A 113,624-nucleotide genomic window follows, 5' to 3' on the forward strand; every position below is an offset into this window, starting at 1 on the left:
GGATAAGGTGCCCGCTCTGCAGCAGCTGCTCAGGGAGCGCGCTCTTTGCTGGGACGAGGCGGCCTACATGGGGGATGATCTCAATGATCTGCCTCTCTTCTCCCGCGTCGGTCTGTCGGGCTGCCCGGCCGATGCCTGCGAGGAGAATCAGTCCGCAGCGGACTTTATTTCCCGGTATGACGGCGGACGCGGAGCAGCGCGTGAATTTATCGAGTGTATTTTGAGATCCCAGGGGCGCTGGGAGGAGGCGGTGTCCTCCTTTCAGGACGTCGATCAGGAAGATCTCGTGCAGTGAGAAGCGCTGCTCGATCGTGGAATTAGGAATCTTGAGTGACTAGTGACTAGTAGCTAGGGATTAGGGATTGGGGATTAGGAGTGACTGGTGACTAGGAAACTCTCTCGTATCGTCATTTCGAGCGTAAGCGAGAAATCTTTGTCATTCGCGACCAAGCAAGCGATGTTTGGTACTCTCAAACGGGAAACCTTCTATCCACTTCCTTTCGGGCATCGCCCCATATGTATTCGCGGCGAAGCCGCCACATTCATTTCTAATTTCTAATTTCTCATTCGAGCAAAGCTTTCATTCAGAGTCAAGGGACGGCACGCCCCGTGGGCTAATCCTGAACCCTATTTTATTCCCTTGTATTAGGGAAACGCTGATTAAATAGCAGAGCCGGATTTCATATGGATTTTTATACATAGCTTCGTCATCATCCTCCTTAAATAGCTCGCTATTCGCGTCAGATGATTCCTTGCTCTGTATAAAAATCCAAGAATGAAATCTGACAACGATTTAATCAGTGTTTCCTTAGGAAAGAAGAATCAGCCATGTTATTCAATGTACGATATGGACTCTTGAAGGGCATCAGCCACCTGCTGTGCGGGATGTCCTATGATCGGATCCTGTCCATCGGCCGCGTTTTGGGGCCATGCATCATGAACCGCATAGCCAAGCAGAGAAACCGCGGGGTCGAGCAGATGATGCGGGGCATGGGCATCCGCCGCGAGGAGGCAGAGAAGCTGCTTCACAAGGTGTACGAGCACATCGGCATGTCCGCGATGGAAATGATGTACATGCCGCGCCTCTGTAAGGAAAAGGATCATATCGATGACTACGTGAAGATCGATCATCCGGAGTACCTGGAGGCGGCGTATGCCGAAGGGAAGGGCATTGTCGGTCTGACGGCGCATATGGGGAACTGGGAATGGCTCGGTGCCGGTCTTGCGCTTCATGACTATGACACATCAGCGATCGGCAAGAAGCAGGCCGATGACGCGCTGATGCGGATCATCAATGACTACCGCGCCCGCGCGGGGCAGCACATCTTCCTCACCGGGACGGGCGGCTATGAAATGATCGCAGCGGCGCGCTCGATGAAGAAGAATCACATTCTGGGCTTCCTCTCCGATAAGGACGGGGATGAGACAGGGATCCCGGTGCTCTTTATGAACCGCGTATTCTCCTTCCCGCAGGGGCCCTGCGTCTTTGCCAGAAAATTCAAGGCACCGATCCTGCCGCTCTTCATTGTGAGAAATGAAGGCGGGAAGGGGCATACGATCTGTATCGGCAAGCCGTTCTATTATGAAGAGACCGGGGATACGAAGAGGGATCTCATGACGAATGCACAAAAAATGGCGACGATCATGGAAGATTTCATCAAGGAACATCCCACCGACTGGCTCTGGTTCCAGCATCTCTTCTGGACGCGGCCGGGACGCATCAAGATGTATATGGAGCTGACGGAGGAAGAGAAGAAGCGTTTTGCCCCCGGCATCAGCGAAGACTGGAATGAAATCAGAGGAGGCAAGTCGTGAGCAAAAATAAAAAGAGCATCCTCATCGTACTCGTCATCCTTCTCGCAGCGCTTGGCATCTATTTTCTCTTCAAGGATGACCATCATGAAAAGGGAAGCGCCAAGTCCGACGGACCGGCCATGGAGTTTTCCAATATCGAAATGAAGGAAGACAAGGATGGACAGTCTGTCTGGCGCATCAAGGCGAAGCATGTCAGCATGAGCCGGGATAAGAACTCGGCCGACATGGAAGGCATCGAAGCGTATTTCCTAAAAGATGGCAATGAGCTGAAGCTCAATGCCGATCAGGGACATTACGACAGGAAGCAGAAGAAGGTCCATGTCGAGGGGCATGTGGAAGGCACGTCAAGTGACGGCATGGTGCTTCATGCGAAGAACCTGACCTACGATGGTCATACAGACATTCTTTCGACCGATGAATTCTTTACGGCAGAAAAGGATGGCCGCGTACTGACGGCCGACAGCTTCACAGCGGATCGCGTACTGGAAAAGATTACAGCGAAAGGCCATGCGAGACTGGCAGATAAGGAGGATGCACAGTGAAAACTTTCTATACAGCACTCATGCTGGCAGCCGTAAGCCTGGGCGCGATGGGGACGGCGATGGCCGATGACATCACAGCTGATGTACTGACCTACGACGGCAAGACCAAGGTGGTCAGCGCGAAAGGAAATGTGGTGATTCACGCCAATGAAGGCGCTACCATCACAGGCACGAATGGGGAATATCATTTCGAAGATAGGAGTGCTTTTCTGGAAGGCGGCGTGAAATATGTCAAAGAACAGAGCACGCTTACGGCAGAGAAGATGTACCTCTATAAAGACAGGACCGCTCGCGGCATCGGCAGCGTGGATTTCGTAGACCTTTCGGAGCATCGCATCCTGCGGGGAGACGATGTGATGTACAATGCGGCTACGGGATTCGGCAAGATCGAAGGCAATGGCTATCTCGAGACCGCTGACGGCACCCTTTCTGCGCCGCATATCGAAGGCAACCTGAAGCAGATCAAAGTCGTTGCGACAGGCGGCGTGGATCTCACCAGCACGACAAACAACGCGGTGGGCTATGGGGATCAGGCCGTCTATACCCGTTCCGGGAGGGATGGCACCGACGGAAAGATGGTGCTTTCCGGCAACGCCTGGGTGAACCAGAATGGCAATACCTTTGAAGGACCGGAGCTTGTGCTCCGTGATGCGGACAAGGTCGTCGAGACGACAGGCCGCAGCACCATCACCATCACGAATACCAAGAGTCCGTCAGAAGAAGGCGGAGAGGGAGACTCACAGCCATCGGTTCCCGCAGGGCCGGTCAATCAGGCGACACCGATCGCCGGCCGTCCCGAATATGCAGGCAGCCCGTTAGAAATCAAGGATAACAAATGAAGATAGAAACTCATGATCTGATCAAGCGCTACGGCAGCCGCACCGTCGTCGATCATGTGAATGTAGAAGTCGAGCAGGGCTCCATCGTCGGTCTCCTTGGACCGAACGGGGCCGGCAAGACAACCACCTTCTATATGATCGTCGGCATCATCCAGCCTGATGAGGGCGATGTGACCGTAGACGGACGTTCCATTTCCGGGATGCCCATCCACCAGCGCCACCAGTTCGGGATCGGCTACCTGCCGCAGGAAGCCTCCATATTCCGAAAGATGACCGTCTGGGATAACCTGATGTCTCTCCTGGAGACCCGCAAGGATCTCAGCGAGAAGGCGAAAAAAGAAAAAGCGGAAGCGCTGCTGGAGGAATTCCATATCACCCATGTCAAGGACACGAGGGGCGATGCGCTCTCCGGCGGTGAGCGGCGGCGCGTGGAGATCGCGCGTTCCCTCACGCTCGATCCTTCCTTCATCCTGCTGGATGAACCATTCGCCGGTGTCGACCCTCTGGCGGTCGAGGATATCCAGAGCGTTGTCATGCACCTCAAGACCCGCGGCATCGGCATCCTCATCACGGATCACAATGTCCGTGAGACGCTGCGCATCGTAGACAAAGCGTACATCCTCTCCGACGGCAAGATCCTGCTTTCCGGCAGGGCAGATGATATCGCTGTGAACCCCACAGCAAGGAAACATTATTTGGGGGAAAATTTCAGCTTATGATTCAAGAAGAAAGACAGGGAGGGAAATTCTGATGAGACTTCTGGACAAGTACGTATTAAAAGAATTTTTGGCTCCCTTTTTATTTGGCGTTGCCGCCTTTACGGCGATCTTTCTCGGGGCAGATACGCTCTTGAAGATCGCTGGCTTTGTCTCCCAATATGGGGCATCTGCGATATCGGCAGTGAAGGTGTTCATCCTCGCACTGCCGCGCATTATCGTCTATACCTTCCCGATGGCCGTACTCTTAGGCTCACTCATGTGCTTTTCCCGTCTGTCCGGGGCGAGCGAGCTCATCGTCATGCGTACCTCGGGGCAGAGCTTCTTCCGTCTCGCGCTGCCGGTCTTTCTGGTAGCGTTTCTGATCTCCCTCTGTGCCGTGGCCTTCAATGAATACGTCGTGCCGTGGACAAACCGCGAGTATGACTATGTGGTGAATACGGAGATCAAAAAGAACCTGAATCCGGGCGTCACGGATCATGTCGTCATCCGTGATGTGCAGAACGGCAAGATCGCGCACCTTCTCTATGCGCGCCGCTACAATCCGAATACCAAAGAGCTTGAGAATATCACCGTGCAGGAATTTGAAGATGAAAAGGTCATCCATGTCGAGAATGCACCGAAGGCAGTTTGGCAGGATGGCGTATGGCGCATGACCGATGGGATCATTTACGACCTTACCGGAGAAGGCGTGGAACGCATGATGCATTTCGAAAGTCAGGAGATCCCGTATGCCATGTCGCCCTCAGAGATCCCGCGCGAGTCGAAAAAGCTCGATGAAATGACCATTCGGGAACTTCTTGTCACGCAGAAGGCGTACACCGCGGCGCATGCAGATGCGACGGGCGTCATTATGGAGGTCTATCGCCGCTTCTCACTGCCGATGGCCAGCTTCGTCTTTGCTCTTGTCGGCGCCCCCTTGGGCGTGCAGAAGCAGCGCTCCTCTTCCTCCATCGGCTTTGGCCTCTCCGTGGTCATTATTTTCGTATACTACGCCATCATGACATTCCTCGAAGCTCTGGGCAAGGGCCACATGCTCCCGCCCTTCTGGGCCGTCTGGCTGCCGAACTTCATCGCCCTCGCCATGGGCTGTCTCTTGATCCGCAGAGCGGATCGGTAGTGTTTGAAGTAACTAGTGACTGGTGACTGGTGACTAGGGACTAGAGATTAGAAATCTGATTTTAGACTTCTGCCGTTCCCCGTATCGTCATTCCGACCGAAGTGGAGGAATCTTTTTCGTTCGCGGTCAATCATCAAACCATGCGCGAAAGTCCTAAACGGGAATCCTGCCATTCCGCAGATTTTAGGGCATCGTCCCTTCTAAAATCTCGCAATGCTTCTATTATTTGATGCACTGCCCCTGAACCCATCAACCCTGAACCCATTTTCCATCGCAAAGGAGGTTTACTATGTTTATCGGCATATTCATGTTTCTGATCCTGATCGCCATGGGCGGGCTGATCGCCTTTTTGGGAGATCGGATCGGATCGAAGGTCGGTAAGAAGCGGATGACGCTCTTCGGGCTTCGTCCGAAGTACACCTCCGTGATCGTGACGATCATTTCCGGCATCCTGATTTCCTTCTTCACCATCGCCGTGCTGGCCGTCGTGAATGAAAATGTTCGTGTCGCCCTCTTCGGTCTCTCCAAGCTGCAGAACGAGATGCAGGATCTGAATCAGGAGATCAAAGTCAAGAACCGCGAGCTCGAGAAGGGCAAGCTGCAGCTCGAAGCACGCAACAAAGAGTATGAAGACGTGAACCGGAAGGCCGAAGAGACATCCAAGCGATTGGATGAAGTCGAAGGCCAGCGTGTCTTCATGGAGAGTGAGCTCTCCTCCGTACAGCAGGCGTATGATGAGGCGAAAGCCGGCGTCGAGCAGTCTGCAGAAGACATCGCGGAGCTGGAAAAGATCCGCGAAGAGCTGACAGGAAATATTGCGACACTGAATGGAGAAAAAGAGCAGCTCATCAAAAATATCTACGCACTGCGTGAAGGACAGGTGGTCTTCCAGGCGGGCCAGGTGATGACAAGCGTCGTGGTCGATGAAGATATGGATGAGAACCGATCAAGAGAGGTGCTGAAGAGCGTCCTTGCCGACATCAACGGAATGCTGAAGGAAAGGCTGAACATCACCGATGAGAGTGTGAACCTCGTCCGCATGAGCCAGAGAGACTTTGACGAGTCGGTGGCGCAGGTGACAGGCGCAAAACATAAAAAGCTCGTCCGTGTCGTTGCCGCACAGAATCTCATCTTAGGCGAACGCCTCGTGGTAGATTTCGATATCCATGATAATCTCCTCGTCTTCAGACAGGGACAGGTCATCTATAAAGGCGGTCTGGATAAGTACAAGGATAGCAAAAACTATGAAATGCAGGTACTGCGTTTCCTGCAGGATCTAAATCACTACGCGCAGGCACAGGGGATTCTCCCGGATCCGATCACCGGCAAGGTCGGTGTCCTGGACGGACAGGAGCTTGTCGAAGTCATCCAGAAGGTCAAGGAATGCAGCGGGCAGTGTGAGCTCAAGGTGACAGCGCACAGTGATGTCTACACGAAAGGCCCGCTGACCATCGATGTGGAGGTGCTGCGTCCATGAAGGGACTTCTCTGCTCCATTGATCCCGGGCGGGATAAAACAGGCGTCGCACTCGTCCATGCGGATGGGACGCTCGAAAAGAAATGCATCGTCCGCACCGTGGACTATGATGAGGAGCTGGCGCGACTGCTCACCGGGAAAGAGATCTTCGCGCTGGTCATGGGAAACGGCACACGTCATGAGGTCATGCAGAAGCGGACAGAAGCCCTTCTTAGCAAACTCGGACGCGAGATCCCCGTCACGCTCGTCGATGAGAAATACACGACGGAAATGGGGGAGCAGTGGTACTGGAAAGACCACCCGGCCAAAGGCCTTGCTCGTCTCATCCCCAAGGGGATGAGAAGCGTCCCTGTGCCGGTGGATGACTACGTGGCATGGATCATCGGATGCATCTACCTTGGCATCGTCAAAGCAGAAGATGTAGGACATAAAAAAGTATGAAAGAGGGGCCCTTAAAGCGGGCCCTTTTTAGGCGGCTGGTGACTAGTGACTAGGGACTAGGGATAGCCCGTGAGGCGTGTCGCTCCCTCGATTGCGAATGAAAATTCTGCTCAAATGAGGAACGAGAAATGAAGGTGGCGGCTTCTCCGCGGATACATATGGGGCGATGCCGGAAAGGAGCATTCAAGTGACTAGCCGCTTGAAGCGCCTAATCCCTAATCCCTAATCCCTAATCCCTAGTCACCAGCTACCAGTCACTGATTTCGCTGCTTCCATTCTTTTGAACTAGGGAACCCGCTACTCCTGCATTGGACCTCTAAAATTTTCTTCTTGACTTACGTTCTCTCATACTATATAATATTTAATCGTAACGGGGCATAGCGCAGTTGGTAGCGCACCTGCTTTGGGAGCAGGGGGTCGCCAGTTCGAGTCCGGCTGCCCCGACCATATGGCTCAGTAGCTCAGTTGGATAGAGCAACCGCCTTCTAAGCGGTGGGTCGTGAGTTCGAATCTCTCCTGGGTCACCAAGACAAAGCACTCTTGCAATAGCAAGGGTGCTTTTTGGATGCCATTTTCATTTTCAGAAAGATGAAAAAAGTTAAAGTTCCCTCTTTTCATATCATAATAAATCATGTATAATGAAAAACATGCACTCTAATGCATACAAAAGTTATGAAATGAATCTATATCTATGAAGTAGGAGATGAAACGATGGTTGACTATACGAAGTACCGAATGAACCAGCTGAATAGTGCCTGTGCTGAATTTATCAGGCAGGAGTCTGCAGGCAGTCTGCTCCTGATGCTCGCGACGATCATCGCGATGGTGCTGGCCAATTCGCCGATGGCGGAGACCTATGAGCATGCGCTGCACCTCTTCGTAGATCTGCCGCTGCTGCCGGACATGTCACTCCTGCACTGGGTGAATGACGGTCTGATGGCGATCTTTTTCCTTGTCGTCGGGATGGAGATCAAAAGGGAATTTCTTTTCGGCGAGCTGAAATCACTCTCTGCGACCCTGCTCCCTATTGCGGCAGCGGTCGGCGGCATGCTGATACCGGCGGCGCTCTACAGCCTTTTCAATATGGGCGGTCCCACCGCGCAGGGCTGGGCGATCCCCATGTCGACCGACATCGCCTTTTCGCTGGGCGTGCTTGCCTTTGCAGCCAAGCGTGTGCCAAGAAGCGTGATCGTCTTCCTGACGGCACTTGCAATCGTGGATGATCTGGGCGGGATCGTCGTCATTGCTCTTTTCTACAGCACGCAGCTCCACTGGACCGCGCTCGGCGCCGGCCTTGCGGTGCTCATGCTGATGGCACTCTTCTCCTGGAGAAATGTTCATCATCCGCTGCCCTATGTCTTGGGCGGCGTACTGACCTGGTATGCTTTCTATCAGGCGGGCATTCACCCGACTGTCGCAGGCGTATTGACAGGCTTTTTGATCCCGGCCGGCACGGAAAATACCCAGCACTCCCATCCGCTGCACCTGTGGGAACATAAGCTGTCCCCCTGGTCGGCCTTCCTTATCATGCCGATCTTTGCACTCGGGAATGCCGGTATTTCGATGACGAGCGAAAGCTTTGCCTCCCTCGCTTCCCCGATCGGTCTTGGCATCATCGCCGGACTCTTTCTGGGAAAGCCTCTCGGTATTTTTACGACCGTTTTCCTGATGGTGAAGCTGGGCATTGCCAAAAAACCGGAAGGGGCCAAGTGGATGCACTACCTGGGCGCAAGCATTCTGGCGGGCATCGGCTTCACGATGTCTATCTTCCTCGCCTCGCTCTCCTTCTCGGATCCCGCAGAGCTCACCTCTGCGAAGGCAGCGATCGTGACTGCGTCCATCCTCTCGGGCCTTGTCGGTTCGTTCGTATTTAAGATCAGCGAAGACAGGAAGCAGGGAAATAGGACTTAAGCCGGATCCTTTGTCGTTATCTGCGCTTTTATAAATAAAGGGGCTGTGAAGAAATGAATCCTCATTTCTTCACAGCCCCTTTTTACTTTGCTTTCATTTGGTTCAGGGTTCAAGGTTCAGGGCTCTCGTGGCGGCTTCGCCGCCTTTTTTTAGAAGATGGTATTCTCGTATCGCAGCCTTCCCCTCTAGGGGAAGGTGCCCGAAAGGGGCGGATAGGGTGACTATGGCATGAAAGACAGCTGAGATAAGGTTTCCCGGTCACTCCCATGAGAGCTGCAAGTCCCCCGCGGCAGATGGAACGCGAAAATGAGATGATCGTTATTTCACATCGCCTTTTTATTGGAGAGAAAAGCGCTGCGGCATTCATCCAAAGCGGACCCGCGAAACCTTTTGAACCTTCAGAAGCCATTATGCTACAATACAGAAAAGGAGGCATACACATGACATATAAGAATGTAGTCGTTTACTGCGGCTCCCATTTCGGAAATGATCCTGCCTACGCGGCCTTTGCGGGCGAGCTGGGAGAGGCATTGGGAAAGAATCATTTCCGTATGATCTACGGCGGCGGCACGGTCGGTCTCATGGGCATCTGTGCGGACGCGGCGATGGCAGCAGGCGGAGAAGTGACAGGCATCATTCCCGAGGTGTTCATCGCGAAGGAACAGGCGCACCGCGGCCTGACCGCGCTCATTGAGGTGCCTGACATGACTGTTCGCAAGCAGAGGATGATCGAAATGGGGGATGCGTTCATCATTCTCCCCGGTGGTATCGGCACGCTTGAAGAATTGGCGGATACAGCGAACCAGCGTCATATTTATGGGGATCCCTTCGCGCAGCCGCCCATCATCATTTGCAATATCGAACACATCTACGATGGCCTTCTCGCGCAGATAAAAACATGGGAAGAGGCAGGATTCATTGAGCCATCAGAGTGGGGAAATCTCCATGTCGCAGAGACGATGGAGGAAGTGATGGGGATTTTAAAAATGAAAACGAAGCAGTGAGGCGTGTTGGAGGCGGCGCACCATTCATAAAGCGCCTCCATACCCTTGGTTTGTATAGGTAAGTTTGCTGGTGACTTATATAAAATTCTGCGGCGTTTCCATGATTTGATGCGCCGCACCAACCCCTTTGCACCTCTTTCACACGCGGCCATGGGCTGACCTTGCCCCATCCATTTCTGCATGAACAATCACAAAAAAGTATAAAAATAATGCATTATGATACGCACGGGAACGTGGTAAAAAAGTTGCCCATAAACACTAAGAAAAATAGGATAAAAAATCATTGACATCGGAGGCCTTCAATGATATAATTCCAATGTTGCGTGGATTTAGTGTGCTGAAAAGCAGGTGAGAACGTATGACACTGGAAGAATTGAAAGATTCGGACTTTGTAGTAGGAATGAAGGAAACAGAACGAGCAATCGAGAAGAGGGAAGCCTCTGCTGTATTTATTGCTTCAGACTGTGATGAACGGATCTCTGCTCCGCTCCTTTCTGCGTGTCAGGCGTCAGACATTCCCGCCATTCAGGAATTCACCAAGAAGGAGATCGGCCGCGCGTGTGGCATCAAAGTGAAAGCCGCTGCTGCCGCTGTCCTGAGGAAACGCTGATCTCATCCGCGTTTCTCAAAGATCCCCGGTAATATCCAGCAAGGCTATGCCTTATTGGATCAATTATAAATTTACCCTTATAGAAAGGAGGTGCCCATTTTGCCGACAATCAATCAGCTGGTTCGTAAAGGCCGCCAGACCCTGGCAGTCAAAGCGAAGACCCCGGCTCTGAAACAGTCCCCACAGAAACGTGGTGTCTGCACAAGAGTTTACACCGCTACCCCGAAAAAGCCAAACTCCGCTCTTCGTAAAGTAGCTCGTGTACGCCTGACCAACGGAATCGAAGTTTCTGCTTACATTCCTGGTGAAGGCCACAACCTGCAGGAACATAGCGTAGTCCTCATCAGAGGCGGCCGTGTTAAGGATCTTCCAGGTGTTCGTTACCACATCATCCGTGGCGCTCTCGATACCGTAGGTGTATCTGGACGTCAGCAGTCCCGTTCCAAATACGGTGCTAAGAAAGACAAGAAATAAGATTTCCTGTCAACCAAGTTTTATGTGATCAACTAACATCTATATAAGGAGGAACTAACAATGCCGAGAAAAGGTGCTGTTCCGAAACGTGACGTGCTGCCGGATCCCGTGTATGGAAACAAGACAGTCACTCGTTTCATCAATAAAGTAATGCTTGACGGCAAGAAGGGTGTCGCAGAATCCATTGTATATGGCGCATTTGACATCTGCCACAGCAAGCTCAACAAAGAACCGATCGAAATTTTCGAACAGGCTCTGAACAACGTAATGCCAGTTCTGGAAGTTCGTGCTCGTCGTGTCGGCGGCGCAAACTACCAGGTACCGGTAGAAGTAAGAGCAGACCGTCGTCTGACTCTGGGGATCCGCTGGATGGTCAACTATGCCCGTCTGCGCAGCGAACGTACCATGGAAGAACGTCTTGCAGGTGAACTGATGGACGCTTTCAACAACACTGGTGCTGCTGTAAAGAAGAAGGAAGATACCCATAAAATGGCTGAAGCAAACAAGGCTTTCGCTCATTACCGCTGGTAATTTTAATAAGGAGAAAAAATCGTGGGCAGAGAATTTCCGCTTGAAAAAACAAGAAACATCGGCATCATGGCGCACATCGATGCAGGTAAGACCACAACCACGGAACGTATCCTGTATTATACCGGTGTAAACCATAAGATCGGTGAAGTTCACGATGGCGCTGCTACCATGGACTGGATGGAACAGGAACAGGAACGTGGTATTACCATTACCTCCGCTGCTACCACCTGCCACTGGAAAGGCTACCGCGTAAACATCATCGATACCCCAGGGCACGTAGACTTCACTGTAGAAGTTGAACGTTCTCTGCGCGTACTCGATGGCTCCGTAGCAGTATTCAGTGCGAAAGACGGCGTTCAGACCCAGTCTGAAACCGTTTGGAGACAGGCAGACCACTATCATGTACCGCGTATCGCATTCATCAACAAGATGGATACCGTCGGTGCTGATTTCCTCCATGCGGTAAAAACCATGGATACCCGCCTCCATGCAAGAGCTATTCCAATGCAGCTCCCGATCGGCGCTCAGGATACCTTCTCCGGTATCGTTGACCTGCTGACCAGACAGGCTGAAATTTATGACAGCGATGACGGCAAACAGTACCATATCGAAGACGTACCGGCCGATCTCGCTGACCAGGTTGAAGAACTCCGCGAACAGATCATCGAAACTGCTGCTGAAGGCAGTGACGAACTGATGGAAAAATACCTCGAAGGCGAAGAACTCACCATGGAAGAGATCAAAGCGTCTCTCCGTCAGCAGGTTCTTGACTGCAAACTCTTCCCGGTATTCTGCGGTTCTGCATACAAGAACAAAGGCATCCAGATGCTGCTCGATGCTGTCCTTGACTACCTGCCATCTCCGCTGGATGTTCCTCCGGTCAAAGGTACCACCCTTGACGGCGAGGAAGTCACCCGTGAAGCATCTGATACCGCTCCGATGGCATCGCTCGCATTCAAGATCATGGCTGACCCATTCGTTGGTAAACTGGCATTCTTCCGTGTATACTCCGGTATCATGAACCAGGGCACCTACGTTCTGAACTCCACAAAAGGAAAGAAAGAACGCGTTGGCCGTATCCTTCAGATGCATGCAAACCATCGTAAGGAAATCGACTGTGCTTACTCCGGCGATATCGCTGCAGCAGTCGGCTTCAAGGATGTCACCACCGGCGATACCCTCTGCGATGTAGATCATCCGATCATCCTCGAAAAAATGGAATTCCCGGATCCGGTTATTTCCGTTGCTGTTGAACCAAAGACCAAAGCTGACCAGGAAAAGATGGGCAATGCTCTTCAGAGACTGGCAGAAGAAGATCCGACCTTCAAAGTACACACCGATCCGGAATCCAACCAGACCATCATCTCCGGCATGGGCGAACTCCACCTCGACATCATCGTCGATCGTATGAGACGTGAATTTAACGTAGACTGCACCGTAGGCAAACCGCAGGTCGCTTACCGTGAAACCATCCGTAAATCCGTTGAATCCGAAGGTAAGTTCATCCGTCAGACCGGCGGTCACGGCCAGTACGGTCACTGCTGGCTGCGTCTTGAACCGATGGAACCGGGCAAAGGCTTCGAATTCGAAAATGCTGTCGTTGGCGGCGTTATTCCGAAAGAATTCATCAACCCAATCCAGACCGGCGTAGAAGCAGCTATGGAAGACGGCGTTGTTGCTGGCTATCCGATGGTAGACATCAAAGTTACCGTTTATGATGGTTCCTATCATGATGTCGACTCCTCCGAAATGGCCTTCAAAGTCGCAGGCTCCATGGCATTCAAAGATGGTGCGAAGAAAGCTGACCCAGTTCTCCTCGAACCATACATGTCTGTCGAAGTAGACGTACCGGAAGAATACATGGGCGACGTTATCGGTGGCCTGAACTCCCGTCGTGGACGTATCGAAGGCATGGAAACCGAAAACGGCGAATCCAGAATCAAAGGCTTCGTTCCGCTGTCTGAAATGTTTGGTTATGCAACAGGACTGCGTTCTTCCACCCAGGGCCGTGGTACCTTCACCATGACCTTCGACCATTACGAAGAAGTTCCGAAAGCTATTTCTCAGCAGATCACTGAAGAAAGACTCGGAAAGAAATAAAATTTTATTAAGGAGACCTCAAAATGGCAAAAGCTCATTACGAAAGAACCAAGCCGCATGTTAACATCGGCACCATCGGCCACGTCGATCATGGTAAAACGACCCTGACCGCTGCTATCACCAAAGTTCTGGCTGAAGAAGGCAAAGCAAACTTCCTCGACTACGCTTCCATCGATAAAGCACCGGAAGAAAGAGCTCGTGGTATCACCATCAATACCTCCACTGTAGAATATGAAACCGCTACCCGTCACTACGCACACGTAGACTGCCCAGGGCATGCTGACTATGTCAAGAACATGATCACCGGCGCAGCACAGATGGACGGCGCTATCCTCGTCGTATCCGCAGCTGACGGCCCGATGCCGCAGACCCGCGAACACATCCTTCTGGCTAAACAGGTCGGCGTACCGGCTATCGTTGTATTCCTGAACAAAGCTGACCAGGTCGACGATCCGGAACTGATCGATCTCGTAGAAATGGAAATCAGAGATCTGCTCTCCTCCTACGACTATCCAGGCGATGACACCCCGATCGTTGTAGGCTCCGCTCTCGGCGCTCTCAACGGCAATCCGGAAGATGAACAGAAGATCCGTGATCTGATGGCTGAAGTCGATGCTTACATCCCGACCCCGGAACGTGATACCGACAAACCATTCCTGATGCCAGTCGAAGACGTATTCACCATCACCGGTCGTGGCACCGTTGCTACCGGCCGTGTAGAACGTGGTACTGTCAAAGTCGGCGACACCGCTGAAATCGTCGGCCTGCAGGACAAACCGACCGCTACCGTCGTTACCGGCGTAGAAATGTTCAGAAAGACCCTTGACCAGGCAATGGCTGGCGATAACATCGGCGCTCTGCTCCGTGGTATCGACCGTAAAGACATCGTTCGTGGCCAGGTCCTCGCAAAACCGGGCACCGTTCAGCCGCACACTGAATTCACCGCTCAGGTATACGTACTGACCAAAGATGAAGGCGGCCGTCATACCCCGTTCTTCAACGGCTATCGTCCGCAGTTCTTCTTCAGAACCACCGACGTAACCGGCGACATCCAGCTGCCGGAAGGCACTGAAATGTGCATGCCTGGCGATAACGTAGAAATGAGCGTTAAGCTCATCACCCCGATCGCTATGGAAGAAGGCCAGCGTTTCGCTATCCGTGAAGGCGGCCGTACCGTAGGCGCAGGCGTTGTAGCTAAGATCGCAAAATAATTTCAGCATCTGCTGAATGAAAAAAACTCTCCCGCAAGGGGGAGTTTTTTTGCGTGCTTGAGAGTGGTGATTGGGGACGGGCAGCCAAGTATCAGGCGGAGGTAACGTACTCTGCGGTGTAGGGAAGGAAGAGGATGACGTAGGTGATGACGAGGATCGCCATGGTGCTGTACAGTGGGAGAAGGGAGCAGATGTCATTGCCAAAGAGCATGATGTCGATGACAAGGACGATGCCGGGGCGCATTTCTGAGAGAAGACTTGCGGCTTCGAGGATCTTGCCGCTCTTTTCGTGTCTTCGCATAGGAAGCACGATGAGCGTCCCCGTATGGCGGAGAGGGCATCATTCTCCGTCTCACTGAAAAGTTCGGTGTAGTGAGAGAGGCTGAAATGCCCCGCTGAGAATCCGAACCCACACAGCTTGATGAGAGAGGAGTGAGCGTCATCCGCTTGCTGTTGCCGCCTGCGAGTGAGTCGCTTTTATTGGTCGTGATGGCATTCTGCACCATCCAGAGAAGAAGGCAGATGGTAACGAGCACAGAGGCGAGCGGCATCGCCAGCGGAGCGGGGGATCTTTGTGGCAGCCGTTTTCCCATTTCTGTCGTGGAGCTTCCCTCTCGATCGTGAGTGAGAAGTCCCTGATGACGGGCTTTCCCTGAAAGGCTTTTGAAATGCGAGATAAACATATGTCCGTATAAGACCTCCTTTCATAGAATTTTTGCGGAATGCGTCAAGACGGTATGCGGCCGGTGTAACACCGTTGCAAAAAGAAGATAGTGACCAAATATCAGATGGAAATTTGCGCCCGCGTTGCATTTTTTAGGCTGAAAGGTGGCATACTACATGGCGGTTATACGAATTTATGAAAGTTTTAGAAATTAGAGTACACGCACGGCGGCGTGGCCATGTGAAAATAAAGAAAATAAACTGCAGAAAAGTCAGTAAATACCGGACAATTTCACTAAAAATCAGCAAAAATAAATTTTGTATAAAATGCTTGATTTCAGTGCCGAAAAATAGTATTATAGAAAAGCTGAACGTCTGGTACCTTTGTGCGAGGGCGCAAGGCAAAAGAGTGTTCAGAACAAACTATGAAGTGGAAGGTGGCCTGCTGAGCAGGGGAATTTCCACGGAGCAGTTCATTCATGAAATGAACGTAGGAGGTTTATCTAATGTCGAAACAGGAAAAAATCAGAATTCGTCTGAAAGGCTATGATCACAAAGCAGTTGATCAGAGCGCAGCGAAGATCGCGGAGACTGCAAAAAGAACAGGCTCCAGAGTCTCCGGTCCGATTCCGCTCCCGACCGAACGGAACGTGTACACCATTCTTCGTTCTCCACATGTCAACAAAGACAGCCGTGAACAGTTCGAAATGCGTATCCACAAGAGACTCATTGACATCCTCGATCCGTCCAAGAAGACCGCGGATGCGCTGATGAGACTGGAACTCCCAGCTGGCGTCAGCATTGAAATTAAACTGTAAGGAGGTGCAAAGATGTCTAAGGCTATTTTGGGAACAAAATTAGGAATGTCTCAGGTGTTCGCTGAAAACGGCGACCTGATTCCGGTAAGCGTTATTGAAGTTCTGCCAAACGTGGTAGCAGCTGTTAAAACTGTTGAATCCGACGGATACAACGCAGTACAGCTCGGCTACGGCGCTGTCAAAGAAAAACATTTGACAAAACCTGTAAAGGGTCAGTTTGAAAAAGCTGGTATCGACCCAGTTAAATATTTGCGTGAATATAGACTCGCTGAAAAGCCGTCTTACACAGTAGGCCAAACTCTGGCTGCTGATATCTTCGCAGAAGGCGAGATTATCGACGTTATTGGCACCAGCCGCGGCAAAGGCTTCGCCGGCACGATCAAACGTCATAACCACCAGCGTGGACCTGAATCCCACGGCTCCAAGAACCATCGTCAGACAGCATCCCTCGGTGCTCGTATGTCCGGCGGCGGCGGAAAAGTATTCAAAGGCAAGAAGATGCCTGGCCAGCTCGGCGGCGTACGTGTGACCGTACAGCATCTTCAGGTAGTAAGAGTTGATACTGCCCGTAATCTTATGCTTGTCAAAGGCGGGATCCCAGGTGCTAAGGGAAGCCTCGTCATGGTACAGGAAACCGTAAAGCCTGTAAAATAATATTGTCTGGAACAACAGAAAATTGTTCTGATTAGGGAGGAACATCTCAATGCCGAAAGTAAAGCTGTATAATGTAGCCGGCGAAGCTGCCGGTGAAATAGAGCTGAATGACAGCGTCTTTGGTGTAGACTACAACGAAGCTGTTATTCATCAGGCAGTGGTGCGCCAGATGGCCAATGAACGCCTCGGCACACATGCCACCAAAACCAGAGGCCTTGTACGCGGCGGCGGCAAGAAGCCTTGGAAACAGAAGGGCACCGGCCGTGCCAGAGTCGGATCCATCCGCTCCCCACTGTGGGTCGGCGGTGGTACCGTATTCGGACCGACCCCGAGAAGCCATGCCAAAGATATGCCGAGAAAGGCACGTCAGCTGGCTGTAAGATCTGCACTGTCTGAAAAACTCCGTGCTAACGAACTCGTCGTTCTCGACGCAGTAAACTTCGAAGCACCGAAGACCAAAGAAGTAGTCAAAATGCTGGCTGCTTTCCAGGCAGAAGGCAAAGCTGTCATCGTTGACGGCGGCGCTCTTTGCCAGAACACTGTTCTGTCCGCTAGAAACATTCCGGGCGTCAAAGCTTACGCACCGAACGGACTCAACATCTACGATATCGTAAACACCGGCAAACTTTTCCTGACTCAGGAAGCTGTTAAGAAAATTGAGGAGGTACTCGCATAATGGACGCACGTGACATCCTCATTAAACCGCTCGTTACCGAAAAAACTACAGCTCTCATGGAAGAACGCAAGTACACATTCCGTGTACCGCTCGCTGCTACCAAGGTGGAGATCCGCCAGGCTGTAGAACAGATCTTCAAAGTTAAAGTTCAGGCTGTGAACACCATGCGTTATGAAGGCAAGATGAAACGTCTGGGCCGCACCCAGGGTCGTCGCAGTGATTGGAAGAAAGCAATTGTTACCCTCAAACCGGGCGAAACAATTGAGCTCTTCGAAGCGTAAGGAGGAGTAATATAAATGGCATACAAATCATTTAAACCGTACACTCCCGGACGCCGTCAGATGACCGTTTCCACCTTTGAGGAAATTACAACAGATACCCCAGAAAAATCCCTTCTGGCTCCTGTTCACAATCATGGCGGTCGTAATGGCTCCGGTAAGACCACTGTTCGTCACCAGGGCGGCGGACATAAACGTCAGTACAGAATCATCGATTTCAAGAGAAATAAAGATGGCGTTCCGGCTAAAGTCGCAACCATTGAATACGATCCAAACCGTACCTGCCGCATCGCACTGCTGCAGTATGCAGATGGTGAAAAACGCTACATCCTCGCTCCGAAAGGTCTGAAGGTCGGCGACGTAGTCACCAGCGGTCCGGAATCCGATATTAAAGTCGGCAACTGCCTCCCATTCACCAACATTCCTCTTGGTACCATCGTTCACAACGTAGAACTGAAGATCGGCAAAGGCGGCCAGATGGTCCGTTCTGCCGGCGCAAGCGCTCAGCTGATGGCTAAGGAAGGCGACTATGCACTTCTCCGTCTGCCGTCTGGCGAACTTAGAAAAGTTCACATTCGCTGCCGTGCTACCATCGGTGCTATCGGCAACGAAGATCACGAAAACATTACCCTCGGCAAAGCAGGCAGAAACCGCTGGCTCGGCGTTCGTCCGGCTAACCGCGGCGTTGTCATGAACCCGAATGACCATCCGCATGGCGGCGGCGAAGGTAAAGCTCCTGTCGGACGTAAGCGTCCAGTTACCCCGTGGGGCAAACCGGCTTACGGCGTGAAGACCAGACACAGCAGAAAAGCGTCTAACAAACTGATCGTTAAGAGACGCAAGTAAGATAAGGAGGAGTAAAAGTGTCCAGATCCGTAAAAAAAGGCCCGTTCGTCGCTTTCTCTCTCGTAAAGAAGATCGATGCGCTGAACGCAGCTAACGATAAGAAAATTGTAAAAACCTGGTCCCGTGCTTCTACCATCCTGCCGAGCTTCGTTGGTCACACCATCGCTGTTCACGACGGAAGAAAGCATGTACCGGTTTATGTCACTGAAGATATGGTCGGTCATAAACTTGGCGAATTCGCTCCGACCCGTACCTTCAAGGGTCATAACAAGACCGAGAAGAAATAACCAGGGAGGAATAAAATGGAAGTTCAGGCAATTTCAAGAAATATCCGCATTTCTCCCCGTAAGGTTCGCATCGTAGCGAACCTTGTCCGCGGCAAGAAAGCGGGAGAAGCTATCTCTATCCTGCGCAACACCCATAAAGCAGCTTCCATCGTTGTCGAAAAGACACTGAGAAGCGCTATGGCCAACGCAGAAAACAACAACGACATGAACATTGACAAACTCTACATCTCCACAATTTTTGTAGATGCAGGCCCGATTATGAAGCGCGTACATCCACGCTCCCGTGGACAGGCTTTCGGGATTATGAAACGTACCAGCACACTGACGGTAAAAGTTTCTGAAAAAGAGTAATCGAAGGAGGGAAACGTTTTGGGTCAGAAAGTTAATCCGCATGGAATGCGTGTAGGCGTGATCGATGACTGGGATTCCAAATGGTTTGCAGAAAAAGATTATGCTGCACTGCTTGTGGAAGATGCCAAAATCCGCCAGTTCTTAAAGAAGCACCTGTTCGCAGCAGGCATTTCCAAAATTGGCATTAAACGCGTAAGCGGCCGTGTAAAGCTTGCGATTTATACCGCTAAACCGGGCATGGTCATCGGCCGTGGCGGCACAGGCATCGAGGACATCAAAAAAGCTCTCGCTGCTGTCACCGACAAAGAAGTCGACATCGACATCCTGGAAATCAAATCCACTGACATGAGCGCTATCCTGGTCGGCGAAAACATCGCTTCCCAGCTCGAAAGACGTATCGGCTTCCGCCGTGCTGTAAAACAGTGCGTCGGCAGAACCATGCGCGCTGGTGCCAAGGGTATCAAAGTTACCGTTTCCGGCCGTCTGGGCGGTGCCGAAATCGCTAGAAGCGAAAGCTACCGCGAAGGCTCCATCCCGCTGCAGACTCTCCGTGCAAACATTGATTACGGTGTCACCACTGCCCATACCACCTACGGTGCTATCGGCATTAAAGTATGGATTTACAAAGGCGAACTCGCTCCTGGCCAGGTAGTAGACGAAAACGAAAACGTCCGCACCAGCAAAGATAGAAACAACCGTCATGAAGGCGGCAGAAGAGGCGGCCGTCGTGGCGATCGCAGAGAACGTAGACCGAAAAACTCTGAAAGGAGTGATTCCTGATGTTAATTCCAAAGCGTACAAAATATCGTAAACAGTTCCGCGGCCGTATGAAAGGCAAAGCACATCGTGGAAACACCGTTACTTACGGTGAATTTGGTCTGGTAGCCACCGAACCGTCCTGGATTACCAGCCGTCAGATCGAAGCAGCCCGTATTGCCATGACCCGTTACACCAAACGTGGCGGCAAGGTCTGGATCAAGATTTTCCCAGACAAACCGGTTTCTGCTAAACCAATTGGTACCCGTCAGGGTTCCGGTAAAGGCGCAGTTGAATACTGGGTAGCCGTAGTTAAACCGGGCCGCGTGATGTTCGAAATGGGTGGCATCTCCATGGAAGCTGCAAAGGAAGCAATGCGCCTTGCAGGCCACAAGCTGCCAATCAAGACAAAATTTGTAGTTAAAGGTCAAGAAGTGGCAGGTGAATAAAATGAAGGTCAATGAAATTCGTAACCTGAGCACTGCCGAATTAACTGAAAAGGTTGCCGGCTTAAAGGAAGAACTGTTTAACCTCCGTTTTCAGCTCGCTACAGGACAGCTTGAAAACCCGATGCGTATTCGTGAAGTAAAGAAGACCATCGCCCGCATCAAGACTGTACAGCGCGAAGAAGAATTGAAGGCTGCCAAGAAGGCATAACGGTTTATCCAAAGGAGGATCTCAACGTGGCAGAAGAAAGAAAGTTGCGCAAGGTGCGCCAGGGAATTGTTGTCAGCGACAAGATGGATAAAACCGTAGTTGTTGCTGTAGAACGCAAAGTTCCCCACAAGCTCTACAAAAAATCGATTAATACCACAACAAAGTTCAAAGCGCATGACGAAAACAACGAATGCCGTGTCGGTGATACCGTACGCATCGTCGAAACCCGCCCGCTGTCTCATGACAAGCGTTGGAGAGTTGAAAAAATCGTTGCCCGTCAGAACTGATATACAAAGATTAATATAGGAGGATAGGCACGATGATTCAGCAGGAAAGCAGACTCAACGTTGCAGATAATACCGGTGCTAAGAACGTCCTGGTCATCAAAGTTCTGGGTGGTTCCTTCCGTAAAAGCGGCAATATCGGTGATATTGTAGTTTGTACGGTCAAAGATGCAACCCCCGGCGGCGTTGTTAAGAAGGGCCAGGTAGTAAAAGCTGTTGTAGTTCGTTCTGTTAGCGGTGTAAGCCGCAGCGACGGATCCCATATCCGTTTTGACGAAAACGCAGTCGTTATCGTAAAAGATGACAAGAGCCCGGTAGGAACACGTATTTTTGGACCGGTAGCAAGAGAACTCCGTGAAAAAGATTTCATGAAGATCGTTTCCCTGGCTCCGGAAGTGCTCTAATAGGGAGGCAAACGAATGAGTCAGAAACTGCATGTAAAGACCGGTGACACCGTTGTAGTCATTTCCGGCAAAGATAAAGGCAAGCAGGGCAAAGTCAAAGCTGCTATGCCGAAGGAAGGCCGTGTTGTCGTTGAAGGCGTCAACATGATCAAAAGACACACCAAACCGAGCCAGGCAAACCCGAAGGGCGGCATCATTGAGAAGGAAGCTCCGCTCTATGCTTCCAAAGTCATGATCCTGGATCCGGAAACAAAGAAACCGACCCGCGTCAAGAAAGTTCAGCAGAAAGACGGAACTTACGTCAGAGCAACTGTCAAGAGCGGCGCTATTATTGACAAAGCCTAAGCGGGAAGGAGGATAACAAGTGTCCAGATTAAACGACTTATACAAAGCGCAGATTAAAAACACCATGCGCGAAAAATTCGGCTACAAGAATGACATGGAAATCCCGAAGCTGGATAAAATCGTCATCAACATCGGTGTAGGCGAAGCAACCGAAAACAGCAAAGCAGTAGACGCTGCAGCATCCGATCTCGCAGCGATCACCGGCCAGCAGCCGATGATCTGCAAAGCCCATAAATCCCTGGCTGCATGGAAGATCCGTGAAGGAATGCCGCTCGGCTGCAAAGTTACCCTTCGTGGTGACAGAATGTACGAATTCCTCGATCGTCTGATCAACATCGCTCTTCCACGCGTACGTGACTTCCGTGGCATCAGCGACCAGAGCTTCGACGGCCGCGGAAACTATGCATTCGGCGTAAAAGAACAGCTGATCTTCCCGGAAGTCGACTATGAAAAGATCGACCGCATCCGTGGCATGGATATCATTGTAGTAACAACGGCTAAGACCGATGAAGAAGCACGTGAACTTCTCCGTCAGTTCGGCATGCCGTTCAAGAAATAACCAGGAGGACAACATGGCAAAGAAGTCTATGCTGGAACGCGAGAAGAAAAGAGAACTCGCAGTTCTTAAATACGCTGAAAAGCGTCAGGCTCTGAAAGAAGCCGGCGACTGGGAAGCTCTTTCCAAGCTCCCGCGCAACGCTTCCCCAACACGCCTGCACAACCGTTGCAAACTGACTGGCCGTCCCCACGGCTTCATGCGTAAATTCGGAATCTGCCGTAACCAGTTCCGTGATTTGGCTTACCGCGGAGAAATTCCGGGTATTAAAAAAGCCAGCTGGTAAGATTTCGGGAGGAGGATAAATAATGGTAACAACCGATCCGATTGCGGATATGCTTACCCGTATTCGTAATGCGAACGATGCATATCATGATAAAGTAGATATGCCTGCTTCTAAAATGAAGGCTGCTGTGCTGGCTATTTTAAAAGACGAAGGCTTTGTAAAAAGCGTTGAACAGATCGAAGTCGAAGGACATCCGGAACTGCGCGTAGCTCTGAAATACGGCGCAAACCGTGAAAAGGTCATCAAAGGTCTGAAGAGAATTTCCAAACCGGGTCTGCGCGTATATGCAGGCAAAGATGAACTGCCGAAGGTACTCGGCGGACTTGGTATCGCTATTATTTCCACATCCAAGGGCGTTATGACCGACAAAGCAGCTCGTAAAGCTGGTCTTGGCGGCGAAGTTCTTGCGTTTGTCTGGTAATCGTTGGAGGTAAAATATGTCCAGAATTGGCAAAAAACCGATTACGGTACCGGCAGGTGTGGAAGTCAAGATTGACGGCCATACAGTCACCGTAAAAGGTCCGAAAGGCACACTCACCCGTACACTGAATGAAGAGATCGGAATTCAGATGGAAGGCAACGAGATCCTCGTTACCCGTCCGAATGATGATATCAAAAACCGTTCCCTGCACGGACTCAACCGTACCCTCATCCATAACATGGTAGTAGGCGTTACGGAAGGTTTTGAAAAGAAGCTTGAAATCCAGGGCGTCGGCTACAATGCACAGATGCAGGGCAAGAACCTGAAACTGGCTCTCGGCTTCTCCCATCCGGTTATCGTAACTCCACCGGAAGGCATCACCATTTCCACCCCGTCTTCTGTTGTTATCGTGGTATCTGGCTGCGATAAGGAAAAGGTTGGACAGATCGCTGCAGAAATCCGCGCTTGGCGCCAGCCTGAACCTTACAAAGGCAAAGGTATCCGTTACTCCGGTGAATACGTACGCCGTAAGGCTGGTAAGACCGGCGCAACAAAGTAAGACAGGAGGTAAAGAACTATGCGTAAAAATGCAAGCAGAAATGCGGTCATTCGCCGTCATCTGCGTCTTCGTAAAAAAATCTCCGGTACTGCCGCTTGCCCGCGTCTCAATGTTTTCCGTTCCCTGGCTAACATCTACGCTCAGATCATCGATGATGAAGCTGGCGTAACGCTGGTATCCGCAAATACCTTAGACAAAGAAATTAAAGCTGAATTCCCATACGGCGGCAACGCAGAAGCTGCAAAAGCAGTCGGCGCGCTGGTAGCAAAGAGAGCTCTGGAAAAGGGCATCGAAAACGTCGTATTCGATCGCGGCGGCTACATCTATCACGGCAGAGTCCAGGCTCTGGCTGATGGCGCCCGCGAAGCTGGCTTGAAATTTTAAGGTAAAGGAGAAAACACATGCCAAGATTTGAAAAACAGGAATCCGACTTACAGGAAAACGTTGTTTTCATTAACCGCGTTGCTAAAGTCGTAAAAGGCGGCCGTCGTTTTTCCTTTGCTGCAGTTGTAGTAGTCGGCGATGGCAAAGGCAAAGTAGGCGCAGGCCTCGGCAAAGCTGCTGAAGTTCCGGAAGCTATCCGTAAAGGCGTCGAAGATGCCAAGAAGAATATGATCACCGTTGCTCTGAAAAACGGTACGATTCCTCATCCGATGCTCGGTATCTATGGTGCCGGCAAAGTCATCATGAAACCTGCTGCCGAAGGTACCGGCGTCAAAGCAGGCGGCCCGGTCAGAAGCGTACTCGCTATGGCAGGTATCCGCAACATCCTGACCAAGTCCCTGGGTTCCTCCAATCCGATCAACATGGTAAGAGCTACCATGGACGGTCTCGCTAAACTCGAAAATGTTGAAACTGTTGCAGCACTTCGTGGCAAGTCCGTAGACGAAATTTACAACTAAGGGGGCCCCACATGAAAGTTATCGTTACACTGAAAAAGAGCGTCATCGGCTCCAGACCGGAACATGTCGCTACCATCAAGGCTCTGGGACTCAAAAAGACCCACTCCTCTGTTGAAAAAGAACTTACCCCACAGATCAAGGGCATGATCCACTCTGTCCGTCATCTGGTTGACTGCAAAGAAGCAGAATAAATAAGAAGGAGGTGCACTAATGAAACTTCATGAACTGAAACCAGCTGAAGGTTCCACAAGAGTTCGTCGTCGTGTAGGCAGAGGTCTCGGCAGCGGCATGGGCAAGCAGTCCACCCGCGGTGCAAAAGGCCAGAACGCTAGAACCGGCGGCGGCGTACGTCCGGGATTTGAAGGCGGCCAGATGCCTCTGTACCGTCGTCTTCCAAAGCGCGGCTTCAAAAATATTTTCGCTAAAGAATACTCCGAAGTTAATGTTGAACAACTGAACCGTTTCGAAGACAATGCTGTCGTTGATCCGGTCGCTCTCGTTGAAGCAGGTATTCTGAAGAACGTTCTCGATGGTGTACGTGTTCTGGGAAGTGGTGAACTCTCCAAAGCTCTTACCGTAAGAGCTCAGGGCTTCACAAAAGGCGCTCAGCAGAAAATCGAAGCAGCAGGTGGAAAAGTAGAGGTGATCTAATATGGGGTCTGTGATCGCAAACCTTTTTGCCAACAAAGAACTCAAAGATCGCATCCTCTTCACCTTCATGATGTTCGTCATCTTCCGACTGGGAGTCCATATCCCGGTACCGGGAGTTGACGCTTCTGTCATTGAAAGTCTGTTTACATCCGGAAACCTTTTCGGCTTCCTGGATCTCTTCTCGGGCGGTGCGCTCAGCAAATTCTCTATTTTTGCTATGAGTATCACCCCTTACATCAACTCTTCCATCATTATGCAGCTCCTGACGGCCGTCATTCCTACACTCGAAGAATGGAGAAAGGACGGACAGGAAGGCTTCAAGAAGATCCAGAAGGTCACAAGATACTTCACGATCTTCCTCGCAGCTGTACAGGCATTCGGCATGACCTATGCCCTGCGCATCAACAATGCTCTTGTCGATAACAGCTGGCTGTATTTTGTATTCGTTGTCGTCGTCCTCACCGCTGGCACCTGCCTCCTCATGTGGATCGGCGAAAAAATTACGGAACACGGGATCGGTAATGGTATTTCCCTCATCATCTTCTGTGGCATCGTAGCCCGCTTCCCGCAGGCTATCACCACGGTGATCGATTACTTGAAGGTTGGTACCATTTCTCCGTTCCAGCTGCTTCTGTTCCTTGTCATTGCTCTCGTCATGATCCTGATGGTCATCGAAGTCAATGAAGGGCAGCGCAGAATTCCTATCCAGTATGCAAAGCGTGTCATTGGACGCAGAATGTATGGTGGACACTCCACCTACCTGCCGCTCAAGGTGAATCAGGCCGGGGTCATTCCGATCATCTTCGCTTCCTCCATTCTCATGCTTCCCGTCACCCTTGCACAGTTCGTTCATATCGGCTGGGTACAGGCTGTCGGCAATTTCTTTGGATGGGGCACCTGGCCAAATACCATCTGCTACGGCTTCCTCATTTTTATCTTCACGTATTTCTATACCGCGATCTCTGTCAACATCAAAGATCTCGCTGATAACATGAAGAAGTATGGCGGCTTCATCCCGGGCATTCGTCCTGGCCAGCCGACCATGATGTATGTAGACAAGGTATTGTCCAGAATCACCCTGACCGGGGCTGTATTCCTTGCCTTTGTGGCGATCCTTCCGAATTTCATTGGAAACATCACAGGCATCCAGGGTGTGTACTTCGGCGGTACCTCCCTTCTCATTATCGTCGGCGTAGCCCTCGATACCATGAGACAGGCACAGTCCTATATGGTCACAAGAAACTATCAGGGCTTTATCAAATAAAGCCTTTTTCCTAAAGGAGTAAGGGATATGTATATCTTATTGATGGGACCTCCAGGTGCAGGCAAAGGCACTCAGGCAGAAAGACTCATTCGCGATTACGGCATCCCCCAGATTTCCACCGGCGACATGTTCCGTGCAGCCGTGAAATCAGGAACTGCTCTTGGTAAGGAAGCAAAAAGCTACATGGACAAGGGCGACCTTGTACCGGACAGCGTAACTGTTGGTATCGTCAAGGAAAGACTCGCTCAGGAAGACTGCCAGAAGGGCTGGATTCTTGACGGCTTCCCGCGTACCACGGCACAGGCATCTGCACTCGATGCCATTCTCCATGAACTCGGAATCCAGCTCACCGCCGTCATCGGCATCAAAGCCAACAGAGATGACCTGGTGAAGAGAGTCAGCGGCAGACTGGTGTGCAGAAAATGCGGCGCTTCCTTCCATAAACTTTTCCGTCAGCCAAAGGTCGAAGGCGTATGCGACAACTGCGGCGGCGAACTGTATCAGCGTGCTGATGACAATGAGAAGACAGTGGGAGAAAGACTCAATGTCTATGACAAGTCCACAAAACCACTGATCGACTACTACAAGGTCAGCGGCCGCTACTATGAAATCAACGGAGATCAGAGCATGGATGAGGTATATGCCGACATCCAGGATGCTTTGAAGAAGGCTTCCAAATGATCACCGTTTATACACCTGAAGAGGTAGAGAAAATTTCCGCAGCTGGGAGACTGACTGCGGATACTCTCTCTATGCTTGAAAAAGCTGTAAAGCCGGGGATGAGTACCTATGAACTCGATGAACTGGCTGAAAAATTTATCCGAGACAGAGGCGGGATCCCAGCCTGCAAAGGTTATGAAGGCTTCCCTGCCACCATCTGTGCCTCTGTTAACGATACTGTTGTCCACGGAATCCCTTCGAGAAGAAAAATTCTTAAAAAAGGTGATATCATTTCTATTGATCTTGTGGTACAATTAAATGGTTACATGGGTGACTCCTGTATCACTGTTCCGGTAGGACATACAAACAAGAAAAACCTCCAGCTGATTTCCGCCACCGAAGGTGCACTCTTTGCTGGCATCAAGCAGGCCGTAATAGGCAATACCGTAGGCGACATCGGTCACGCTGTCGAAAGCTACGTGAAGCCCTATGGCTATGGAGTACTTCGTGAATATGTAGGTCACGGCATCGGAATCGGTATGCATGAAGATCCGGAAGTTCCAAACTACGGTACACCAGGACATGGACCACGTCTGGAAGAAGGCATGTGCATCTGTATTGAACCCATGATCACCATGGGCAGTCCGGACATCATCTCCCTTCGTGATGGATGGGGCGTCGTGACAGCAGACGGTAAACCGTCGGCTCATATCGAACACACCATTACCATTACCAAAGATGGTCCAAAAATTCTGACGCTGCGCCATTGATTCCATTGTTACAGGCGGTCAGCATATGATAAGCCAAAGGAGGCTCTCATGAGCAAGGCAGACGTTATTGAAGTCGAAGGCAAAGTAGTAGAAAAACTTCCAAACGCCATGTTCCGTGTCAAATTGGAAAACGGCGGACATATTGTGCTGGCTACGATTTCCGGCAAAATGCGTATGAATTTCATCCGCATCCTGCCAGGGGATAAAGTAACAGTAGAATTGACGCCCTACGATTTAGAGCACGGCAGGATTACCTATCGTTACAAGTAAGCAAGGAGGAACCAAGATGAAGGTCAGACCGTCCGTCAAAAAGATGTGCGACAAGTGCAAGATCATCAAACGCAAAGGCCGTGTAATGGTCATTTGTGAAAATCCGAAACATAAGCAGAGACAAGGTTAATTAAAAGGAGGTTAAAGAGTAGATGGCACGTATAGCTGGTGTAGACTTACCAAGAGATAAGCGCGTTGAGATCGGCTTAACTTATATTTATGGAATTGGCCCCACTCTTTCCAAAGAAATTTTAAGCAAAGCAGGAATTGATGCTGACATCCGCGTCAGAGATCTGTCTGAAGATGATGTAGCAAAGATCCGCGGCGTACTCGCTGATTATAAAGTCGAAGGTGACCTTCGTAGAGAAGAATCCCTCAACATTAAACGTCTGGTAGAAATCGGTTCTTACAGAGGCAGACGTCATCGTGCAGGACTCCCGACTCGTGGACAGCGCACAAAGACCAATGCTCGTACCCGTAAAGGTCCGAAGAAGACCATCGCAGGCAAAAAGACTGCGACTAAGAAATAATGTTGAAGGAGGGATAACATGGCTACGGTAAAAAGCAAAGCAAAAAGAAAAGAAAGAAAACATGTAGAATCCGGTGCAGCTCATATTCGTTCTACTTTCAACAACACGATCGTAACGATTACTGATTCCAACGGCAATACCATCGCTTGGGCATCCGCTGGCGGACTCGGATTCAAAGGCTCTCGTAAGAGCACACCATTCGCAGCACAGATGGCAGCTGAACAGGCTGCTAAAGTCGCTATTGATCAGGGAATGCGTTCCGCTGACGTTTTCGTCAAAGGACCGGGCGCAGGCCGTGAAGCTGCTATTCGTGCACTGCAGGCAGCAGGCATCGAAGTCAGCAGCATTAAGGACGTCACCCCAATTCCGCACAATGGCTGCCGTCCTCCGAAACGCAGAAGAGTATAAGGATTACCCCTTTGCGTATCATTTTGGCGCTGCAAGGCGCAGAAGGAGGACTTTCGGATGATCGAAAATACAAGCTTCACAATTAAGACTGTGGAACTCAGCGATGATAAGCGTCATGGCAAATTCGAGTGTGAACCGCTCGAAAGAGGCTATGGCATTACTCTGGGAAACAGTTTAAGACGCGTGTTGCTTTCATCTTTAGACGGTGTGGCTATTACGTCTATCAAAATCGACGGCGTGCTTCATGAATTTTCCACTATCAACGGCGTCAAAGAAGATGTAACCGATATGATTCTGAACCTGAAGAAGATCCGCTTCATCGCACACGAAGAAGCCGTCTTCCCGATGACAGTTCGTATCGATATCACTGAAGAAGGTATTTTCCATGCTGGCGACATGAAGTTACCGGCAGAAATTGATGTTCTCAACAAGGATCTCGTCATTTGCACACTGGATTCCGATGCTCATCTGGGCATGGAAATGACCATCAATCGTGGACATGGCTATGTTCCTTTCACCAAGAACAAAAGAGAGGAAGACGTCATCGGCGTCATTCCGATCGACTCCATTTATTCTCCTGTCATTAAATGCAACTACAACGTCAGCGATACCCGCGTAGGAAATGAAATGGACTACGACAAGCTGACTCTTGAACTGGATACGGATGGATCCGTCAATGCAGACGATGCTGTCGCAACGGCTGCCGACATCCTGATCAGCTGCTTCACGAATTTCCTGAACATCGGAGACGCACAGGACAATAGAGTCCCGGCTGTTTCTGATGAAGCACAGGACACTGATGTCAGCGTAGAGGGAAGCGAGATCGATAAGATCCGCGAACTCCCGATCGACGATCTTGAACTGTCCGTTCGTGCATTTAACTGCCTGAAGAGAGCCGAGATCAATACCATCGGCGAACTGATGGATAAGACAGAAGATGAATTGACTCGTGTACGCAACCTTGGTAAAAAATCGGTAGATGAAATTAAAGAAAAACTGACAAACTTCAAAGGCCTCGGAATTGGTCTGAAGGATGGAAACGCCAAGGATTGATAGTTTTATAGGAGGAAAGAAATGGCACGTAGTAGACTCAGAAGAATCAGCGGTGCTCGCAAGGCTCTGCTGCGCAGTCTCGTAACTTCTCTTTTCCAGTATGGCCGCATCACCACCACGGAAGCTAAGGCCAAAGAACTTCGCCACGTCGCAGACAAGATGATCACCCTCGCTAAGAGAGGCGATCTGCATGCTCGTCGTCAGGCTGAAGCTTACATCATGGATAAAGCTGTTACAAAGAAACTGTTTGACGAAATCGCTAAGAATTATACCGAACGCAATGGCGGCTATACCCGCATTGTCAAGGTAGAAGCTCGTCTCGGCGACAACGCTCCTCAGGTCATCATTGCCCTGGTGGACTAATACAAAATGAAAAAGAGGCTGCTCTCCGGAGCGGCTTCTTTTTTATTTCTTTCCTGCCGGCAAGAAGGTATAATAGGTACAGTGAAAATTTTTAGAAAACAGGTGATGGCTATGGCAATGAATTTTGATATTCCGGATATCTCTGAGACTGCGGGTAAGGCCGTAACAGGGGGAAAGAAGAGAAAGACGAGAAAGATCGGCGCACTCCGGCTCGGAGACTCGCTTAGGATGATCGCAAATCACTTCACATGCACCGAGGAGAGTCGGGACGAAGAGAAGAACACTGCGTTCTATTCTCTCTCGGAAGGCGATGAGAAGGCATCTTTCTACGGGGAAGAGATCTCCCTCACGGGCGTCTGCATTTACCGTAAGAAGACCGCAGCGATCTACGCGGAGCTTCCGTCGGAGAAGAGAGCGGCGCTGATAGAGGCACTCACGAAGGAAGCGGGCGAAGCGCAGGCGTCAAGCGCGATGGATATTTTCGCAGATACCGTGACCTCGATCTTTGTGACACGCCCGGCGAAGGGAGACAAGAGCTTCACGATCGCTCTCATGGACAGCGAGGCAGCGAAAGCGCTTTCTGATCAGGCGGCTGTCGAAGCAGAAGAAAAGAAACAGGCAAAGGGACCTTTGGGACGCCTGTTTTCCACGTTCTTTGATCCCGTGGGTCGTATCAGTCGCAGATCCTATATCCCCAAGATGCTGACCGTCGGCATTCCGGCTGCCTTCATGTTCGCCTTCACCTGCTTCAAGCCTGAGCTTTTTGTGGGAGATGCGAATGTATACATCATGACGTTTCTGATCCTGGGGACGCTCTGCTTCATTTCCCTCATCAGCCTTGCGATGCGGCGTATGTCAGATCTGGGGCTTTCTCATATCTATTACTGGATCTTCTTCGCGATCCTCTTTGCTATCAATCAGCTCGGAGGAGAGTACCTGGGTTCGCAGCTCACAGCCACACGGACGATCGCGGTGATCTTCATGGCAGCGGTCATTCTGCTTTCTTTCTTCCCGGGGCAGAATAAGAAAAATAAATATGGTCCGGTTCCGAAGGACTAGGGAAACGCTGATTCAATCGCAGAGTCAGATTCTACAAGAATTTTTATACATAGCTTCGTCATAGCCTTCCTTAAATAGCTCACTATTCGCGTCAGGTTATTCCTCGCCATGCATAAAAATTCAAGAGTAAAATCTGGCAACGATTGAATCAGTGTTTCCCTAGGGATAAAAAGAGGTCATCTTTGATGAAGTCAAAGATGACCTCTTTTTTTATGGGAAGTCATGCAGGTCTTGTTTATTCGCTTCCAATACAAATGAAAGAAAGTGAACAATAAAGCACATAAATTACAAATTGTTCATTGAATCAGCTCTCATATAAACATTATAATCAAGAAAGCAGAAAGAAAAGAGGCAGATTTGATGGAACAACCGAGGGTGATATATCAGCCATTCAAACGGTTAAAAATGGCTTTGAGGTCGAAGAAACGAAAACGCAGCAGCATTACCATGGGGGTCGTGACAACGTTACTTGCCTCGCTCTCGTTCACCTTCATGTCTGCTTGCGCCAAGTGGCTTCCAGAGATGCCATCTGGAGAGATGACGCTCTTTCGCGGCATCGTCGGGCTTTTCTTTATTCCACTTCTTTGTTTGCAGACGAAGGAGCACTTCTTCTCGGGAAAGCATAAATGGATGTTGTGTTTGCGAGGGCTTTTTGGAAGCATTGCCCTCTTTTTCTATTTTCTGTCCATTGAAGGGCTGACGCTTGGTGATTCTCAGATTCTTTCGCAGCTGGCAGCTTTCTTTATGTGCCTTCTGTCACCGCTTTTTTTGAAAGAAAAATTGCCTCGTCAGGCGATTCCAGGGATGCTCGCCATTGCAGTGGGGACACTTTGCGTGGTACAAATTTGGAATTTTAATGCTTTTAATATCTATACACTTTTTGGCATTGGTGGAGGCTTTTTTTCTGCAGCTGCCTACATCGTGATCAGTCGTCTCGCTGAGAAAGGGTTCCGCTCCAATACAGAAATCGTTTTTTATTTTCAGATTTTCAGCATTCTTGTGGGGCTGTCGATGGCTGGCAATGAGTCGTGGATTTTGCCGGAAGGATGGGACTGGTTTTTTGTTATCGGATTGGGACTTTTTGCCTTGTCCGCGCAGATGTTCATGACATGGGCCTTTCAGCATGTCAATTCGCTGGTTGTTTCCTTTCTGATGTATAGTGAAATTTTATTTCATGTGATTTTCGGTTGGGCTTTTTGGGATGAAATTATGGCACCGGCTTCATGGTTTGGCGGTGCGCTCATTGTGGCTGGCTCGATCATGCTGATGGTCTTTAAGCCGAAGGGCATCGATCATGATACGCATCATCATAGCTTGCGGGGAAGAGTGGCTATGCCTGTTGCTGACAAGGAGAAAGCGGCAGGAAAGATAACTGGCGGTTTTTCTGCGGCCAGTGAGCAGTCCCTTCCTAAGTCTTCTTGACATATCAAACGGGCGGTCTTATAAAAGATCGCCCGTTTTTGATATCAAAAAACTCCTGCGAATGCAGGAGTGGATGGTTGGAGGCGGTGCCCGGAGTTGAACACGGGGATAAGGGGCTTGCAGGCCCCACGCCTTAGCGCTTGGCTACACCGCCATAGATGATGTTTTATAGTATATCGCATTTTTTCGAAAAAGTAAAGGGAGGAGGGTGAGCCCATGGGGCGTGTCGCCTTTTGATGACTTGCGAAAGCGGAGGAGCGGGTTCTACAGGTTCAGAGGGTTCGGCGGGGATGGTGCGGCGCATAAAAATAAGAAGCGCCGCGAAGTATATGTGAGGCGATGCCCGAAAGTAGTATTCAAGTCACTAGTCACTCGAGGCTCCTAATCCCTAATCCCTAGCTACTAGTCACCAGCTCACTCCCACCTCACGCACGCTCGCGGATCCAGAGATCGTACAGACCAGGAATGTGAAATTCGCTGACCTTGTTGGCGTCCTTGAAGGCGACAAGGCAGGGCTCCTTGCTCTTTTCTTGGGCGATCAGGATCACATTGTCTCTCTGGAAGAGGTCTTCTTCTGCGATGAAGGGCATGACATTCTTCGCGTTCCAAGAGAGAGTACCGGGTTTCATGCCGTCGATCTTGTCAGCGGGTTCTGCGCGGTAGATGGTTTTGCCACTGTAGAAGACGGTGGAGGTGCGGTAGTCATGAAGGAAGGCGATGGTCTTGCCGGTGGTGTCCATCTGGGCGAGTGCCTGTCCGGCCTCTTTTCCGGAGCGGGTGAGCATGAGGCCGGGGGCGAAGAAGAGGGTGAGGATGGTGTAAATGGCGATGGCTGCGCAGCCGATTTTCTCAAAGCGTAAGGTGAGGTTCTGGTAAAGAATGGCGGTCAGGATGGAGAGGGAGAAGAGGCCGGGAAAGGTGTAGGTGGTGTACTTGGTCGCGATGAGTTCGAAGAAAATATTTACGACGGCGAAGTAGATGAAGAGGAGCTGTGTCGCATTCGTGGAATTTCGGAGATCGAGCTCTTTGCGTTTCCATTTCTTAAAGAGGCTGTAGGGGATGGTGAAGCTCCAGGGGGCAAAGCCGATGAAGTAGATGATGAGGTAGAAGTACCATGTATTCTTGGTCGGGTGTTCGGAGACGGTGGCGCGAAGGAAATTGTGGACGCCGAGGAAGTTCAAGAGGAAATCGGAGCCGTGAAGGTAGCACATGAGACCGTACCAGGCACCGGTGATCACGGTGAAGAGGGCGAGGCCGGAGAAGAGATGGACGTGCTTCATTTCGCTGAGGTCTTTGTTATAGGAAAGGAAAAGCAGGGCGGCAAGACCGGGAAGGAGGAGGCCGATGGGGCCCTTGGTGAGGACGGCAAAGGCGGCGGCGATGTAGCAGAGGTAGTAGTACCTTCTGTTTTCGGCATAGCCCAGGTAGAAGAAGGCGATCGCCATGCTCATGAAGAGGAAGAGGGTCGTGTCGGTGATGATGGCTTTCGAGAGGAGCCAGCACTCGACGGAGGTGCCAAGGATGATGGCGGAGAGCCAGCCGATTTTTTCGTTGTAGACGCGGCGGGTGAACCAGTAGGTGAAGAGGACGGAGGCGCTCCCGAGAAGGGCGGCGGGCAGGCGGGATGCCATTTCATTGAAGCCAAAGAGCGCGTAGGAAAGTGCCAGCTCCCAGTAGTAGAAGATGGGCTTGTCGTACCAGTAGTGTCCGTAGATTTGTGGGGAGATCCAGTCGCCGGAGAGAACCATTTCTTTCGCGGTGACGGCGTAGTTCGACTCGGCGGTGTCGGTGACGGGGAGGAGCTGGTTGCCGATGAGGTAGAGGAAGAGGGAACACATAAGAAGCGTGAGGTAGGGGTGCTTGCGAAGCGTGGTGTACATAGGGCCTCCTTGGGAAAATATCGTTCATTCGTTATCCATACTGTATCCCAGGGAGATGAAGAATCATGCAGGAATGATTTAAGGAAATATAAACTGTAGAAATCAGGGTTGCGGGATGAGGAGGGATTGCTTATGATGAAGAAAAAAGGGTTCAGGGTTCGGGGTTGTGGTGCGGCGCATAAAATAATGAAAGCGCCGCGGAGTTTAGAAAAACGGTACGCGCGTAACCGCCGGATGATGGCGATGCGAAGCATCGCAAAATTCGCGAAGCGAATTTGAATTGGGGATGACAGGTTTCCCGTTTCTTGTTTTGCTCATATGAATTGTTTGACCGCAAACGGAAAAGATTCCTCGGCTACGCCCCTCTGACGACGGCGCGTAGCGCTATTTTAACATCGGCGGCGCTTTCTTATTATGATGCGCCGCACCAACCCCTTTGAACCTCTTGAACCCATAGAACCTGCTGAACCTCTTTCGCACGCAATCAAGGGACGAGCCGCCCCAGGGGCTAACCCTGAACCCCAATCCCTAATCCCTAGCCACTACCCTCAAGGAGTTCCTATGACGATCAAGAAGAGCCTTATCCTGTCGCATGTCTCGATGTGCATTCTGCCGTTTCTGATGACGTTCTTTGTGCTGCTGTCCTCGTTTCTGGGGCTGTACCTGTACGCGAAGAGCGGGAATCATGTGATGGCGGAGAGTGATTTCCAGTTTCAGGTGATGAGCCAGGCGGTGCGGACGTCGATTTTCCATAATATCCGCCATGGCAGGGACCCGCATGAGGACCGCTGGGTGCTGGATGTCATGGACCCGATCGATTCGTATGTGGTGCTGTATCGGGACGGAGCCATCCTGCTGCAGTATGGCAATGACGCGATGCAGCGACTGGTGGATGACCTGAAGCAGAAGAAGGTGCAGCAGGAGCTGGATGATGGCGGCATCAATGGGACATACAGTCGCACGCGGATGGGGCAGTACTCGTTCATGGAGCGGAGTGTGGTCGGCGGGCATGTGTACCACCTCTACATGCTGTCGCACAAGCCGGTGAACCGGAGCGATGCGGCGATCGAGCAGGCATTCCATGCGAGCAATCGATTCATCGTGGTCATGCTTATCGTTTTCATCGTACTCGCGAGTTATGGGCTGTCTCGATTCATCGTGCGGCGGATCCTTGCGCCTTTGCATGAGCTGGAGCGCGGGGCGCAGGCGGTGCAGCAGGGAAATCTGTCGGTGCGTCTTACGCATCAGGGACAGGATGAATTCACGCCGGCGATTTCTGCTTTCAATCTGATGACGGACAAGCTCTCAGATTTGCTTCGCGCTCGGGAAGAGGATGAGGCGAAGCGCAAGGAGCTCATCGCGAGCATTTCACATGATATCCGGACGCCGCTTACCTCGATCCGCGCGTATGTGGAGGGGCTTCTCGACCATGTGGCGGATACACCGGAGAAAGAGGAGCGCTACCTTCGCGTGATCGAGAAGAAATCGGAAGTTCTGGAACGCTTGATCGAGCAGCTGCTGCTTCTGACAAAGATGGATCTGGGGGAGAGGGCGCTCCCGCAAAAGCGCATCGACCTTTCCCGGCTGACGCAGGATTTCATCGACGAGAACCGTCTTCTCTGGGAGAAGCAGGGGGCGGATTTCCACATCGAAAAAGAAGAAGACGTGGAAATGGCGGGCAATGAGCTCCTGCTGCAGCGCATCCTGGAGAATCTCATCACGAACAGCATCCGCTACAAAAAGGAAGAGCGGGTGAAGATCGACGTCCGGGTGGAAAGCCGCGGGGATCGCGTCCTGCTCACTGCCACAGACAACGGGAGCGGCGTCCCGGAAGAGGCGCTTCCGCGGCTGACCGAGGCCTTCTACCGGACGGACAAGGCGAGAAGCCACACCGACAAGGGGAGCGGGCTCGGGCTTGCCATCGTGTATCGGGCGGTTCGTCTCATGCACGGCTCGCTCTCGATGGAAAATCGCAAGCCGCATGGACTCTCTGTTCAGATTTCTTTCCCGAAGGAGGAACATTCATGAAACGTATACTGATCGTAGAAGATGATGAAGATATTGCATCCATTGAGAAGGATTATCTGGAGGTCAGCGGGTACCAGGTGCATGTGGAAATCAACGGGACAAGGGGGCTGACGGAGGCCCTCTCGAGTGACTATGACCTGATCCTTCTGGATATCATGCTGCCGGGGATGGACGGCTTCCAGATCTGCCGGAAGCTCAGGGACAAGCTGGACATTCCGATCATGATGGTCACGGCGAAGCGGACGGACATCGATCAGATCCGGGGGCTGGGCTTTGGTGCTGATGACTATATCGAGAAACCATTCTCCCCCGGCGTCCTGGTCGCGAAGGTGAAGTCGCAGCTCGCGCAGTATGAGCGCCTCAAAGGGAAGCCGAAGGAGGGCCAGCGCATCACGCTCGGCGACATCGCACTCGAGTCCGATACCCACCGCGTTTTCGTCCGCGGCGAGGAGAAAACGCTGCCGAATAAGGAATTCAAGCTGCTGGAGTACCTCATGCTTCATCCCGATGTCGTGTACAGCCGCGAAACCCTCTATACGCGCATCTGGGGGATGGATTCGCTCGGCAATACGGCGACCGTCCCCGTACATATCAATCGCGTCCGTGAGGTGGTGGAGAAGGATCCGGCGCATCCGAAGCATATCCTGACCATCTGGGGCGTGGGATATAAGTTTGTGCCGTAGGATGGGACTAGTGACTGGGGATTAGTGACTAGGGATTGGAAATTAGGCGTAGATAGCAGACGTCAGACTACAGATGATTGAACGCAAATAGGATAAAAGGCCCGTGATTCTCCATCGAGAGAATCACGGGCCTTTTATCCTGAAGTCTGAAGTCTGAAGTCTGAAGTCTGAAGTCTGAAGTCTGAAGTCTGAAGTCTGAAGTCTGAAGTCTGAAGTCTGAAGTCTAATGTCTAATGTCTAACGTCTAATGTCTAACGTCTAACGTCTCAACCATCTCCTACCCGATCGGGAAAAGGACACGCGCCAGGTAGATGACGCCGGTCATGGTGATGCAGGAGAGGAAGGTGCTCATCATGACGAGCTCGGTCGCGAAGTCTTCAAAATTGTGAAATTCGACAGCGTAGAGGACGGAATTCACGGCGCCGGGGACGGAGGCCATGATGAGGATGGTCTGCTTCAGGACAGGGGACAGGTGAAGTTCTGCGAGGTCAGAGACCAGAAGGAGAAGGTAGGCCAGAAGCGGAGCGATGACGAGGCGAATTGTACAGCCGACCCAGGCATCAATGTCTCGAAAGACGATGGTACTCCGATGGATCTGGATGCCGAGGGCAAGCATGACGATGGAGACGAGGGCATTGGCACAGTTTTCAAAGACAGGCCAGAGAAAGACCTGTGTCATGTCGAAGCCGGAGAATTTGATGGTGAAGACGGCGACGAGTGTGTAGATGACGGGCATGTGGAAGATGACGGAGATCGCATCGCGTGGTGTCAGTTTCCCTTTGCCGGCCTGATAGAGGCCCAGCGTATTCAGTGTCATATTCATCTGTACGAGGAGGATGGTGGCACAGGCGCTCGCCTGTGCGAGGTAGGGCGTCCCTCCATCGATGACGTAGGGGGCATTGCCGAAGACGAGAGCGATCAGGGCGATGCCGATGTTTCCGTTATTGGAGAACATGGTGCCGTTTTTGAGGCATTCGATCTTCCCTACGGGCATCCCGCGGAATTTCCCGTAGGACCAGGCGGCAAGGGCGATGAGGAACATCTGGACGAATGCCATCAGAAAGACGTTCAGGAGTGTCATATCGATCTCTGCGACGTAGATGCTGTAGAAGATGAAGCTCGGGAGCACGACGAAGAAGGTGAGCTTATTGAGCGAGATGACATCGAGATGGTATCTGAGATCGAGCAGGTAGCCGATGGCGACGAAGACCAGAAGCGGCACGATATTATCGGAAATGATTTGCAGGAAAGCCATGTCTGCCTCCTTACATGGAAGCCGGGAAGAAGAGCCGGCAGAGGAAAATCACAAGGGGAAGGGTAAGGATGGAAAGTGACATCTGCGTCATCAGGGATCTCTGGAAGATAGACTTCTGCGCGCTGGTGGTGCCCACCATGGAGAAATCCATGGCGCAGGGGATGGCGGCAAAGAGAAGAAGGATCTCTTTGGCCAGGTCATCCATCGAAGGAAAAACGGCGAGAAGCCCCAGTGCCAGAAGCGGCGATACGAGGAGCTTCACCAGTGCGGGAAGGAGGATGTCTTTGCTGACCGTGAAGCAGTGACTGCGTCGGATCATGACGCCGGTCGTGACAGCAGTCAGTACCATGAAGGCGCCGGTGAAGTGGTGCAGCACGGGATAGAGGAAGGTGCCTTTCAGCGGGATGTCGAAGTGCGCAGCAGCAAAGGCAAGAAGCGCGCCGTAGAGGACAGGGGTCGTAAGCGCGCGAAGCAGGAGAGATGAGAGGGAAGAGGACTCCTTACTTACAATGGCGTGTCCGACCGTGCGGAGAAGCAGGTGGGAAAAGGTCATGAGGAGAGACAGGAGCGCGAGCGCTTTCGGAAGCTCCGCTGCTTCGCTGGCGGAGGCAAAGGGCAGGTGGGAAAAGGTGAGGTAGGTGAGGACGCCGCCAAGGTAGCAGACGTTCGGACAGGAGGCCATGCCGCAGATGGCCTGCCGCAGGGATGGCTCTTGGGAGAGCCCTTTGGCAAGAAGCGCTGACAGCACGAAAAGGATCGCTGTCAGAAGAAGCGCCGCAGGAAGCAGGAGGAGATCAGAGGCGGTAGGCGGTACCTGATACAGGTTGAAAAAGACGAAGCAGGGCAGTACCACGCGCGTGATGACGATCTCGTAGGTCTTGACCTCGATCTTGAACTTGCCCGCCAGAAACCATCCGCCGCCCAGAAAGACCAGGATGGGGAGCACGTCGAACCAGATGATGTATAGTATATCCATGGAAGTCCTTTCAAAAGTTAGAAGTGAGAAGTGGTGGAAGGGGGGCAATATTTATAGGGCTTCCCCAATATTCCTCTTTATATAAGCACATTTCACTATAAACAAGCAGCAGCCTATCTACTGGTTCATGGGAAAACGCAAATACCAGTTGACAGTCACCAGTCACTTGGTGCTTCAAATTCCTAATCCTAAGTGATGAATCACAATTTTTTCCACAGGAATTTCTCCTTTTCCGTCAGAGAAAGTCCTTTGAGGCATTGCTTCCTTGCTTCTCTCACGATGGCAAGGATGTCGGCCTTCTCGCTTTCTGTCAGCGGTTTTCCCGAGAAGCGAGCGGTGACCAGAAGATCCAGCATGAGGGCGAAGGGGGCGAAGCGCGGGTCTTTGGCGAGAGCAGATTTCCTGTCTTCGTAGGAGCCGCGGGTCGGAAGGCCTGCCCAGTGGGAGAGGCGTTCCGTGTAGGTGATGAGGCCCTTGAAGTGGGCGTCATCCGTGAGTGCTTTGGCGAGAAGGCGGGAGGCGGCTGTCATGCGGTAGAGCGGATAGGCGGAAAGAAGTGCAAGCACGAGCAGGAAGGTGAGAAGCATCGGGAGAAGCGGGCGGGAAACAGGGGCGTCCGGCGTCCTCGGCTGAGAGAGCGGGGGCTGTCCCTGCGGCTGCTGCTCTGGTTGCTGGTGCGGTTGCTGTTGTGGTCGCTGCGGCGCAGGCGGCTGCTCTTTCGGCGCTTCCTCACGTGTGTTTTTCTCGTCAGCCGGTTTGTCCGGTGCGCCCTGTTCATTTTTCTGCTTGTCGGGCGGGATCGGGAAGGGATTCTCCGCTCTCTCTTTGCCCGGGGTCATTTCACAGGGACGCCAGCCGAGGCCATCGACATAGACTTCGACCCAGGCGTGGGCGTGGTGATCATTGACGGAGAGGGCGTGGAGCCCTTCCTTCGTCAGAGGGGCGCTGCGGAGATCTTCACTGTCTACGGAAAGGCCGACTACGTAGCGGGCCGGGATCCCCGAGGCGCGGAGCAGCATGACGGCGGCAGAGGCAAAGGAGGTGCAGTAGCCCTTCCTGCTTTCGGTCAGGAAGTAGGAGATAAAGTCTTTATCCGCAGGCGTTCTGCCCGGATTCTTCGTATAGGTGTAGTTCGTTTCCAAGAAATGGCGGATGGCGTCGATGCGTGCGCGCTTCTCGGAAAGGCTTTGGGCGGGGCGGATCTTGCCCAGCGAGGCGATGGCGTCGCGTGTTTCTTCCGGAATGGTGAGGTAGTGCGCGTAGACGAAGTTGCGATAGCGTTTCTCGGCTTCTATATACGTCGTGTAGTAGGGGTCGGAGATGGATTCGCGTGCCATCATGGAGAGAAGCGCGCCGGCAGGGAACTCCCATACGTCGGTGCTGTAGGCCTTGCCCTCGCGGGAGATCGGAGAGCGGTCATACTGGAAGTAGGGACCGCCGAAGTCGGCATCATAGGGGAGGAGCAGGAAGCGGCTCTTTTCGTAGAGGGCCGCGAGGGTGAAGGGCTTTTTGAAGGCGGAAAGGTCATTTTCTTGGGTGTAGTTCAAGAGCTTTTGGGAGATCGATGGATTTCTGGCTGCGACCTCCATGAGCCATGCCCCTTGGTCGTACCATTCGCCCTGGTTCTTGGAGAAGAGGGCTTCTGTCCCATCGTAGGTGCTGTCCGGGAAGTCCTTCCAGCGGCTGTCTTCGTAGAGGCCGCCGGTCCAGCTTCGAATGTAGAGGTGCTTATCGTTTGCCGCTTCGATGTCTGCGATGACACGGCCGGTATAACGGATGCTGGCACTGCTGCCGAGGCGCTGATGTCCGGCAGCGCCCTTCATCATGCCCGTGTAGGCATTACCAGCGTGGAAGATCGGGTCATAGGGGTCAGTCCAGCCGATGATCTTCTCCTGCATATGGGAGAAGATCGCCGGCTGCTCATACCGGCTTTCCGGGAATACGAGGAGAAGCCCTGCGCCCAGAAGCAGGGTCAGAGCGAAGGTGGGGATCTCCGGCATGCCGAGTCCGTGGTTTTTGAGAGAGGCAAAGACGGAAAGGTCGTAGGAGGCGCAGCAAAGAATGGCGAGAGCGGGCGGGTTCACGCCGAAGTAGAAGCCGAAGAGAATGAGGAAAAAGGAAAGAAGCGCTGCCATCGCACGGGCCGTTTTCGACCATGCGCCGGCCGTAAAGAAGAGGGAGAGAAGGCAGGCGAGCCACCCTTTGGCAAGAGCCGGGCTTGCGATGGCTTTCGCAAGCGGCGCAGTCATGTCAATGTCATATGGCTCTTTGAGCGTATCGACGAGAGGAATGAGCGCAGAGAGGAGGCTCGAAAGGAAGGCATCTCTCACAAGGAGCGGGAGCGAGAGAAGGAGGAGGGCAAGGAGCGCAAGAAGTGGCAGCCGGTGCCTGCCGGGCAGTCTGGAAAGAGCGAAAGAAAGAAGAGGCGCAAGGAACGCAGCGCAGATCGCATAGGGAAGCGCACCGCTACCGAAGTAGGAGAAGAGAGCATAAGAAGCGCCGAAGGCGCCGAGAGAAGAGAGGAGGTGTGTCATCATGCTTCACCTCCCAGCGCGCGGGCAATGGCGGCTTTTCCGGAAAGGGCAGCGCCCTTGGCATCACGCACGCACCAGATGGAGGGGTGCAGAACGGGCGAAATGGCAGGCGTAGGATTTCCTGTCAGGTAGCAGATCGGAATATACGGAGAGAGATGGCTCGTCTTCAGCGCGTCGCCGCCGCCCTCTCCCAGGAAGGTGGCGACAGCCTCTTCCCAGCCTGCCTTGTCCTTGACGGAGGTGATGATCTCCTCGCCATGGATCGTCATCCAGGCGAAACGGAAAGGCATATGCGCTGCCGTGAGAGCGAGGCCGCAGGAAAGGAGCGCATCGGCGAGAAGATCCCGCAGCGCATCATCCTCTTCATAGTCTGCCACGAGGATAAGGCGCGCATCGTCTGCGGGCATGCGGTCACGGACATAGACATCCTCTGTGCGGGCCGTGACCTTCCAGTTGATGAGGCGGGGATTATCTCCCGGCTGGTAGGGCGTCGCGCCGAAGTATTCCACCTCTTCACTGCCGGAGAGTCGAAGGAGACTCTTCAGCGTATGTGCGTAGTCACCCATCGGACGGGGCAGGACGAGGAGCGTGGCGGCTTTCGTGTCTTTTTGGAAATGGAAAAGTCCGAACGGGTCTTTCCAGGAAAGGCGGGGAGCGGGGAGCGTGATGCGTCCCGCATGCGCGGTGTCTACCCGGAAATAGAAGCGTGTCTCATCCTTCTCTGTTTCATAGCTGTCGTATTCCTTCCCTGCCATCGTTGCCGTGAGCGAAGAGACAAGGGGGAGGAAGCGGCCTTTGGCGGTGAGGCATACTTCGGCGGCCGCTCCTCTATGTGCGCGGTGCGGGGCAGAAAACGTCACCGATACCGATCGGCGCGCCGCATATCCCAGAAAAAGTGCAAGGAGCGGCACCAGAAGGAGCGTGGCGGCGAGCAGGAAGGCTGCGTATAAGTCGTAGAGGATCATCAAGAGAAGGGCGATGATGACAAGAAAGAGATAAGATAGATAGTTCATAAGATGTACACTGCTTTACAGGGTTCAGGGTTCAGGGTTCAGGGTTCGGGAAAATTAGGAATGAGAAATTAGGAATGAGGAATGAAGGTGGCGGCTTCGCCGCGATCCTTCGACTCAGGCCTCAGCTTTTTTGCGCACCGCTTGACAAACAAGCGACGTTTTCAACCGCTCAGGATGACGAAACGGGGCGAGACCCGAAAGTCGTGTGCAAGTCACTCGTATTGCGTTTTCCAAATAACTGGCATGTAAGTCAACTTCTAAGTCAAGTTAGGAGTGAGGAGTGAAGGTACGGCGCATAAAAACAGGGAAGCACCGCGGAGTTTTGAAATATACGGTATTTACGGAAGATGAGAAACCTGTGAACCTTTTGAACCTTCAGAACCTGTTTAACCTATGAGGATTCTCATAAAGGGGAGATTGTTTTTCTGCTTTCAAACTTCAGGGTTCAGGAAAATGAGGAATGAGGAATGGTGGTGCGGCGCATAAAAATATAGAAGCGCCGCGGAGTATATATGGGGCGATGCCCGAAAGGAAGTGGATAGAAGGTTTCCCGTTTGAGAGTACCAAACATCGCTTGCTTGGTCGCGAATGACAAAGATTTCTCGCTTACGCTCGAAATGACGATACGAGAGAGTTTCCTAGTCCCCAGTCACAAGTCACTAGTCCCCAGTCACAAGTCACTAGTCCCCAGTCACCCGCTATTACACCAGCTCCGGCATGGGGACGGATTTCAAAATATCATCGAGCACGCTCGCTGCGGTCTTTCCGGCAAAGCGGGCATCGCCGGAAAGGGTGATACGGTGGGAGAGGGTGTAGGGGGCGACGGCGAGGACGTCATCCGGAGTCGCGTAAGCTCTGCCCTCCATGAGGGCATGGGCGCGGGTCATGGCGGAAAGCGCCATCGTGCCGCGCGGAGAGATACCGAGCGAGATGTCATGGCTTTCTCTGGTAGCAGCGGCGATATCCACCATGTAGGCGAAGAGGCTGTCTTCGACGTGGACCTCTGCGGCTTGTTTTCTAAGGGAAAGAAGGTCATCGGGCGTGATGACGGCGCTGAGGGACAAGGCGGCGCTCCGGCGGCTGCCCTTCAGGATCTCGATCTCGTTCTCACGGGACGGATAGCCGACGGTGATGCGGATCATGAAGCGGTCGGTCTGCGACTCGGGGAGCTCCTGCGTGCCGGAGGAGCCGAAAGGATTCTGCGTCGCCATGACGATGAAAGGCTGCGGGACGGTGTAGGTCTTGCCGTCAACCGAGAGGCGCCCTTCCTGCATGACCTCAAGGAGCGCGGACTGTGTCTTCGGGGAGGCGCGGTTGATCTCATCGGCGAGGAAGAAATTCGTCATCGCGCTGCCGGCCACGTAGCGAAAGCTGCCGGAGGCTTTGTCGTACATGGAAAATCCCGTGATATCCGAGGGCAGGACATCGGGGGTGAACTGCATACGCTTGTAGTCAAGCCCGAGCGTGCGGGTGAAGGCGACGGCCATGGTCGTCTTGCCCACGCCGGGGATGTCATCGATCAGGATATGGCCGCCTGCCAAGATGGCGGTCAGTATACGGCGGAGTACATCGTCCTTGCCCAGGACGGCTTTGCCTGTCTCCGCGAGAATGGCGTCTATGGTTTCTTTGGTATTCATGAGGGCCTCCTTTATTTATACCCTACTATTATACAACGATTGGGGAAGGGGGCTGCGGCACATCCGTCTGAAGTCTGATTTCTGAAATCGAGCGGTGTAAGGAAGAGGGGGACGAAGCGTTTCCATAGTTACCAGTCACCTCACATACCTTCTTTTCACAAAACGGATAAACTCTTCGAGTCCATGAGGGAGAAAGATGCCCTTCTTCCAGAGGATGCCAAACTTGGTGCTGATTTCCGGCGTGACCGGGATGCGGACGAAACGCTCCTCATCAATGGGAATGGACGAGTAGAGAAAGGCACCGCAGCGGCCGCTTTCCAGATAGTTCATCATCGTCGTCAGCTGGCTGAGGTAGAGCTTCACGTGCGGCGTGAGGCCGAGGGCGCGGAAGGCGGCGGTGATGGTGAGTGTCTGTACCGAGTCCATGTGGAAGAGGAGCAGCGTTTCCTCAGAAAGGGCAGGCAGGCTGACGGATGTCAGATGCGAGAAGGGGTGATTTTTGGAAACGCAGTAGACATAGTGATCCTCTTTCATCGTATAGTAGTGGTACTGCTCCAGATTATATATATCGAGATTCCCCAAAAGGATGTCCAGTTTTTCCTCCTGTACGAGCTCGGCGGCGCGGTGGGAGGCGCATTCGGAGAGCTCGAGCGGGACAGGACATACCGCTTCGAAGGCATCAGAGAGCGCGGGAAGGAAGATGGTGGACAGGATCGGAGGAATGCCGACACGGATGGGACGCACGGAGAGTGCGGCTTGACTGAATTCCTCCTGCATATTCCTCGCGCGCTGTAGGAGGTCATTGGCTCTTTCATAAAAAGCGGCGCCTTCTTCCGTCAGGTGGATGCGGTTCGGTGTGTGAAGGAAAAGGGAAATGTGGAACTCTTTCTCCAGCTCATGGATGGCGGTGGAAATCGTCGGCTGGGAAATGTAGAGGGCTTTCGCCGCGCGGACGATGCTGTGATAACGGCAGACGGCGCAGAAATAAGTGAGCTGCTGTAAGGTCATGGGAAGACTCCTTTGGGAAAATTGGGGGGAGCCCGTAGGGCGTAGCGCCCCTTTTGATTGTGGATGAAAGCTCTTCTCGAATGAGGAATGAAGGTGGCGGCTTCGCGCACCGGTTTAGCCTTCCCCTCAAGGGGAAGGTGCCCCGAAGGGGCGGATAGGGTACCTGCGGCATGAAAGACAGATGAGCAAAATGGAAAATGCGTCTGCAAACACAGTGACACTCACGTAAGCACCCGAGCACCGCTGGCGCGGTCTCCCTTCCTCATAAGGGGAATGCTGCCACCACAACCCTGAACCCATCAACCTGAACCCTGAACCTTCATTTCTTTTTAGTATAGTTTTTTCTGAAGCTAACTTCAATATTCCGAAATTTATTTTTATCTGGAAGAGGACTATACTGCAGACAGTCAAGGGGAGCGGTGAGAGCTTCCTATAAAGTAAAAGGGTCAGCTGAGACGCGAAAAACTGCCAGCTGATCGAAGGAGGATCCAAATGAAAACTGGAGTAGAAAAACTGACCGATGTCATGGCTCATTTTCTGGGACATACCGCCATCCGTTTGCCGGATGATGTGATCGCGAAACTGGAAGAACTGCGCGACAAAGAGGACCATCCGCTTGCGAAGGTCATTTATCGCACGATGTTTAGAAATCAGAGGCTCGCCGAAGAGCTGCAGCGCCCGTCCTGTCAGGATACGGGTGTCTCGCAGTATTGGGTACGCTGCGGCACCGCATTCCCTTATATCAATGAACTGGAAGACCTGCTGCGCGAAGCCACCATTCAGGCGACCTTTGAGACGCCGCTTCGCCACAACTCGGTGGAGACTTTCGATGAATACAATACAGGCAAGAATGTCGGCAAGGGGACGCCGACTGTCTGGTGGGATATCATCCCCCATTCGGATCAGTGTGAGATCTACACCTACCTGTCCGGCGGCGGCTGCTCGCTTCCCGGCTGTGCGACCGTGCTGATGCCTGGCGAAGGCTATGAAGGTATTGTGAAATTTGTCATGGACCGCATGACTTCTTATGGGCTCAATGCCTGCCCGCCGCTCCTGATCGGTATCGGTGTCGGCACCTCTGTCGAGACAGCAGCGCTGAACTCCAAGAAAGCCCTCATGCGTCCGGTAGACAGCCACAGCGACAATCCAAGAGCTGCCAAGATGGAGAAACTCTTAGAAGATGGCATCAATGCACTCGGCCTTGGACCGCAGGGCATGGGCGGGCACTACTCTGTCATGGGTGTCCATATCGAGAATACGGCACGCCATCCATCCGTCATCGGCTGTGCGCTGAATGTAGGCTGCTGGAGCCATCGCCGCGGTCATATCATTTTCGATAAAGACCTAAACTTTACCACCGATACCCATAGCCATTTCGTATATGAAGAGAAATAAGGAAGGGAGACTATCATGGCTGTCATCGTGAAAGAAGATAAAAAAATCCTGGTTACTCCGATTTCCAGAGAAGATCTGAAAGATATTCATATCGGAGACATTGTGTATCTCTCCGGGGATCTCACCACCTGTCGTGACGTGGCTCATCGCCGCGTCGTCGAAGAAGGACGGGAGATCCCTGTCGATGTCAGAGACGAGGCCATTCTCCATGCCGGACCGATCATTCGACCTCATGATGACGGGACTTATGAAATGGTCTCCGTCGGCCCGACCACATCCATGCGTATGGAGAAATTCGAGTATGAATTCATCAAAACGACCGGCGTCCGCGTCATCGTAGGCAAAGGTGGCATGCGCGAAAATACCGAGCGCGGCTGTAAGGAATTTGGTGCGATCCACTGCGTATTCCCTGCGGGCAATGCCGTCGTTGCCGCTAAAGAGGTCGAGGAAATCGTCGAAGCCCAGTGGAAGGATCTGGGCATGCCGGAAACCCTCTGGCACTGCCATGTCAAAGAATTCGGCCCGCTGATCGTATCTATCGATTCGTATGGAAGAAACTACTTCGAAGAAATGAAAGTGGAATACAACAAGAGAAAAGGAAAAGAAATCGAACGTATCAGCAAAGAGGTCGGATTCATTAAGTAAGAAGAAAAGGCGATGTGAAATAACGATCATCTCATTTTCGCTTTCCATCTGCCGCGGGGACTTGCAGCTCTCATAGGAGTGACCGGGAAACCTTATCTCGGCTGTCTTTCATACCATAGTCACCCTATCCGCCCCTTTCGGGTAATGCTATTAAGTTAAGCGGAAGAACGTTCTTGGCTCCCCATCGGGGGAGCTGCCCGAAGGGCTTGTGCAAGCGAACTGGATTTTTAGAAGTGAAGCGACGCGAAAATCCAGTGAGACGCCATTTCGAACGAAGTGAGATGAGGGGGCTACTTAGCGGTATTGCATGAAAGTGTTGGGATATCAATAGCATCGGACTATTCAACATAGCACGCTATACCGCTAGCATGCCCCTATTGCCTTCGGCACTTCCCCCGAAGGGGGAAGCAAGACGTTACGTAGCTAACGATTTCCTTAACTGTATTCGTATATTAAGCCCCCATCTGAGATGGGGGACCCGGTGGAGCCGTAGCTTTGCCTAGAGTATAAAAAATCCTCCAGTGTTAGAATAAAGAGGGTCTAGCAAACCACTTTAGCTAACAAAGGAGGAGTCCAAATGGACAACAATAGTATAGCTCATACCAAATGGAATTGCACATATCATATCGTATTCATCCCAAAATATCGCAAGAAAGTATTCTACGGGCAAATGAGGAAAGATTTGGTTGAAATCATCCGAAAATTGTGCGAGATGAAGAAAGTGGAACTGATCAAGGGAGCTGCATGCGTGGATCATGTGCATCTGTATCTCGGGATACCGCCGAAGTTGAATATATCAGACGTAGTAGCCTATATCAAAGGGAAAAGTGCGTTAATGATATACGACCGGCATCCCGAGATAAAAGCCAGATGGGGAGAACGGCATCTCTGGGCACGAGGCTATTATGTAGAAACCGTCGGGAATATCAACGAAGAAGTTATCAAGCGTTACATTTCAGAGCAAGAAGAAAGCGATAAGTTCGAGAAGTAAGTAAGACGAATAAGCGAAAGAGTCGCCATAGGCGGCTGTAAGTACAAAGACGATTTGCTAGACCTGCCATAGGCAGGTGTCAGTACAAAACCCCGGAGGGGTTCCAAATAAACCCCCATTTGAAATGGGGGTTGCTAACTTTAATAGCATTACCTCTGCGGTACACCTTCCCCTAGAGGGGAAGGATGCGATATGAGAATACCATCATCTAACATGGCGGCGAAGCCGCCACCACAACCCCGAACCCTGAACCCTGAACCTTGAACCAAATGAAAGCAAAGTAAAAAGGGGCTGTGAAGAAATGAGGATTCATTTCTTCATAGCTCCTTTTATGGTTTAGGGTTAGCTCATGGGGCGTGCCGTCCCTTGATTGAGCGAAAGAGGGGGCGGGTTCTATGGGTTCGGTGGGTTCGGAGGGGGGCGGTGTCCGAAAGTGGTATTCAAGTCACCAGTCCCCAGCCACTCATCCCTGATCCATGGTTTCGGCGGCTCATTTGACATTTCCCTCCATTTCACCTATAATACTATCATTATGGAAGGGTGTCCGAGTGGTTGAAGGAGGCGGTCTTGAAAACCGTTAACCTTGCAAGAGGTTCATGGGTTCGAATCCCATCCCTTCTGCCAGAATTATATTCGCGGGAAGCCGCGGTTTCAGAAAGCACTGATCGATGAGCGGCATGCTCGTCGGCAGTGCTTTTTAATTAGGAATGAGGGATGGCTGTGCGGCAAGATTTTTCGGCTCAGTCCTCGCTTTTCTGTAAGCGGCTTTCTTACATACGACGTTTCCTGCTGCTAAGGATGACGAGATGTGCTGCGGAGCGCAAATAAGGTGATGTCTGCAACTGGCATTTAGTCACCAGTCACTAGTCACCAGTCACTCCTAATCCCTAGTCCCCAGTCACTAGCCACTAGTCTCTATTTTCCTAAAAGGAGTCTTTCATGTACCTATTCCATCGGCATATCGACCTCGCAAGCGAATTGAAGAAAGCCGTCGGGCTGGCCGTGGGGGCAGCCATCTACTCGGCGGGGCTCAATCTTTTCCTGATCCCGAATGACATCATCGACGGAGGCATCACAGGCATTTCGCTCCTCGTGCAGGCGCTGACGGGGATCCCCTTCAGCGTGCTCATCGTTCTTCTGAATCTGCCCTTTTTCTACATCGGCTATCGGCGGCTCGGGGCGCGGCTCGCGCTGTCTTCGACCTTTGCGATCGTCATCCTCTCGCTCTGCTCGTCCTATTTCGAGACGATGAAGCCCGCGACGTCGGATCCTTTCCTCTCGACGATCTTTGGCGGCATCATCATCGGCATGGGTGTCGGCATCGTCATCAAGAGCGGCGGCTCGACAGATGGCACGGAGATCATGGCGATCTGGATGGATAATAAATTTCCTTTCTCCGTGGGCGAGATCATCATGTTTTTTAATTTCTTCATCCTTGGCGCGGCCGGATTCGTTTTCAGCTGGAACAGTACGATGTATTCCCTCATCGCCTACTTCATCTGCTCGCGCATGATCGATGCGGTCTCGACGGGTCTCGACTCGTCGAAGGGGGTCTTCATCGTGACGACCTCTTACGATGCGGTGTCCGATGCGATCGTTCATGATATGCATCGCGCCGTCACCCGCCTGCACGGACAGGGAGGCTTCCTGAAGGATGATAAGGATGTCCTCTACTGCGTGGTGAGCCGTCTGGAGATCACAAAGCTGAAGCAGGTCGTTCACGCCATCGATGCTTCCTCCTTCCTCTCTGTCTTCGATGTACAGGAAGTCCATGGGGGGCTGGTGAAGGGGAAGAAGTAGTGACTAGTGACTAGTGACTAGTGACTAGGGATTAGGGATTAGGAGCCTCAAGTGACTAGAAAACATCAGGCTCTCTCGTATCGTCATTTCGAGCGAAGCGAGAAATCTTTGTCATTCTCGGCTCATCGGTCGATGTTTGGAAACCTCAAACGGGAAACCTGCTCTCCAAGATACTTTCGGGCATCGCCTCATTTATACTCCGCGGCGCTTCTGCTTTTTTATGCGCCGCACCATCATTTCGCATTTCTCATTTCTAATTTCTCATTTAAGCGAAACTTTCACCCCCCGATTAAAGGACGCCCCCCTGAACCTCTCCCCCCTATTGTCGCTTCCTTGTCATCCTGTTATACTACAAATACCACAAAGTTTTGAAAAGGAGAGTAATTATGAAATTTCTGTTTAACCATCAAAATTTCAACGTGCTTGATCTCGAAAAAAGCATTGCCTTTTATGAAGAAGCGCTGGGACTTACGGTGAACCGTACTTATAAAGCTTCTGACGGCTCCTTTATCCTGACGTACATGGGAGACATGGCGACGGGTTTCCAACTCGAGCTCACCTGGCTGCGGGATCGCAAGGAAGCCTACGATCTGGGGGACAATGAATTCCATCTGGCTTTCGAGGTGGATAATATGCAGGAATCCTATCAGAAACACAAGGCGATGGGCTGCGTGTGCTATGAGAACAAGGATATGGGCATCTACTTCATCAATGATCCGGACGGATACTGGATCGAGATCATCCCGGGAGGACATTGATGGATCCGATATTTAGCAGAACTGCCCGCATCATAGATGAGAAGGGCATTGAGTGCCTCCAGGCCAAGACAGTCGCGGTCTTTGGCATCGGAGGCGTCGGTTCTTATGCGGCAGAAGCACTCGTGAGAGCGGGCGTGGGACACCTCATTTTCATCGATAAGGATGAAGTCGATATCACAAATCTGAACCGCCAGCTGGTCGCTGACTTAACGACCGTCGGAAAAAATAAGGCAGAAGTCATGGTATCACGTGCGCACCTCGTGAATCCGGCCTGTGATGCGAAAGCCATGCCCATTTTCTATCGCCCCGGCGACGAGGACTTCATCAGAGATCTCCACGCCGACTACGTCATCGATGCCATCGATGATGTACCGGCGAAGATTTCCATCGCGGAAGTCTGCTGGAAGCTGAAGATACCAGTGATTTCTTCCATGGGAACGGGCAATCGCCTGCGGCCGGAGATGCTGCAGATCGCTGACATCAATAAGACCTCTGTCTGCCATCTTGCCCGCAAAATGAGAAAGGAGCTGAAGGAACGTCGTGTGAGAAAGCTCACGGTCGTCTACTCGAAAGAGCTCCCGCACAAGCCCGTCGGCGAAGGCCATGCCCCCGGCTCCATTTCCTTCGTCCCGCCCGTTTCCGGTATGATGATGGCAGGCTACGTCGTGCGCGCCCTGCTGAAGGAAAACGGGATCGGGTAAAGGGGGCAGGCTTCCTCTCGCCATGGATCATGTATTCTTTAAGATCGGGACATATCTGGCGCTTGCCAAAGCTTTCGCGCCGCGCCAGCCCATTGCACGGTTGGATCCTCATCCTTAAGGAAACACTGATTAAATCGTTGTCTGATTTCATTCTTGGATTTTTATACAGAGCAAGGAATCATCTGACGCAAATAGCGAGCTATTTAAGGAAGATGATGACGAAGCTATGCATAAAAATCCATATGAAATCTGGCTCTGCTATTTAATCAGCGTTTCCTTAGTCCCTGATCTCTATTTTCCCCACAAGGAGGCCCTATATGATCACCGAAATCCATCATCCGGAATGGCTCACGCTGGATGTGGGCGGTCAGACTGTTCTTGGCTATAACCAGGAATGGTATCCGCAGGAGAGGCAGCGCTTGGCAGGCTGCGGGCCTACGGTCGCTGCCATGATGGCAGCCTATCTGGAAAAGAAAGAGTGGAAGACGCCGGTGAAGGACCGGGAGCTCGCGCTTTCCGTGATGCTTTCCCTGTGGCAGTACGCGACACCAAGGATGCACGGCCTCTACAAGACGCGCTGGCTGAAGGAAGGCCTCGCAGCGTATCTTTCAGAGAAAGGCCTGTCCGGCGTCGTAGAATCGCTCTCTATACCGTCTATCCGCCTCCTTGCGCCAAAGCCGGAAAGGGTCATCTCCTTCATCAAGGCGGGGCTTTCGGCGGACTGCCCGGTGGGATTTTTGAATCTTCACAGCGGGGGTGAGCCCATTCCCTATCATTGGCACTGGATGCCTATCGTAGCGATGGAAGAAACCGAAGAGGGGACCTTCTGCACCCTTTGGGATGAGGGGAAGGCCCATCGATTCTGCCTGGAAGGCTGGCTCAAAAATACCAGGTTCGGCGGCGGGTTTGTCAGAGTGATGGCGGGGGACTAGTGGCTAGTGACTAGTGACTAGGAGACTAGGAGACATTAGACTCCCGTATCGTCATTTCGAGCGAAGCGAGAAATCTTTGTCATTTGCGGTCAGGTGGGCAATGATTGGAAAGTTCAAAACGGGAAACCTGCTATCAAGAGACTTTCGGGCACCACCCCCTTTGAACCTTTTGAACCCATAGAACCCGCTCCCCCCTCTTTCGCACGCAATCAAAGGACGGCAAGCCTCATGGGCTGACCTTGAACCCTTTATCAATCATATTTCAAAGGAGGATCTCGAAAATGAAAAAAATGATCGCTATGGCACTGATCTCTGCACTGGCTCTGCCGGGCGCTGCCATGGGAGCAGCCCAGCTGCCTTCCTCGGATAAAATGCTGAATGATTACAGCCGCTATGCCGTGGTCTATACCAGCGATGAAGAGCGCGTCTATGTGGATACCGAGACGATCGAGCGCGACCCGGCCAATGCGGGAGAGCTCCCAGTCATCCGTGGGACGCTGTACGCGGAGGTCTATAAAGACCCGCTCACCTATCCCGATTATGGCAATGACCGCATGGTCGAGTACATTTTCCAGTATGAGACGGCCGTGGGTGCCGATCAGTATGGCCGAGAGATCCGGTACCGCATCTTGAATAAGCTGCAGGGTGTCTACACACCTGATGGCAAACCGGCTGCCTATACAGGCTTTCATGATGAACCGGCGGACGAAGCAGATGACATCTACGCTGCCATGTATCGTCTGTCGAAAAATTATTAAGAAGCGGGGATAGGGGAGTGCGGGGCAGATCCCTTTTCCATTTACAAATTCTATCCACTGCTATATAATAAATAAAACTTCACTTATCAAGCAGAGAGGCCATGAGACATGTCTTTTGGCTTCTTTTTTGTTTACAGATCCTTTGCAAGGAAAGCTTTGATCCCATCTGACTCTGCGATGGGATCAGTACTTCCCGCGGATCTCTTCTTAGGGGAGAACAACATGCAGCTCTACATTGCGGGCGGCTGCGGCGACCAGGGCCGCAACTGCTTCTATATCGAAGGGGATCGGCATGCCTTCATCGTAGACGCGGGGACGTCGACGGACGGGCTGGATCGTCTGCCCGACCTGTCACCGGAGATGATCCGCCGCGCGGAATATCTTTTCGTGACCCATTCTCACAAAGACCACACGGGCGCGATCGAATATCTGGAAAACAATGGCTTCACCGGCCCTGTCCTGATGTCAAACCAGACCTACCAGCAGATCCATTACAAGCCGAAGAACACCATGATCCTTGACTCCACCGCGCCTGAGCTTTCCCTGGACGGCGAGCTCTCGCTCCGTTGGGGACGAACAGGACACTGTGCCGGTGCGGTCTGGTACTACATCACCGTGGATGGGAAGCGTCTCTTTTTCTCCGGTGACTACCGGGAGAATGATACCTTCTACCGCTGTGATGCCGTTCGCGGTCTTACGGCGGATCTTGCCGTCATCGACTCCGCCTACAGCCGCATGGATCGGGCAGAGGATATGAGAAAAGCCGTCGCAGACGCGGCGAAAGAGGCTCTGGGGCAGTCGGCTCCGCTCCTCCTGCCGGTCCCCTCCTACGGCCGCGGCCTTTCTATGGCGATGCTCTTTTATCAGACCTTTGGCGAGGCATATCCCATCCACATGTCCGCAAAGCTTCGTGACCAGTGGCTGCGCATCGGGCATCGGAGCTATTTTGCCCATGAAGAGATCTTGGGCTATCCCTTCGATATTTTCAGGCCGTGGGATGAGACATCTCTGGAAGGCGGGCACATCTATTTCCTGACGGATGCCCAGCTCTCCAAGGCGAAGAGCCGACAGCTCATCGACTGCCATCCCGAGCTTTCCGTCCTCATGACCGGCAGCCTTCACGGCTATGGCAAGGCAAAGTTCTACTACGAGTCCGGCCGCGCAGCCTTCGTCCTCTGGCCGAACCATCTCACCAAGCAGGAAACGGCAGATCTCGCAGCGGCGAATGCGTTCTCTCTTGTCGTTCCTTTCCACAATCCGAAGGAAAAGCCGGAGACGGATGTGTATAGTTTTTAGGGGAATGGAGGGTAGTGACTGGTGACTGGTGGCTAGTAGCTAGTGACTAGCGGATATCAGACTCTCTCGTATCGTCATTTCGAGCGGCAGCGAGAAATCTTTGTCATTTGCGGTCGGGCGGATGGCAGGAAGACTTTAAGGAAACGCTGGGGCAAGAGAGTTTCAGGCACCGCTTCTATATACTTGTGGCGAAGCCGACATTTTAACCCATAGAACCCGTTGAAACTGTCCAATCCGTTTCCTTCCCTTCCCCCACATGATATAATAGAAACAGAAGAAAACAGGGAGTGATCCCTTCGTCATAGAAAGGCGGGATGCATATGCTTTCTTATAAAAAAATCCTGGTACCGTATGATGGCTCCGAACATGCAAAGAAAGCGCTCCAGCAGGCCATTGCTATTGCTGAAGACGGTGAAGGCGCAAAGCTCTTCGTCGCTTCGGTGTGCAACATGGTATCCGCGATGAGCAATTTTGATCAGGTCTCCATCGCAGAAGGCTGCCTCACGACCAAGCTGACAGAAGATCTGGAAGCGCAGTGCAAGGCGGATCTGGAGGAAGCCAAGGCTTTGATTCCGAAAGGGGTAGAGACGGAGATGATCTATGAAGTCGGTTCTCCGGGACCTGTCCTTTTGAATATGGCCGACGATAAGAAATGTGACCTCATCGTCATGGGCAGCCGGGGTCTCGGTCCCCTGAAGGGCATCTTTATGGGCTCTGTTTCAAGCTACCTCGTCAGCCGTTCCAAGTGCCCGATCCTCATTGTGAAATGATTGCGACAGAAGCTGTAAATGCCGGCATTGGCATTTACAGCTTTTTTAGTGCAAGGTTAGCCACTGGGGCGGCTCGCTCCCTTGAAAGCCTCTCTTGAATGAGAAATTAGAAATGAGAAATGCGAAATGGTGGTGCGGCGCCAGATCCTTCGACTCAGTTCTCACTGTTCCGCATTTACATGATCGAACATCCGACATTTCACTCCGCTCAGGATGACGAAATGCGCCGCGAAGTATAAATCATGGCGATGCTATGAGCTGGCATGCCAGTCACCAGTCACTAGTCACTAGTCACTCCTAATCCCTAATCCCTAATCCCTGTCCACTATAACATGCAAGCAAAAAATAATTTGCTTTTCCTTTTCTGCTGTGCTATGATTACTATCTGACTACATATCGATTTCAAGGTGGCTTTTCAAAAAATGGCTTGGACGAAGCATGGAAACGATGGGAAAAAGAAAGGGCGCCTGAAGTGATCTGAATGAAATGACAGACTTATGGAAACGCTGATTAAATCTGACAACGATTGAATCAGTGTTTCCCTATAGATACTGAGGAGGTGTCCCTATTTGGCAACTAAGGCAGCACAGCTGGCAGAGTGGCTAAAAGAACTGCAGGATAGAGTGGATGCTGACGGCAATCTTTCCTATGCGGAGATCATGCGCTTTCAGCAGGAGAAGAACCTGACAAAGAAACAGTTCGACAGCATTTTTACACTTCTTCATGAGCATCACATCGAGCTTGTCTATGATGATGACATAGAGGATGATGCAGAAGAAGGCCCGACCGACGCCGATTTTGACGGAGATCCCGGAGACGATGACCTGTCCGACGATGTCCTTCTGGATGACAAGGATGGGCTGGAAGAAAAAGAGTGGGAAACGGATAATTCCGACGAAGCTTATGACGCAGCGGCCGGCGGTATCAGTGACCCTGTCCGTCTCTATCTCCGCGAGTGCGGCTCGAATCCTCTCCTTTCCGCAGAGGAAGAGATGCGCCTTGCCAAGCTTATCGAGCGCGGCAAGCATAAGGATGCGACGGAAGAGGAAAAAGAGGAAGCAAAAGCCGCAAAGAAAGAAATGGCCAATGCCAACCTGCGTCTGGTCGTTTCCATCGCCAAGAAATATCCGGGGCGCGGCATGCCTTTCCTTGATCTCATTCAGGAAGGCAATATTGGTCTCTTGAAGGCTGTCGATAAATTCGACTACACCAAAGGCTATAAATTTTCTACCTATGCGACATGGTGGATCCGTCAGGCCATCACCCGCTCCATCGCGGATCAGGCCCGTACCATCCGTGTGCCGGTACACATGGTAGAGACCATCAATAAGATGAACCGTGTCGGCCGACGCTTCCTGCAGGAACATGGCCGCGAAGCGACAAATGAAGAGCTCGCCAAGGAAATGGGCATCAGCGTGGATAAGATCCGCGAAGCCAAGAAGGCGGCGCAGGATCCGATCTCGCTCGAGACGCCGATCGGCGAAAAAGAGGATTCCCATCTGGGGGATTTCATCGAAGACTCCAAGACCGCCTCTCCGGAGGATGAAGCAGCAGCGACCATGAGAAGAGAGCAGGTCTACAAAATGCTCGAAACGCTGACCGAGAGAGAAAAAGGCGTCCTAGCCCTCCGCTTCGGCATGGATGACGGCACTCCGAGAACGCTCGAAGAGGTAGGCAAGCACTTCGGCGTCACGCGCGAACGTATCCGTCAGATCGAAGGTAAAGCACTGAAGAAACTCAAAAAACAGGCACTGCCGATGAAGGTAGATTAAAAAAGGAGCTGTGAAGAAATGAATCCTCATTTCTTCACAGCCCCTTTTTACTTTGCTTTCATTTGGTTCAGGGTTCAAGGTTCAGGTGGCGGCTTCGCCGCCTTTTTTTAGAAGATGGTATTCTCGTATCGTAGCCTTCCCCTCTAGGGGAAGGTGCCCGAAAGGGGCGGATAAGGTGACTATGGCATGAAAGACAGCTGGGATAAGGTTTCTCGGTCACTCCTATGAGAGCTGCAAGTCCCCCGCGGCAGATGGAACGCGAAAATAAGATGAACGTTATTTCACATCGCCTTTTGGCTTTAGGACGCGGGAGAAAGACAGGCATTGCACCCCTTCTCTTTTTATGATAAAATATCCAAATGCGTGGCGAAAATCATTGCAATCGAAAGAAAGCTGTGATACAATGCTACTGTTAGTCTGGACAGTCCTCTGCCAAATGCGATCGGCATGAATGTCCTGTGTGATAGGAGGAAAAGATCGTGAACATTATCGAAACACTGGAAAAAGAACAGCTCAGAAACGACATTCCTGAATTCCGTCCGGGGGACACCGTCAGAGTTCATGTAAAGGTCGTAGAAGGCAAGAACGAACGTATTCAGATGTATGAAGGCGTCGTTATTGCAAGAAAGAACGCAGGTCTGCGTGAAACCTTCACCGTTCGTCGTATTTCCTACGGCGTCGGCGTAGAAAGAACCTTCCTCGTTCATTCTCCACGTCTGGAAAAGATCGAAGTAAGACGCCGCGGCATCGTTCGTCGTGCAAAGCTCTTCTATCTGCGCGGACTCTCCGGCAAAGCTGCTCGTATCAAAGAAAGAAAATAAGTTCAGCAAAAAAGCTGCAGCCAGGGCTGCAGCTTTTTTAGTGGGTCCAAAGGGCGGATGCATGGCGGCTGATTCAAACAAAAACTCATAGATCTTTTCATTTATAGTATTTCGCAATCGTTTATGAATGTGTTAAAATAAGGAATAGTGCAGAAGAGGGTTTTCTCACGAAAGGAAACAGCTATGAGAATACGAACGATCACTGCCGCGCTCCTTGTGACGCTGGGAATGTGCCAGATAGCAGGAGCGAATGATATCCGCCATGTCTTCGTGGTCGATGACATGACGATCGAGCTGGAAATGAAGGAGCCTTTGACAGAGGACGAGACAGCGCCCAAGAATTTCACATCGGATACCTATGAGCCGCCTTTTGTACTCAATGAAGGCGTGGCGGTCATCGGATTTCCGGTGCCACAGAGATCGGATGGATTTCACGACAACATTTACCGCATCACGGTGACAGGGATGGATGTGGGTCCGATCTATCAGATCTCCTACCGGGGCCACAAGCCGAAGACCTTCAAGGTGTACCCGGCCAAAGAACAGACCGACCGGTATCGGGATCGGTATGGAAGCTACTTCTGACTCATTCTGATATCTAAGGAAACGCTGATTCAATCGCAGAATCAGATTTCATATGGATTTTTATACATAGTGTCGTCGACATTCTCCTTACATAGCTCGCTATTCGCGTCGAATGTATCCTCGCTCTGTATAAAAATCCAAGAATGAAATCTGATAACGATTTAATCAGTGTTTCCCTAAGGAAGAATTACATACAAAGGAATACTAAACCTATGCATATCGTACTGGTAGAACCGGAAATTCCGGGAAATACGGGGAACATTTCCAGGCTCTGCGCAGCAGAGCATCTGGTGCTGCACCTGGTGGAGCCGTTGGGCTTTTCCATCGATGACAAGCACCTGAAGCGGGCGGGGCTCGACTACTGGGATCTTCTGGAGGTCCATGTTCATCCGGACTTTGACTCCGTGAAGCGCATGCTTGCGGGTCATCATTTCTACTACAATACCACCAAGGCGATCAAGACGTATTCGGATATTTCGTATACGGAGGATGATGTCCTTGTATTTGGGAAAGAGACGAAGGGACTTCCTGAAGAGCTTCTTCTGGAACATGAAGAGGACTGCATCCGCATCCCCATGATCGAAGAAGCACGGTCTCTCAATCTGTCGAATGCGGTCGCGATCGTCGCCATGGAAGCACTCCGGCAGACGGGTTTCCACCATCTCTTGAAGAAGAGTGGACGTTTATTCAAAGGAGGAAGCAGTCATGAATACGTATGACGCAGCTTATGATCTGGCCAAAGCCATCAAGGAAAGCGATGAGATGAAGCGTCTCACCGCTGCCGCAGATCAAGTGAAGAACGATGCCGATGCCAAAAAGATGGTGAAGGAATATATTATGGCACAGATGCAGGCAGACTATGCCAAACTTGCAGGGCAGAAGGACGATGAAAAGACCTATCAGCATCTGCAGGAACTGGCGGTCCTTGTCAGCAACAACAGCAATGCCCAGGAATATCTTCAGGCATTTATTCGTTGGAATCAGGTGGCTGCGGATTTGCAGAAGATCGTCTCGGATGCAATGGCGCAGGGTATGGATGTATTGGAATTAGATAAGAAATGACAGACTGGAAAGTTTTTTTCGACGGGATCCTCACAGAGAGAGACCTCAAGATCAATGAACCGATGAGCCGCCATACGACCTATGGCATCGGCGGCCCTGCTGACGTTTTTGTCACTCCGCAGACAGAAGAACAGCTTATTGAGATCCTCCGGAAGGCGGATGCGGAAGGCATCGCTGTCACGGTGATCGGCGGCGGCTCGAATACGCTCGTCAGCGATAAGGGGATCCGTGGCATCACCATTTGCATGAACCGTATGAAGCAGGAAATGACCTGCGAAGGCGAATGGATCACTGCCAGCGGCGGCACAGGCACGGGCACTGTCGCTCGCTTTGCGGAAAAGAACAGCTTGAAGGGCTTCGAGTGGGCTGTCGGTATCCCCGGTACGGTCTGCGGTGCGGTTTTCATGAACGCCAATGGCTATGGCAGTCAGATGAAGAGAGTCGTAGAAGAGGTCTATGCCATCACCAGAGACGGCAAAGAAAAAAAGACCTACGGCTGGGATGACCTGCACTATGGCGACAGCGACAGCGTATTCATGCACAATGGGGATATCATCGTCGGCGTAAAGCTGCATCTTTCTCCCGGCAATCCGGAAGAAATCAAGAGAGAAATGACAGAACACCAGATCTCTCGTCGCACCAAGCAGCCGCTCGAAAAGAGAAGCGCCGGCACCATGTACCTCCGTCCGCCGGGATACCATGTCGGACCGATGATCAAGGACTGCGGTCTCATCGGCTTCTCGATCGGTGATGCACAGGTCTCCACCAAGCATCCGGACTTTGTCGTAAACAACGGACATGCTTCCTGCCAGGAGATCCTGGATGTGCTGCATGAAGTCCAGAAGCGCATCATGGAGAAATATCATGTCCACGTCCCGCTTGATGTGCGTATCATCGGTGAAGGTGTACAGCAGGAAAGATAATAGGAGAATCGGAGAAGAGCTGCCTTGATGGGCGGCTCTTTTTGGCGTGTGTCTTTTTTTAACAGCACTGCCAAACGGGGACAGGAAATACCGGCGGAGAGCCTGTCAGGCATATGCCTTTGGGTCGCCTTTCCTTCATAATAAATTTCTCATTTTCCCCCTTGCATTTCTGACTAAAGTTATGTATTATATAAAAGTAAGTTAGCACTCGAGATGAGTGAGTGCTAATAGTCCAAAGGAGGAATAGAAATGTTAAAACCATTAGCAGATCGTGTTCTTGTTAAAGTAGATACCGAAGAAACGAAGACCAAAGGCGGCATCCTGTTGCCAGATACAGCACAGAAAAAATCTCAGAAAGGCGAAGTCATTGCTATCGGCTCCGGCAAAATGCTCGATGACGGCACCCGCGTACCGTTCGAAGTCAAAGTGGGCGACAGAGTCCTCTTTGCCAAATATTCCGGCGTGGATATCGAAGAAAATGGCCAGAAATTCCTGCTTCTCTCCGAAAGAGACGTACTGGGGATCCTGTAATAAAAAGTATCTGGGGAGTAGGGATGAGCGCAGGTGAATCCCTGCCTAAGATCTTTCATCGATTGTTTTATAGCAAAAACTAGGAGTGACATACCATGGCAAAGAAAGTTCTTTATAATGAAGAAGCCCGCGCAGCTCTTTTAAGAGGTGTCGATCAGCTGGCAAATGCAGTAAAAATTACTCTGGGACCGAAAGGTCGTAACGTCGTACTCGACAAGAGATTCGGCGCTCCGAACATCGTCAATGATGGCGTCTCCATCGCTCGTGAGATCGAGCTGAAGGATCCATTTGAAAACATGGGTGCGCAGCTGGTCAAAGAAGTCGCTACCAAGACCAATGATGTAGCAGGCGACGGCACCACCACCGCTACCCTTCTTGCACAGTCCATGATCCATGAAGGCATGAGAAACGTAGCTGCCGGCGCAAACCCGATGGTCCTGAAGAAGGGCATCGAAGAAGCAGTCAAGGTCCTTGTCGAAGAGATCAAGAAAAAAGCCGTACCGGTACAGACCAAAGAAGCGATCGCACAGGTCGCTTCCATCTCCTCTGCCGATAAGACCATCGGCGGTCTCATCGCTGATGCGATGGAAAAGGTCGGCAATGACGGCGTCATCACGGTCGAAGACTCCAAGACCATGGGCACCAGCCTGAAGGTCGTAGAAGGCATGCAGTTCGACCGCGGCTACCTTTCCCCATACATGGTCACCGATCCGGACAAAATGGAATGTGTCATCGACAATCCGCTGATCCTTATCACCGACAAGAAGATCAATATGCTCCAGGATATGCTTCAGCTCCTCGAACAGGTGGCTAGAAGCGGCAAGGAACTCGTCATCATCGCTGAAGACGTCGAAGGCGAAGCACTGGCTACTCTCGTAGTGAACAGACTCCGTGGCACCCTGAAATGTGCAGCTGTCAAAGCACCGGGATTCGGCGACCGCAGAAAAGCTATGCTGCAGGATATCGCTATCCTGACAGGCGGCACCGTGATTTCTGAAGAAATGGGCCGCGCCCTGAACAGCGCTACCTTAGATGATCTCGGCACCGCTCACCAGATCCGCATCACCAAAGACAACACCACCATCGTCGGCGGCGCAGGTGATAAAGACCAGATCGCAGCCAGAGTGGCTCAGATCCGTGAACAGTACAAAGAAGCTACTTCCCAGTTCGACAAAGACAAACTGCAGGAACGTCTGGCAAAGATGTCCGGCGGCATTGCAGTCATCGAAGTCGGCGCTGCTACCGAAGTAGAAATGAAGGATAAGAGACTGCGCATCGAAGATGCTCTGAATGCGACCCGCGCAGCTGTCGAAGAAGGTATCGTCGCTGGCGGCGGCACCACCCTGCTCGATATCCAGGATAAACTGGATACCATCGAAGCAGAAGGCGATGTCAAGACCGGTGTGAACCTCGTCCGTCATGCCATCGAAGCTCCGGTTCGTCAGATCGCTGACAATGCCGGCCTCGAAGGTGCTATCGTAGCTGAAAAGGTCAAAGAAGCTGGCCAGGGCATCGGCTACAATGCAGCAGAAGACAAGTACGAAGATATGCTGAAAGCCGGCATCGTCGATCCGGCAAAGGTCACCAGAAGCGCACTGCAGAATGCAGCTTCCATCGCAGCTCTGGTCCTCACCACCGAAGCTATCGTCGGCGAACTGCCGGAAGAAAAACCGGCTATGCCTCCGATGCCGCAGGGCGGTATGGGCGGAATGATGTAATTTCGCATCGCATCTGAAAGATAAGAAATGAAAGATCCCCACCATCGATTTGACCGATGGCGGGGATCTTTTTGCGTGCGGGATGGGGCGAAAATAAGAAAGAGTGGCGGCTTTTCCAAAGGACAGAAGCGTGAGATACCTGCATCGTCCATAGAGACCGTTGAACCTGTTCCCACCCTTATGCTACAATCAAAAGAAAAGTTACAGAAATGGAGAAGACTATGGAGAATCTGAAGAAAGTCATCATCAGTAAGCGCGCGGAACTCGCGGCGAAGGGCGGACACCCGTGGATCTACGGGACGGAGATCGAGCACGCGGACGAAGGCATCGAAGCCGGTGATATCGTGCGCGTGGAGTCGAAGAAGGGAAAATTCGTGGGAAGCGGTTTCTACAATCCGCACTCGAAGATCACCGTCCGCATTTTTTCGACGAATGCGAATGATACCTTCAACGCAGCCTTCTGGAAGCGCCGCGCAGCGTATGCGGTGGATTACCGCTTGCAGGTGATGCGGAAGGAAGACTATGATTGCTGCCGCCTGGTTTTCGGGGAAGCGGACCAGCTGCCGGGACTTACGGTGGATCGCTTCGGCGATGTGCTTTCCGTGCAGGTGCTCTCACTGGGGATGGAGCGGCATAAGAAGGAATTCTTGGACGGCCTCATCGAAGTGCTGCGGGAGCGGCAGCTCGCGGTCTCCTGTGTCTATGAAAGAAATGATGTCAAGATCCGTGAGCTGGAGGGGATGCAGCAGTACAAGGGCTTCTATCGCTCTTCGCTGCTGGATCCGGCGGCAGAGAAGACACGGGTGGATATCGTGGAGAACGGCATTCGCTATACGGTTGACGTGGAGAACGGGCAGAAGACGGGCTTCTTCCTTGACCAGAAATTCAATCGCCTCGCGGCGGCGCAGATCGGGAAGGGGCGCCGTGTCCTCGACTGCTTCACGCACACGGGCGCCTTTGCGCTGAATATCGCCAAGGGCGGTGCGGCGAGCGTGACGGCGCTCGATATTTCCAAAGAAGCCGTCGAAATGACGGCGCACAATGCGAAGCAGAATGGCCTTGCCGTCGAAGCCGTCGAGGCAGATGTCTTTGATTTTCTGACCGAGCTCGACAAGAAAAAAGACCACAGCTATGACTACATCATTCTCGATCCGCCCGCTTTCACCAAGTCAGGAAAGACGGTCCATGAAGCCTTCCGCGGCTACAAGGAGATCAACTACCGTGCGATGAAGCTCCTGCCGCGCGGCGGATATCTGGCGACCTGCTCCTGCTCACATTTTATGGGTGAGGAGCTCTTCGTGAAGATGGTGAAGGAAGCAGCGCGCGATGCCGGCGTCACGCTCCGGCAGATCGAGTTCCGCCAGCAGGCTCCCGATCATCCGATCCTTATGACGGTGCCGGAGACCTATTATTTGAAATTCTTCCTCTTCCAGATTGTATAAAGGAAACGCTGATTAAATCGCAGAATTCGATTTCACATGTATTTTCATGCAACGCTTCGTCATAACCCTCCTTAAATAGCTAGCTATTCGCGTCGGATTATTCCTTGCACTGCATGAAAATACAAGAGTAAAATCGAACAACGATTTAATCAGTGTTTCCTAAGAAAAACGCTCAGCCGGATCGGCTGAGCGTTTTTTACTTGATGGGTTCAGGGTTCAGGTTGGCGGGTTCAGGGTTTTGGTGCGGTGTATCATAATAGGTAGCGCCGCGGAGTATGGAGGATGACAGGCTTCCCGTTTCTGGTTTCGCGCACAGGAACCGTTTCACCGCGAACGAAAAAGATTCCTCGGCTTCGCTCGGAATGACGATACGGGGAAGACGCTTAGTGCGAATAGTATGAAAACGTTTCGGTGAGTTGCGCCTCTGCCAGGCACTCTATCCTGCGTCTTCGGTGTGCCCCTTCTTCAAGGGGCTTCTCAGTTGAGGAGATTGATGCAAACCCTAAACCATAAACCCTAGTCCCTAGCTACTAGTGACTAGTCCCCAGTCACTAGTCACCCGTCCAGCCTTTCTTTCAGATAGTCGGTAAAATTCAGGATGCGTGTCGCGGTCCAAAGGCCGTTTACGTCTTTTTCCAGCTGTACCTGCCAGGTGAAGTCGCGGGCGAGGTCCTTGTCGTGGAGCTTCACATAAGCGATGGCTTTGCCGTCCGCTTCTTCGATCTTGAAGATGTCGGTGAGAGAGAGGGCGGAAGAGCCGGCGTAGGCAGTGAGGGTCTTGACAGGCTTGTCCAGAAGGGACTTGGAGGCAGGGGCGCCATCTTTGAATCGGATCTCTGTCTGTCGGATGAGTTCCTTCACGACTTCTTTCTTGATGCTTTTCACAAGGGAGGCAGCGATGGCGTGTTCGGGAAGACCGTCGGCCTTGAGCTCGGCGAGCATGTCGTCCAAGGCGTAGCTGTAGACTTTGGCGACATCGACGCGTTTGCAGAAGAGATCCCAGTCCTTTTTCTGCACGGCCTGCTGGATCTCTCCCGCCGCAAAAGCGGGCGTATTCTGCCAGTACAGGAAATACCAGCCGCCGGCAGCGGCAAGGAGGATCATGAGGGTGATGAGGAGCTTTTTGAAGATCGACATGAAAATGACCTTTCATTAAATAACAGAGGAAGGTACGGATCCCTAGTCACCCGTATCGAAGAGGGCTTTCTGCTGGGTGAATTCGAGCATGCCGTAGATGCCGCCTTCGCGGCCAAGGCCGCTTTCCTTGTAGCCGCCGAAGGGAGCCGCTGTATCACGCGGGCTGGCATTGATGTAGACATTGCCGGCCTTGATGCGATGGGCGATGGCGATGGCTTCTTCTTTCGGCCCATAGACACCCGCATTCAGACCGTATCGGGTGTCATTGGCGATCCTGACCGCATCGTCAGTGTCTTTGTAGGTGATGACACAGAGGACCGGACCGAAGATCTCATCCTGCGCGATGGTCATATCATTCGTGACATTCGTGAAGATCGTGGGATGGATGTAGTAGCCGTGATCGGGGCTTTCCGGCAGGCCGCCCGTGAGGAGCCTTCCCCCTTCGGAAAGACCCTTGCTGATGTATTCGCTGATTTTCCTGTACTGCGCCATGGAGGACACCGGCCCGAGCTTCACGCACGGGTCTGTCGGGTCGCCGACCGTATATTCTTTGGCGATGGCGCAGAGCTCTTTTTCGATGAGGGCTTTCTCGCTTTCCGGGATGAGCAGGCGGGAGAAGGCGGTACAGGTCTGGCCGGAGTTCAGAAAGATGCTGTTGAAGCAAATGCGGATCGGTGTGCTGTAGTTATGGTCCTTTGATGGAAGGATCACGTAGGGCGATTTCCCGCCAAGCTCAAGGCTGATATGCTTCACGCTTTCCAGCGCTCGCTTGCCGACGGTGACGCCGCCTGAGGTGGATCCGGTGAAGGAGATCATGGAGACGAGCGGATGAGAAGAGAGCGCATCGCCCACTTCGCCGCCGCGGCCGGTCACGAGGTTGAAGACGCCTTTCGGAAAGCCTGCTTGTTCAAAGGCATCGGCGAGGAAGTAGGAGGAGAGCGGCGTGTGCTGGCTCGGCTTTAGGATGACGGTATTGCCCATCAGCATCGCAGGTATGATCTTCTGTATGACCTGTCCCAAGGGGTAATTCCATGGAGTGATACATCCGATGACGCCGATCGGCTCACGATAGGTGGTGGAAGCCGCCATTTTTTCGACCATGGGAACGTCCGGCGCAAGGTCGATGTAGGACATGGTACGGACGTACTGGTACTCGACCTGCGAGGCTTTGGTGAAGGTATATGGCGAGCCGAGCTCCCGGATGGTGATGTCGATGAGGTCATCCTCCTGAGATTTGAAAATGGCGAGGAATCGCTCCATCAAAGTGATGCGTTCGGCGAGCGGCTTTTTCGCCCAGGCAGGGAAAGCGGCATAAGCGGCTTTGGCGGCCTTGTCTACGTCATCGCCGTTTCCCGCCGGAACGCGGGCGAAGATCTCCCGTGTGGCCGGGTTTTCTACCTCGATGAAATCTCCGGATGCGCCCGGGATCCATTCGCCATTGATATAGAGCTTTTCATAATCCATAGCAAACACCTTCCTTTAGACAAAAGAGAGCCCCCTTGCGAGCGCTCTCCCCCTTGAGATGATGATATTGAATCTAGGAAACCGCTGATTTAATCTGACAACGATTGAACCAGTATTTCCCTAGATTATTATAGCATGAGGGAAGGGGAAGACAAGGGGGCCAAAGTGACTGGTGACTAGAAATTAGTAGCTGGGGATTAGTAGCTAGGGATTAGGTTTGCGATACGAGAAAACCGCTAGTTTCAAACTTCGGGCAACGTCCAGACCATCCTCTCGCCACTTCCTCTGGAAGGGGCTGCCGAGCGGAGCGAGGCGGGGTTGGCCCCCACGTATGTTAGACGGAAGGAACCCCAAAGCCAATCTCCGCCCCTTCGGGGCACCTCCTTCCAGCGGAAGGAGGGAGAAGTTGGTCTTCGGGCATCGCCTTATATATACTCGCGGCGAAGCCGCCACCACCACTCCTCACTCCTCACTCCTCACTCCTCACTCCTAACTGTTGAGCAAAACTTTTATCCCCTATCAAGGGCCAGCCCTTCCCCTAGCCCCTCATGGTATAATGAAAAGGAATCTATGATTCAAAAAGATCGGAATTTATGATACAATAATTAATATAGAATTAGGAGGAAACATGGGCTTATTAGATGATACGCTGGATCGGATCCAGCCGCTCAGCCAGGAAGCCATGGAAGAGGCCGGGAAGCGCTGGCATGATCTGTACCTCGGTATGGGAAACCTTGGCAAGATGGAGGATATGGTGACGCGCTACATCGGTGTCACCGGGGAAGCGATGCCGGATGTCCCGAAGGGGTGTATGGTGATCGCATGCAGCGACCACGGGGTATACAAAGAGGGCGTGTCTGCCTACCCGCAGGAGACGACGGTCGGCATGACGAAGGCCTATGTGGTCGCGAAGGGCGCCTCCTGCAATGCGATGGCGTACTATGCGGGCATGGACATGGTGGTGGTCGATGTGGGCATCAATCATGATATGACAGGAGTCCCGGGACTCTTGGATCGCAAGATCGCCTGGGGGACGAAGAACATCGCGGAAGGTGCGGCGATGACACGTGAGCAGGCGATCCGCTCCATTGAGATCGGCATCGAGATCGCAGAAGAAAATGTAAGAAAGGGATACAAGGTCTTTTCGATCGGGGAAATGGGGATCTCCAATACCACCTCATCGGCCTGCATCCTGGGGACCTTCAATCACTGGAACGCCATCGAAGTCACGGGGCGCGGGACAAATATTTCTGACGAACGCCTCGTCCATAAGGTAGAGGTCGTGCAGAAGGCGATGGATGTGAACCATCCGGACCCAAAGGACGGGCTCGATGTGCTTGCCAAAGTCGGCGGATTTGAATTCGGATGTCTCACGGGTGTCATCCTGGGGGCGGCCGCCAATCACGCGATGACCATCATCGACGGATTCAATACGACAGCGAGCGCCTTCATCGCGAAGGCACTCGCGCCGCAGGTGTCAGACTATCTCATGGCCTCGCACCTGTCGCTTGAGCAGGCGCACAAAAAATCGCTGGCGGCGCTGGGACTTTCCGAATATATTGATCTGGATTTCCGCCTGGGTGAATCCATCGGCGCGGGCATTCAGAAGAAAATGCTGGATATGGCGATCTCCGTCTATCGGGAATGTGTCACCAAAGAAGAAGCGGGGGTGGAAGCATGAGCGAGATCCCGAAACTGAATCAGGAGATCATGGAGGCCTGCCAGCTCTATGTGGATAATCTCATCAAGCCGATCCATTCGCTGGGAAAGCTGGAGGATATGGCTGTCCGTATGGCCGGCATTTTAGGCGAAGTGAAGCCGACATACATCAATAAGGCGGTCGTCATTTTCGGCGGGGATACGGCCGTCGATGGCGAGAACAAGACGAAGGGGCAGCTCTCGCACGCAGAGATGAAGCTGGTCGCGCAGGGCGCGGGACCGGTGAATGTTCTCGCGCGGCAGATGGAGATGCCGGTCTACCTTGTCGATGTCGGTCTTGAAAAGGATACCTCCGATATCGAAGGCATATTGGCAAAGAAGGTGATCCATGGTACGCATCAGGGGCATCCCGCCATGGATGATGATGTCGCCAAAGCGGCGATCTCTCTGGGCATGTCGGTCGGGAAAGCCCTCGCGGGAGAGGGCATCCAGGCCGTCGGCCTCGGCAATATCGGAGAGCGCTCCATGCTGTCGGCACTCGCGGTGACGGCAGCCGTCATGAAGGAGGATCTCAAGAAGGCATCGGCGAGAAGCGGTTTCTCTATCCAACTTTCTGATGTCGGCGACTTCGCCAAGGATCCCGTCGGTGCGCTCGCCATGGTCGGCTCGGCAGAGATCGCAGCCCTCTTCGGTCTTACCGTAGAAGCGGCGCGCCGCGGCATCATGGTCGTCTTTGACAATGCTGTCACAGGCGCTGCCGTGCTTGCCGCACAGGCCGTGTATCCTGAGATCAAAAACTATATTTTCCCATCTGTCTATTATGAAGAACCGGTTCATCAGATGCAGATGCAGAAGATGGGCATGAAGTCATTCCTGCACTATGATTTCACAGAAGCGGAAGGCTACGGCTCAGCCCTCGGGCTCTCGCTTCTGGACGCAGCGATCGATATGCTGAACCAGATGAAGACCTTCGGCAGCGCTGACGTAGCCGTCGCAGAGGATGGTCCGGGCAAGGGTCGTCAAAGAGAGGACGTGAAGTGATGAAAGCACTTTTTGTACGCTGTTATGGGAAGCTGACCGCAGATATGATGATCGGCGGGCTCATCGATATGGGGGTGCCGCCGGTCTATCTGAGATCGAAGCTGGAGGATGCCGGCCTTTCTGCCCCATTCATCGAAAAGCCGAATCCGAAAGCACAGATCTCCGCCCACTATTTCCATATCCCGGAGACAGGCGAAAAGCCGATGCTCCTGAAGGAGCGGGATATTTTCAAGCTGTGGCGGGATATCTGCGAGAAAGGCGCTCCGGACTGGGAAGACACCGGCTGGAAGGTCTTCTCTGCTTTGACCAGCGGCGCATCGGATGCCATCGATGAGATCGCAGGAAATATCATCGACCTGCGCCGCATCGGTGTCAGTGAAGAGAATCTGATCTCGCTCTACCTCTTCCTGGCCTGCCTCGACTATCTGGAGGTAGAGAGCCTTTTCGTCGTACCTTTTTCTTTAAAAGAAGGGAGATCGGAACGCGCAAGAGCGACTCTCCACATTCTGACCGATGCCGGCTCCACGGTGGGCGAGCCCATCGACGCAGAGGACATTCATCCATTCGCGGCAGCCATGCTAGAAGGGCTGGCGGCCAAATTCATGCCCATGGACGGCCGCTTTCTGGCAGACAAGACTGCCTATGGCAGTGCCAGTGCCGAGAAGCCGACCGGCGAGAGCACCGTCGCCGAGTATCTGGGCTACTTCCAAGACCGCGGCGACTCCATCTTCAGCCGTCATCTCAAGGTCTTCGGCATGGCAGGGGATCTGATATAAGAGATAAAAAAGGGACTGTGAAGAAATGAATCCTCATTTCTTCACAGCCCCTTTTTACTTTGCGTTCATTTGGTTCAAGGTTCAAGGTTCAGGGTTCAGGGCTCTCGTGGCGGCTTCGCCGCCTTTTTTAAAAGATGGTATTCTCGTATCGCAGCCTTCCCCTCTAGGTAATGCTATTAAGTTAAGGAAATCGTTAGCTACGTAACGTCTTGCTTCCCCCTTCGGGGGAAGTGCCGAAGGCAATATGTGCAAGCGAACTGGATTTTTAGGAGCTAAGCGACGCTAAAATCCAGTGAGACGCCATTTCGAGCTAAGCGAGATGGGGCATGTTAGCGGTATAGCGTGCTATGTTGAATAGTCCGACACTATCGATATGTCAACACTTTCATTCAATACCGCTACGTAGCCCCCTCAGCCCTTCGGGCAGCTCCCCCGATGGGGAGCCAAGAACGTTCTGCCGCTTAACTTAATGGCATTACCCTCTAGGGGAAGGTACCCGCAGGGGCGGATAGGGTGACTATGGCATGAAAGACAGCTGGGATAAGGTTTCCCGGTCACTCCTATGAGAGCTGCAAGTCCCCCGCGGCAGATTGAACGTGAAAATGAGATGATCGTTATTTCACATCGCCTTTTTTGCTGAAGGCGCAGCCGGCGCCGGTCGCAAGGGCGAGATATCGGCTGCCCGCCGAACCTTGCCCTGAAAACCGTTCCGAAAATTTTTTCAAAAACCACTTGCAAAATACGGCGGAATCGTATATAATACTTTTCGTCGCACAGCGAGAGTGCTGACAGCGAAATGAACATCTTGACTGAATGAAAATTTCCTGTTGACACGAAGTAAACGATATGATACAATATCAAACGTCGCTGAAATGCCAAGACTTACATCGGTTCGATCCGAAAAAATAAGACTTGACAAAAGACAAAACTGTGATATAATAATATCGCTGTTAAGCAAATGCGGAAGTAGCTCAGTGGTAGAGCACAACCTTGCCAAGGTTGGGGTCGCGGGTTCGAGTCCCGTTTTCCGCTCCATAGTTAGTTACATCGTAAGATGTTTCTATAGATTCCTGAATAGCTCAGCCGGTAGAGCGCGTGACTGTTAATCACGATGTCGCAGGTTCGAACCCTGCTTCAGGAGCCAATAGGGGTATCGCCAAGCGGTAAGGCAACGGACTCTGACTCCGTCATGCGTAGGTTCGAATCCTACTACCCCTGCCAAATGATCCACTAGCTCAGTCGGTAGAGCACTTGACTTTTAATCAAGGTGTCCCGCGTTCGAGTCGCGGGTGGATCACCATAAGTGGCCTGTTCGTCAAGCGGTTAAGACACCGCCCTTTCACGGCGGGTTCGGGGGTTCGAATCCCCCACAGGTCACCAATGTGGGCGATTAGCTCAGCTGGGAGAGCGTCTGCCTTACAAGCAGAATGTCAGCAGTTCGATCCTGTTATCGCCCACCAAAAGGCCCGGTGGTGTAGTGGTCTAACATGCCGCCCTGTCACGGCGGAGATCGTCAGTTCAAATCTGATCCGGGTCGCCACTTTTATTTGCCTCGGTAGCTCAGTTGGTAGAGCAAAGGACTGAAAATCCTTGTGTCAACGGTTCGATTCCGTTCTGAGGCACCATTCCTGCGGCTGTGGCGGAATGGCAGACGCGCTACTTTGAGGGGGTAGTGATCTTTCGATCGTGTGAGTTCAAGTCTCACCAGCCGCACCACTCTTTTTTCTACTTGATTCCCTCAATTCAATTTTATATGCGGTCGTGGCGGAACTGGCAGACGCGCTATCTTCAGGCGGTAGTGGAGTAATCCGTGAGAGTTCAAATCTCTCCGACCGCACCACTAAAATGAGAAAAAGCTCATCCATTGGATGGGCTTTTTTGTTGCGCTTGCCGGAATGGAGCGTGAGGCTCTTTTCTCTGGCAGCATGTCTTGCGCCGCCTTGCGGCAGGTATTTTTGTATCGGTATTCTAAGAAAGAGGAGATCTTTTTCATTCGCTGCGAGGCGAAGAATGTGTACCCGTTCACCATGGGAAACCTCTCTGCCCGGCGCGATTATGATATAATATATACTACGATGTCTGCCCCTTTTGCAAGGCGGCGGATGACGCATTGGGGATCGGCGCCGTGATGTCATTCATGCGCCGCACCATCCTTCAAAGCTTATAACCCTTTGAACCTGTTGCCCATCGGCATGGGGCTTTGGCGTTGATTGGCACGCGAGTGCGTACCCTCATGGAGTTTACTATGGAAAAGAAATTGGTCATTATTGATGGCAGCAGCCTTTTATACCGCGCGTTCTATGCGCTGCCGCCCACTATGACATCGCCGGATGGGATCCCGACGAATGCGGTCTATGGATTTCTGCGGATGCTGCTCGGTCTCTATCGCGATCTGGACCCGGAATATATGGCAGTGACCTTCGACAAGGATCGACACAACTTCCGCACGGAGATGTACGAGGGATACAAGGCTACGAGAAAGCCGGCACCGGATGAACTCGTGCCGCAGTTTGACCTCATCCGCGACGTGATGCAGGTGATGGGTGTCGCGGTGTACAGTCTTGACGGCTACGAGGGAGATGACATCTTAGGGACGCTCTCTCTTCGCTATGAAAAGGAAATGCCGGTCAATATCGTGACGGGCGACCGTGATGCGCTGCAGCTCTCAAGCAGCCGGACGACGGTCTTCCTCACGCAGAAGGGCATCACGAATATGGCGGCCATGACGCCGGAAGCGGTCTTTGAAAAGTACCACATAGAGCCGCGTCAGGTGATCGATATGAAGGCGCTTATGGGGGATACTGCAGACAATATCCCCGGCGTGCCGGGGATCGGTGAGAAGACGGCTTTGAAGCTCATCACGCAGTATGACAATCTGAATAATCTGTATGCCCATGTTGAAGAGATCAAAGGCGCGCAGGGAAAGAAGCTTACTGCGAATAAAGAGCTGGCCTATCTTTCCTATGACCTGGCGACCATCAAGCGCGACGTGCCGCTGGAGACGTCTCTGGAAGAAATGCATCAGCCCGTTCATTTTGAGGAAATGCGTGTCCTGTTCCAAAAGCTCGGGATCAATCTTTTGCAGCAGTTTGCCAGCCTTCCGCGCTTCCGTGCATTGGCGGAAGCGAAGAAGGAGCAGAGCCGGGCCGAGCTTGTGAAGGCTTTACCCTGGCAGGGAGAGACGTTTGACGAAAAGGTCGCAGCCCTTTTGATCGACCGCTCCGGGATCGCGCCTTTCTTTACGGCAAGGTCTGCGGTCGTTGTGAGTGAGGGACGGGCGTACACGGCGGTGCCGGCGCAGTATGAGAAGCTCGCGGAGGCCCTCGCGAAAGCGAAAGCAGTAGTGACAGTCGATGCGAAAGCCCTCACGGAGTCAGATTTCCCGGCCGATTCACTGCCCCTCTTTGATGTACAGATCGCCTCCTACCTGCTGGACCCGGCGCGCGTGACGTACCCCTTATCGTACATGGCAGGGCTCTATGGAGTGCCCGAAGTCTTTGCGGATGAGATGGAAGATTTCGCAGACAAGGGCAGTCTCATCGGAGATTTCCTGTCGAAGATCTATGGGCCGTGCTGCCGCAAGCTCGAGGAAAATGGAGTGATGACACTTTTCACGGACGTGGAAGAGCCGCTCGTCAAGGTGCTTTCCGCGATGGAGAAGGCCGGCATCGCGACAGACCAGCAGCGCTGGCAGGAGGTCAAGGCGGACATGGAGAATGAGGTGGGCCGCCTCGTGAAGGATATCTACACTGAGGCAGGGGAACCGTTCAATATCAATTCGCCCAAACAGCTCGGACATATCCTTTTCGAGAAGCTGGGGATGCCGGCGGGCAAGAAGACGAAAACGGGCTACTCGACCGCTGCGGACGTGCTGGAGAATCTGGCGGTCAGCTATCCCTTTGTGGGGAAGATCCTTCGCTACCGCACGCTCTCGAAGCTGATCTCCACCTACCTCGAAGCGCTGCCGAAGCTCATCCGTAAGGAAACGGGCCGCATTCATGGCTCCTTCAACCAGACGGTGACGGCTACGGGCCGTCTTTCAAGCTCGGATCCGAACCTGCAGAACATCCCTGTCCGCACGGAGGAAGGAAAGAAGATACGCTCCCTTTTTGTACCGGGCGAGGGCTATGACTGCTTCATCTCTTCGGACTATTCGCAGGTCGAGCTCCGTATTCTTGCGCATATGTGCGGTGATGAGAGCCTGATTGCTGCCTTTGCGAACCATGAGGACATCCACCGCCGCACCGCGGCCGAAGTGCTGGGCATCCCCTTCGAAGAAGTCACCGACGAGCAGCGAAGCCATGCGAAAGCCGTCAATTTCGGCATCATTTACGGCATCAGCGGATTTGGCCTGTCCAAGCAGCTCGGCATCACGCCCAAGCAGGCGCAGGACTATATCGACAGGTACAATGCCCGCTACCCGAAGATCCATGGCTTCATGCAGCGTATGATCGAAGAGGCTAGGGAGACGGGACGTGCCGTCACGCTTTTTGGTCGCTATCGCGAGCTTCCGGACATCCGCAGCAAGAATTTCATGCGCCGTTCACTCGCAGAACGCATGGCGATGAATACACCGATCCAAGGCACGGCTGCAGATATCATGAAGATGGCGATGATCGCCGTCTATGACAAGCTGAGGAAGGGTCACTATAAGAGCCGCGTCCTTCTGCAGGTCCATGATGAATTGGTCGCAGAGGTGGTGGCGGAGGAAAAAGAGGAGATCGCTGCTCTTTTAAAAGAAACGATGGAATCCGTCGTCACGCTCAAAGTCCCGCTCCTCGCCGACGTCCATGCGGGGAAGAACTGGGCGGAGACGAAGTGAGCGGAGAGGTTGGTGACTAGGGGTTAGGGATTAGTAGCTAGGGATTAGGTTTGCGATACGAGAAAACCGCTAATTTCAAACCTTCGCAGCGCTTCATATGTAATTGCAGCGAAGCTGCCACCACACCCCTGACCCCTGAACCCTTACCCCTGTTCTCATTATCATTCAAAGGAAGTTATCTCATTATGTATCGTATCGGATTATCCGGCGGCGTAGGCTGCGGGAAAAGCACAGTCTCCTCCTACCTGAAGGAGCTGGGGATCCCCATCATCGATGGGGACCTGCTCGCGCGCGAGGCAGTGCGGCCGGGCAGTGCGGCCATGGAAGACATCCGGCACGCCTTTGGCGAGGCCATTTTCAATGAGGACGGGACGCTTGATCGGCTGAAAACGGCAGAGATCGTTTTCACGAAGGAAGAGAAACGCCAGCAGCTGAATGCCATCATCCATCCCTTCATCTGGCACCGCACGCAGGAAGAACTTCTGAAAGCCCAGGAGGAAGGTCATGACCTTGTTGTACTCGACATGCCGCTCCTCTTGGAGATTTCCTGGCAGCTGCGTGTGGAAGAGGTCTGGATCGTTAAGGTACCGCTGGAAATGCAGATCGAGCGTGTCACGCTCCGCGACGGCTTCACCAGAGAGCAGGTCCTTGACCGCATCCATAAGCAGATGCCGACGGACAATAAGCTGAACTATGCGGATGTCATCATTGATAACAGCCGCTCTGTCGAAGATACCCGCCGCCAGGTGAGAGAAGCCCTCGCGAAGGCGAAGGAACGGATGAGGAATATTAGGGACTAGTGGCTGGTGACTGGTAGCTAGGGATTAGACTAGGAGACTACAGATTTTCTTGTATCGTCGTTTTAAGCGAAGCGGGAGATCTTTTTCGTTCGCGGTCAGGGACTCACGCTTTCCCTACATGTACCACGTATCTCTCCGCTTTCCTCATCTGTCTTTCATACCGCCAGTGCCCTATCCGCCCCTGCGGGGCACCTTCCCCTAGAGGGGAAGGCTGACGATACGAGGGAAACCTGCTGTCAAAAGGCTTTTGGGCATCGCCCTATACATATTCGCAGCGAAGCTGTCACCACGACCTTGAACGCTGAACCTTGAACCCCGCATCATTTTTGCCTGAAAGGAGCTGAATCCATGAGAACCGCCTTGAAACGGAAAAAGAGAGAAGTCCACAGACATCAGGGAAATACGGGGGCCATGCTCTTCACCCTTCTTCTGGCCATTCTGTGCGGTCTTGCGGTCTACATCCTTTCGGACATTTCTTTCATGCGTCCCTCGCGGGAGATCTCTCTCCTCATTTCAGAGAGCGCGAAGAAGGAGGAAATCTCGCCGGCTCTTTTAGAAGCCGTCATCCTGACGGAGAGTAAATTCGATAAAAAGGCGGTCTCCCATGTGGGCGCGATCGGCATGATGCAGCTCATGCCGGATACCGCAGAGTGGATCTCCGAGGAAAGCGGCCTTCCGGCGAACCGTCTGGAGCGTCCCGAGGAGAATATCCCGCTGGGCGCCTGGTATATCAATTACCTGTTGAAGGAGTATCACAACAATGAAGTCCTTGCGCTGGCCGCGTACAATGCGGGTCGCGGCAATGTGGACCAGTGGATGAAGGACTATGGCTGGAAGGAAGGCTTCTCTGATATGAACCAGATCCCTTTCCCTGAAACGCGGGAATTTGTGAAGTCCGTCACCGCAGCCAGAGACAGGCTTGAGGCAGAACTGGCGGAGAAGTGACTGGGATTAGTGGCTGGGGACTAGTGACTAGGAATCAGAAGTCAGAGGTCAGATGCTAGAAGTCTGAAGTCTGAAATCCGAAGTCTAATGTCTAATGTCTAACATCTCCTAGTCTTCCAGTCTCATAGTCTCATTTAGAAAGGAGTCACCATGGCTGACGTGGATGAAAAAACAAAGAAGGCGCGTGCGGAGCGCCGCGAGAAGCTGCTTGCCTGGTACGAGGAGAAGGATCTTCCCCCGGTCATCGGCGACTATGAGCTTCGCATCATTGATGAGCAGCACGATCGCATTTATTATGCCTTCGGCTGGTTTCACAAGTCGAATGGATGGAAGATCCGCGTCTTATACGATGAGGAAACGGCGGATTACATGGTGAAGATGGATCTGCACATGATCACGCTGACGGAGATCGAATGCATCACGGGCGATCTTGAGGAATTTAAACGCCTCGTGAAACTGCTGACACCGGAGGCGATCGAGAAGGAGTTCATCCATCGCGAGAAGGTCTCCATTCTGGTCGAGGGCAAGGGCTTCATGGTCTGGGACTATGAAGAGCTGCTGCCGGAGAAGCTCGGGCACTATGTGCGTGTCATTGCGCCGAAAATGCCGCTTCTTGGGCTGAACGGCTCCTACATCATCGCTGCCTATGAGTGTGAAGAAAAAGATACAGGGATCCTTTTCTTCTATAACATGTATCGCGATGAATACTACGGCGAGCTTCGCGCCAAGGGCATCCCTGGCATCATTCATCAGTACGATGCCAGAACCATAGAAGCCCTTGAGGCGGCGATCGAGAAGCACCTGGTGAAGGATCTGAAGGAGCTCTATGAGCATCCGGTGATCGAGGATTAGAGGGTTCAAGGTTCAGGTTGATGGGTTCAGGGCTCGCCCGTGGGGCAGCTCACCCCTTGATTGAATGAGAAATTAGAAATGAGAAATGCGAAATGAAGGTGCGGCGCATAAAAATAAGGAAGCGCCGCGAAGTATAAATAATGGCGATGCCATGAGCTGGCATGCCAGTCACTAGTCACCACCAGTCACTTGAGACTCCTAATCCCTAGCCACTCATCCCTTCTTTCAAACTTAGCACGCTCGGAGGCTAACCTTGAACCTTGAACCTTTTTTATTGCTTTCCCTTTACAACGTATGGTATAATAGTATCGCAAGTTATGTGTATAGAATTTCCTGGTGAGTGAGCTGCGGCTCACTTTTTCTTATATATGGAACAGTTTCGTGAACGGACGCAAGCGCATCGGGGAAGGGACATATTTTTTACCGCGCTGACGCTGCGATCTATGGAGCCCCTTGCTCTTTCAGGAGCACTTCGGCGTTCACGTTTGATTGATTTCAAGGAGGCTTATCATGGCACATAAAGCAATCGAAGAAGCCGTAGAAGCTTTGCTGGAACCGATCCTGGATGCGGACGGCATCGAACTTGTCGATGTCGAGTATGTCCGTGAAAGGAATTGGATCCTTCGCATTTTCATTGATAAGGAAGGCGGCGTGGATCTCGCAGACTGCCAGAGCATCAGTGAGAAGGCCGGCGAGATCCTGGATGAGAAGGATATCATCCCGGATAACTACATGCTGGAGGTCTCTTCTCCGGGGCTCGATCGTGTATTGAAGAAGGATAAGGATTTCCGACGCTATGCCGGAAGCGATGTGGACGTGAAGCTGTTTGCTCCGCTCGAAGAGGCAGGCGGCGGCAAAGCGTTCACCGCGCATCTGGAAGGGCTCACCGAGGAGGGTGATCTGGCGCTGACGCTCGATGGCGGTAAGGAAATCGCATTGCATAGAGATAAAATTTCACAGGTAAGACTTCATTTTTCGTTTTAATCGAGGAGGAATAGTTCATCGTGGACGGCAAGGTATTATTGGAAGCAGTAGAAGCCCTGGTCAAGATCAAAAAAGTTGACAGAAATATGGTGTTTGATGCACTGGAAATGGTGCTTCTGACCGCTTACAAAAAGGAAAGCGGCAGCAATGCCAAGGCTTCGGTTTCTCTCAACCGTGAAACCGGCGAATATAAAATTTATGAAGAAAAGACCGTCGTGGACGAGATCCATGAGGACTCTGAAAATGCGATCAATGAGATCACGGTGGAAGAGGCGAAGAAGATCGACCGCAGCTATGAAGCAGGCGACATGCTCCGCATCGATGTGACACCGAAGAATTTCGGCCGTGTCGCAGCGCAGGCCGCTAAGCAGGTCATGATCCAGAAGCTGCGTGAAGCCGAGAGAGGCTCCATTTATGACGAATTCTCCGGCCGTGAAGGCGATGTGATCACCGGCGTAGTGAAATGGAATGAATCTCGCACCATTTTTGTCGACCTCGGCCGCGTGGAAGGGATCCTGCCTTTCGCAGAACAGATCGAAGGCGAAGAATTCCAGCCGAACGATAAGATCAAGTGCTATGTCCTCGAAGTCAGAAAGACCACGAAGGGACCGGAGATCATCCTCTCGAGGACCCATCCGGGCCTCTTGAAGAGACTTTTCGAGCTGGAAGTACCGGAAATTTACAGCGGCACCGTGGAGATCAAGAGTGTCGTCCGTGAAGCGGGCTCCCGCTCCAAGATCGCCGTATATGCGATGGATCCGGCTGTCGATCCGGTCGGTGCGTGCGTCGGGCCGAAGGGACAGCGTGTACAGAATATCGTGAACGAGCTGCATGATGAAAAGATCGATATCGTCCGCTGGGACGAAGATCCGGCGATCTACATCGCCAATGCCCTCTCCCCGGCAAAGGTCGTTTCCGTTTCCGTATGGGAAGAAGAGAAATCCTCCTATGTCATCGTACCGGACTACCAGCTGTCGCTTGCCATCGGCAAAGCAGGGCAGAATGCCCGCCTGGCTGCCAAGCTGACGAACTGGAAGATCGATATCAAGAGTGAAACGCAGGCGAATGAGGAGGGCTTCGGTGAGACCGACAGCGCCGATCTTGATGACGACATTCTGGGAGATATCGAAAGCGATATGGGGGAGGAAGCTAAGGAATGAAAGTAAAAAAGATCCCCATGCGCATGTGCGTAGGCTGCAAGGAGCTGAAGCCGAAGAAGGAGCTGCTCCGTATCGTGGCTCTGCCGACGGGGCTCATCGAGCTCGACCGTACGGGCAAGAAATCCGGCCGCGGCGTCTACGTGTGTGACGATATCGAGTGCTTTACCAAGGCCTACGAGTCCCATGGTCTTGAGAGATCCCTGAAGCGTCCGGTATCCAAGGATGTATACGATGCGCTGAAGGAACAGATCGAGAATGGATGAGCCGGTATACCGCATGCTTGGCCTTTGTATGAAGGCAGGTCGTCTGCTTTCGGGAAATGAACAGGTGGCAGAAGGGCTGAAAAATGTGAAAGCTCCGAAAGGGGCCCTTCTCATTATCACGGAAGACAGCTCCCCAAGAACAAAGGATGAGTACAGAAATGCTGCAGAAAGAGCGCATATCTCCTACAGACTGTTTGGAGAAAAGGAAAGGCTGGGCAGCGCCCTCGGCAAAGGGGTGCGCACAGCGGCGCTCATCACAGATAAAGGCTTCAGCCGCGCGATCGCTGAAAAGATCGACAAGGCGCTGGCTGAAAGATAGCTGCCAGGGGCAGATGGAAATGGGTCTTAGAGCCGCTCGTCGCCAGAGAGCGGCTGCCGAATAGGAGTCCCATTTCCGTAATAATAAACCATGAATCAAATTGACATACACTTGGGAGGCTGCTTATGCAGAAAAAGAAGTACAGAGTTTATGAACTTGCCAAGGAATTTGGCAAGACAGATAAAGAGGTCATTGAAATTTTGAAAGCCGGTCATGTCGATGTGACGAACCGTCTCTCCGGCGTGGATGACAATGGCAAGTCCATCCTCGCGCGTCACGTCGCTGCGGAAAAGAAGAAAGCGGCAAAGCGCCCGGTGATGCGTACCGTCCGTTTTGATCAGGCAGGCCAGCCGAATGGCAAGAAGGGCAATGCCCGCCAGTCCTCCTACTCCTCCTACTCCACGGAAGAAGCAGCGCCGGCAGAAGCTCCGAAACCGGCTCCGAAAACGGCGCCGAAGGCAGAAGCTCCGCAGAAGGAAGCGCCGAAGGCAGAGCCGGCCAAGGCGGCAGAACGCCCGTCCCGTCCGGCGAGAGAGACATCCCGCCAGGATGGGCGCCGTGACGGAAGAAGAGAAGGCCAGAGACGCGATGGAAGAAGCGAAGGCAGAAATGACAGAAACGGTGAACGTCGTGACGGGGGAAGCCGCTCTCAGGGAAGAGACGGTCAGAGAAACGATCGTTTCAGCCGCAACGGCGACCGCCCGCAGGGAGGAAGAAATGGACAGAGTGGCGGCAATGGAAGAAATGACCGTTTCAAGAATGACAGAAACGGTGACCGCCCGAAGACCGATCGTCCGGCTCGTCCGCAGCGCCCGGCAGCTGCTGCCAAGGCTCCGGTAGAAGAGACCGCGCAGAAGCCGGTCACCAGAAGAGCGGAAAAACCGGCCAAGAAGAAGACGAAGAAGGACTGGGAAAGAAGCCGCAGAGAGAAGGAAGGCGGTTCCCTCATGGCCCGTTCTTTGAGCCAGAGCAAGAAGAAGAAACACACGAATGAAAAGAAAGTGGCTGCGTACCCGACGGAAGTCGAGCTGCCGCCGAGCGTTACCGTCAAGGAGCTGGCTGAGCTTTTCGGACGTGAAGTCAGCGAGATCATCAAAGCACTCATGATGGACGGCGTCATGGCGACCATCAACCAGAACCTGGACCGCGACACCATCGAGATCCTGGCAGAAGAATTCGGCATCACCCTGATCGAAGCAGAAGCTCCGGCGGATCCGACCGAGTACATCCCTGCAGAGGATGATCCGCGCTTCCTGAAGCCAAGACCGGCTGTCGTCACCATCATGGGCCACGTCGACCATGGCAAGACCACCTTGCTCGATGCCCTTCGTCAGACGAATGTCGCGCTCCACGAAGCCGGCGGCATCACCCAGCGCATCGGTGCATATCAGATCCGTTATAAAAATCACAAGATCACCTTCCTCGATACCCCGGGCCATGAAGCCTTTACCGCGATGCGTTCCCGCGGCGCGCAGCTGACCGATATCGCTGTCCTCATCGTAGCAGCCGATGACGGCGTCATGCCGCAGACCATCGAAGCGATCCATCACGCGAAGAATGCCGGTGTACCGATCATGGTCGCGATCAACAAGATCGATAAACCGGGCGCCAACCCAGACCGTATCAAGGAAGAGCTCGCCAAAGAAGGCCTGCTCGCCGAAGACTGGGGCGGCGATGTCATCATGACACCGATCTCCGCGAAGAAAAAGATCGGGCTCGATGATCTTTTGGAAAACATCCTCCTCGTTGCGGAAATGCAGGAACTCAAGGCCAATCCGAACCGCGAAGCATACGGCGTCGTCGTCGAAGCCCAGCTGGATAAAGGCAGAGGCCCGGTCATGAGCGTCCTTGTCCAGAACGGTACCCTCCATATCGGTGACGGCATCCTGGCCGGCAAGAGCTGGGGCCGCGTCCGCGCGATGAACAATGAAAACGGCCGCAAGATGAAGAGTGCGGAACCGTCTGTCCCGGTCGAGATACTCGGTATGGACAGCGTGCCGGAAGCCGGCGACCACTTCTTTGTCATGGATGAAAAGAAGGCTAGAAATATCGCTGAGATCCGTGCATCCCGTGCGAAGGAAGAGGAACAGAGAAGTGTCCAGAAGGTCACCCTTGACAACATCTTCGAAAAGATCAAGGAAGGCGAAATGAAGGAACTCGACGTCATCATCAAAGCGGATGTCCAGGGCTCCGTCGAAGCGCTCGTACAGTCCCTGCAGGCCATCAAGAGCGAAGAGGTCCGCATCTCCATCGTTCACTCCGCCGTCGGCGCGATCAATGAATCCGATGTCATGCTCGCTTCGGCATCCAATGCACTCATCATCGGCTTTAACGTCCGTCCGGATGCCAATGCACGTGCCATGGCGGAAAAGGATGGCGTCGATGTCCGTCTTTACCGTGTCATCTATGACTGCATCGATGACGTCAAGGCGGCGATGGCAGGCATGCTCTCGCCGACCATCCGCGAAGTGGTCCTCGGCCATGCGGAGATCCGTCAGGTCATCCACACACCGAAGGTCATCGTTGCCGGCTCCTACGTGCAGGACGGCAAGATCACCAGCAACTGCCAGCTGCGCCTGATCCGCGACGGCATCGTTATCCATGAAGGAAAGATCGCATCGCTGCGCCGCTTCAAGGATGACGTGAAGGAAGTCGCTGCCGGCTTCGAATGCGGCATCGCCATCGACAGCTATCGTGACGTCAAAGAGGGAGACCAGCTGGAATCCTTCGAACTGAAAGAAGAAGCTGCTGAACTGAAATAATGCATACATCGTTCGCCTTTACAATTTCATAAGGGCGAACGATTTTGTTTTGGGGGTGACTAGGGACTGGTGACTAGGGACTAGGAGACTGGAAGACCAGGAGACTACAGACTCTCTCGTATCGTCATTTCGAGCGAAGCGAGAAATCTTTCTTGCAGACCGCTAAACGAAGGATGTGTGAAAGCAGAAATACGTAGCACCAAGGCGTCGTTTCCCTGCCGGTGTTTATGTGATACTGACCGCAGTGTAAGGGAAACGCTGATTAAATCGCAGAGTCAGATTTTACAAGAATTTTTATACATAGCTTCGTCATAACCTTCCTTAAATAGCTCGCTATTCTCGTCAGGTTATTCCTTGCTATGCATAAAGATTCAAGAGTAAAATCTGACAACGATTGAATCAGTGTTTCCCTAGAAAGATCCCTCGGCTACGCTCGGGATGACGATACGGGAAAGGGATACCCCCAGAAAGTTTGAAAGCAGGGATGAGTAGCTAGGGATTAGTGGCTAGGGATTAGGTGTCGCAAGTGACTGGCATGCCAGCTCATGGCACCACCATTTCGCATTTCTCATTTCTAATTTCTCATTCAAGCGAAGCTTTCAAACGGAATCAAAGGGCAGTACGCCCCAGGGGCTAACCCTGAACCATGAAGTTTGAAAGCAGAAAGAACAATCTCCCCCTTATATGAATTCTCATAGGTTAAACAGGTTCTGAAGGTTCAAAAGGTTCACAGGTTTCTCATTTTTCGTGAATACCATATCTTCAAAACTTCGCGGCGCTTCTGATTTTTATGCGCCGCACCGCCCTTACACTCGACCCATATTCGAATCGTATTTCCAGAGAGCGAGGTACTTACTATGTCCGAATTACGAGTACGCAAAGTACAGGAATTTATCAAACAGGAAGTGAGCCAGATGCTCCTTCATGATCTGAAAGACCCGCGAATCGGCTTTGTCACGGTGACCGAAGTCAAGGTGACAGGCGATCTGCGCGAAGCGACCATTTACGTCAGCCTTTTCGGCAAACCGGAAGAGAAGAAAGCATCGCTCGATGCGCTGAATAAGAGCCGCGGCTTCGTGCGCCGTGAGCTCGGGCAGCGTCTCAAGATCTACTACACGCCGGAGATCACCTTTTCTGAAGATGCCTCTTTGGACTACGGCATGCATATCGATGGCCTTCTGAAGAAGATTCATAAGGATGAGGTGAAAGAATGAGCCTTGCAATGAACCACGCCAAAGAGATCGGCAAGAAGGAGGCCATGGATTTTCTGAAATCCCACAAGCGCTTCCTGCTGGTCGGTCACGAACATCCGGATGGAGATGATGTCGGCTCTATCTGTGCGCTGCACAATGTCCTCGTGTCCATGGGGAAAGAGGCGGACATGCTGCTTCCGGATCCTGTACCGAAGGTGTACACGCTCGTGAAGGCCTCCGCGCTCGTTCATACATCGATCCCGGAAGGAAGGGACTACGATGCGATCGTTTTCACGGATCTTTCCAATCTGGAACGCGGTGGAAATTTTGATTTCCCACGGGACATCGACTCGCTCTCCATCGACCATCATCGCACGAATGAACGCTTCACAGACCTCCTCTATCTGCAGTATCGCTATGCGGCGACAGCGGAAATGCTTGCGGAAATGTTTTTCGATGAAGGCATCGAGATGGACGAAGACACCTGCAATGCACTTTACATGGGCATCGGCACGGACAGCGGCTTCTTTAAATTCAGCTGCACCTCGCCGCACACGCTCCTGATGGCGAGCCAGCTCGTCGCGATGGGGGCTGATCCCTCCTACATTTCAAACCACCTCGAGGAGAAGTCCATCGAAGCCATGCACTGCTACGAGCTGGTGGCAAAGACGGTCCACTCCTATGCCGATGGAAAGATCGTCATCGCATACATGGATCAAGACGCCATGGCGCTCGATGGAGAGAATTCCGACTATTACGCTTCCATCCCGCGCTGCATCCGCGGTTGCGAGATCGCCGCACTCTTCAAGTATCGCAAAGAGGGCGAGACCCGTGTCTCCCTGCGCTCCAAAAATTATGCCAATGTCGCGGAGCTTGCCGGCGAATTTGGCGGCGGCGGTCACTGGAAGGCAGCCGGATGCACCATTGAAGGGGACTTTGCCGAAGCCGAGAAGAAATTCATGGCGGTCGCGGAGAAGTATCTCTGATGGACGGCGTACTGAATGTATTGAAGCCGGCGGGGATGACGTCCTTCGACGTGATAGCGCGTCTGCGGCGCATCTATGGGCAGAAGAAGATCGGCCACGGCGGGACGCTTGACCCCATGGCGGCGGGCGTGCTCCCTGTATTTTTGGGGCGCGCGACGCGCCTCATCGAGTACGCGCCGATCCATCGGAAAACGTATGAAGCGGAATTTCTGATGGGCCTTGCCACTGATACCGAGGACGTGACAGGGACCGTGGTGGAGACGGGGGAGATCCCTGCCGATCCTTCGATCTGGGAAAGCACTGCGGAATCATTCAAAGGAGAGATCCTCCAGCGTCCCTCGTCCTACTCTGCCATCAAGGTGAATGGCGAGCGCGCCTACAAGCTGGCGCGTGAAGGAAATGCCGTCGAGCTTCCTCCCCGCCCTGTCACCATTTACGATCTGATCCTCCGTGAGGTAAAGCCGCCGCTCCTCCGTCTCTCCGTCACCTGCTCGGCAGGCACCTACATCCGTGCGCTCGGCCGCGACATGGGGAAAATGGCCGGATGCCCGCTCACCATGTCCTTTCTCCTGCGCAGCGAGATGGGGCCTTTCTCTATCGCCGAAGCCAAGACACTGGAAGAGATCGAAGCGGATCCGGAAGGCGCGCTCATGACCGACCTGCGCCCGCTCCTTTCCGCGTTGCCACTCCTTGCGCTCGATGAGAAGGAAGCCGCCGATTTCCTCTTGGGCAAACGCCTTCGCACGCAAGAAAAGCCTGTGGAAGTCGCCGCCGCCTTTTGCGGTCCCCGCTTCCTCGGTACTGCCAGTGTAGAGCGCGGTGTCATCCATCCGAAGAAAGTGTTTAATTAAGTTTTTAGTGACTAGTGACTAGTGACTGGTGACTGTGAGACATCCGTCTTTCCCGTATCGTCATTGAAAGCGTTGCCGAGAAATCTTTCTTGCAGACCGCTAAATGAAGAATGTTTGAAAGCAGAAATACGTAGCACCAAGGCGTCGTTTTCCTGCCGGTGCTTATGTGATACTGACCGCAGTGGATCCCTCGGCTACGCTCGGGATGACGATACGGGAAAGGGATACCCCCAGAAAGTTTGAAAGCAGGGATGAGTAGCTAGGGATTAGGTGTCGCAAGTGACTGGTGACTAGTGACTGGCATGCCAGCTCATGGCATCGCCATTATTTATGCTTCGCGGCGCATTTCGTCATCCTGAGCGGAGTGAAATGTCGGATGTTCGATCATGTAAAGGCGGAACAGTGAGAACTGAGTCGAAGGATCTGGCGCCGCACCACCATTTCGCATTTCTCATTTCTAATTTCTCATTCAAGCGAAGATTTCAAACGGAATCAAAGGGCAGTACGCCCCGTGGGCTAACCCTGAACCCTGAACTCTTAAACCTTAAATCCATTATCATGACCATTCTACCTACTTTACACGATTTACCCAAAGACCAGTCCTTCGTCCTTGGCATCGGCTTCTTTGACGGATGCCATCTGGGACATCAGGTGGTCTTTTCCGAAGTGAAGCGCCTTGCGAAAGAGAAGGGCGCGCAGCCGGGTGTTCTCACCTTTTATCCGCATCCGATGAAAGTGCTTGCGCCCGATATTCATGTGCCGCTTTTGCAGTCCATTGATGAAAAGATGGATGCACTGGCCGCTCAGGGCATGGCGCTGGCCGTCTGCATCCGGCCAGATGAGACATTTCTCGCAAAATCCGCTGAAGATTTTCTGGGAGAGCTCGCTCGCCTTCCCGGCCTTGTCGGCCTCGTCACGGGAGAAAATTTTTCCTTTGGACACGGCGGTCTGGGGAAGAGTGGTGACCTCGTGCGCTTCTTTGAAGAAAGCCGTGTCACCGTCCGCATCGTCTCACTCCGAGAGAACGCAGGGAAGAAGATTTCCAGCACCGCCATCCGCCAGTGCATCCTCGCGGGAGAGATGGAGCAGGCGGCGCGCTTTCTGGGACATCCTTACACGATCCGGGGTGACATCGTCCATGGCTTCCGTCGCGGGCATGACGTACTCGGATTTCCGACGGCGAATCTGGCTGTCTCTGAAGACCGTGTCCTTCCGCCGGATGGCGTCTACGCGACGCGTGCACTGGTGAAGGGGCATACCTTCCCTGCTATCACGAATATCGGAAACAATCCGACCTTCGGCAATGCCAAGAAGACCATCGAGACATTCATCTTTGACTTCGACGAGTCCATCTACGGCGCGTCCTTCACGCTCGCATGGGTGAGCCGCATCCGGGGAGAAATGAAATTCGCCTCACCTGACCTTCTGGTGGCGCAGATCCATCAGGATATCCAAAAAGCAAAAAACAGACTGCATGTATGAGAGGCCTGCGCGAAAGCGCAGGCTGTTTTGTAGAGGAATAGACGGAGTTCTGGTGGCTAGTGGCTGGTGGCTAGGGATTAGGGAACAAGTGGCTAGTCACCAGTCACCAATCACTAACTCCCTTATGCGCTGCTTATTCCTGAATTGCATACATTTATCCGTACATCATGCATAATTAGTATACCGATTGAGATGGAATATCTCATAGTAGAATGATATAATAACAAAAGTAGATGACAGGCTGTTGATGAGCCTGTCTATTTCATTGCGCGAGATCCGAAGGAAGGGATCTTCGCCGGGTTCCAATGGGGGTTTTTATGGAAGCGAAAAAAAGTGGTCAAAGTATTTTGAGAGACCTGGGTACGTGGATCGTCATAGCCACCGTACTGGGCGCAGTCGTCGGACTCTTTCTGGGTAAGAGCGCACACATGCTGGCGCCGATCGGCGACCTTTTCATGCAGCTCATCAAGATGATCGTCGTGCCGATGGTCTTCTTTTCGCTGGTCGGCGGGGCGGCGGCGCTCGGGAGATCCAAGGGCGCAGGCAAGGTCGGGCTGGTGACATTCCTGTATTACGGCGCAACGACGGCGATCGCCGTGATCTTGGGACTTGCATTCAGCGTCTTCTTCCAGCCGGGCAGCGGCATCGACATGGCGGCGATCAGTGGGGCAGCTGTGCAGGTGGGCGACCTTTCCAAAGCGGGCGCGCTCCCCGGTTTCTGGGAAACGATCATCGGCTTCGTACCGGCGAATCCGGTGAAGGCACTGACGGATGGCAATATCCTGCAGATCATCACCTTCTCCCTCTTTGTCGGCTTCGCACTGGCGATGCTGCCTGAGGAAGAGAAATGCTTCATGAGCCGTATCGTGGATAACTGCACGAAGATCTGCATCAAGATCATGATGGCGGTCATGATGCTCGCGCCGGTCGGCGTCTTCTGTCTGATGGCGGATGCGACGGGGAGCTTCGGCTATGATGTACTCATGAAGATCATTTATCTCATCGGTCTTTATATCTGCGTCCTCATTCTTGTCACCTATGTGATGATCGGCGGCTCGGTGGCTCTCTTCTCGAAATGCACAGGATATGTGGAATTCTTCAAAGCGATGTGGAAGGTGCAGGTACTGGCTTTCTCCACGGCATCCTCCATGGCAGCGCTTCCGCTCAATATGGCGGTCACGGAAAGAGAGCTGCATGTATCGAAAGGGACCACCTCCTTCGCCCTTCCGCTGGGCGCGACCATCAATATGAACGGCAACGCAGCGTACTATGCGATGGCGGCCATTTTCATCGCGCAGATGTATGGCATGGAGCTGACGTTTGGACAGTATATTGCGATCATTGTGACGAGCACACTGGGCGCAGTCGGTCAGGCAGGCGTACCGGGGCCGACGCTCCTTGTCGTCGCTGTCTTGATCTCTGCCGGTATCCCGATCGATGCGCTCCCGATCCTTTTCGGTGTTGACCGTATTTTTGATATGCTTCGTACAGCGGTCAATATCACCGGTGACGCAGCCTGCGCGACCATTGTGGATCGCTTTACGAAGGAAGAAACCATGAGCAGTGACGAGTGATGCTCCATGGGTCTTGGCATGGATAGCAAGCTAAAAACGGCTGGCGAAACGAAAACGTTTCGCCAGCCGTTTTTTCATACGAGGTGCAGTGTATTCTTGAAGTCTTTGATATAGTGTCTGGAGACCGGCACTTTTTCTTTGGGGTAATGGGAGAGCGTCAGGAGAAGGGTGCCATTGTCCTGGTTCTGGATCTCCTGGATCATGGAAAGATTCACGATGTAGCCCTTGTGCGTGCGGAAGAAGCCCAGGGGGGAGAGGAGAGACTCGATGTCGCGGAGCGTCATCTTCGACTCGATGATCCCTCTCGTCGTATAGAAGAGAGCGCGGTCTGACTTTTCGCTAGAGATCAGGATGATCTCCTGCGCAGGGGAGATCATGATGGTCTTGCCCTGCGTCTGGAGGGAGATCTTCTGTGAGGTGGAGACGATCTCGCCCGGCGCCCGTTCCTTTTCCATCAGGGCGAGGCTGTCGGCCAGGCGGGAGATGGTGCGCGCGATGCGGGCTTCATCGTAGGGCTTCAGAATGTAGTCGAAGGCTTCGAGATCGAAGGCCTTGACGGCGAATTGAGAGTAGCCTGTCGCGAAGACGACCTTCACGGAAAGGTCCATGCGGACGATCTCTTTCGCGCATTCGAGCCCGTTCATGAGAGGCATCTCGATATCGAGGAAAAGGATGTCGACATTCGGATGCGTTTTCAGAAAGGCGAGAACTTCGCGTCCGTTTCCGCATTCACCGATGACTTTGACGCCGGGGATGTTCGAGAGCTCATAGGTCAGCTCGCCGCGGGCCGGCAGTTCATCGTCGGCGACAAGAGCACGGATTTCTTTCATGGGGATCCTCCTTTGGGGGAAATGGGTTGGGGTTTAAGGTTCAGGGTTCAGGGTTCAGGGTTCAAGGTTCAGGGTTGTGGTGGCGGCTTCGCCGCGTATATATGGGGCGATGCCCGAAAGCGGCATTTCAGTCACCAGCCCCTAATCCCTAATCCCTAATCCCTAGCTACTAGTCTAGCTACTAGTCACTAGTCACCAGCCACTTGAGATTCCTAATCCCTAGCTACTAATTCCTAGTCACCAGCCACCAGCTGCCCGCTCATGCATTTGTGATACGGATCGTCTGTCCTGTCGCAGCGACTTTTTCTATGGCGGGGAGAGCGGGTCTCCGGCTTTCTATCTTCGGAATGTTGGTGAAGACAAGGGTGCCTTTGTTTTCACGGCTGACGATATGGAGACCGCTCTTTTCTCCGAAGAGGGAGAGCAGGCGCTGGTGGACATTGATGAGACCGATGTGGTCGCGTCTTTTGTGATCGATAAGCAGCTTTTTCAGCTTGCTTTTGGGGATGCCGATACCGGTGTCGTAGACGTAGACCTTGAAATAGTCCTTGTGCTCGATGAGGCCGGTCTTGATGCGGCCGCCCTCAGGACGCTTGAAGATGCCGTGGACGATGGCGTTCTCGACGAGCGGCTGGAGGAGAAGCGGCGGGACCTGGATCTCTTCCAGCTTGTCCTTGGGGAAATCATAGGTGATGGAGAGGCGGTCGCCGAAACGGGCGCGCTCGAGCTCGGTGTAGCACTCGATGACGTGCAGCTCTTCGGAGAGCGGGATGAATTTCGACGGGTTGCTGAGGCTGTGGCGGAAATAGTCGGAGAGATAGCTGATGAGCTTTCTCGCATTGTCCGGATCGCTTCGGACGTAGTAGCTGATGGTATTCAGCGTGTTATAGAGGAAGTGTGGATTGATCTGTGCCTGAAGAGCGCGGATCTCGGCTTCGGCGAGAAGATTTTCCTCTTCCTTCATCTTGTCGTACTCATAGATGGCTTCGAGCAGGTGACAGATGCCGGAGAGAAATTCATTGCCCATGTTCGTGAAGTTTTCCCCTTTACTTTTGGCGGCGATGAGGATGCCGACAGTCTCACCCTTGTAGCAGATGGGAAGGGAGGTGAGATGCGGCATGGGCGGAAGGGATTTCTGCAGCTGCAGGATGGCGATCTCCGCATCGCCCTGATTGCGGTCTGCTTCGGTTTTGTATGCCGTGCGCGTATAGATCTGATCTTTATATATGATGGCGGTCCAGATGAGGGAGGGGAGAGACGCCGTCACGATCTCTGTGGCTTTTGATACATTGAAGCCGTTGAAACCATCGTGGAGTGCGGAGAAAAGGGTATTTACGGCTTCAAAGGTCGTCTTTGTCGTTTCTGATTTTTCTGTATCGCGCTGGTGCGTGTAGAATTCAAGCACCATGTAGAAAAGACTGACAGCGATGGTATTCGTGATGAGGATCGGCAGCCACAGGTCGAAGAAATCATTCGGATGCGCGACGGTCTCCGGCCAGGTGAAGAAGGCGAAGAAGAGCCAGAAGAGGATCTCCAAAATGCCGGCATAGAAGAAGCTCCATGACCAGAGATTGTGATGGTGGCTTTTCAGCGGGTTCGCCAGATAGCCGGCGGCGATGCCCTGAAGGATGGAGAGCCCGCCGTGGATGAAGGCCGCGTCCGTGTCGAAGAAGAGAGCGCGGTGGATGCCTGCGATACATCCGACAATGGTGCCGACGATCGGACCGCCGACGAAGCCGCCGAGCATGATGCCGACAGCACGGAAATTCATGATGCCGCCGCCCGCCGAGACATTCCAGTACGAGCCGCAGAGTGCCATCAGGGAGAAGATCACGATGAAGAGAACGAGATGCCTCCGGCTGAACTGCTTGGCAAGGATCGCTTCACGGAAAAAGAGCGTGCGGCTGACAAGAAGGAGCAGCAGGAGGAAGATGGAGATACCAAACCAGACGTGCTGTACGCCGATGATCCAGGATGTATTCATAGGGCACCTCGCTTTGCCGGGAATGTGAGGAAGAGAGAGATCTGAGGTCTGCTTGCTGATCGCTTGTGCCGAAAGTCTTTGCGGGCGCTCGTCGGCTGTGAGAGCCGGTGATGCGGCGCTCCGTGATCTGTCATGCATTGATATAAAATGATCTATAAAAGATGTATAAATGATAGATTATAATAATAAATCGCAGAATACATTTGTTTTTAATGCATGTTACCCGTTGCCATTTGCATCTTACCCTTAAAAATTTCTTTTCGGGAAAGCTGTCAGGTATACTAATGGCGAAAGGAAGATGAACAGGAGATCCGTATGCCCCCTCTATTATAACAAATGACAAGAGGGAGGGGGGAATTTCCTGGTACCCAGCTGTACTAGGGAAACGCTGATTCAATCGCAGAGTCGAATTTCATATGGATTTTTATACATAGCTTCGTCATCATCCTCCTTAAATAGCTCGCTATTCGCGTCAGATGATTCCTTGCTCTGTATAAAAATCCAAGAATGAAATCCGATAATGATTGAATCAGTGTTTCCCTAAGCTCCCTCCGCTCGTGAATGGGAGGAGCTTTTGATAGAGACAAGTGGTTTCAGCAAAAGAAAGGAAGAGTATTATGGTTATTTACGGTGTAGCACTTCTGGCAGGCTGCTATATGGCTGGCAATGTGATCGGCGATATACTGGGCGCGCTTCTGGGCGTCAAGGCAAACATCGGCGGCGTCGGCTTCGCGATGTTGTTCCTTATCATCATTTCCGCCTGGGCGCAGCAGAAAGGCATCATGAAAGCGCCGGAAGAACAGGGCATCAAATGGTGGTCTGCGATGTACATCCCGGTCGTTGTAGCCATGAGCTCCATCCAGAACGTAGCAGCCGCCCTTTCCGGCGGTGTGGTCGCCATCCTCGGCGGTCTTCTGGCTGTTGCGATCGGCTTCCTCATGATCCCGGTCCTTTCAGGCAAGAAACAGAAGGAAACTGTGGCAGAAGACAGCTTGGCACATAGCAAGTGAGAAATGGGGAGTAAGGAGCGGATTCCGAATCCCCAGTGACTAGTCACCAGTCACTAGTCACAAAAAATGTATGCAGAACGCAAGGGCTTCGTGGTCGCTTAGAAATAAGGAGATAATTTCATCATGGATATCGCAGCAATGATTACTAAACTTTTCGTCAAGAACGGCATGATCTTCGGCTTCATGCTTCTCGGCGTCATTATGTATGTTTCATTCAAGCTGGGCGCGCTCACCAAGGGACGTGTCCATGGCAGCGCCATCGCCATTTTCCTGGGGCTTGTCCTCGCATACATCGGCGGTGAAATGACCGGCGGCAGCAAGGGGATCGCAGATGTCCCGCTCTTTGCCGGCATGGGTCTGGTCGGCGGCGCTATGTTCCGTGACTTTGCTATCGTTTCCACCGCTTTTGGCGCGGATCTTCGCGAGATCAAAAAGGTGGGCTGGAGAGGTGTCGCCTCCCTCTTCATCGGTGAATTCATCTGCCTCGTCGCAGGCATCGCTGTTGCGTATCCGCTCGGCTATACCAGTGTGGTCGATATGGTCACCATTGGGGCAGGCGTTGCGACCTTCGTTGTCGGACCTGTCACCGGCGCGGCTCTCGGCGCGTCCTCTGAAGTCATCGCCATCTCCATCGCTGCCGGTGTTGTGAAATCCGTTCTCGTCATGGTCGTCACCCCATTCGTTGCCAAACCGCTTTCCATCAATAATCCGCAGTCTGCCATGGCTTTCGGCGGCATCATGGGCACCACCTCCGGCACTGCCGCAGGCATCGCAGCGGTCAATCCGAAGCTCGTTCCCTACTGCGCGATGACTGCGACCTTCTTCACCGGTCTCGGCTGCCTTCTCTTCCCCTCTGTCTTCTACTTCGCTACAGCGATGATCTTCTAAAAAGATCCAGGGTTAGCCCATGGGAGCTCGCCCATAGATCGCGGATGAAAGATTCGCTTGCATGAGAAATTAGGAATGAGGAATTAGGAATGAAGGTGGCGGCTTCGCCGCGTATATATGGGGCGATGCCCGAAAGCGGCATTTCAGTCACCAGCCCCTAATCCCTAATCCCTAGCTACTAGTCACCAGTCACTAGCTCCCAATCCCCCTTTCCTCTTACCGCCACTATTTGTTATGATAGGGAAGAAACAACAACAATAATAATGAAAACCTGTATACTTATATAATTATTTCTGTACAACCCTATTTTTATTGAAAGGAAGTCCATTCATGTTAGAAATCAAACCATGCAATAAGAACTGGCACACCAGAGGAGACGATACCGCAGCACGCATTGCAGCTGCCGCTCCGTATGCAGAGGGAAAGATCGTTGACGCAGCCAATACCGTCAAAGTCCTTGAAGCGGTCCTTCGCCCGGGCGATAAAGTCAATATCGAAGGCGATAATCAGAAACAGGCGGATTTCCTCGCGAAAGAGCTCTGCAAGGTGGATCCGTCCAAAGTGCATGATCTTCATATGATCCAGTCCACCCTCTCCATTCCGGAGCATCTGGATGTCTTTGATAAAGGCATTGCCAGAAAGCTGGACTTCGCTTATGCCGGCAGCCAGGGCAAGCGTCTGGCGCAGATGGTCCAGAATGACGGTGTCGAACTCGGCGCTATCCACACCTACCTTGAAATGTATTCCCGCTACTTCATCGACCTCGTGCCGAGAGTTTCCCTCGTCTGCGCTGACTATGCGGATGCAGCCGGCAATATTTACACCGGCTTTTCCACAGAGGACACCCCGGCGATCGTCGAAGCGACGAAATTCAATCAGGGCATCGTCATTTTCCAGGTCAATCAGATCGTTGACAAGCTCCCGCGTGTCGATATCCCGGCTGACTGGGTCGACTTCGTCGTCGAAAGCCCGACACCATACATGCTGAACCCGCTCTTCACCAGAGATCCGGCAAAGATTTCGAATGAACGTATCCTCAAGGCTATGATGGCGATCCGCGGCATTTACGAAGAATATGGCGTCAAAGTCCTGAACCACGGCGTCGGCTTCGATACCGCTGCTGTCGAGCTGCTGCTCCCGACCTTCGGTGAATCTCTGGGACTGCGCGGCAAGATCTGCACCCATTGGGTACTGAATCCGCATCCGACCCTGATCCCGGCCATTGAGACCGGCTGGGCGCAGGCCATCTACTCCTTCGGCTCGGAAGTCGGCATGGAAGAATACATCAAAGCCAGAAGCGACGTTTTCGCTGTCGGCCCGGATGGCACCATGCGTTCAAACCGTGCCTTCTGCCAGGCTGCCGGTCACTATGCCGCTGATATGTTCATCGGCTCCACCATGCAGATCGACCGCTTCGGCAACTCTTCCACCGCGACCAAGAACAATGTCGCAGGCTTCGGCGGCGCTCCGAACATGGGCTGCGATGCCAAAGGCCGCCGTCATGTCACTCCGGCATGGAAAAAAGCGGGCAAAGAAGTGGCGAACCGCTACGAACTCATGGGCGACCGCAACCGCGGCAAGAAGCTCGTCGTCCAGATGATCACGACCGTCTCTGAAAAAGGCTTCCCGGGCTTCGTCGATCAGCTCGATGCCGTCGCTCTGAAGAAGAATGCAAACCTTGATCTCGAACCGATCATGATCTACTCCGATGACCTCACCCACATCGTTTCCGAAGTCGGCATCGCTTACCTCCACAAGTGCCACAACATGGAAGAACGCATGAATGCGATCCGTGCGGTAGCAGGCAAGACGGAAGTCGGCAAGCTCGAAGATCCGGAGATCACCAAGAAGCTTAGAAAGGAAGGCATCGTTAAGCTGCCGGAAGATTTTGGGATCGATCCGTCTCAGGCGACACGCGACCTCCTCGCTGCCAAGAATATGAAGGACCTCGTGGACTGGTCCGGCGGCCTTTACAACCCGCCGGCTAAGTTCAGAAACTGGTAATTATGGCATTACAAAAACCGTCAGGCTCAGAGCCTGACGGTTTTTACTTGTCATGGGAAAAATGAGACATGAGATGTCAGATATGAGATGTCAGATATGAGACATCAGATATGAGACATCAGATATGAGACATCAGACATGAGACATCAGACATGAGACGTCAGACATGAGACATCAGACACCTGACATCCGACATCCGACATCTGACGTTGATACATCCCTAGTCCCTAGTCACCAGTCACCAGTCACCAGTCTCCTGCATCGTCAGAGCCTTTGCCGTTCCATTGGCATCGAAGATGGTGATGCGGTTCTTTCCGTTTTCCTTGGAGGTATAGAGCGCGTTATCGACCCTCTTGTAGAAGCTCTGCTCAAGCTTGCCAGGGCGGGCAATGGTGACACCGAAGCTGGCGCTGACGGGGGAATCGTCCGGGAGGACATGGGCGTGGAGAAGGGCATCCTTCATGTGGATGGAGAGCATCTCCGCCGTTTCCAGCGTGGAGCCGGGAAGGATGATGAGGAATTCATCACCGCCCCAGCGGCCAGCGTAGCCTCTGCCTGCGGTGTGCTTCTTCATGAGATCGGCAAGGGTGCGGATGACGGCATCGCCGATGGAGTGGCCATAGGTATCATTGATCGTCTTGAAATGATCGAGGTCGATCATGATGGCAGAGAGCGGCATCCCGATCCCCGCATTGTTTTTGACGTACTGGGCGAGGTACTTTTCCATCGCGCCGCGGTTGAAAAGACCGGAGAGGCTGTCGTGGGTCGCAGCGAATTGGAGAGCGTCCTGCGTCTCTTCCAGTTCTTTCATGGCGGTGCTGACGAAGGTCGCCATCTGCAGGAGATGGGACATGTGCTGCGTCAGGTGGACGGGGTTATAGGAGACATCCTTTTGCTGCGCCTCTTCTGCTTCGCGGAAGACGGCGACATTTCCCGTCAGATGGGCGGCGACGAGACGCTGCCCGGCGCGGTATATTTCTCCATGGGCGTAGATGCCGAAGGAAGGGGTGACATGGTTGTAATTGGCAAGGACGTCGCCGAGGTTCTTATTGAGGAACTGGTAGCGCGCGGCGCAGGAGAGAATGTGCGTGCTTTCGCCTCCGAATGCATGCATTTGCTCCCAGATCTTTTTCGTTTCTGCGAGTATCAGCTCCGGGTCGACGTAGGAAAGGCGCATCTCTGTACCGACGGTGCAGCGGATATTGAAAAGGATGCCGCCATTGAGCGTGCGTCCCTGCGGCAGGTGTGCTTGGACATAGCCATCTGCCAGCTGGAGCAGCGGAAAGGGGAGCGACTGCTCCTGAAAATCAGGGGTGTGGATGTATTTATCGTAGTAGTAGACCGCAGGCTTGTGGTCGAGCTCTTTGATGATCATAGGGCCGTCCATCGCGGTTACGGTGAGCGGACGAGAGAGCGGGCGGAAGCCCAGGACATGGTTTAGCATGATGGAAATCTCACCCGTATAGACGCGGATGGCAAGTCCCGCGCTGGAGATGTAGTTCTTGGAAAAAACATAGGTATGATCCGGCCATGTCTGGGAGTCTGCGAGTGCGCCCCAGACGGGAAGCGTCGTCGGCAGCTCGCGCGTCAGTACGTTCAGGAAGGGCGTAAAGTCAGAAAAATGGTCATCGCTCTGGGAGGCCAAGATCTCGATGCCGCAGAGGGGCTCAGAAATCTTAGCGATTTCGCTCATCACTGCACATCCGACGGCCTCTTCCTTCCCTGGTTCATGGTCGAAGCAGATCGTGTGGATATATGTCTTTTTGAAGACTTCGAAAAGGATGATGATCTTTCCGGTGCGGTTCACGCCCTGCTCGATGCATACGCTGCTCGTCATCCCTGAAATCTCCGCTTCCGGAAAGGATAGAGACAGCGCATCCACCATTTTCTGAAGTCCTTCCGCTTTTGTGTAGGAGGTGAAAATGGAAATCAGAAGAGAGCAGCCTTTCGCGCCGAGGGAACGAAAGGCACGGATGACGCCTTCGATTTCGGAGGGCTTGGAAATGGTATATGAGTACGGTTTCATAAGGACTCCTTCTTTGGAGAAATAGGGTTTCCGGGTTAGCCCGTGGGGCGTGCTGCCTCTGGATTATGGAAAGCTCTGCTCGAATGAGGAGTGAGGGGTGAGGAGTGAAGGTAGCGGCTTCGCCGAGATCCTTCGGCTCAGGTCGCAGCTGTTCTGGCATTCGTTATCTCACATACGACGTTTCTCTCCGCTCAGGATGACGAAACAGGGCGATGCCCGAAGGTCTCTTGATAGCAGCTTTCCCTCGTATCGTCAGCCTTCCCCTCGAGGGGAAGGTGCCCCGTAGGGGCGGATAGGGCACAGGCGGGATGAAAGACAGATGGGGAAAGCGGAACAGCGCGGCACATGTGGGGAAATCGTGAGTCCCTCGCCGCGAATGACAAGGATTTCTCGCTTCGCTCGAAATGACGATGCGGAGGAATCTGATGTCTCCCAGTCCCAAGTCCCCAGTCACTAGTCCTGCGTCACCTCTTTCACCTGATGCTCGGCATTGAGGAGAATGATGCGGTTTCTGCCGCCTTCTTTGGCGAGGTAGAGGGCATCGTCCATGCGCTTGTAGAAGCCCGCCTCGGTCTCCTCCGGCGAGGCGGTGGTGCAGCCGATGCTGGCGGTGAGGAAGGAGCGGTCGGGGAGCTGGATACGCCGGAAGGCCTTCTGCAGGCGGCTCGCTACGATGAGTGCGCTGGGGGGTGTGGTGCCGGGGAGGAGGATGACGAATTCGTCACCGCCCCAGCGGCCGGCAAAGTCGGTCGGGCGTATCATGCGTTTCATGATGGCTGCGACTTCGCGGATCACTTCATCCCCTTTATTGTGACCGAAGGTATCATTGATATGCTTGAAGGTGTCGAGGTCGATCATGAGCGCGGAGAAGTTGAGCCTTCGCGCACGGGTATCTTTATGGCAGCGGCAGAGCATTTCCTCGATCGAGCCACGATTGAGGAGACCGGTGAAGCTGTCGTGGCTGGCAGCGAAGGAAAGCTGTTTCTGTGTCTCTGCGAGTTCTTTCGTGGTTTCCGTGACGAAGGTCGCAAGCCGCTGGATCGTAGAGAGCGCTTCACCAAGGACGACGGGGGCATGCGGCTTTCTCGTCGCAGCCACGAGGGGCACCTCGCCTTCGCGGAAGCAGACGGAGATGAGGGTCATATTGGTCGCCTGTGTTTTTCCAGCGATGCGGATGAGCTCGCCATTCACGTACCCGCCGGGCGCGACGCAGAAGTCGCTGTAGGCAGACAAGATCTGATTGACATCCTCCTTCAGGAAGTAACGCCGTGTGACACAGGAGATGAGGAGCATCCCTTCGGGGGCAAAGCGCTCGATATGGCCAAGTGCTTCGCGGCTGGAGAGGATGACCTGATCGGGGTCGCCGTAAGCCATCTGCACCTGATCGCCGACGTGGCTGAAAACATTTGTCTGAAGCGCACCGTCGCTTCGTGACTCGAGCGGGAGAATGGAGAGCTGGACCTGATGTCTGCTTCTGACGAGAGGGAAGAGCAGCTCGCGTTTTCCGAAATCCGTGCTGTGAAGATATTTCTGATAAAAATAGGCCGCGGGCTTGTGATCGAGGGAGCGGATGACGAGCGGGCCGTCTATCGCTGTGATGGTCATGGTGCGTCCGAGGGGCTGCCAGCCCATGACGCTCGTTGTCATGACCTTTACGTCACCGGAAAAGGTGACAAGAAGGATACCGCGGGAAAGGATGGCATCCTTGGTGAAGACGTAGATGCCATCTTCATTCCGATAGGTATGGGCATATCCGCCGCATATGGGGATGTCCTTTCCCAGCTTGTCGAGCGCGGTCAAAAAGGGCTCGAAGTCATAGCAGCGCTGTGTCATCAGCAGAAGGAGCGCAGAGAGGTCTTTCTGCCTTTGGCAGAAGCTTCGCGCTTTTTCCCCGAGGTCTTCCATGGGCTCTTGGGAAAAGTCATAGATGGCGGTGTGGACGTCACTCTTTTCAAAGAACTGAATGGTGACGACAGTCTGATGGAGACGCATGCGGCCATTATCGATGCCGCCGGCGGTCGTCATGCCGGCGATCTCTGCCTCGGGGAAGGCAGCACAAAAGAGCCGGGTCATCTCGCGGATCGTTTCCGGCTTATTCCAGTGCGTATATATGGAGATCAGGATCGACTGCTTTCCCGGGACATAGGAGGCTGCAAAAAGACGGATGCAGCTTTCTATGTCATCGAGAGAGCGGAGACAATGGGATATTTGGAGCATGAATCATCAAACCTTTCAGAGGAAGCCTTCGCACGTGCATCGAAGAGGCTTATTGGAAAATGCTGCTCTCAGAAAACAAATCTATGGTGCATGTTTTCGAAAGAGTCAGTGTTTCCGGCGGGAAGCGGAAATCCGTTTCTTTCGGTTGTACGATACGCCGCCCACCCGGTAAAAGGTAAAATTTAGGGGGTGTAAATCATTTCTTTTAAATTTACATGCAGCTTTGAAATGGGAACGCAAAATATATTTTAGGGGCCTTTATTATAAGCTTTTGATAATTCCTAAACGGTAAATATAAAGTTTGAAAATTTCGATTTATACTTTGTTTATATAATGAATTATATCACTCCTTTTTCTGTCTGGGAATAGGGTATACACAAATATGCAAAAATGGGGCTTGCGCTCGAACGTATACCTGTGGAAGCCGCCCTAGTCATACCCCGTTCCCTGTGATATGATAGAGAAAATTTTTTACTATGAAGACCCATGATAAAGGAGGATCTCAGATGGAAGATCCCAATTATGAACAGACAGATATTTTTGCATTCATGATGGCAAAGCCGGCGGGGAAGAAGCCAAAGGCACGTACAAAGAAGGCGGCTCTTTCCTCGGAGAAGAAGCGTGCGAAGGCGGCTGTCTCGGAAGAAGCGTCACTCTTTGGCGAAGGAATGGCAGCAGAGAAGAAGCCGGCTCGCGTGAAGAAGGCTTCACCGAAAGCGTCGGCCGCTTCCCCGAAGGCAGCGCCCAAGCCCAAAGCAGCCGCGAAAAAAAGGGAAGAGAAGGAAATGAGTGAGCCTGGGAATGCCGCGTCCGGAAAGGGCGACTGGCGGGAAAAGATCTGGGAATTCGACATCACCCATCCCTCGCAGGATATCAAGGACACGATGAAGGAGGCGCTCGTGGCCGAAGGCTTCATGAAGCGCGAGGCGAATAAAGTCTTCAAGGGGCTTTTCTTCAAGGAAAAGATCTTTAATACGAAGAACCAGGCACTGGAGTATTTAGAGAGTGTCCCGACTTCGTATGCGGTGAAGTACAAGATCGGTATCGAGCCTTCACCCAAGATGATCGCTCTTGCCAAACGTCTCAAAGAAAAGGAAGAGCGTCTCGCCGCTTATAAGGAGACACAGAATGAGAAAAAGTTCGCGGGGGACTTCATCACTTGCCCGCACTGCCATTCGCGTGTGAATGCGGACTTCGTAAAGCCTCCGCTCTGTCCGGTGTGCGGCGATGACATGCGCTCGGATACCGCAGTGAAGACCATCCTCGCTCTTGAGGAAGCGGTAGCAGAGCTCAGAAAGCGCCTTGAGGATACCGCAAGGAAGTACAACAGCAAATTCACCGGTGGTGAGAAATGGATCATCCGCCTCGTGAATCCGTTCTGGGAAGAAAAGTGATGAGAGTCCAAGAGACTTGGAGTCTAAAGTCTCCAAGTCTCAAGCGGGCATCGACCCATATATATTGCGGCGAAGCCGCCGCCACAATCCTGAAGTTTGAAAGCAGGGATGAGTAGCTAGGGATTAGGGATTAGGGGTGCCGAGTGACTAGTGACTTGTAACTTGAATACTACCTTCGGGCATCGCCCTGTTTCGTCATCCTGAGCGGAGAGAAACGTCGTATGTGAGATAACGAATGCCAGAACAGCTGCGACCTGAGCCGAAGGATCTCGGCGAAGCCGCCACCACACCCCTCGAACCCCGAACCCTGAACCCCATACCTTGAACCTTCCACTCTATTGCTTTATAATAAAGTGGTCAAATTTCATATCATTGACAACGAAGTCCATGGCAAAGTAGTTTTGCTGTGGACTTTTTTGAAGCGAAGGCTTCAGGAGGGAAAACTATGTACAGTATGGCAGCACCCCATGCGAAGGGGAAAAGCGCAGAGGATAATATTTTTGCGGCAAACAACCGCGCGATCGCGCTGGCGGAGAAGATCGGCACAGAGAATGTGGTGAATGCGACCGTCGGATCCATTCTGGATGAAGATGGCAGTCTGGTCGTGCTGGATGTGGTGAAAGAGGCTCTCTCCGCCCTCACGCCGAAGGAAATGTGCGCATATGCACCGATCCAGGGGTATCGCGCCTTTCTGGATGCCTGCATCGACCAGTGCTTTGGCAAGTCGCGTCCGGAGGGCTACATCGATGCCTGCTCGACCCCCGGCGGCACGGGCGTGCTGCATCATGTGGTGCATAACTACTCGGAGGTCGGAGACGAGGTCCTCATCTCTGACTGGCACTGGGGCGCCTATGACAGCCTGATCGATGACAACAACCGCAAGGTGCGCACTTTCTCTCTTCTGACAGAGGACGGTCATTTCCATGCGGCAGATCTCAAGGAGAAGGTGGAAGATATCCTCTCTCGTCAGGACAATATCGTCATCATCCTGAATGGCATCGCGAACAATCCGACGGGCTATTGCCTCTCAGATGAGGAATGGCAGGCAGCCATCGATGTATTGAAAGAAGCGGTCAAGGATGAAACGAAGAAGGCGATCCTGGTTCCGGATGTGGCATACCTCGACTACAGCGGCGAGAAGGAGGAATGCCGAAGATTCTTCCGTCTCTTCGGCGGCCTCCCGAAGAATATTCTGACGGTCTGTGCCTACACCCTGTCCAAGGGCTTCACCATGTATGGCCAGCGCATGGGCGCGATGATCGGGATCTCCTCCGATAAGGATGTCATCAAAGAATTCGTAGACATTAACCAGTACGCCAGCCGTGCGACCTGGTCGAACTGCAACAGTGCAGCGCAGAATGCGATGATCCGCATCTGCCGCGACGATGAAAAGATCAAAGCGCTCGACGCAGAGCGCGCCAAGTATTTCCGCCTCATTCAGGACAGAGCGGCGATCTTCATGAAGGAAGCGAGAGAGGAAGGCGTGAAATTCGTCCCCTACATCTCCGGCTTCTTCATCACCATCCCGGTCACCAAGTCCCAGGCGGTCTGCGACTATCTGGAAAAGGAGCATGTCTTCATGGTACCGCTGAAGAAAGGCATCCGCCTGGCCGTCTGCTCCGTCTCCAAACCTAAGATGGCCGGTCTTGCCCACAAGCTCGCCATCGCGATCAAAGAAGCAGGCGCAGAGCAGTAGGGGGGAGACTGAGAGACTAGAAGACTAGAAGACATCAGATTCCTGTATTGTCATTTCGAGCGAAGCGAGAAATCTTTGTTATTCGCGGTTTAGTGGTCGATGTGTGGAACCCCCAAACGGGAAGCCTGCCATCCGCAGACCTTCAGGCATCGCCGTTTACAAAAATCGAAGTTTGGGTACTGCCGTATATCGCTTGCTTGAAACGCATTTCCCCACTCTTTTTCATACCGCCAGCGCCCTATCCGCCCCTGCGGGGCACCTTCCCCTCGAGGGGGAAGGCTTTGTTTCGAAAATACCGCTATCCCCAGCCAACCTCCGCCCCTTCGGGGCACCTCCTTCCATAGGAAGGAGGGAGTGCACTTGTCAACAAAAATTGGACACGAAACTAAAAAAATTAGGCATAAAAATTGAATACTTGTACAAGATACAGTGAATCTTCCAACATCGTCTCGGGAACCGCCAGACACTTTATGCCAACTACAACTTGAATAAGTTCAGCATTTAGAAATATGGCGTTCTCGGTACTGCTTCGGCGTCAAGTAGCCCAATGTATAGGCTGGCCTATATTCGTTAAAGAAATGGATGTAATCATCCACCTCTTCCGCGATGGACTTCTCTCCGGTCACGTGCAAGTCCATGAACATCTCGGCCTTAATCCATCCATTGACAGATTCCATTGCAGCGTTATCTGTCGGCGTTCCGGCACGTGACATCGACCGGGTAATGCCGTACATGGGCAGCAGGTCGTTGTAGGCCTTAGATGCGTAGACAGATCCCTGGTCCGTGTGCAGGATCATTTGGTGTTCTGGATGTTGCTCCTTCCATGCAATCAGATCTCTCAGCCCACTGATATAGGTCATGCGGTCGCCACGCTTTGCCGAAAGGGAATAGATGACAATCTCATTGTTCCAGAGATCCATGTAAAGAGTCAGTTCGTAGTAGGCGCCCTTCACATAAAACGCTGTCATATCGCTCACGATGCACTGCATCGGCCCGTCAATCTGCATCTCTGACAGGAGCAGATTTGGGAATATCCGTGCCGGATCTCCAGCCTTCTTGTAGCGGTAATGCTTGGACTTGCTCTTGATTCCCGCAATCTTGCAACACTTATGAGCATAGGGGTCAGACAGGACAATGTTTTTGTCTAGGCGTATCTTGGCATTCAGCCAGCGGTAACCATGCGACGGATACTTCGAGTGGTATTCTTGAAACAGCCTGACATTGCTTGCAAGGTTCTTCTCTCTTTCCGAAGGATGGGAGAGATGCTTCTTCCATGCGTAGAAACTGCTCCGCTGGATGCCCATTGCTTTACATAGGATCTTTACTGGGATTTCTCCTGACAGCTCCATAATCACTTGGTAGTCTTGCTGGCGTATAGAATTACCGTACCATCTCCCTTCACCTCGTATCCTTTTTTTAACCTTGCTTCTGTGATCCTGGCCTTGATCAGCTCCTGGATCAATTCCTCCTTTGTCATAGATTTCAGTTCATCCAGCTCTACCGGCTCTTTCTTGAAAGAGAGTGCGCCGATGGATCTCTGACCGTGTTTGGGCGGCAGCCGATTGACATCCCGATACATTCTCATGTAATTCCGTGCGGTCTGCTCACTAATGCCATATTCTTCCGCGGCTTCATACCGACTTATTTCGCTGTAGTAAATTCGTCGACCGATGTCCAATCTTTGTTCTTTCGTGTACTTCATGGTAAACCTCCTGTCCAGTAAGGGGGACGCTCTGTCCAGTGCTTATTTTGCACTGCCTATGCAGTGTACACTGTATGTCTAAAGATTACCCCCTCTGTGTCCAATTTTAGTTTACCACTTCAGGAGTGACCGCACGAGCCCCTTCCTTTGGAAGGGGCTGCCGAGCGCAGCGAGGCGGGGTTGGCTTACTTTTTTGCGGCGCTCGGGTGCTCTCGTACATTGTTTGCTTGAAACGCATTTCCCCACTTTCTTTCATACCGTCAGTGCCCTATCCGCCCCTGCGGGGTACCTTCCCCTCGAGGGGAAGGCTGACGATACGAGGGAAACCTTCTATCAAGAGACCTTCGGGCATCGCCCCATATATATTCGCGGCGCTTCTATATTTTATGCGCAGCACCAGCACTCCTCACTCCTCATTCGAGCAGCACTTTCATCCATAATCCAGAGGCAGCACGCCCCACGGGCTAACCCTGAACCCAACAACAAAAAAGCCGAGATGAGCAAACCTCATCTCGGCTTTTTGCATACGATTTATTCTTCTGCCAGCACGTCCTTCATGATGGCGACCGCTTTCTTCAGCTGCTCCATAGGGATATTGAGCGCTGGGAGGAGGCGGATCTTTTCTTTCGCCGTGAGGACGACGACGCCTTTGGCGAGAAGCTTTTCTACGATCGGTCCGACAGGTGTGACCGGTTCGATGCCGAGCATGAGGCCCATGCCGGCGACGGATTTCACGCCTTTGGCGCCTTCCATTTCCTTTTTGATATAGTCGCCCTTTTCCTTGACGGAGGAAAGGAGAGTGTCATCGATCTCCTTCAGGATGGAGACCGCGCCGGCGCAGGCGATTGGGTTGCCTCCGAAGGTGGAGCCGTGGGTACCGTAGGTGAAGACGTCCTGCGTCTTTTCGCCGAACATCGTCGCGCCGATCGGAAGACCGCCGCCGAGGCCCTTGGCGGTGGAGACGATATCAGGCTGTACGTCGAAATTCATGTAGCCGTAGAGCTTGCCCGTGCGGCCATTGCCGGTCTGGACTTCATCGACGATGAGGAGGATGTCATGCTCCTTGGCATACTTGTTCACGCCTTCGAAGAAATCCTTGTCGAGGGGATGCACGCCGCCCTCGCCCTGGATGGACTCCATCATGACGGCGCAGACATTCGGATTCTTTTCACAGAGGTCGATGAAGGCAGGAAGGTCATTCGCCGGGGTATAGAGGAAGCCTTCGGTCAGCGGGAAGAAATTCTGATGAAAAACGTCCTGCCCGGTCGCAGCGAGCGTCGTGACGGTGCGGCCGTGGAAGCCATTGATGAGGGTCACGATGACGTTGCGATCCTTGCCGTACTTGTCGATGGAGTACTTGCGCGCGCCTTTGATGGCACATTCATTGGCTTCTGCGCCGGAGTTCGAGAAGAAGACCTTCTTCATGCCGGTCTTTTCGCAAAGCAATTCGGCAAGCTCTGCATCGGGCTTCGTATAGTACAGGTTCGAGACGTGGTTTAGCGTGTGGAGCTGTTTTTCCACAGCAGCCATCCATGGTTCGTGGGCAATGCCGAAGATGTCGACACCGATCCCGCTGCCGAGGTCAATGTATTCCTTGCCGTCCTCGTCTGTGAGGATCGATCCCTTGCCGCTCACAAAGCAGACAGGGTAACGGTGGTAGGCATGTGCGATGTATTTCTGATCTTTTTCGATGGTATTCATAGATAGGCTCCTTTGAGGAATGGTTCAATGGGTTCATGAGGTTCTGAAGGTGCAATGGGGGCGATGCGGCGCATGAAAATATGGAAGCGTCGTAAATTTTAGATGAGCGGTACTCCCGTATCGTCATAAGGGCCGAAGTGGAGGAATCTTTTTCGTTTGCGGTTAGTTATGACTGTTAGAGGAAGGGAAATGGGAAACACCGTACGATAGGAAAGCTGGGGAAACGCTGATTAAATCTGACAACGATTTAATCAGTGTTTCCCTGGAAATACGGCGTTTCATGCATAGGGATATCGAGAGAATTTTTCAAAGGAATACAACAAAGATTCCTCGGCTGCGCTCGGAATGACGATACGAGAGGACGATAGCTTCACTTACTTTTTCTCTCGAGTCTTGGCTTGGGCGGAATTTCTAATCCCTAATCCCTAGTCACCAGCCACCAGCCACCAGCCACTACTCTACAAACATGGTCCCAAGGCCTTCGTTTGTGAGAAGCTCGATCAAAAGAGCGTGGGGGACTTCGCCATTGATGATGAAGACCTTCTTTACGCCATCCTTGATGGCATCGGTGCAGGCATCGACTTTGGGGATCATGCCGCCATTGATGGTGCCGTCCTTTTTGAGGGCTTCTGTCTCTACGACAGTCAGCTTGTGGAGGAGGCTGTCTTTATCCTTCGGGTCTTTCATGACGCCGTCGATGTTGCTCATGAAGACGAGACATTCGGCATTCAGCGCCGCGGCGATCTTGGTAGCAGCCGTGTCTGCATTGATGTTGTGCGGCTGTCCCTTGTTGTCGATACCGACGGAGGAGATGACGGGGATGAATCCGGCGGAGAGTGCGCTGTCGATCACACCCGTGTCGATATGATCGATCTCTCCCACGAGTCCCAGCTTCTCGTCCTTGGTATGGACCTGGATCATATTGCCGTCGATGCCGCAGAGGCCGATGGCTTTTCCGCCTAGGGCGCTAAGGTAGGCGACGAGGCCTTTATTGACTTTGCCGGCGAGGACCATCTGCACGACGTCCATGGTATCTTTATCGGTGACACGAAGACCATTCTCAAAGTGCGACTCGATCTTCAAAGCGTCCAGCATGGCATTGATGTCCGGGCCGCCGCCATGGACGAGAATGACATTCACGCCGATGAGATGGAGAAGAAGGATGTCCTGCATGACGTTTTTCTTCAGGACGGGGTCTGTCATGGCATTTCCGCCGTACTTGGCGACGACGTATTTGCCGGTATATTCTTTGATGTAGGGGACGGCCTGTGTCAGGATCTCCGCCCGAATGGCGTTGTCTGTAATCATATAGAGATGCTCCTTTGTATAGGTTCCGTGTTAGGAAAACGCTGATTCAATCTGACAACGATTGAATCAGTGTTTCCCTAGCTGCGGGCTCACACTTTGATCTTGTCTTTAGGTTCTGCTTTCATGAAAGACCGCTGCTGTCCATCTGATGACATCGAATGCCCGGAGGGTTTAAGGGTAAGGGTTTGGGGACATCCGGTACATTCGGTGCCAGCAGATGGACAGCAGGAGGGAAAAATGCGGAATGGGGGGGACTTCCTTCGCAGAGTGAGAAGTCAGATGTCTAGTCCACCACGAGCCCTGTTTCCGGAGGAAGACCCAGCATGATGTTCATGCACTCGATGGCAGCACCGGAGGCGCCCTTGCCGAGGTTATCAAATAGGGATACGACCTGAATGCGTTCATCGTTGCCGGTGATGTAGAGGGTCATGGAGTCTTTGCCCGCATTTTCATTGGCGGCGAGGAAGAGCGCATTGGTTTCCTCGGTCGAGAGCGGGGAGACTTTGATGAATTTCGAGCCCTTGTATTGTTTTTCAAAAATGGTATGGAAGTCTTCCAGCGTGATGTCGCCGGGAAGGCCGCAGGGGAGCTGGAGGAATCCGGTGTGGAAACCGACCGTGACTTCCATGCCGGCGTAGTAATCCGCGACGATGGGCGAGAAGAGCGGTGTCTCGCAGAGCTTGCAGACCTTCATGATCTCCGGAAGATGCTTGTGCTTCTGGGAGAGGCCGTACTGGCGGGGAGAGGCGAGCGGAAGCGTCTTTTCCTCTTCGTATTCCTTGATCATTTTTTTGCCGCCGCCGCTGTAGCCGGTGAGGGATACGATGTGGAGCGGGTAATTGATCGGAAGGACGCCTGCGTGGACGAGCGGATACAGGATAGAGATCGCGCCGCTGGCGTGGCAGCCGGGGACGGCGACCTTCTGTGCTTTGCTGATGGCCTTGTACTGCTCGGAAGAGAGTTCAGGGAAGCCGTAGACCCAGTCTTCCTTGGTGCGGTGGGCCGTGGAGGTGTCAAGGATGCGAATGCCGGTGCCTTCGGTGGCTTTCACAATCTCGCGGGAGGCATCATCGGGGAGACAAAGGAACATGAGATCTGCATTCTTGGCATATTCCACGATGGTGGGGATATCTTTTCTTTTTTCATCGGGGAGAGAGAGAAGCTCGATGTCGCTTCGGGAAATCAAACGATCGTGCAGTCTCAGGCCCGTGGTCCCCGATTCACCAACAATGAATACTTTCGGCAGTTTTTGCGTAGTCATAATGATTTCCTCCTCTCTTACTTTTCGATGGGATAGTCAGCAAAGGTAGCGACCATGACGGCTTTGATGGTGGGCAGGCGGTTCGCTGCTTCCTCAAAGATGAGTGAGAATGGGGCTTCGAAAACGTCGTCGGTGACTTCGATGCCGTCCAAGCCGAAACGCTCGTAGATGTCTTTTCCGACCTTGGTCTCTGTATTGTGGAAAGCAGGCAGGCAGTGGCAGAAGACGGTGTCCGGATTTCCTGTGTTCTTGATCATGTCCATGGTGATGCGGTATGGCATGAAGAGCTTGATGCGCTCGCCCCAAAGTTCATAGGGGTCGCCCATCGTGACCCATACACCGGTATAGATGACATCAAGGCCCTTGACGCCTTCTACCGGATCGTCGGTGAAGGTGAAGGTCGCGCCTGTCTTCTTTGCGATCTCCTTGCACTTGGCGGTGAAGTCATCCTCCGGGAAGAACTGGGCAGGTCCGATGATGCGGAAGTCCATGCCGGCAAGCGCGGCGCCTGCCATCAGGGCGTGCGCCATGTTTGACTGGCCGTGTCCGACATAGGCATAGGAGATCTGGTTCAGCGGCTTTTTGAAGTGCTCCTTCAGGGTGAGGAAATTCGCCAGTGTCTGTGTCGGGTGGTCATAGTCGGTGAGGCCGTTCCAGACGGGGACACCGGCTTTTTCGGAGAGTTCTTCGACAGCACTCTGGTCGAATCCGCGGAATTCGATGGCATCAAACATGGAGCCGAGCACGCGGGCGGTGTCAGCGATGGATTCTTTCTTGCCGATCTGGCTTCCGGTCGGGCCAAGGTAGGTGGTGTAGGCTCCCTGGTCACGGGCAGCGACTTCGAAAGCGCAGCGTGTGCGGGTGGAGTCTTTCTCAAAAATAAGGGCAAAATTTTTGCCCTTTAATGTCTGGGCTTCTTTGCCTTCTTTTTTATCTTTTTTCAGCTGGGCTGCAAGGTCCAGGTAGTAGGCGAATTGCTCGGGCGTATAGTCGAGCATCGTGAGGAAGGATTGATGTAAGACTGGATTCATGGTGGGATCTCCTATGGGGGGTAATGGGTTCAATGGGTTCAGGGTTCGCTCGTGGGGTGCCTCGTCCACTGATTGTGGATGAAAGCTTTGCTCGCCAGTTAGGAGTTAGGAGTTAGGAGTGCTGGTGCGGCGCATAAAAATATGGAAGCACCGCAGAGTATAGATCGTGGCGATGCCCGAAAGTGGCATTTAGTCGCCAGTCACCAGTCACCAGTCACCAGTCACCAGTCACCAGTCACTCGAGGCTCCTAATCCCTAGCTACTAATCCCTCATCCCTGCTTTCAAATTTCGCGTGGTTTATGTGATTTACTTATTCAAAGCCTCGATCGCCGCTGCGGCTTCCATCGTGACGCCTAAGGGGAGGATCGATTCATCAATGGCGAAGCTGGCATTGTGAAGGGCCGGGGTGCCCGGTTTGCCGGTACCGAGCCACAGGAAGGCGCCGGGGAATTTTTCCAGATAGGAGGAGAAGTCTTCCGCGCACATGGACGGGTACTGCGGCTGGGTCAGGTGCTCTTCACCGACGTAGGTCTTTCCGATCTCCTGCAGGAACTGGATCTTTTCCGGTGTATTGATGGTGGCGCTGTGGCCGCGGACGTAGTTCAGCTCCGAGTGTGTGCCAAACATCACATCGAGCCCCTTCAGGATCTCACTGAGGCGCGCTTCCATCTTGTCGCGCAGCGCCGGTGTGTAGGTACGGACGGTGCCTTCGAGGTAGGCATCTTCGACGCCGACATTGTAGCGTGTGCCTGCATTCATAAGGCCGATGGTGCAGACGACGTTTTCCATCGGGTTCATCTCTCGGGAGATCAGGGACTGCACGTCGATGATGAAGTGTGCGGCAGCGACCAGTGCGTCGGTGCCGTTGTGCGGCTGTGCTGCATGGGTGGATTTCCCTTTTACATGGACGTAGAAACGATCCGAAGCGGCCATGAGATTGCCCGGCTTCAAGCCGATGACGCCGACGGGGAGCTCCGGCCAGACGTGAAGGCCATAGATCTCAGAGACATCATCGAGCTTGCCGCTTGCTGCGATGTGACGGCCGCCTCCGATCGCTGCCTCTTCTTCGGCTGGCTGGAAGACCAGCTTGACTGTCCCCTTGAGCTGGGACTTCATCTGGTTCAATACGGCGGCCGCTCCGAGGAGGATCGCCATGTGGCTGTCATGGCCGCAGGCGTGCATCTTGCCTTCGTTCTTCGAAGCGAAGGGAAGTCCTGTCTGCTCGGTGACGGGCAGTGCATCCATGTCCGCACGGAGAGCGACGGTCTTGCCGGGCTGCTCGCCTTTGATCGTGCCAAGGACGGCAGTGCCAAAGAAGCCTGTCTCGAATGGGATGCCGAGCTTTTTGAGCTCTTCTTGAATGTAGAGGGAGGTCTCTTTTTCTTCACCGGAGATTTCCGGGTAAGTATGGAAATGGCGGCGCCATGTCACGACTTGTGGTGTGATCTCATTGACTTTTTCTTTGATTTCTTTTTCAAACATGAGTGATTCTCCTTTGAGGAAGAAAGCCGGTTTATGCATGTTATACAATTCTATTCATCTCTAAGAGGTGAGAATTTCTTGAAATATTGGGTTAAACGAGCCTTCTTCGTAAATAGCTTTAAATTGAATTGTGATAATTATACAACCAAGAGAATAAACATGCAAGAGGAATTTAGAATATTTTTTGGTACCGATCTGGGAGATGGCAGCGGTTGGATCGTCCTTGCTGAGATGCTTCGAAGCCTTCGATGCGGATGCGCTAAAGCGCCACGTCTCACTTGCAAGGATGAGCTTTCTAAAGGAAGAGGCAGCGCGGTGCGGTGAACGCCAAGGTGCTTTTCCATTTCCTTTCTGCAGGATATAGACGAAGTATGATATAATAAAGCCGCTATGCAGGCACCGAGAGAACGGACAATCGAACGAAACAGTCATGGGAGAGACGCTTGCAGCGTTCTCTTTTTTTATGCCCGGCTAGACGCCGGAAGATGCGAAATGCATGAGGGAATGGATTTCCCCAGAGCCTGCTAGGGAAACACTGATTAAATCGTTATCAGATTTCATTCTTGGAGTTTTATACAGAGCGAGGAGACATTCGACGCGAATAGCGAGCTATTTAAGGAGAATGTCGACGACACTATGTATAAAAAGCCATATGAAATCTGATTCTGCGATTTAATCAGCGTTTCCCTATATACATACATATAATATATACAGTCAAAAGGGCGAAGAACGCCCGGCGTACCCATGAGCGCACAAGGAGGAGCTATGTACGACACATTCACAGAACTCGGCGTAAAGCCGGAAATTTTGAAAGCCGTAGAGGATATGGGCTTTGAAGAACCGACTCCCATCCAGAAAGCCGCTATCCCTACCGCGCTTACCGGGAAGGACCTGATCGGGCAGGCACAGACCGGTACCGGCAAGACGGCTGCTTTTGGCATTCCGATCCTGGAGCGGATCGACATTTCCGGGAAGGGACCGCAGGCCGTTGTCCTCTCGCCGACCCGTGAGCTTGCCATCCAGTCTGCGGAAGAGATCAACCATCTTGCCCAGTACCTGCCGATCCATGCACTGCCAATCTACGGCGGACAGGATATCGAGCGCCAGTTCAAAGCGCTCAGA

116 protein-coding genes, 14 tRNA genes and 1 pseudogene (2 of these 131 running past the window's edge) are annotated in these 113,624 nt (G+C 52.7%); 108 read left to right on the top strand and 23 right to left on the bottom strand.

The genetic code is table 11. The features are described 5' to 3' along the window. The 17 genes from ACGG9R_RS01210 to tuf form a co-directional block, all read left to right on the top strand. A protein-coding gene (locus tag ACGG9R_RS01210) for a KdsC family phosphatase (protein WP_390150528.1) crosses the window boundary here: on the top strand, positions 1 to 295 show its 3' portion. Its footprint begins 242 nt before the window's first position; the window shows 295 of its 537 coding nt (coding positions 243–537); its start codon lies off the left edge, out of view; it ends in the stop codon at positions 293 to 295. Positions 296 to 828: 533 nt separating this feature from the next. Further along, positions 829 to 1,815, top strand: coding sequence for a lysophospholipid acyltransferase family protein (locus tag ACGG9R_RS01215; protein WP_390150531.1), 987 nt, complete (start codon positions 829 to 831; stop codon positions 1,813 to 1,815). Further along, complete coding sequence (gene lptC / locus ACGG9R_RS01220; RefSeq protein WP_390150534.1) at positions 1,812 to 2,357, top strand: LPS export ABC transporter periplasmic protein LptC; 546 nt, start codon at positions 1,812 to 1,814, stop codon at positions 2,355 to 2,357. The genes ACGG9R_RS01215 and lptC overlap by 4 nt, the downstream gene beginning before the upstream one ends. Further along, entirely contained in the window at positions 2,354 to 3,196 is an 843-nt protein-coding gene (locus tag ACGG9R_RS01225; RefSeq protein ID WP_390150536.1) for an LptA/OstA family protein, read from the top strand. Before lptC ends, ACGG9R_RS01225 begins: the two co-directional genes overlap by 4 nt. Beyond that, complete coding sequence (gene lptB / locus ACGG9R_RS01230; protein ID WP_390150539.1) at positions 3,193 to 3,915, top strand: LPS export ABC transporter ATP-binding protein; 723 nt, start codon at positions 3,193 to 3,195, stop codon at positions 3,913 to 3,915. The genes ACGG9R_RS01225 and lptB overlap by 4 nt, the downstream gene beginning before the upstream one ends. A 31-nt stretch (positions 3,916 to 3,946) precedes the next feature. After that, positions 3,947 to 5,032 carry an LptF/LptG family permease gene (locus ACGG9R_RS01235; RefSeq protein WP_390150542.1) on the top strand — a complete coding sequence of 362 codons (1,086 nt, stop codon included), beginning with the start codon at positions 3,947 to 3,949 and terminating at the stop codon, positions 5,030 to 5,032. A gap of 289 nt (positions 5,033 to 5,321) precedes the next feature. Then, on the top strand, positions 5,322 to 6,509 hold the full coding sequence (locus ACGG9R_RS01240) for a DUF3084 domain-containing protein (RefSeq protein WP_390150545.1): 1,188 nt from the start codon (positions 5,322 to 5,324) through the stop codon (positions 6,507 to 6,509). Beyond that, positions 6,506 to 6,949 carry a ribonuclease H gene (locus ACGG9R_RS01245; protein ID WP_390150548.1) on the top strand — a complete coding sequence of 148 codons (444 nt, stop codon included), beginning with the start codon at positions 6,506 to 6,508 and terminating at the stop codon, positions 6,947 to 6,949. Before ACGG9R_RS01240 ends, ACGG9R_RS01245 begins: the two co-directional genes overlap by 4 nt. Before the next feature lie 371 nt (positions 6,950 to 7,320). Next, positions 7,321 to 7,396, top strand: a tRNA-Pro gene (locus tag ACGG9R_RS01250). A 3-nt stretch (positions 7,397 to 7,399) separates the two neighbouring features. Then, a tRNA-Arg gene (locus ACGG9R_RS01255) sits at positions 7,400 to 7,476 on the top strand. A gap of 184 nt (positions 7,477 to 7,660) precedes the next feature. Further along, on the top strand, positions 7,661 to 8,860 hold the full coding sequence (gene nhaA, locus ACGG9R_RS01260; RefSeq protein WP_390150551.1) for a Na+/H+ antiporter NhaA: 1,200 nt from the start codon (positions 7,661 to 7,663) through the stop codon (positions 8,858 to 8,860). A gap of 440 nt (positions 8,861 to 9,300) precedes the next feature. Next, complete coding sequence (locus tag ACGG9R_RS01265; protein ID WP_022105067.1) at positions 9,301 to 9,864, top strand: TIGR00730 family Rossman fold protein; 564 nt, start codon at positions 9,301 to 9,303, stop codon at positions 9,862 to 9,864. Between the two features lie 358 nt (positions 9,865 to 10,222). After that, a complete protein-coding gene (locus tag ACGG9R_RS01270; protein WP_390150554.1) occupies positions 10,223 to 10,474 on the top strand; it encodes a L7Ae/L30e/S12e/Gadd45 family ribosomal protein in 252 nt (83 codons plus the stop codon). 99 nt (positions 10,475 to 10,573) lie between these two features. Continuing rightward, entirely contained in the window at positions 10,574 to 10,948 is a 375-nt protein-coding gene (rpsL, locus tag ACGG9R_RS01275) for a 30S ribosomal protein S12 (protein ID WP_022105065.1), read from the top strand. A 60-nt stretch (positions 10,949 to 11,008) separates the two neighbouring features. Next, positions 11,009 to 11,479: a 30S ribosomal protein S7 gene (gene rpsG / locus ACGG9R_RS01280; RefSeq protein WP_022105064.1), complete on the top strand. Its 471-nt coding sequence runs from the start codon at positions 11,009 to 11,011 to the stop codon at positions 11,477 to 11,479. A gap of 21 nt (positions 11,480 to 11,500) precedes the next feature. After that, positions 11,501 to 13,579 (top strand): elongation factor G, encoded by a 2,079-nt coding sequence (gene fusA / locus ACGG9R_RS01285; protein ID WP_390150559.1) that lies wholly within the window; start codon positions 11,501 to 11,503, stop codon positions 13,577 to 13,579. A 23-nt stretch (positions 13,580 to 13,602) separates the two neighbouring features. Further along, a complete protein-coding gene (tuf, locus tag ACGG9R_RS01290; protein ID WP_390150562.1) occupies positions 13,603 to 14,790 on the top strand; it encodes an elongation factor Tu in 1,188 nt (395 codons plus the stop codon). A 91-nt stretch (positions 14,791 to 14,881) separates the two neighbouring features. On the opposite strand, the gene ACGG9R_RS01295 is transcribed toward tuf, so the two are convergent. After that, positions 14,882 to 15,091, bottom strand: a complete 210-nt coding sequence (locus tag ACGG9R_RS01295) for a hypothetical protein (RefSeq protein WP_390150565.1) — start codon at positions 15,089 to 15,091, stop codon at positions 14,882 to 14,884. Positions 15,092 to 15,222: 131 nt separating this feature from the next. Between ACGG9R_RS01295 and ACGG9R_RS01300 the strand changes: the two genes are divergently transcribed. The 34 genes from ACGG9R_RS01300 to ACGG9R_RS01465 all read left to right on the top strand — a co-directional run bounded on the left by ACGG9R_RS01300 (position 15,223) and on the right by ACGG9R_RS01465 (position 32,983). Further along, entirely contained in the window at positions 15,223 to 15,414 is a 192-nt protein-coding gene (locus ACGG9R_RS01300) for a hypothetical protein (protein ID WP_390150568.1), read from the top strand. 235 nt (positions 15,415 to 15,649) lie between these two features. Continuing rightward, positions 15,650 to 16,003, top strand: coding sequence for a hypothetical protein (locus ACGG9R_RS01305; RefSeq protein WP_390150570.1), 354 nt, complete (start codon positions 15,650 to 15,652; stop codon positions 16,001 to 16,003). Then, entirely contained in the window at positions 15,960 to 16,271 is a 312-nt protein-coding gene (rpsJ, locus tag ACGG9R_RS01310) for a 30S ribosomal protein S10 (protein WP_022105767.1), read from the top strand. The genes ACGG9R_RS01305 and rpsJ overlap by 44 nt, the downstream gene beginning before the upstream one ends. A 12-nt stretch (positions 16,272 to 16,283) precedes the next feature. After that, entirely contained in the window at positions 16,284 to 16,925 is a 642-nt protein-coding gene (gene rplC, locus ACGG9R_RS01315) for a 50S ribosomal protein L3 (RefSeq protein ID WP_022105768.1), read from the top strand. A gap of 49 nt (positions 16,926 to 16,974) precedes the next feature. Continuing rightward, positions 16,975 to 17,601: a 50S ribosomal protein L4 gene (gene rplD / locus ACGG9R_RS01320; protein WP_022105769.1), complete on the top strand. Its 627-nt coding sequence runs from the start codon at positions 16,975 to 16,977 to the stop codon at positions 17,599 to 17,601. Continuing rightward, positions 17,601 to 17,882, top strand: a complete 282-nt coding sequence (gene rplW / locus ACGG9R_RS01325) for a 50S ribosomal protein L23 (RefSeq protein WP_022105770.1) — start codon at positions 17,601 to 17,603, stop codon at positions 17,880 to 17,882. Before rplD ends, rplW begins: the two co-directional genes overlap by 1 nt. Before the next feature lie 15 nt (positions 17,883 to 17,897). Next, positions 17,898 to 18,725: a 50S ribosomal protein L2 gene (rplB, locus tag ACGG9R_RS01330; RefSeq protein WP_390150575.1), complete on the top strand. Its 828-nt coding sequence runs from the start codon at positions 17,898 to 17,900 to the stop codon at positions 18,723 to 18,725. Between the two features lie 17 nt (positions 18,726 to 18,742). Continuing rightward, positions 18,743 to 19,012: a 30S ribosomal protein S19 gene (rpsS, locus tag ACGG9R_RS01335; protein WP_022105772.1), complete on the top strand. Its 270-nt coding sequence runs from the start codon at positions 18,743 to 18,745 to the stop codon at positions 19,010 to 19,012. Between the two features lie 15 nt (positions 19,013 to 19,027). Beyond that, a complete protein-coding gene (rplV, locus tag ACGG9R_RS01340) occupies positions 19,028 to 19,363 on the top strand; it encodes a 50S ribosomal protein L22 (RefSeq protein ID WP_022105773.1) in 336 nt (111 codons plus the stop codon). 18 nt (positions 19,364 to 19,381) lie between these two features. After that, complete coding sequence (rpsC, locus tag ACGG9R_RS01345; RefSeq protein ID WP_022105774.1) at positions 19,382 to 20,143, top strand: 30S ribosomal protein S3; 762 nt, start codon at positions 19,382 to 19,384, stop codon at positions 20,141 to 20,143. Continuing rightward, complete coding sequence (gene rplP, locus ACGG9R_RS01350) at positions 20,143 to 20,568, top strand: 50S ribosomal protein L16 (RefSeq protein WP_022105775.1); 426 nt, start codon at positions 20,143 to 20,145, stop codon at positions 20,566 to 20,568. The genes rpsC and rplP overlap by 1 nt, the downstream gene beginning before the upstream one ends. Position 20,569: 1 nt before the next feature. Continuing rightward, positions 20,570 to 20,776: a 50S ribosomal protein L29 gene (gene rpmC / locus ACGG9R_RS01355; protein ID WP_022105776.1), complete on the top strand. Its 207-nt coding sequence runs from the start codon at positions 20,570 to 20,572 to the stop codon at positions 20,774 to 20,776. Between the two features lie 26 nt (positions 20,777 to 20,802). Next, the gene (gene rpsQ / locus ACGG9R_RS01360; RefSeq protein WP_022105777.1) at positions 20,803 to 21,063 is read left to right on the top strand and encodes a 30S ribosomal protein S17; all 261 of its coding nucleotides are present in this window, start codon (positions 20,803 to 20,805) and stop codon (positions 21,061 to 21,063) included. A 32-nt stretch (positions 21,064 to 21,095) separates the two neighbouring features. Further along, positions 21,096 to 21,464 carry a 50S ribosomal protein L14 gene (gene rplN, locus ACGG9R_RS01365; RefSeq protein ID WP_390150581.1) on the top strand — a complete coding sequence of 123 codons (369 nt, stop codon included), beginning with the start codon at positions 21,096 to 21,098 and terminating at the stop codon, positions 21,462 to 21,464. Between the two features lie 27 nt (positions 21,465 to 21,491). Continuing rightward, on the top strand, positions 21,492 to 21,809 hold the full coding sequence (gene rplX, locus ACGG9R_RS01370) for a 50S ribosomal protein L24 (RefSeq protein WP_390155028.1): 318 nt from the start codon (positions 21,492 to 21,494) through the stop codon (positions 21,807 to 21,809). Positions 21,810 to 21,828: 19 nt separating this feature from the next. After that, positions 21,829 to 22,368: a 50S ribosomal protein L5 gene (gene rplE, locus ACGG9R_RS01375; RefSeq protein WP_022105779.1), complete on the top strand. Its 540-nt coding sequence runs from the start codon at positions 21,829 to 21,831 to the stop codon at positions 22,366 to 22,368. A 13-nt stretch (positions 22,369 to 22,381) separates the two neighbouring features. Beyond that, positions 22,382 to 22,651, top strand: a complete 270-nt coding sequence (rpsN, locus tag ACGG9R_RS01380) for a 30S ribosomal protein S14 (RefSeq protein ID WP_022105780.1) — start codon at positions 22,382 to 22,384, stop codon at positions 22,649 to 22,651. Positions 22,652 to 22,673: 22 nt separating this feature from the next. Next, positions 22,674 to 23,072, top strand: a complete 399-nt coding sequence (gene rpsH / locus ACGG9R_RS01385; RefSeq protein ID WP_022105781.1) for a 30S ribosomal protein S8 — start codon at positions 22,674 to 22,676, stop codon at positions 23,070 to 23,072. Positions 23,073 to 23,088: 16 nt separating this feature from the next. Beyond that, positions 23,089 to 23,631 carry a 50S ribosomal protein L6 gene (gene rplF / locus ACGG9R_RS01390; protein ID WP_022105782.1) on the top strand — a complete coding sequence of 181 codons (543 nt, stop codon included), beginning with the start codon at positions 23,089 to 23,091 and terminating at the stop codon, positions 23,629 to 23,631. Positions 23,632 to 23,649: 18 nt separating this feature from the next. After that, positions 23,650 to 24,015 (top strand): 50S ribosomal protein L18, encoded by a 366-nt coding sequence (rplR, locus tag ACGG9R_RS01395; RefSeq protein ID WP_022105783.1) that lies wholly within the window; start codon positions 23,650 to 23,652, stop codon positions 24,013 to 24,015. A gap of 17 nt (positions 24,016 to 24,032) precedes the next feature. Beyond that, positions 24,033 to 24,533 carry a 30S ribosomal protein S5 gene (rpsE, locus tag ACGG9R_RS01400; RefSeq protein ID WP_022105784.1) on the top strand — a complete coding sequence of 167 codons (501 nt, stop codon included), beginning with the start codon at positions 24,033 to 24,035 and terminating at the stop codon, positions 24,531 to 24,533. Between the two features lie 11 nt (positions 24,534 to 24,544). Further along, the gene (gene rpmD, locus ACGG9R_RS01405; protein WP_022105785.1) at positions 24,545 to 24,724 is read left to right on the top strand and encodes a 50S ribosomal protein L30; all 180 of its coding nucleotides are present in this window, start codon (positions 24,545 to 24,547) and stop codon (positions 24,722 to 24,724) included. Between the two features lie 19 nt (positions 24,725 to 24,743). Further along, on the top strand, positions 24,744 to 25,184 hold the full coding sequence (gene rplO, locus ACGG9R_RS01410; RefSeq protein ID WP_390150589.1) for a 50S ribosomal protein L15: 441 nt from the start codon (positions 24,744 to 24,746) through the stop codon (positions 25,182 to 25,184). 1 nt (position 25,185) lies between these two features. Then, positions 25,186 to 26,448 carry a preprotein translocase subunit SecY gene (gene secY / locus ACGG9R_RS01415; protein WP_022105787.1) on the top strand — a complete coding sequence of 421 codons (1,263 nt, stop codon included), beginning with the start codon at positions 25,186 to 25,188 and terminating at the stop codon, positions 26,446 to 26,448. A gap of 27 nt (positions 26,449 to 26,475) precedes the next feature. Further along, positions 26,476 to 27,129, top strand: coding sequence for an adenylate kinase (locus tag ACGG9R_RS01420; protein WP_055237123.1), 654 nt, complete (start codon positions 26,476 to 26,478; stop codon positions 27,127 to 27,129). Then, positions 27,126 to 27,878, top strand: coding sequence for a type I methionyl aminopeptidase (map, locus tag ACGG9R_RS01425; protein WP_022105789.1), 753 nt, complete (start codon positions 27,126 to 27,128; stop codon positions 27,876 to 27,878). Before ACGG9R_RS01420 ends, map begins: the two co-directional genes overlap by 4 nt. Before the next feature lie 48 nt (positions 27,879 to 27,926). Continuing rightward, the gene (gene infA, locus ACGG9R_RS01430) at positions 27,927 to 28,148 is read left to right on the top strand and encodes a translation initiation factor IF-1 (RefSeq protein WP_008859824.1); all 222 of its coding nucleotides are present in this window, start codon (positions 27,927 to 27,929) and stop codon (positions 28,146 to 28,148) included. 16 nt (positions 28,149 to 28,164) lie between these two features. Continuing rightward, on the top strand, positions 28,165 to 28,278 hold the full coding sequence (gene rpmJ / locus ACGG9R_RS01435; RefSeq protein ID WP_008859825.1) for a 50S ribosomal protein L36: 114 nt from the start codon (positions 28,165 to 28,167) through the stop codon (positions 28,276 to 28,278). A 22-nt stretch (positions 28,279 to 28,300) separates the two neighbouring features. Further along, positions 28,301 to 28,678, top strand: a complete 378-nt coding sequence (gene rpsM / locus ACGG9R_RS01440; RefSeq protein WP_390150595.1) for a 30S ribosomal protein S13 — start codon at positions 28,301 to 28,303, stop codon at positions 28,676 to 28,678. Positions 28,679 to 28,696: 18 nt separating this feature from the next. Further along, positions 28,697 to 29,086 (top strand): 30S ribosomal protein S11, encoded by a 390-nt coding sequence (rpsK, locus tag ACGG9R_RS01445; protein ID WP_008859827.1) that lies wholly within the window; start codon positions 28,697 to 28,699, stop codon positions 29,084 to 29,086. 57 nt (positions 29,087 to 29,143) lie between these two features. Then, the gene (locus ACGG9R_RS01450) at positions 29,144 to 30,139 is read left to right on the top strand and encodes a DNA-directed RNA polymerase subunit alpha (RefSeq protein ID WP_022105791.1); all 996 of its coding nucleotides are present in this window, start codon (positions 29,144 to 29,146) and stop codon (positions 30,137 to 30,139) included. 21 nt (positions 30,140 to 30,160) lie between these two features. Next, positions 30,161 to 30,502 carry a 50S ribosomal protein L17 gene (gene rplQ / locus ACGG9R_RS01455; protein WP_022105792.1) on the top strand — a complete coding sequence of 114 codons (342 nt, stop codon included), beginning with the start codon at positions 30,161 to 30,163 and terminating at the stop codon, positions 30,500 to 30,502. 111 nt (positions 30,503 to 30,613) lie between these two features. Then, entirely contained in the window at positions 30,614 to 31,561 is a 948-nt protein-coding gene (locus ACGG9R_RS01460; RefSeq protein WP_390150599.1) for a DUF805 domain-containing protein, read from the top strand. Between the two features lie 360 nt (positions 31,562 to 31,921). Further along, positions 31,922 to 32,983 (top strand): DMT family transporter, encoded by a 1,062-nt coding sequence (locus ACGG9R_RS01465; RefSeq protein WP_390155031.1) that lies wholly within the window; start codon positions 31,922 to 31,924, stop codon positions 32,981 to 32,983. Positions 32,984 to 33,061: 78 nt separating this feature from the next. Here the strand turns inward: ACGG9R_RS01465 and ACGG9R_RS01470 are convergent. Continuing rightward, positions 33,062 to 33,137, bottom strand: a tRNA-Ala gene (locus ACGG9R_RS01470). 271 nt (positions 33,138 to 33,408) lie between these two features. After that, positions 33,409 to 34,863, bottom strand: coding sequence for an ArnT family glycosyltransferase (locus ACGG9R_RS01475; protein ID WP_390150601.1), 1,455 nt, complete (start codon positions 34,861 to 34,863; stop codon positions 33,409 to 33,411). 132 nt (positions 34,864 to 34,995) lie between these two features. Between ACGG9R_RS01475 and ACGG9R_RS01480 the strand changes: the two genes are divergently transcribed. The 3 genes from ACGG9R_RS01480 to ACGG9R_RS01490 all read left to right on the top strand — a co-directional run bounded on the left by ACGG9R_RS01480 (position 34,996) and on the right by ACGG9R_RS01490 (position 37,574). Then, positions 34,996 to 35,142 (top strand): hypothetical protein, encoded by a 147-nt coding sequence (locus ACGG9R_RS01480; protein WP_390150604.1) that lies wholly within the window; start codon positions 34,996 to 34,998, stop codon positions 35,140 to 35,142. Between the two features lie 282 nt (positions 35,143 to 35,424). After that, the gene (locus tag ACGG9R_RS01485) at positions 35,425 to 36,891 is read left to right on the top strand and encodes a sensor histidine kinase (protein ID WP_390150607.1); all 1,467 of its coding nucleotides are present in this window, start codon (positions 35,425 to 35,427) and stop codon (positions 36,889 to 36,891) included. Beyond that, complete coding sequence (locus ACGG9R_RS01490) at positions 36,888 to 37,574, top strand: response regulator transcription factor (RefSeq protein ID WP_390150610.1); 687 nt, start codon at positions 36,888 to 36,890, stop codon at positions 37,572 to 37,574. Before ACGG9R_RS01485 ends, ACGG9R_RS01490 begins: the two co-directional genes overlap by 4 nt. A gap of 277 nt (positions 37,575 to 37,851) precedes the next feature. Here ACGG9R_RS01490 and ACGG9R_RS01495 read toward each other — a convergent pair whose 3' ends face one another. The 6 genes from ACGG9R_RS01495 to ACGG9R_RS01520 all read right to left on the bottom strand — a co-directional run bounded on the left by ACGG9R_RS01495 (position 37,852) and on the right by ACGG9R_RS01520 (position 45,997). After that, a complete protein-coding gene (locus ACGG9R_RS01495; RefSeq protein WP_390150613.1) occupies positions 37,852 to 38,829 on the bottom strand; it encodes an AEC family transporter in 978 nt (325 codons plus the stop codon). 10 nt (positions 38,830 to 38,839) lie between these two features. Then, positions 38,840 to 39,805, bottom strand: coding sequence for a hypothetical protein (locus ACGG9R_RS01500; RefSeq protein ID WP_390150615.1), 966 nt, complete (start codon positions 39,803 to 39,805; stop codon positions 38,840 to 38,842). A gap of 200 nt (positions 39,806 to 40,005) precedes the next feature. Continuing rightward, entirely contained in the window at positions 40,006 to 42,342 is a 2,337-nt protein-coding gene (locus ACGG9R_RS01505; protein ID WP_390150618.1) for a transglutaminase family protein, read from the bottom strand. Continuing rightward, positions 42,339 to 43,352: a DUF58 domain-containing protein gene (locus ACGG9R_RS01510; RefSeq protein ID WP_390150622.1), complete on the bottom strand. Its 1,014-nt coding sequence runs from the start codon at positions 43,350 to 43,352 to the stop codon at positions 42,339 to 42,341. The genes ACGG9R_RS01505 and ACGG9R_RS01510 overlap by 4 nt, the downstream gene beginning before the upstream one ends. Before the next feature lie 701 nt (positions 43,353 to 44,053). Next, positions 44,054 to 44,989 carry an AAA family ATPase gene (locus ACGG9R_RS01515; RefSeq protein WP_390150625.1) on the bottom strand — a complete coding sequence of 312 codons (936 nt, stop codon included), beginning with the start codon at positions 44,987 to 44,989 and terminating at the stop codon, positions 44,054 to 44,056. Positions 44,990 to 45,124: 135 nt separating this feature from the next. Next, entirely contained in the window at positions 45,125 to 45,997 is an 873-nt protein-coding gene (locus ACGG9R_RS01520; RefSeq protein ID WP_390150627.1) for a LysR family transcriptional regulator, read from the bottom strand. Positions 45,998 to 46,489: 492 nt separating this feature from the next. Between ACGG9R_RS01520 and ttdA the strand changes: the two genes are divergently transcribed. The 20 genes from ttdA to ACGG9R_RS01620 all read left to right on the top strand — a co-directional run bounded on the left by ttdA (position 46,490) and on the right by ACGG9R_RS01620 (position 64,897). Further along, positions 46,490 to 47,392: a L(+)-tartrate dehydratase subunit alpha gene (gene ttdA / locus ACGG9R_RS01525; protein WP_390150630.1), complete on the top strand. Its 903-nt coding sequence runs from the start codon at positions 46,490 to 46,492 to the stop codon at positions 47,390 to 47,392. Positions 47,393 to 47,407: 15 nt separating this feature from the next. Then, positions 47,408 to 48,037: a L(+)-tartrate dehydratase subunit beta gene (gene ttdB / locus ACGG9R_RS01530; RefSeq protein ID WP_390150633.1), complete on the top strand. Its 630-nt coding sequence runs from the start codon at positions 47,408 to 47,410 to the stop codon at positions 48,035 to 48,037. A 577-nt stretch (positions 48,038 to 48,614) separates the two neighbouring features. Next, on the top strand, positions 48,615 to 49,028 hold the full coding sequence (gene tnpA, locus ACGG9R_RS01535; protein WP_045172396.1) for an IS200/IS605 family transposase: 414 nt from the start codon (positions 48,615 to 48,617) through the stop codon (positions 49,026 to 49,028). 534 nt (positions 49,029 to 49,562) lie between these two features. Then, positions 49,563 to 49,652, top strand: a tRNA-Ser gene (locus tag ACGG9R_RS01540). A gap of 315 nt (positions 49,653 to 49,967) precedes the next feature. Further along, on the top strand, positions 49,968 to 50,828 hold the full coding sequence (locus ACGG9R_RS01545; RefSeq protein WP_390150636.1) for a YitT family protein: 861 nt from the start codon (positions 49,968 to 49,970) through the stop codon (positions 50,826 to 50,828). A 386-nt stretch (positions 50,829 to 51,214) separates the two neighbouring features. Further along, complete coding sequence (locus tag ACGG9R_RS01550; protein WP_390150639.1) at positions 51,215 to 51,586, top strand: VOC family protein; 372 nt, start codon at positions 51,215 to 51,217, stop codon at positions 51,584 to 51,586. Then, positions 51,586 to 52,287, top strand: coding sequence for a ThiF family adenylyltransferase (locus ACGG9R_RS01555; protein WP_022105553.1), 702 nt, complete (start codon positions 51,586 to 51,588; stop codon positions 52,285 to 52,287). The genes ACGG9R_RS01550 and ACGG9R_RS01555 overlap by 1 nt, the downstream gene beginning before the upstream one ends. Positions 52,288 to 52,604: 317 nt before the next feature. Then, on the top strand, positions 52,605 to 53,219 hold the full coding sequence (locus ACGG9R_RS01560) for a hypothetical protein (RefSeq protein WP_390150642.1): 615 nt from the start codon (positions 52,605 to 52,607) through the stop codon (positions 53,217 to 53,219). A gap of 281 nt (positions 53,220 to 53,500) precedes the next feature. Beyond that, positions 53,501 to 53,977, top strand: coding sequence for a hypothetical protein (locus ACGG9R_RS01565; RefSeq protein ID WP_390150645.1), 477 nt, complete (start codon positions 53,501 to 53,503; stop codon positions 53,975 to 53,977). A 177-nt stretch (positions 53,978 to 54,154) separates the two neighbouring features. Next, positions 54,155 to 55,273 carry an MBL fold metallo-hydrolase gene (locus ACGG9R_RS01570; RefSeq protein ID WP_390150648.1) on the top strand — a complete coding sequence of 373 codons (1,119 nt, stop codon included), beginning with the start codon at positions 54,155 to 54,157 and terminating at the stop codon, positions 55,271 to 55,273. A gap of 320 nt (positions 55,274 to 55,593) precedes the next feature. Then, positions 55,594 to 56,043 carry a universal stress protein gene (locus ACGG9R_RS01575; RefSeq protein ID WP_055236678.1) on the top strand — a complete coding sequence of 150 codons (450 nt, stop codon included), beginning with the start codon at positions 55,594 to 55,596 and terminating at the stop codon, positions 56,041 to 56,043. Between the two features lie 569 nt (positions 56,044 to 56,612). Further along, complete coding sequence (gene rpoD, locus ACGG9R_RS01580) at positions 56,613 to 57,815, top strand: RNA polymerase sigma factor RpoD (RefSeq protein WP_022105558.1); 1,203 nt, start codon at positions 56,613 to 56,615, stop codon at positions 57,813 to 57,815. Positions 57,816 to 58,294: 479 nt separating this feature from the next. After that, positions 58,295 to 58,636 carry a 50S ribosomal protein L19 gene (rplS, locus tag ACGG9R_RS01585; RefSeq protein WP_022105073.1) on the top strand — a complete coding sequence of 114 codons (342 nt, stop codon included), beginning with the start codon at positions 58,295 to 58,297 and terminating at the stop codon, positions 58,634 to 58,636. 183 nt (positions 58,637 to 58,819) lie between these two features. Beyond that, positions 58,820 to 59,221 (top strand): hypothetical protein, encoded by a 402-nt coding sequence (locus tag ACGG9R_RS01590; RefSeq protein ID WP_022105391.1) that lies wholly within the window; start codon positions 58,820 to 58,822, stop codon positions 59,219 to 59,221. A gap of 212 nt (positions 59,222 to 59,433) precedes the next feature. Beyond that, complete coding sequence (locus tag ACGG9R_RS01595) at positions 59,434 to 59,940, top strand: tRNA (cytidine(34)-2'-O)-methyltransferase (protein WP_022105390.1); 507 nt, start codon at positions 59,434 to 59,436, stop codon at positions 59,938 to 59,940. Then, positions 59,927 to 60,283 carry a YlbF family regulator gene (locus tag ACGG9R_RS01600; protein ID WP_390150653.1) on the top strand — a complete coding sequence of 119 codons (357 nt, stop codon included), beginning with the start codon at positions 59,927 to 59,929 and terminating at the stop codon, positions 60,281 to 60,283. Before ACGG9R_RS01595 ends, ACGG9R_RS01600 begins: the two co-directional genes overlap by 14 nt. Then, positions 60,280 to 61,206: a UDP-N-acetylmuramate dehydrogenase gene (gene murB / locus ACGG9R_RS01605; protein WP_390150656.1), complete on the top strand. Its 927-nt coding sequence runs from the start codon at positions 60,280 to 60,282 to the stop codon at positions 61,204 to 61,206. Before ACGG9R_RS01600 ends, murB begins: the two co-directional genes overlap by 4 nt. 249 nt (positions 61,207 to 61,455) lie before the next feature. Then, positions 61,456 to 61,737 (top strand): co-chaperone GroES, encoded by a 282-nt coding sequence (groES, locus tag ACGG9R_RS01610; protein ID WP_022105387.1) that lies wholly within the window; start codon positions 61,456 to 61,458, stop codon positions 61,735 to 61,737. 95 nt (positions 61,738 to 61,832) lie between these two features. Beyond that, entirely contained in the window at positions 61,833 to 63,455 is a 1,623-nt protein-coding gene (gene groL / locus ACGG9R_RS01615; RefSeq protein ID WP_390150659.1) for a chaperonin GroEL, read from the top strand. 221 nt (positions 63,456 to 63,676) lie between these two features. Further along, a complete protein-coding gene (locus tag ACGG9R_RS01620; RefSeq protein WP_390155034.1) occupies positions 63,677 to 64,897 on the top strand; it encodes a class I SAM-dependent rRNA methyltransferase in 1,221 nt (406 codons plus the stop codon). 555 nt (positions 64,898 to 65,452) lie between these two features. Here the strand turns inward: ACGG9R_RS01620 and ACGG9R_RS01625 are convergent. Beyond that, positions 65,453 to 66,034 (bottom strand): hypothetical protein, encoded by a 582-nt coding sequence (locus ACGG9R_RS01625; protein ID WP_390150661.1) that lies wholly within the window; start codon positions 66,032 to 66,034, stop codon positions 65,453 to 65,455. Between the two features lie 42 nt (positions 66,035 to 66,076). Then, positions 66,077 to 67,498: an aldehyde dehydrogenase family protein gene (locus ACGG9R_RS01630; protein ID WP_390150664.1), complete on the bottom strand. Its 1,422-nt coding sequence runs from the start codon at positions 67,496 to 67,498 to the stop codon at positions 66,077 to 66,079. Between the two features lie 628 nt (positions 67,499 to 68,126). On the opposite strand from ACGG9R_RS01630, the gene cobT reads away from it, so the two are divergent. From cobT to ACGG9R_RS01740, 22 genes and pseudogenes are all read left to right on the top strand, one after another. Further along, a complete protein-coding gene (gene cobT / locus ACGG9R_RS01635) occupies positions 68,127 to 69,179 on the top strand; it encodes a nicotinate-nucleotide--dimethylbenzimidazole phosphoribosyltransferase (RefSeq protein ID WP_390150667.1) in 1,053 nt (350 codons plus the stop codon). After that, positions 69,176 to 70,198 carry a nicotinate-nucleotide--dimethylbenzimidazole phosphoribosyltransferase gene (locus ACGG9R_RS01640; protein WP_390150670.1) on the top strand — a complete coding sequence of 341 codons (1,023 nt, stop codon included), beginning with the start codon at positions 69,176 to 69,178 and terminating at the stop codon, positions 70,196 to 70,198. The genes cobT and ACGG9R_RS01640 overlap by 4 nt, the downstream gene beginning before the upstream one ends. Further along, positions 70,198 to 70,974, top strand: coding sequence for a nickel insertion protein (larC, locus tag ACGG9R_RS01645; RefSeq protein ID WP_390150673.1), 777 nt, complete (start codon positions 70,198 to 70,200; stop codon positions 70,972 to 70,974). Before ACGG9R_RS01640 ends, larC begins: the two co-directional genes overlap by 1 nt. 960 nt (positions 70,975 to 71,934) lie before the next feature. Continuing rightward, a tRNA-Gly gene (locus tag ACGG9R_RS01650) sits at positions 71,935 to 72,009 on the top strand. Between the two features lie 33 nt (positions 72,010 to 72,042). Next, a tRNA-Asn gene (locus tag ACGG9R_RS01655) sits at positions 72,043 to 72,118 on the top strand. A 2-nt stretch (positions 72,119 to 72,120) separates the two neighbouring features. Next, positions 72,121 to 72,195, top strand: a tRNA-Gln gene (locus tag ACGG9R_RS01660). A 3-nt stretch (positions 72,196 to 72,198) separates the two neighbouring features. After that, positions 72,199 to 72,274, top strand: a tRNA-Lys gene (locus ACGG9R_RS01665). A gap of 5 nt (positions 72,275 to 72,279) precedes the next feature. Next, positions 72,280 to 72,354: transfer RNA gene (locus ACGG9R_RS01670), tRNA-Glu, on the top strand. 4 nt (positions 72,355 to 72,358) lie between these two features. After that, a tRNA-Val gene (locus ACGG9R_RS01675) sits at positions 72,359 to 72,434 on the top strand. 3 nt (positions 72,435 to 72,437) lie between these two features. Next, a tRNA-Asp gene (locus ACGG9R_RS01680) sits at positions 72,438 to 72,514 on the top strand. Between the two features lie 9 nt (positions 72,515 to 72,523). Beyond that, positions 72,524 to 72,599 (top strand) — tRNA-Phe (locus ACGG9R_RS01685). A 5-nt stretch (positions 72,600 to 72,604) separates the two neighbouring features. Beyond that, positions 72,605 to 72,690 (top strand) — tRNA-Leu (locus ACGG9R_RS01690). A gap of 39 nt (positions 72,691 to 72,729) precedes the next feature. Continuing rightward, a tRNA-Leu gene (locus ACGG9R_RS01695) sits at positions 72,730 to 72,814 on the top strand. Between the two features lie 405 nt (positions 72,815 to 73,219). Further along, entirely contained in the window at positions 73,220 to 75,796 is a 2,577-nt protein-coding gene (polA, locus tag ACGG9R_RS01700; RefSeq protein ID WP_390150676.1) for a DNA polymerase I, read from the top strand. A 185-nt stretch (positions 75,797 to 75,981) separates the two neighbouring features. Next, the gene (gene coaE, locus ACGG9R_RS01705; protein WP_390150679.1) at positions 75,982 to 76,596 is read left to right on the top strand and encodes a dephospho-CoA kinase; all 615 of its coding nucleotides are present in this window, start codon (positions 75,982 to 75,984) and stop codon (positions 76,594 to 76,596) included. A 348-nt stretch (positions 76,597 to 76,944) separates the two neighbouring features. Then, entirely contained in the window at positions 76,945 to 77,541 is a 597-nt protein-coding gene (locus ACGG9R_RS01710) for a lytic transglycosylase domain-containing protein (protein ID WP_390150682.1), read from the top strand. A gap of 150 nt (positions 77,542 to 77,691) precedes the next feature. Next, positions 77,692 to 78,393: a hypothetical protein gene (locus ACGG9R_RS01715; protein WP_390150685.1), complete on the top strand. Its 702-nt coding sequence runs from the start codon at positions 77,692 to 77,694 to the stop codon at positions 78,391 to 78,393. A 510-nt stretch (positions 78,394 to 78,903) separates the two neighbouring features. After that, entirely contained in the window at positions 78,904 to 79,377 is a 474-nt protein-coding gene (rimP, locus tag ACGG9R_RS01720) for a ribosome maturation factor RimP (RefSeq protein WP_390150688.1), read from the top strand. A gap of 20 nt (positions 79,378 to 79,397) precedes the next feature. After that, on the top strand, positions 79,398 to 80,537 hold the full coding sequence (nusA, locus tag ACGG9R_RS01725) for a transcription termination factor NusA (RefSeq protein ID WP_390150690.1): 1,140 nt from the start codon (positions 79,398 to 79,400) through the stop codon (positions 80,535 to 80,537). After that, on the top strand, positions 80,534 to 80,800 hold the full coding sequence (rnpM, locus tag ACGG9R_RS01730) for an RNase P modulator RnpM (RefSeq protein WP_022105117.1): 267 nt from the start codon (positions 80,534 to 80,536) through the stop codon (positions 80,798 to 80,800). Before nusA ends, rnpM begins: the two co-directional genes overlap by 4 nt. Next, positions 80,793 to 81,119 (top strand): L7Ae/L30e/S12e/Gadd45 family ribosomal protein, encoded by a 327-nt coding sequence (locus tag ACGG9R_RS01735; RefSeq protein ID WP_390150693.1) that lies wholly within the window; start codon positions 80,793 to 80,795, stop codon positions 81,117 to 81,119. Before rnpM ends, ACGG9R_RS01735 begins: the two co-directional genes overlap by 8 nt. Positions 81,120 to 81,244: 125 nt before the next feature. Then, positions 81,245 to 81,337 (top strand): annotated as a pseudogene (locus tag ACGG9R_RS01740) (translation initiation factor IF-2 N-terminal domain-containing protein); the annotation flags it as partial. 446 nt (positions 81,338 to 81,783) lie between these two features. On the opposite strand, the gene ACGG9R_RS01745 reads toward ACGG9R_RS01740, so the two are convergent. Further along, on the bottom strand, positions 81,784 to 82,239 hold the full coding sequence (locus ACGG9R_RS01745; protein ID WP_390155037.1) for a hypothetical protein: 456 nt from the start codon (positions 82,237 to 82,239) through the stop codon (positions 81,784 to 81,786). Between ACGG9R_RS01745 and infB the strand changes: the two genes are divergently transcribed. The 6 genes from infB (at position 82,121) to ACGG9R_RS01775 (ending at position 89,967) form a co-directional block, all read left to right on the top strand. Then, positions 82,121 to 83,881, top strand: a complete 1,761-nt coding sequence (gene infB / locus ACGG9R_RS01750) for a translation initiation factor IF-2 (RefSeq protein ID WP_390155040.1) — start codon at positions 82,121 to 82,123, stop codon at positions 83,879 to 83,881. The genes ACGG9R_RS01745 and infB overlap by 119 nt on opposite strands. 857 nt (positions 83,882 to 84,738) lie before the next feature. Further along, positions 84,739 to 85,095 (top strand): 30S ribosome-binding factor RbfA, encoded by a 357-nt coding sequence (gene rbfA / locus ACGG9R_RS01755; RefSeq protein WP_022105120.1) that lies wholly within the window; start codon positions 84,739 to 84,741, stop codon positions 85,093 to 85,095. Further along, positions 85,092 to 86,060 (top strand): bifunctional oligoribonuclease/PAP phosphatase NrnA, encoded by a 969-nt coding sequence (locus ACGG9R_RS01760; protein ID WP_390150696.1) that lies wholly within the window; start codon positions 85,092 to 85,094, stop codon positions 86,058 to 86,060. Before rbfA ends, ACGG9R_RS01760 begins: the two co-directional genes overlap by 4 nt. Further along, entirely contained in the window at positions 86,060 to 86,911 is an 852-nt protein-coding gene (gene truB, locus ACGG9R_RS01765) for a tRNA pseudouridine(55) synthase TruB (protein WP_390150699.1), read from the top strand. The genes ACGG9R_RS01760 and truB overlap by 1 nt, the downstream gene beginning before the upstream one ends. Positions 86,912 to 87,469: 558 nt before the next feature. Then, positions 87,470 to 88,393: a riboflavin biosynthesis protein RibF gene (ribF, locus tag ACGG9R_RS01770; protein WP_390150702.1), complete on the top strand. Its 924-nt coding sequence runs from the start codon at positions 87,470 to 87,472 to the stop codon at positions 88,391 to 88,393. 317 nt (positions 88,394 to 88,710) lie between these two features. Then, positions 88,711 to 89,967: a dicarboxylate/amino acid:cation symporter gene (locus ACGG9R_RS01775; RefSeq protein WP_390150705.1), complete on the top strand. Its 1,257-nt coding sequence runs from the start codon at positions 88,711 to 88,713 to the stop codon at positions 89,965 to 89,967. A gap of 74 nt (positions 89,968 to 90,041) precedes the next feature. Here the strand turns inward: ACGG9R_RS01775 and ACGG9R_RS01780 are convergent, their stop codons facing one another. Both ACGG9R_RS01780 and ACGG9R_RS01785 read right to left on the bottom strand, forming a co-directional pair. Next, on the bottom strand, positions 90,042 to 90,797 hold the full coding sequence (locus ACGG9R_RS01780) for a LytR/AlgR family response regulator transcription factor (RefSeq protein ID WP_390150708.1): 756 nt from the start codon (positions 90,795 to 90,797) through the stop codon (positions 90,042 to 90,044). A 259-nt stretch (positions 90,798 to 91,056) separates the two neighbouring features. Further along, on the bottom strand, positions 91,057 to 92,781 hold the full coding sequence (locus ACGG9R_RS01785) for a histidine kinase (RefSeq protein WP_390150711.1): 1,725 nt from the start codon (positions 92,779 to 92,781) through the stop codon (positions 91,057 to 91,059). A 617-nt stretch (positions 92,782 to 93,398) separates the two neighbouring features. Between ACGG9R_RS01785 and madL the strand changes: the two genes are divergently transcribed. The 3 genes from madL to mdcA all read left to right on the top strand — a co-directional run bounded on the left by madL (position 93,399) and on the right by mdcA (position 96,683). After that, entirely contained in the window at positions 93,399 to 93,791 is a 393-nt protein-coding gene (gene madL / locus ACGG9R_RS01790; protein ID WP_390150714.1) for a malonate transporter subunit MadL, read from the top strand. A 123-nt stretch (positions 93,792 to 93,914) separates the two neighbouring features. Continuing rightward, complete coding sequence (madM, locus tag ACGG9R_RS01795) at positions 93,915 to 94,679, top strand: malonate transporter subunit MadM (protein ID WP_390150717.1); 765 nt, start codon at positions 93,915 to 93,917, stop codon at positions 94,677 to 94,679. A 330-nt stretch (positions 94,680 to 95,009) separates the two neighbouring features. After that, on the top strand, positions 95,010 to 96,683 hold the full coding sequence (mdcA, locus tag ACGG9R_RS01800) for a malonate decarboxylase subunit alpha (protein WP_390150720.1): 1,674 nt from the start codon (positions 95,010 to 95,012) through the stop codon (positions 96,681 to 96,683). 238 nt (positions 96,684 to 96,921) lie between these two features. Here mdcA and ACGG9R_RS01805 read toward each other — a convergent pair whose 3' ends face one another. Continuing rightward, a complete protein-coding gene (locus tag ACGG9R_RS01805; RefSeq protein WP_390150723.1) occupies positions 96,922 to 98,709 on the bottom strand; it encodes a diguanylate cyclase in 1,788 nt (595 codons plus the stop codon). Positions 98,710 to 99,162: 453 nt separating this feature from the next. Then, positions 99,163 to 100,926, bottom strand: a complete 1,764-nt coding sequence (locus ACGG9R_RS01810; RefSeq protein WP_390150726.1) for a diguanylate cyclase — start codon at positions 100,924 to 100,926, stop codon at positions 99,163 to 99,165. Between the two features lie 506 nt (positions 100,927 to 101,432). On the opposite strand from ACGG9R_RS01810, the gene ACGG9R_RS01815 reads away from it, so the two are divergent. Beyond that, on the top strand, positions 101,433 to 102,320 hold the full coding sequence (locus ACGG9R_RS01815; RefSeq protein WP_390150729.1) for a hypothetical protein: 888 nt from the start codon (positions 101,433 to 101,435) through the stop codon (positions 102,318 to 102,320). Positions 102,321 to 102,765: 445 nt separating this feature from the next. Further along, complete coding sequence (locus ACGG9R_RS01820) at positions 102,766 to 104,016, top strand: pyridoxal phosphate-dependent aminotransferase (protein ID WP_390150732.1); 1,251 nt, start codon at positions 102,766 to 102,768, stop codon at positions 104,014 to 104,016. 494 nt (positions 104,017 to 104,510) lie between these two features. Here ACGG9R_RS01820 and ACGG9R_RS01825 read toward each other — a convergent pair whose 3' ends face one another. The 7 genes from ACGG9R_RS01825 to ACGG9R_RS01855 form a co-directional block, all read right to left on the bottom strand. Beyond that, positions 104,511 to 105,365 carry an IS3 family transposase gene (locus ACGG9R_RS01825; protein ID WP_287835595.1) on the bottom strand — a complete coding sequence of 285 codons (855 nt, stop codon included), beginning with the start codon at positions 105,363 to 105,365 and terminating at the stop codon, positions 104,511 to 104,513. A gap of 2 nt (positions 105,366 to 105,367) precedes the next feature. Then, the gene (locus ACGG9R_RS01830) at positions 105,368 to 105,718 is read right to left on the bottom strand and encodes a hypothetical protein (protein WP_287835597.1); all 351 of its coding nucleotides are present in this window, start codon (positions 105,716 to 105,718) and stop codon (positions 105,368 to 105,370) included. A 531-nt stretch (positions 105,719 to 106,249) separates the two neighbouring features. Next, positions 106,250 to 107,419 carry an aspartate aminotransferase family protein gene (locus ACGG9R_RS01835; protein WP_390150736.1) on the bottom strand — a complete coding sequence of 390 codons (1,170 nt, stop codon included), beginning with the start codon at positions 107,417 to 107,419 and terminating at the stop codon, positions 106,250 to 106,252. Positions 107,420 to 107,872: 453 nt separating this feature from the next. After that, the gene (gene argB, locus ACGG9R_RS01840; RefSeq protein WP_390150739.1) at positions 107,873 to 108,727 is read right to left on the bottom strand and encodes an acetylglutamate kinase; all 855 of its coding nucleotides are present in this window, start codon (positions 108,725 to 108,727) and stop codon (positions 107,873 to 107,875) included. A 283-nt stretch (positions 108,728 to 109,010) separates the two neighbouring features. Further along, a complete protein-coding gene (gene argC, locus ACGG9R_RS01845; RefSeq protein WP_390150742.1) occupies positions 109,011 to 109,988 on the bottom strand; it encodes an N-acetyl-gamma-glutamyl-phosphate reductase in 978 nt (325 codons plus the stop codon). A gap of 17 nt (positions 109,989 to 110,005) precedes the next feature. After that, entirely contained in the window at positions 110,006 to 111,019 is a 1,014-nt protein-coding gene (gene argF / locus ACGG9R_RS01850; protein WP_390150745.1) for an ornithine carbamoyltransferase, read from the bottom strand. Between the two features lie 307 nt (positions 111,020 to 111,326). Continuing rightward, on the bottom strand, positions 111,327 to 112,502 hold the full coding sequence (locus ACGG9R_RS01855; RefSeq protein ID WP_390150748.1) for a M20 family metallopeptidase: 1,176 nt from the start codon (positions 112,500 to 112,502) through the stop codon (positions 111,327 to 111,329). Positions 112,503 to 113,267: 765 nt separating this feature from the next. On the opposite strand from ACGG9R_RS01855, the gene ACGG9R_RS01860 reads away from it, so the two are divergent. Then, positions 113,268 to 113,624, top strand: partial view of a DEAD/DEAH box helicase gene (locus ACGG9R_RS01860; protein ID WP_390150751.1) — the 5' end (the start) only. It continues 1,197 nt past the right edge of the window; only the first 357 of its 1,554 coding nucleotides appear in the window; its start codon is at positions 113,268 to 113,270; the stop codon falls past the right edge of the window.

The organism is Dialister sp. i34-0019-2H8 (assembly GCF_042846925.1).
Taxonomy (GTDB): domain Bacteria; phylum Bacillota; class Negativicutes; order Veillonellales; family Dialisteraceae; genus Dialister.

Coding starts and splice junctions, on each gene's coding strand:
- ACGG9R_RS01215 (WP_390150531.1), top strand. CDS start 829: ATGTTATTCAATGTACGATATGGACTCTTGAAGGGCATCAGCCACCTG.
- lptB (WP_390150539.1), top strand. CDS start 3,193: ATGAAGATAGAAACTCATGATCTGATCAAGCGCTACGGCAGCCGCACC.
- ACGG9R_RS01235 (WP_390150542.1), top strand. CDS start 3,947: ATGAGACTTCTGGACAAGTACGTATTAAAAGAATTTTTGGCTCCCTTT.
- ACGG9R_RS01240 (WP_390150545.1), top strand. CDS start 5,322: ATGTTTATCGGCATATTCATGTTTCTGATCCTGATCGCCATGGGCGGG.
- ACGG9R_RS01245 (WP_390150548.1), top strand. CDS start 6,506: ATGAAGGGACTTCTCTGCTCCATTGATCCCGGGCGGGATAAAACAGGC.
- nhaA (WP_390150551.1), top strand. CDS start 7,661: ATGGTTGACTATACGAAGTACCGAATGAACCAGCTGAATAGTGCCTGT.
- ACGG9R_RS01265 (WP_022105067.1), top strand. CDS start 9,301: ATGACATATAAGAATGTAGTCGTTTACTGCGGCTCCCATTTCGGAAAT.
- ACGG9R_RS01270 (WP_390150554.1), top strand. CDS start 10,223: ATGACACTGGAAGAATTGAAAGATTCGGACTTTGTAGTAGGAATGAAG.
- rpsG (WP_022105064.1), top strand. CDS start 11,009: ATGCCGAGAAAAGGTGCTGTTCCGAAACGTGACGTGCTGCCGGATCCC.
- tuf (WP_390150562.1), top strand. CDS start 13,603: ATGGCAAAAGCTCATTACGAAAGAACCAAGCCGCATGTTAACATCGGC.
- ACGG9R_RS01295 (WP_390150565.1), bottom strand. CDS start 15,091: ATGCGAAGACACGAAAAGAGCGGCAAGATCCTCGAAGCCGCAAGTCTT.
- ACGG9R_RS01305 (WP_390150570.1), top strand. CDS start 15,650: ATGAAAGTTTTAGAAATTAGAGTACACGCACGGCGGCGTGGCCATGTG.
- rpsJ (WP_022105767.1), top strand. CDS start 15,960: ATGTCGAAACAGGAAAAAATCAGAATTCGTCTGAAAGGCTATGATCAC.
- rplC (WP_022105768.1), top strand. CDS start 16,284: ATGTCTAAGGCTATTTTGGGAACAAAATTAGGAATGTCTCAGGTGTTC.
- rplD (WP_022105769.1), top strand. CDS start 16,975: ATGCCGAAAGTAAAGCTGTATAATGTAGCCGGCGAAGCTGCCGGTGAA.
- rplW (WP_022105770.1), top strand. CDS start 17,601: ATGGACGCACGTGACATCCTCATTAAACCGCTCGTTACCGAAAAAACT.
- rplB (WP_390150575.1), top strand. CDS start 17,898: ATGGCATACAAATCATTTAAACCGTACACTCCCGGACGCCGTCAGATG.
- rplV (WP_022105773.1), top strand. CDS start 19,028: ATGGAAGTTCAGGCAATTTCAAGAAATATCCGCATTTCTCCCCGTAAG.
- rplP (WP_022105775.1), top strand. CDS start 20,143: ATGTTAATTCCAAAGCGTACAAAATATCGTAAACAGTTCCGCGGCCGT.
- rpmC (WP_022105776.1), top strand. CDS start 20,570: ATGAAGGTCAATGAAATTCGTAACCTGAGCACTGCCGAATTAACTGAA.
- rplN (WP_390150581.1), top strand. CDS start 21,096: ATGATTCAGCAGGAAAGCAGACTCAACGTTGCAGATAATACCGGTGCT.
- rpsN (WP_022105780.1), top strand. CDS start 22,382: ATGGCAAAGAAGTCTATGCTGGAACGCGAGAAGAAAAGAGAACTCGCA.
- rpsH (WP_022105781.1), top strand. CDS start 22,674: ATGGTAACAACCGATCCGATTGCGGATATGCTTACCCGTATTCGTAAT.
- rplF (WP_022105782.1), top strand. CDS start 23,089: ATGTCCAGAATTGGCAAAAAACCGATTACGGTACCGGCAGGTGTGGAA.
- rplR (WP_022105783.1), top strand. CDS start 23,650: ATGCGTAAAAATGCAAGCAGAAATGCGGTCATTCGCCGTCATCTGCGT.
- rpsE (WP_022105784.1), top strand. CDS start 24,033: ATGCCAAGATTTGAAAAACAGGAATCCGACTTACAGGAAAACGTTGTT.
- rpmD (WP_022105785.1), top strand. CDS start 24,545: ATGAAAGTTATCGTTACACTGAAAAAGAGCGTCATCGGCTCCAGACCG.
- rplO (WP_390150589.1), top strand. CDS start 24,744: ATGAAACTTCATGAACTGAAACCAGCTGAAGGTTCCACAAGAGTTCGT.
- secY (WP_022105787.1), top strand. CDS start 25,186: ATGGGGTCTGTGATCGCAAACCTTTTTGCCAACAAAGAACTCAAAGAT.
- ACGG9R_RS01420 (WP_055237123.1), top strand. CDS start 26,476: ATGTATATCTTATTGATGGGACCTCCAGGTGCAGGCAAAGGCACTCAG.
- map (WP_022105789.1), top strand. CDS start 27,126: ATGATCACCGTTTATACACCTGAAGAGGTAGAGAAAATTTCCGCAGCT.
- infA (WP_008859824.1), top strand. CDS start 27,927: ATGAGCAAGGCAGACGTTATTGAAGTCGAAGGCAAAGTAGTAGAAAAA.
- rpmJ (WP_008859825.1), top strand. CDS start 28,165: ATGAAGGTCAGACCGTCCGTCAAAAAGATGTGCGACAAGTGCAAGATC.
- rpsM (WP_390150595.1), top strand. CDS start 28,301: ATGGCACGTATAGCTGGTGTAGACTTACCAAGAGATAAGCGCGTTGAG.
- rpsK (WP_008859827.1), top strand. CDS start 28,697: ATGGCTACGGTAAAAAGCAAAGCAAAAAGAAAAGAAAGAAAACATGTA.
- ACGG9R_RS01450 (WP_022105791.1), top strand. CDS start 29,144: ATGATCGAAAATACAAGCTTCACAATTAAGACTGTGGAACTCAGCGAT.
- rplQ (WP_022105792.1), top strand. CDS start 30,161: ATGGCACGTAGTAGACTCAGAAGAATCAGCGGTGCTCGCAAGGCTCTG.
- ACGG9R_RS01460 (WP_390150599.1), top strand. CDS start 30,614: ATGGCAATGAATTTTGATATTCCGGATATCTCTGAGACTGCGGGTAAG.
- ACGG9R_RS01465 (WP_390155031.1), top strand. CDS start 31,922: ATGGAACAACCGAGGGTGATATATCAGCCATTCAAACGGTTAAAAATG.
- ACGG9R_RS01475 (WP_390150601.1), bottom strand. CDS start 34,863: ATGTACACCACGCTTCGCAAGCACCCCTACCTCACGCTTCTTATGTGT.
- ACGG9R_RS01480 (WP_390150604.1), top strand. CDS start 34,996: ATGATGAAGAAAAAAGGGTTCAGGGTTCGGGGTTGTGGTGCGGCGCAT.
- ACGG9R_RS01485 (WP_390150607.1), top strand. CDS start 35,425: ATGACGATCAAGAAGAGCCTTATCCTGTCGCATGTCTCGATGTGCATT.
- ACGG9R_RS01490 (WP_390150610.1), top strand. CDS start 36,888: ATGAAACGTATACTGATCGTAGAAGATGATGAAGATATTGCATCCATT.
- ACGG9R_RS01495 (WP_390150613.1), bottom strand. CDS start 38,829: ATGGCTTTCCTGCAAATCATTTCCGATAATATCGTGCCGCTTCTGGTC.
- ACGG9R_RS01500 (WP_390150615.1), bottom strand. CDS start 39,805: ATGGATATACTATACATCATCTGGTTCGACGTGCTCCCCATCCTGGTC.
- ACGG9R_RS01505 (WP_390150618.1), bottom strand. CDS start 42,342: ATGATGACACACCTCCTCTCTTCTCTCGGCGCCTTCGGCGCTTCTTAT.
- ACGG9R_RS01510 (WP_390150622.1), bottom strand. CDS start 43,352: ATGAACTATCTATCTTATCTCTTTCTTGTCATCATCGCCCTTCTCTTG.
- ACGG9R_RS01515 (WP_390150625.1), bottom strand. CDS start 44,989: ATGAATACCAAAGAAACCATAGACGCCATTCTCGCGGAGACAGGCAAA.
- ACGG9R_RS01520 (WP_390150627.1), bottom strand. CDS start 45,997: ATGACCTTACAGCAGCTCACTTATTTCTGCGCCGTCTGCCGTTATCAC.
- ttdA (WP_390150630.1), top strand. CDS start 46,490: ATGAAAACTGGAGTAGAAAAACTGACCGATGTCATGGCTCATTTTCTG.
- ttdB (WP_390150633.1), top strand. CDS start 47,408: ATGGCTGTCATCGTGAAAGAAGATAAAAAAATCCTGGTTACTCCGATT.
- tnpA (WP_045172396.1), top strand. CDS start 48,615: ATGGACAACAATAGTATAGCTCATACCAAATGGAATTGCACATATCAT.
- ACGG9R_RS01545 (WP_390150636.1), top strand. CDS start 49,968: ATGTACCTATTCCATCGGCATATCGACCTCGCAAGCGAATTGAAGAAA.
- ACGG9R_RS01550 (WP_390150639.1), top strand. CDS start 51,215: ATGAAATTTCTGTTTAACCATCAAAATTTCAACGTGCTTGATCTCGAA.
- ACGG9R_RS01555 (WP_022105553.1), top strand. CDS start 51,586: ATGGATCCGATATTTAGCAGAACTGCCCGCATCATAGATGAGAAGGGC.
- ACGG9R_RS01560 (WP_390150642.1), top strand. CDS start 52,605: ATGATCACCGAAATCCATCATCCGGAATGGCTCACGCTGGATGTGGGC.
- ACGG9R_RS01565 (WP_390150645.1), top strand. CDS start 53,501: ATGAAAAAAATGATCGCTATGGCACTGATCTCTGCACTGGCTCTGCCG.
- ACGG9R_RS01570 (WP_390150648.1), top strand. CDS start 54,155: ATGGGATCAGTACTTCCCGCGGATCTCTTCTTAGGGGAGAACAACATG.
- ACGG9R_RS01575 (WP_055236678.1), top strand. CDS start 55,594: ATGCTTTCTTATAAAAAAATCCTGGTACCGTATGATGGCTCCGAACAT.
- ACGG9R_RS01590 (WP_022105391.1), top strand. CDS start 58,820: ATGAGAATACGAACGATCACTGCCGCGCTCCTTGTGACGCTGGGAATG.
- ACGG9R_RS01595 (WP_022105390.1), top strand. CDS start 59,434: ATGCATATCGTACTGGTAGAACCGGAAATTCCGGGAAATACGGGGAAC.
- ACGG9R_RS01600 (WP_390150653.1), top strand. CDS start 59,927: ATGAATACGTATGACGCAGCTTATGATCTGGCCAAAGCCATCAAGGAA.
- murB (WP_390150656.1), top strand. CDS start 60,280: ATGACAGACTGGAAAGTTTTTTTCGACGGGATCCTCACAGAGAGAGAC.
- groES (WP_022105387.1), top strand. CDS start 61,456: ATGTTAAAACCATTAGCAGATCGTGTTCTTGTTAAAGTAGATACCGAA.
- groL (WP_390150659.1), top strand. CDS start 61,833: ATGGCAAAGAAAGTTCTTTATAATGAAGAAGCCCGCGCAGCTCTTTTA.
- ACGG9R_RS01620 (WP_390155034.1), top strand. CDS start 63,677: ATGGAGAATCTGAAGAAAGTCATCATCAGTAAGCGCGCGGAACTCGCG.
- ACGG9R_RS01625 (WP_390150661.1), bottom strand. CDS start 66,034: ATGTCGATCTTCAAAAAGCTCCTCATCACCCTCATGATCCTCCTTGCC.
- ACGG9R_RS01630 (WP_390150664.1), bottom strand. CDS start 67,498: ATGGATTATGAAAAGCTCTATATCAATGGCGAATGGATCCCGGGCGCA.
- cobT (WP_390150667.1), top strand. CDS start 68,127: ATGGGCTTATTAGATGATACGCTGGATCGGATCCAGCCGCTCAGCCAG.
- ACGG9R_RS01640 (WP_390150670.1), top strand. CDS start 69,176: ATGAGCGAGATCCCGAAACTGAATCAGGAGATCATGGAGGCCTGCCAG.
- larC (WP_390150673.1), top strand. CDS start 70,198: ATGAAAGCACTTTTTGTACGCTGTTATGGGAAGCTGACCGCAGATATG.
- polA (WP_390150676.1), top strand. CDS start 73,220: ATGGAAAAGAAATTGGTCATTATTGATGGCAGCAGCCTTTTATACCGC.
- coaE (WP_390150679.1), top strand. CDS start 75,982: ATGTATCGTATCGGATTATCCGGCGGCGTAGGCTGCGGGAAAAGCACA.
- ACGG9R_RS01710 (WP_390150682.1), top strand. CDS start 76,945: ATGAGAACCGCCTTGAAACGGAAAAAGAGAGAAGTCCACAGACATCAG.
- ACGG9R_RS01715 (WP_390150685.1), top strand. CDS start 77,692: ATGGCTGACGTGGATGAAAAAACAAAGAAGGCGCGTGCGGAGCGCCGC.
- rimP (WP_390150688.1), top strand. CDS start 78,904: ATGGCACATAAAGCAATCGAAGAAGCCGTAGAAGCTTTGCTGGAACCG.
- rnpM (WP_022105117.1), top strand. CDS start 80,534: ATGAAAGTAAAAAAGATCCCCATGCGCATGTGCGTAGGCTGCAAGGAG.
- ACGG9R_RS01735 (WP_390150693.1), top strand. CDS start 80,793: ATGGATGAGCCGGTATACCGCATGCTTGGCCTTTGTATGAAGGCAGGT.
- ACGG9R_RS01745 (WP_390155037.1), bottom strand. CDS start 82,239: ATGACGCCGTCCATCATGAGTGCTTTGATGATCTCGCTGACTTCACGT.
- rbfA (WP_022105120.1), top strand. CDS start 84,739: ATGTCCGAATTACGAGTACGCAAAGTACAGGAATTTATCAAACAGGAA.
- ACGG9R_RS01760 (WP_390150696.1), top strand. CDS start 85,092: ATGAGCCTTGCAATGAACCACGCCAAAGAGATCGGCAAGAAGGAGGCC.
- truB (WP_390150699.1), top strand. CDS start 86,060: ATGGACGGCGTACTGAATGTATTGAAGCCGGCGGGGATGACGTCCTTC.
- ribF (WP_390150702.1), top strand. CDS start 87,470: ATGACCATTCTACCTACTTTACACGATTTACCCAAAGACCAGTCCTTC.
- ACGG9R_RS01775 (WP_390150705.1), top strand. CDS start 88,711: ATGGAAGCGAAAAAAAGTGGTCAAAGTATTTTGAGAGACCTGGGTACG.
- ACGG9R_RS01780 (WP_390150708.1), bottom strand. CDS start 90,797: ATGAAAGAAATCCGTGCTCTTGTCGCCGACGATGAACTGCCGGCCCGC.
- ACGG9R_RS01785 (WP_390150711.1), bottom strand. CDS start 92,781: ATGAATACATCCTGGATCATCGGCGTACAGCACGTCTGGTTTGGTATC.
- madL (WP_390150714.1), top strand. CDS start 93,399: ATGGTTATTTACGGTGTAGCACTTCTGGCAGGCTGCTATATGGCTGGC.
- madM (WP_390150717.1), top strand. CDS start 93,915: ATGGATATCGCAGCAATGATTACTAAACTTTTCGTCAAGAACGGCATG.
- mdcA (WP_390150720.1), top strand. CDS start 95,010: ATGTTAGAAATCAAACCATGCAATAAGAACTGGCACACCAGAGGAGAC.
- ACGG9R_RS01805 (WP_390150723.1), bottom strand. CDS start 98,709: ATGAAACCGTACTCATATACCATTTCCAAGCCCTCCGAAATCGAAGGC.
- ACGG9R_RS01810 (WP_390150726.1), bottom strand. CDS start 100,926: ATGCTCCAAATATCCCATTGTCTCCGCTCTCTCGATGACATAGAAAGC.
- ACGG9R_RS01815 (WP_390150729.1), top strand. CDS start 101,433: ATGGAAGATCCCAATTATGAACAGACAGATATTTTTGCATTCATGATG.
- ACGG9R_RS01820 (WP_390150732.1), top strand. CDS start 102,766: ATGTACAGTATGGCAGCACCCCATGCGAAGGGGAAAAGCGCAGAGGAT.
- ACGG9R_RS01825 (WP_287835595.1), bottom strand. CDS start 105,365: ATGGAGCTGTCAGGAGAAATCCCAGTAAAGATCCTATGTAAAGCAATG.
- ACGG9R_RS01830 (WP_287835597.1), bottom strand. CDS start 105,718: ATGAAGTACACGAAAGAACAAAGATTGGACATCGGTCGACGAATTTAC.
- ACGG9R_RS01835 (WP_390150736.1), bottom strand. CDS start 107,419: ATGAATACCATCGAAAAAGATCAGAAATACATCGCACATGCCTACCAC.
- argB (WP_390150739.1), bottom strand. CDS start 108,727: ATGATTACAGACAACGCCATTCGGGCGGAGATCCTGACACAGGCCGTC.
- argC (WP_390150742.1), bottom strand. CDS start 109,988: ATGACTACGCAAAAACTGCCGAAAGTATTCATTGTTGGTGAATCGGGG.
- argF (WP_390150745.1), bottom strand. CDS start 111,019: ATGAATCCAGTCTTACATCAATCCTTCCTCACGATGCTCGACTATACG.
- ACGG9R_RS01855 (WP_390150748.1), bottom strand. CDS start 112,502: ATGTTTGAAAAAGAAATCAAAGAAAAAGTCAATGAGATCACACCACAA.